Source organism: Rhodococcus sp. IEGM 1409, assembly GCF_030056735.1.
Taxonomy (GTDB): Bacteria; Actinomycetota; Actinomycetes; order Mycobacteriales; family Mycobacteriaceae; genus Rhodococcus_F.
This window is the reverse complement of the sequence record NZ_JASHKN010000017.1, coordinates 1-88,557: the sequence shown is the minus strand read 5'-3', so window position 1 is coordinate 88,557 and position 88,557 is coordinate 1. Positions and strand designations below refer to the sequence as shown.

At 63.4% G+C, this 88,557-nt stretch carries 79 protein-coding genes and 2 pseudogenes; 46 read left to right on the top strand and 35 right to left on the bottom strand.

All coding sequences use genetic code 11. The features are described 5' to 3' along the window. Positions 1 to 78: 78 nt before the first annotated feature. Positions 79 to 1,215 (bottom strand): GIY-YIG nuclease family protein, encoded by a 1,137-nt coding sequence (locus tag QM716_RS29045; RefSeq protein ID WP_283307699.1) that lies wholly within the window; start codon positions 1,213 to 1,215, stop codon positions 79 to 81. Positions 1,216 to 1,260: 45 nt separating this feature from the next. Then, the gene (locus QM716_RS29040; protein WP_283307698.1) at positions 1,261 to 1,872 is read right to left on the bottom strand and encodes a hypothetical protein; all 612 of its coding nucleotides are present in this window, start codon (positions 1,870 to 1,872) and stop codon (positions 1,261 to 1,263) included. Between the two features lie 69 nt (positions 1,873 to 1,941). On the opposite strand from QM716_RS29040, the gene QM716_RS29035 reads away from it, so the two are divergent. Further along, positions 1,942 to 2,865 (top strand): DUF2797 domain-containing protein, encoded by a 924-nt coding sequence (locus QM716_RS29035; RefSeq protein ID WP_283307697.1) that lies wholly within the window; start codon positions 1,942 to 1,944, stop codon positions 2,863 to 2,865. Positions 2,866 to 2,872: 7 nt separating this feature from the next. Here QM716_RS29035 and QM716_RS29030 read toward each other — a convergent pair whose 3' ends face one another. Continuing rightward, entirely contained in the window at positions 2,873 to 3,343 is a 471-nt protein-coding gene (locus QM716_RS29030; protein ID WP_283307696.1) for a hypothetical protein, read from the bottom strand. Positions 3,344 to 4,047: 704 nt separating this feature from the next. Here QM716_RS29030 and QM716_RS29025 point away from each other — a divergent pair. The 3 genes and pseudogenes from QM716_RS29025 to QM716_RS29015 form a co-directional block, all read left to right on the top strand. Continuing rightward, complete coding sequence (locus QM716_RS29025; RefSeq protein WP_283307695.1) at positions 4,048 to 4,416, top strand: hypothetical protein; 369 nt, start codon at positions 4,048 to 4,050, stop codon at positions 4,414 to 4,416. A gap of 112 nt (positions 4,417 to 4,528) precedes the next feature. Continuing rightward, on the top strand, positions 4,529 to 4,894 hold the full coding sequence (locus tag QM716_RS29020; protein WP_283307694.1) for a pyridoxamine 5'-phosphate oxidase family protein: 366 nt from the start codon (positions 4,529 to 4,531) through the stop codon (positions 4,892 to 4,894). A 78-nt stretch (positions 4,895 to 4,972) separates the two neighbouring features. Then, a pseudogene (locus QM716_RS29015) lies at positions 4,973 to 5,716 on the top strand (HNH endonuclease family protein); the annotation flags it as partial. 45 nt (positions 5,717 to 5,761) lie between these two features. On the opposite strand, the gene QM716_RS29010 reads toward QM716_RS29015, so the two are convergent. Together QM716_RS29010 and QM716_RS29005 are read right to left on the bottom strand one after the other, a co-directional pair. Next, the gene (locus tag QM716_RS29010) at positions 5,762 to 5,932 is read right to left on the bottom strand and encodes a hypothetical protein (protein WP_283307693.1); all 171 of its coding nucleotides are present in this window, start codon (positions 5,930 to 5,932) and stop codon (positions 5,762 to 5,764) included. Between the two features lie 305 nt (positions 5,933 to 6,237). Next, on the bottom strand, positions 6,238 to 6,876 hold the full coding sequence (locus QM716_RS29005; RefSeq protein ID WP_283307692.1) for a cysteine peptidase family C39 domain-containing protein: 639 nt from the start codon (positions 6,874 to 6,876) through the stop codon (positions 6,238 to 6,240). Between the two features lie 284 nt (positions 6,877 to 7,160). On the opposite strand from QM716_RS29005, the gene QM716_RS29000 reads away from it, so the two are divergent. From QM716_RS29000 to QM716_RS28990, 3 genes are read left to right on the top strand one after another with little or no spacing between them, the layout of a single operon-like run. Next, positions 7,161 to 8,660 (top strand): SulP family inorganic anion transporter, encoded by a 1,500-nt coding sequence (locus QM716_RS29000; RefSeq protein ID WP_283307691.1) that lies wholly within the window; start codon positions 7,161 to 7,163, stop codon positions 8,658 to 8,660. A 35-nt stretch (positions 8,661 to 8,695) separates the two neighbouring features. Next, positions 8,696 to 9,121 (top strand): MerR family transcriptional regulator, encoded by a 426-nt coding sequence (locus QM716_RS28995; protein WP_283307690.1) that lies wholly within the window; start codon positions 8,696 to 8,698, stop codon positions 9,119 to 9,121. Positions 9,122 to 9,147: 26 nt separating this feature from the next. Beyond that, positions 9,148 to 9,768 (top strand): L-threonylcarbamoyladenylate synthase, encoded by a 621-nt coding sequence (locus QM716_RS28990; protein ID WP_019747165.1) that lies wholly within the window; start codon positions 9,148 to 9,150, stop codon positions 9,766 to 9,768. 118 nt (positions 9,769 to 9,886) lie between these two features. Here the strand turns inward: QM716_RS28990 and QM716_RS28985 are convergent, their stop codons facing one another. Further along, positions 9,887 to 10,450: a TetR/AcrR family transcriptional regulator gene (locus QM716_RS28985; protein WP_283307689.1), complete on the bottom strand. Its 564-nt coding sequence runs from the start codon at positions 10,448 to 10,450 to the stop codon at positions 9,887 to 9,889. Further along, positions 10,447 to 11,682 (bottom strand): cytochrome P450, encoded by a 1,236-nt coding sequence (locus tag QM716_RS28980; protein ID WP_283307688.1) that lies wholly within the window; start codon positions 11,680 to 11,682, stop codon positions 10,447 to 10,449. The genes QM716_RS28985 and QM716_RS28980 overlap by 4 nt, the downstream gene beginning before the upstream one ends. A gap of 160 nt (positions 11,683 to 11,842) precedes the next feature. Here QM716_RS28980 and QM716_RS28975 point away from each other — a divergent pair, with 160 nt between their 5' ends. After that, positions 11,843 to 12,259, top strand: a complete 417-nt coding sequence (locus QM716_RS28975; RefSeq protein WP_283307687.1) for a hypothetical protein — start codon at positions 11,843 to 11,845, stop codon at positions 12,257 to 12,259. A 140-nt stretch (positions 12,260 to 12,399) separates the two neighbouring features. Here the strand turns inward: QM716_RS28975 and QM716_RS28970 are convergent, their stop codons facing one another. Continuing rightward, positions 12,400 to 12,528, bottom strand: a complete 129-nt coding sequence (locus tag QM716_RS28970) for a hypothetical protein (protein ID WP_007734598.1) — start codon at positions 12,526 to 12,528, stop codon at positions 12,400 to 12,402. A 207-nt stretch (positions 12,529 to 12,735) separates the two neighbouring features. Between QM716_RS28970 and QM716_RS28965 the strand changes: the two genes are divergently transcribed. Beyond that, positions 12,736 to 13,497: an SDR family NAD(P)-dependent oxidoreductase gene (locus QM716_RS28965; protein WP_283307686.1), complete on the top strand. Its 762-nt coding sequence runs from the start codon at positions 12,736 to 12,738 to the stop codon at positions 13,495 to 13,497. On the opposite strand, the gene QM716_RS28960 is transcribed toward QM716_RS28965, so the two are convergent. Then, entirely contained in the window at positions 13,479 to 13,616 is a 138-nt protein-coding gene (locus tag QM716_RS28960) for a hypothetical protein (protein ID WP_283307685.1), read from the bottom strand. The genes QM716_RS28965 and QM716_RS28960 overlap by 19 nt on opposite strands. Before the next feature lie 219 nt (positions 13,617 to 13,835). On the opposite strand from QM716_RS28960, the gene QM716_RS28955 reads away from it, so the two are divergent. From QM716_RS28955 to QM716_RS28945, 3 genes are all read left to right on the top strand, one after another. Then, complete coding sequence (locus tag QM716_RS28955; RefSeq protein WP_283307684.1) at positions 13,836 to 14,783, top strand: alpha/beta fold hydrolase; 948 nt, start codon at positions 13,836 to 13,838, stop codon at positions 14,781 to 14,783. A gap of 300 nt (positions 14,784 to 15,083) precedes the next feature. After that, entirely contained in the window at positions 15,084 to 15,857 is a 774-nt protein-coding gene (locus QM716_RS28950; RefSeq protein ID WP_283307683.1) for a VOC family protein, read from the top strand. A 148-nt stretch (positions 15,858 to 16,005) separates the two neighbouring features. After that, complete coding sequence (locus tag QM716_RS28945; protein ID WP_283307682.1) at positions 16,006 to 17,160, top strand: alkaline phosphatase family protein; 1,155 nt, start codon at positions 16,006 to 16,008, stop codon at positions 17,158 to 17,160. Here QM716_RS28945 and murJ read toward each other — a convergent pair. From murJ to QM716_RS28925, 4 genes are all read right to left on the bottom strand, one after another. Next, a complete protein-coding gene (gene murJ / locus QM716_RS28940; RefSeq protein ID WP_283307681.1) occupies positions 17,146 to 18,762 on the bottom strand; it encodes a murein biosynthesis integral membrane protein MurJ in 1,617 nt (538 codons plus the stop codon). The two genes, QM716_RS28945 and murJ, sit on opposite strands and share 15 nt — an antisense overlap. 117 nt (positions 18,763 to 18,879) lie before the next feature. Beyond that, positions 18,880 to 19,908, bottom strand: a complete 1,029-nt coding sequence (locus QM716_RS28935; protein WP_283307680.1) for a beta-ketoacyl-ACP synthase III — start codon at positions 19,906 to 19,908, stop codon at positions 18,880 to 18,882. 161 nt (positions 19,909 to 20,069) lie between these two features. Continuing rightward, positions 20,070 to 20,711: a response regulator transcription factor gene (locus tag QM716_RS28930; RefSeq protein ID WP_283307679.1), complete on the bottom strand. Its 642-nt coding sequence runs from the start codon at positions 20,709 to 20,711 to the stop codon at positions 20,070 to 20,072. Then, positions 20,699 to 21,937 (bottom strand): sensor histidine kinase, encoded by a 1,239-nt coding sequence (locus QM716_RS28925; protein ID WP_283307678.1) that lies wholly within the window; start codon positions 21,935 to 21,937, stop codon positions 20,699 to 20,701. The genes QM716_RS28930 and QM716_RS28925 overlap by 13 nt, the downstream gene beginning before the upstream one ends. 109 nt (positions 21,938 to 22,046) lie before the next feature. Here QM716_RS28925 and QM716_RS28920 point away from each other — a divergent pair, with 109 nt between their 5' ends. The 4 genes from QM716_RS28920 (at position 22,047) to QM716_RS28905 (ending at position 27,891) form a co-directional block, all read left to right on the top strand. Beyond that, complete coding sequence (locus tag QM716_RS28920) at positions 22,047 to 22,829, top strand: ABC transporter ATP-binding protein (RefSeq protein ID WP_283307677.1); 783 nt, start codon at positions 22,047 to 22,049, stop codon at positions 22,827 to 22,829. Then, positions 22,829 to 25,312 (top strand): FtsX-like permease family protein, encoded by a 2,484-nt coding sequence (locus tag QM716_RS28915; RefSeq protein ID WP_283307676.1) that lies wholly within the window; start codon positions 22,829 to 22,831, stop codon positions 25,310 to 25,312. Before QM716_RS28920 ends, QM716_RS28915 begins: the two co-directional genes overlap by 1 nt. A gap of 21 nt (positions 25,313 to 25,333) precedes the next feature. Beyond that, a complete protein-coding gene (locus QM716_RS28910) occupies positions 25,334 to 25,966 on the top strand; it encodes a class I SAM-dependent methyltransferase (protein ID WP_283307675.1) in 633 nt (210 codons plus the stop codon). Positions 25,967 to 26,055: 89 nt separating this feature from the next. Then, positions 26,056 to 27,891 (top strand): acyl-CoA dehydrogenase, encoded by a 1,836-nt coding sequence (locus QM716_RS28905; RefSeq protein WP_283307674.1) that lies wholly within the window; start codon positions 26,056 to 26,058, stop codon positions 27,889 to 27,891. 85 nt (positions 27,892 to 27,976) lie between these two features. Here QM716_RS28905 and QM716_RS28900 read toward each other — a convergent pair whose 3' ends face one another. Beyond that, a complete protein-coding gene (locus tag QM716_RS28900; protein ID WP_283307673.1) occupies positions 27,977 to 28,624 on the bottom strand; it encodes a hypothetical protein in 648 nt (215 codons plus the stop codon). A 165-nt stretch (positions 28,625 to 28,789) separates the two neighbouring features. Here QM716_RS28900 and QM716_RS28895 point away from each other — a divergent pair, with 165 nt between their 5' ends. Both QM716_RS28895 and QM716_RS28890 read left to right on the top strand, forming a co-directional pair. Further along, a complete protein-coding gene (locus QM716_RS28895) occupies positions 28,790 to 29,512 on the top strand; it encodes an ATP-binding cassette domain-containing protein (RefSeq protein WP_317551385.1) in 723 nt (240 codons plus the stop codon). A gap of 5 nt (positions 29,513 to 29,517) precedes the next feature. Further along, positions 29,518 to 31,530, top strand: coding sequence for a YhgE/Pip domain-containing protein (locus QM716_RS28890; protein ID WP_283307671.1), 2,013 nt, complete (start codon positions 29,518 to 29,520; stop codon positions 31,528 to 31,530). Here QM716_RS28890 and QM716_RS28885 read toward each other — a convergent pair. Further along, positions 31,527 to 32,105 carry a nucleotidyltransferase family protein gene (locus tag QM716_RS28885; RefSeq protein WP_283307670.1) on the bottom strand — a complete coding sequence of 193 codons (579 nt, stop codon included), beginning with the start codon at positions 32,103 to 32,105 and terminating at the stop codon, positions 31,527 to 31,529. The genes QM716_RS28890 and QM716_RS28885 overlap by 4 nt on opposite strands. 64 nt (positions 32,106 to 32,169) lie before the next feature. Here QM716_RS28885 and QM716_RS28880 point away from each other — a divergent pair, with 64 nt between their 5' ends. The 3 genes from QM716_RS28880 to QM716_RS28870 all read left to right on the top strand — a co-directional run bounded on the left by QM716_RS28880 (position 32,170) and on the right by QM716_RS28870 (position 33,969). Then, positions 32,170 to 32,415 carry a helix-turn-helix transcriptional regulator gene (locus tag QM716_RS28880; RefSeq protein WP_283307669.1) on the top strand — a complete coding sequence of 82 codons (246 nt, stop codon included), beginning with the start codon at positions 32,170 to 32,172 and terminating at the stop codon, positions 32,413 to 32,415. Beyond that, complete coding sequence (locus QM716_RS28875; protein WP_283307668.1) at positions 32,412 to 32,900, top strand: hypothetical protein; 489 nt, start codon at positions 32,412 to 32,414, stop codon at positions 32,898 to 32,900. Before QM716_RS28880 ends, QM716_RS28875 begins: the two co-directional genes overlap by 4 nt. Positions 32,901 to 32,985: 85 nt before the next feature. Further along, the gene (locus QM716_RS28870; RefSeq protein WP_283307667.1) at positions 32,986 to 33,969 is read left to right on the top strand and encodes an LLM class F420-dependent oxidoreductase; all 984 of its coding nucleotides are present in this window, start codon (positions 32,986 to 32,988) and stop codon (positions 33,967 to 33,969) included. A gap of 4 nt (positions 33,970 to 33,973) precedes the next feature. On the opposite strand, the gene QM716_RS28865 is transcribed toward QM716_RS28870, so the two are convergent. Further along, a complete protein-coding gene (locus tag QM716_RS28865; RefSeq protein WP_283307666.1) occupies positions 33,974 to 36,253 on the bottom strand; it encodes a VanW family protein in 2,280 nt (759 codons plus the stop codon). A gap of 294 nt (positions 36,254 to 36,547) precedes the next feature. Further along, entirely contained in the window at positions 36,548 to 37,903 is a 1,356-nt protein-coding gene (locus QM716_RS28860; RefSeq protein ID WP_021343064.1) for an acetyl-CoA C-acetyltransferase, read from the bottom strand. Positions 37,904 to 38,033: 130 nt separating this feature from the next. Between QM716_RS28860 and QM716_RS28855 the strand changes: the two genes are divergently transcribed. Continuing rightward, positions 38,034 to 39,380 (top strand): 3-oxoacyl-ACP reductase, encoded by a 1,347-nt coding sequence (locus QM716_RS28855; RefSeq protein WP_003945596.1) that lies wholly within the window; start codon positions 38,034 to 38,036, stop codon positions 39,378 to 39,380. Beyond that, complete coding sequence (locus QM716_RS28850) at positions 39,380 to 40,243, top strand: MaoC/PaaZ C-terminal domain-containing protein (protein ID WP_283307700.1); 864 nt, start codon at positions 39,380 to 39,382, stop codon at positions 40,241 to 40,243. The genes QM716_RS28855 and QM716_RS28850 overlap by 1 nt, the downstream gene beginning before the upstream one ends. Positions 40,244 to 40,347: 104 nt before the next feature. On the opposite strand, the gene QM716_RS28845 is transcribed toward QM716_RS28850, so the two are convergent. Beyond that, entirely contained in the window at positions 40,348 to 40,947 is a 600-nt protein-coding gene (locus QM716_RS28845; RefSeq protein WP_003945885.1) for a TetR/AcrR family transcriptional regulator, read from the bottom strand. Positions 40,948 to 41,019: 72 nt separating this feature from the next. Further along, complete coding sequence (locus tag QM716_RS28840) at positions 41,020 to 42,198, bottom strand: glycoside hydrolase family 3 N-terminal domain-containing protein (protein WP_283307665.1); 1,179 nt, start codon at positions 42,196 to 42,198, stop codon at positions 41,020 to 41,022. Positions 42,199 to 42,299: 101 nt separating this feature from the next. Between QM716_RS28840 and QM716_RS28835 the strand changes: the two genes are divergently transcribed. The 4 genes from QM716_RS28835 to QM716_RS29300 all read left to right on the top strand — a co-directional run bounded on the left by QM716_RS28835 (position 42,300) and on the right by QM716_RS29300 (position 48,582). Continuing rightward, on the top strand, positions 42,300 to 42,767 hold the full coding sequence (locus QM716_RS28835; RefSeq protein WP_230815001.1) for a universal stress protein: 468 nt from the start codon (positions 42,300 to 42,302) through the stop codon (positions 42,765 to 42,767). Between the two features lie 45 nt (positions 42,768 to 42,812). Beyond that, positions 42,813 to 43,901: an isochorismate synthase gene (locus tag QM716_RS28830; RefSeq protein ID WP_283307664.1), complete on the top strand. Its 1,089-nt coding sequence runs from the start codon at positions 42,813 to 42,815 to the stop codon at positions 43,899 to 43,901. 129 nt (positions 43,902 to 44,030) lie between these two features. After that, on the top strand, positions 44,031 to 44,204 hold the full coding sequence (locus tag QM716_RS28825) for a DUF2613 domain-containing protein (protein WP_003945488.1): 174 nt from the start codon (positions 44,031 to 44,033) through the stop codon (positions 44,202 to 44,204). Positions 44,205 to 44,247: 43 nt separating this feature from the next. Next, entirely contained in the window at positions 44,248 to 48,582 is a 4,335-nt protein-coding gene (locus tag QM716_RS29300; RefSeq protein WP_349307373.1) for an alpha-(1->3)-arabinofuranosyltransferase, read from the top strand. A gap of 23 nt (positions 48,583 to 48,605) precedes the next feature. Here QM716_RS29300 and QM716_RS28815 read toward each other — a convergent pair. Next, positions 48,606 to 49,655: pseudogene (locus tag QM716_RS28815) on the bottom strand (acyltransferase family protein); the annotation flags it as partial. Between the two features lie 216 nt (positions 49,656 to 49,871). Between QM716_RS28815 and pgfA the strand changes: the two are divergent. Continuing rightward, positions 49,872 to 51,005 carry a cell envelope lipid trafficking protein PgfA gene (gene pgfA, locus QM716_RS28810; RefSeq protein ID WP_283307662.1) on the top strand — a complete coding sequence of 378 codons (1,134 nt, stop codon included), beginning with the start codon at positions 49,872 to 49,874 and terminating at the stop codon, positions 51,003 to 51,005. 169 nt (positions 51,006 to 51,174) lie between these two features. Further along, entirely contained in the window at positions 51,175 to 52,131 is a 957-nt protein-coding gene (locus QM716_RS28805) for an ABC transporter substrate-binding protein (protein WP_283307661.1), read from the top strand. On the opposite strand, the gene QM716_RS28800 is transcribed toward QM716_RS28805, so the two are convergent. After that, positions 52,112 to 53,338 carry a lipopolysaccharide biosynthesis protein gene (locus QM716_RS28800; protein WP_283307660.1) on the bottom strand — a complete coding sequence of 409 codons (1,227 nt, stop codon included), beginning with the start codon at positions 53,336 to 53,338 and terminating at the stop codon, positions 52,112 to 52,114. The genes QM716_RS28805 and QM716_RS28800 overlap by 20 nt on opposite strands. Before the next feature lie 33 nt (positions 53,339 to 53,371). Here QM716_RS28800 and QM716_RS28795 point away from each other — a divergent pair, with 33 nt between their 5' ends. Continuing rightward, the gene (locus QM716_RS28795) at positions 53,372 to 55,111 is read left to right on the top strand and encodes an MmpA family trehalose lipid delivery protein (protein ID WP_283307659.1); all 1,740 of its coding nucleotides are present in this window, start codon (positions 53,372 to 53,374) and stop codon (positions 55,109 to 55,111) included. Here the strand turns inward: QM716_RS28795 and QM716_RS28790 are convergent. Continuing rightward, the gene (locus QM716_RS28790; RefSeq protein WP_283307658.1) at positions 55,058 to 56,272 is read right to left on the bottom strand and encodes a glycosyltransferase family 4 protein; all 1,215 of its coding nucleotides are present in this window, start codon (positions 56,270 to 56,272) and stop codon (positions 55,058 to 55,060) included. The two genes, QM716_RS28795 and QM716_RS28790, sit on opposite strands and share 54 nt — an antisense overlap. 173 nt (positions 56,273 to 56,445) lie before the next feature. Between QM716_RS28790 and QM716_RS28785 the strand changes: the two genes are divergently transcribed. The 5 genes from QM716_RS28785 to QM716_RS28765 all read left to right on the top strand — a co-directional run bounded on the left by QM716_RS28785 (position 56,446) and on the right by QM716_RS28765 (position 62,071). Continuing rightward, complete coding sequence (locus tag QM716_RS28785) at positions 56,446 to 57,216, top strand: class I SAM-dependent methyltransferase (protein ID WP_283307657.1); 771 nt, start codon at positions 56,446 to 56,448, stop codon at positions 57,214 to 57,216. 4 nt (positions 57,217 to 57,220) lie between these two features. Continuing rightward, the gene (locus tag QM716_RS28780) at positions 57,221 to 58,108 is read left to right on the top strand and encodes an ROK family protein (protein ID WP_283307656.1); all 888 of its coding nucleotides are present in this window, start codon (positions 57,221 to 57,223) and stop codon (positions 58,106 to 58,108) included. A gap of 133 nt (positions 58,109 to 58,241) precedes the next feature. Then, complete coding sequence (locus QM716_RS28775) at positions 58,242 to 59,435, top strand: phosphotransferase family protein (protein WP_502942175.1); 1,194 nt, start codon at positions 58,242 to 58,244, stop codon at positions 59,433 to 59,435. Between the two features lies 1 nt (position 59,436). Then, entirely contained in the window at positions 59,437 to 60,621 is a 1,185-nt protein-coding gene (locus QM716_RS28770; RefSeq protein ID WP_283307654.1) for an Rv3169 family protein, read from the top strand. Between the two features lie 4 nt (positions 60,622 to 60,625). Beyond that, a complete protein-coding gene (locus QM716_RS28765; RefSeq protein WP_283307653.1) occupies positions 60,626 to 62,071 on the top strand; it encodes an aldehyde dehydrogenase in 1,446 nt (481 codons plus the stop codon). Positions 62,072 to 62,386: 315 nt separating this feature from the next. Here the strand turns inward: QM716_RS28765 and QM716_RS28760 are convergent, their stop codons facing one another. Continuing rightward, entirely contained in the window at positions 62,387 to 62,908 is a 522-nt protein-coding gene (locus QM716_RS28760) for a TetR/AcrR family transcriptional regulator (RefSeq protein WP_502942174.1), read from the bottom strand. Positions 62,909 to 63,056: 148 nt separating this feature from the next. Between QM716_RS28760 and QM716_RS28755 the strand changes: the two genes are divergently transcribed. From QM716_RS28755 to QM716_RS28745, 3 genes are read left to right on the top strand one after another with little or no spacing between them, the layout of a single operon-like run. Next, positions 63,057 to 63,995, top strand: coding sequence for an alpha/beta hydrolase (locus QM716_RS28755; RefSeq protein ID WP_283307651.1), 939 nt, complete (start codon positions 63,057 to 63,059; stop codon positions 63,993 to 63,995). Between the two features lie 10 nt (positions 63,996 to 64,005). Next, positions 64,006 to 64,971 carry a cation diffusion facilitator family transporter gene (locus QM716_RS28750; RefSeq protein ID WP_283307650.1) on the top strand — a complete coding sequence of 322 codons (966 nt, stop codon included), beginning with the start codon at positions 64,006 to 64,008 and terminating at the stop codon, positions 64,969 to 64,971. A gap of 28 nt (positions 64,972 to 64,999) precedes the next feature. Next, the gene (locus QM716_RS28745) at positions 65,000 to 65,305 is read left to right on the top strand and encodes a hypothetical protein (protein WP_283307649.1); all 306 of its coding nucleotides are present in this window, start codon (positions 65,000 to 65,002) and stop codon (positions 65,303 to 65,305) included. 65 nt (positions 65,306 to 65,370) lie between these two features. Here QM716_RS28745 and epsC read toward each other — a convergent pair whose 3' ends face one another. The 6 genes from epsC to QM716_RS28715 all read right to left on the bottom strand — a co-directional run bounded on the left by epsC (position 65,371) and on the right by QM716_RS28715 (position 71,918). Then, positions 65,371 to 65,949 carry a serine O-acetyltransferase EpsC gene (gene epsC / locus QM716_RS28740; RefSeq protein WP_283307648.1) on the bottom strand — a complete coding sequence of 193 codons (579 nt, stop codon included), beginning with the start codon at positions 65,947 to 65,949 and terminating at the stop codon, positions 65,371 to 65,373. A gap of 5 nt (positions 65,950 to 65,954) precedes the next feature. After that, on the bottom strand, positions 65,955 to 66,890 hold the full coding sequence (cysK, locus tag QM716_RS28735) for a cysteine synthase A (protein ID WP_019747115.1): 936 nt from the start codon (positions 66,888 to 66,890) through the stop codon (positions 65,955 to 65,957). A 180-nt stretch (positions 66,891 to 67,070) separates the two neighbouring features. Next, positions 67,071 to 68,900, bottom strand: a complete 1,830-nt coding sequence (locus tag QM716_RS28730) for a phosphoenolpyruvate carboxykinase (GTP) (protein WP_283307647.1) — start codon at positions 68,898 to 68,900, stop codon at positions 67,071 to 67,073. Positions 68,901 to 69,177: 277 nt separating this feature from the next. Beyond that, positions 69,178 to 69,522: a DUF6802 family protein gene (locus QM716_RS28725; protein WP_283307646.1), complete on the bottom strand. Its 345-nt coding sequence runs from the start codon at positions 69,520 to 69,522 to the stop codon at positions 69,178 to 69,180. Positions 69,523 to 69,652: 130 nt separating this feature from the next. Beyond that, positions 69,653 to 70,804, bottom strand: a complete 1,152-nt coding sequence (locus QM716_RS28720) for a GTPase Era family protein (protein ID WP_283307645.1) — start codon at positions 70,802 to 70,804, stop codon at positions 69,653 to 69,655. Positions 70,805 to 70,985: 181 nt separating this feature from the next. Beyond that, on the bottom strand, positions 70,986 to 71,918 hold the full coding sequence (locus tag QM716_RS28715) for a Rab family GTPase (RefSeq protein ID WP_283307644.1): 933 nt from the start codon (positions 71,916 to 71,918) through the stop codon (positions 70,986 to 70,988). Between the two features lie 163 nt (positions 71,919 to 72,081). Between QM716_RS28715 and trmB the strand changes: the two genes are divergently transcribed. Genes trmB through QM716_RS28700 form a run of 3 tightly spaced genes read left to right on the top strand, consistent with a single transcriptional unit; the run spans position 72,082 to position 76,440 of the window. Continuing rightward, positions 72,082 to 72,840, top strand: a complete 759-nt coding sequence (gene trmB, locus QM716_RS28710; RefSeq protein ID WP_283307643.1) for a tRNA (guanosine(46)-N7)-methyltransferase TrmB — start codon at positions 72,082 to 72,084, stop codon at positions 72,838 to 72,840. After that, positions 72,837 to 73,544: an NYN domain-containing protein gene (locus QM716_RS28705; RefSeq protein WP_283307642.1), complete on the top strand. Its 708-nt coding sequence runs from the start codon at positions 72,837 to 72,839 to the stop codon at positions 73,542 to 73,544. Before trmB ends, QM716_RS28705 begins: the two co-directional genes overlap by 4 nt. 10 nt (positions 73,545 to 73,554) lie before the next feature. Further along, on the top strand, positions 73,555 to 76,440 hold the full coding sequence (locus QM716_RS28700) for an MMPL family transporter (RefSeq protein ID WP_283307641.1): 2,886 nt from the start codon (positions 73,555 to 73,557) through the stop codon (positions 76,438 to 76,440). Position 76,441: 1 nt separating this feature from the next. Here QM716_RS28700 and QM716_RS28695 read toward each other — a convergent pair whose 3' ends face one another. Continuing rightward, positions 76,442 to 78,310 (bottom strand): DUF2339 domain-containing protein, encoded by a 1,869-nt coding sequence (locus QM716_RS28695; RefSeq protein WP_283307640.1) that lies wholly within the window; start codon positions 78,308 to 78,310, stop codon positions 76,442 to 76,444. Between the two features lie 169 nt (positions 78,311 to 78,479). On the opposite strand from QM716_RS28695, the gene QM716_RS28690 reads away from it, so the two are divergent. Next, a complete protein-coding gene (locus tag QM716_RS28690; protein ID WP_283307639.1) occupies positions 78,480 to 78,677 on the top strand; it encodes a hotdog family protein in 198 nt (65 codons plus the stop codon). A 4-nt stretch (positions 78,678 to 78,681) separates the two neighbouring features. On the opposite strand, the gene QM716_RS28685 is transcribed toward QM716_RS28690, so the two are convergent. The 4 genes from QM716_RS28685 to QM716_RS28670 are packed head-to-tail and all read right to left on the bottom strand — an operon-like array spanning position 78,682 to position 82,483. After that, on the bottom strand, positions 78,682 to 79,410 hold the full coding sequence (locus QM716_RS28685) for a DUF1707 SHOCT-like domain-containing protein (RefSeq protein ID WP_283307638.1): 729 nt from the start codon (positions 79,408 to 79,410) through the stop codon (positions 78,682 to 78,684). A gap of 17 nt (positions 79,411 to 79,427) precedes the next feature. After that, positions 79,428 to 80,060, bottom strand: coding sequence for a response regulator (locus QM716_RS28680; RefSeq protein ID WP_047269712.1), 633 nt, complete (start codon positions 80,058 to 80,060; stop codon positions 79,428 to 79,430). A gap of 28 nt (positions 80,061 to 80,088) precedes the next feature. Continuing rightward, positions 80,089 to 81,312, bottom strand: coding sequence for a MacS family sensor histidine kinase (gene macS / locus QM716_RS28675; RefSeq protein WP_283307637.1), 1,224 nt, complete (start codon positions 81,310 to 81,312; stop codon positions 80,089 to 80,091). Next, positions 81,305 to 82,483, bottom strand: coding sequence for an AI-2E family transporter (locus QM716_RS28670; RefSeq protein ID WP_283307636.1), 1,179 nt, complete (start codon positions 82,481 to 82,483; stop codon positions 81,305 to 81,307). The genes macS and QM716_RS28670 overlap by 8 nt, the downstream gene beginning before the upstream one ends. Before the next feature lie 192 nt (positions 82,484 to 82,675). Here QM716_RS28670 and QM716_RS28665 point away from each other — a divergent pair, with 192 nt between their 5' ends. Both QM716_RS28665 and QM716_RS28660 read left to right on the top strand, forming a co-directional pair. Beyond that, on the top strand, positions 82,676 to 84,154 hold the full coding sequence (locus QM716_RS28665) for an adenylate/guanylate cyclase domain-containing protein (protein ID WP_003945952.1): 1,479 nt from the start codon (positions 82,676 to 82,678) through the stop codon (positions 84,152 to 84,154). A gap of 9 nt (positions 84,155 to 84,163) precedes the next feature. Further along, positions 84,164 to 85,270: a lysylphosphatidylglycerol synthase transmembrane domain-containing protein gene (locus QM716_RS28660; protein ID WP_283307635.1), complete on the top strand. Its 1,107-nt coding sequence runs from the start codon at positions 84,164 to 84,166 to the stop codon at positions 85,268 to 85,270. On the opposite strand, the gene QM716_RS28655 is transcribed toward QM716_RS28660, so the two are convergent. After that, complete coding sequence (locus QM716_RS28655; RefSeq protein WP_283307634.1) at positions 85,267 to 85,947, bottom strand: FadR/GntR family transcriptional regulator; 681 nt, start codon at positions 85,945 to 85,947, stop codon at positions 85,267 to 85,269. The two genes, QM716_RS28660 and QM716_RS28655, sit on opposite strands and share 4 nt — an antisense overlap. Before the next feature lie 163 nt (positions 85,948 to 86,110). On the opposite strand from QM716_RS28655, the gene QM716_RS28650 reads away from it, so the two are divergent. After that, positions 86,111 to 87,847 carry a 2-isopropylmalate synthase gene (locus QM716_RS28650; protein WP_283307633.1) on the top strand — a complete coding sequence of 579 codons (1,737 nt, stop codon included), beginning with the start codon at positions 86,111 to 86,113 and terminating at the stop codon, positions 87,845 to 87,847. A gap of 78 nt (positions 87,848 to 87,925) precedes the next feature. Next, positions 87,926 to 88,474 (top strand): YceI family protein, encoded by a 549-nt coding sequence (locus tag QM716_RS28645; protein ID WP_283307632.1) that lies wholly within the window; start codon positions 87,926 to 87,928, stop codon positions 88,472 to 88,474. The last annotated feature ends 83 nt before the right edge of the window (positions 88,475 to 88,557 follow it).

The following is an 88,557-nucleotide window of genomic DNA, read 5'->3' as shown; positions in this document are numbered from 1 at the left end:
GACCGCCCGCCAACTGGGGTGGGGGGGGGCACCCGCGCGCCCCCCCCCCCACAGTGTCTTCTACCTGGAACTGTTGTCTTACTTGGACTTACGAGGTCCCGGCATAACCGCACCTGGACGGGCGGTAGTCAACCGCGTGACCCAACCACTGACCGGCCACTTCTTCAAGCCGACGTTGTGCGGGGTGACTTCCGTTCCGACGTACTTGGCAGCAAGGTCGTCGTCGACGGTTCCGTTGAACCGCCACAGTTGGCTTCCGTCTGCGTTGCGCGTGGACACCTCCCACGACTGAGCGCGGAATGCACCTCGAATGATGCTGTCTGCAAACACCAGAACCGGGATGCCGATCTCGGCGCGGACAGCCGCCCCGGCAGACCACTCGGCACGCGCGAGTTCGTAGATCTCTTCCGGCGTCGCTCCCGGACGAGCCGATGCCGGTACATGAAGGACGATGCTCGGCGTCGGGAGTTCCGGCGCGGGATCAGCCGAGTACCGCAAGGCGAGTTCCTCGACGCGGGTCGCACGGGTGTCCTTGTCCGACGTGTCGCCAGCGAGGTTGGTCAGGCCGTCTCCCGCGTCGGTGATCCGCAAGGCTTCCACGATGCCGCGGACGACCTCTCCTGTGGTGGCGGCGGAATCGGTGGCGGCGGAGACCGAGCGGAGGAGTACGAAGTGCTCTACCGCCGACCCCGCGTCGTAAATTTCGCGAATCCGAGCAATCTTGGCTGCAGTCACAGCAGTATTCGACTCGGCCGGCCCGGCCGCTCCTTCGAGATTCGCGAGTTCACCGAGCGCTTCGAACACCGGCGCGAACACCTGATTTCCCGTGCCGTGCCCGACTTGGAATACCTGGTGGTTGCGCGGGTCGCGCAGGGCAAAGACATACTGCCCCAGCCTCTTCCCGACCTTTTCGGTAAACGGCTGCGGAGCCGGCTTCCGGACGACGACCTCGGTGGACAGAGTGCGCATCACGGCCAGACGGAGTGCGTCGGGCACGCTACTGGAACCGGCAGCACCGGAAAAGATTGCCGCCGAAGCAGCGCTGATCGAGGTGAACGTGCGGCCGACTTGCTTCTCGAGAGAGGCAGAGACCGTACCGACCGCAGTCAGTTTTGCATCGAGGGTGCCGTCACCCTCGACAAGGAACTCCTTGATCAACGGAGCAACGAGCAGGGTGGAGCCGATAGCGCGAGGAACTGTCCAGACAATAGCCATGGCACGAGCCTAGGCGATCACTTCGAGACGCGAGGCGAAGGCGACTCAGCCCGCTGCTGCCGACCCGGCCAGTCCCTGCACAAGGAGGTTCCAGGCAAAGTGTGCGACTTCTTTTCGCGAGCTTTCGGCGGTCCGTTTCATGATCGCGGCAAACATGGCGATCGCCAGGATTACGTCCTCAGCGGTGACGGACTCACGGATCTTCCCAGTTCGGCGGGCCTGGTCCAGGCGTTCTTCGAGGAGATCCGTCAATCGTGTGCCGGCCGAATTCAGTCGTGAGTCGCCGAAGGAGACCGGCTTGATGACCTCCACGAAGACGATCGAGGTTGTGATCTGGTCGACCCGCAAGCGAAAAAGATCGTCGAGAGTCGAATCCGGATCGGCAGCTAGATCTTGCAGTTCGACGATGTTCGGCGAACCGAGACCGGCGTGATGCTCGGTTGGCTCCGACTGGCGGGTGTGCCACCGAACAGTAGAACGCCGACGGGGTGGATGGAAGCATCCGCGAGCGGTACAGGCGATGGTCATCATCACCCGGCACCCGCTGCGCCCGACACCGACGCCGAAGTCATGCCAGGAATCCGGGCTGATGACACTGATGCTCGGACAACGCGGGGCACAACCACTGCACTGAACCGCATTTGTACTGACTACCATGGGTGCCGACCTGTGAACTACCGCGCCAACCGCGACGACGCCTCGTCCAGAAGGAATCGGCACTTCATCATGACCCTGCTCGTTCGCGGAATCGAATGGTCGAACCCGACAGCACCGCGGATCCGATGCGTCGACGACACCACTTCCGCTACGACCTTCTTCACTCACGACTCGGTACTGCGATTCTCCGTCGACAAGGGGAAGGGCCGCCGTTGCCTCGGGTGGCGAGATCTCACCGCCGAAGGTCCAGGCCACTCGCCGTGTGACCGCGGGGCCACCGTCGTTTCCGGACGCCAATGCGATCGGTGCCGAAATCGTGAGGGGTTCACCACCGTTCATCAGGCCCACGTCAGCGGTGCGCACATTCATCCGAACGTGCGCACCTATCTCACGCAACCGCAATGGCTCTACGTCGACATCTTCGCCGGCGGTCAGATGAAGGTGGGGACGGCGGCCGAGTTCCGCAAGCATCCGCGAGTCGCCGAACAGGGTGCGGTCTGCGCATTGTTCGTAGCGCGGTCGACGGACGGTTACAGCATCCGTTCCCTCGAAGCCCGAGTCTCGGAACAGTTCCACTTGAGTCAGGCCATACGTACGTCTCGGAAGATCGAAGCACTGACAGGATCTTTGGATCGCGAGAAACTCCGAAAATCGTTGCACCACTTCGTTTCATCTGTCAAAGATGAGCTGAATGACATCGGGTCGGACATCGACGGAATCGAGATCCTGGAAGCTCCCGAAGAATGGACGGCGCCAGCGTGCGCCGACGTGGTCTTCGATGCGGCACCGTTGATCGCGTATCCGCACACCTTCGAGTCCGGGGAGCATTCCCTGTATTTGGAGGGTCTTGCCGGTTCGATCGCATCGCTGCGGATCGACACCGACCCTGAATCACCACGCTTTGCCGCGGACGTGTCCGGACTGGTCGGTCGAACCATCACCGTCGGCGAGTTCGAGTCCCCTGGCGTGGCGATTCAGGAATTGTTGTTCTGAAAGCAGGTCAGCAACTTCCCGCGGTCGCTGCGGCGAATCCGCGAGTGACCTCGGCCTGTTCGTCGGCAGACAAGCTCGACCATTCGGGATAAGCCTGAATGGAGGTCAGCATGTCGTTTGCCAATGATTCACGCGTCATGCCCATTTCCTCACCCGACTGGTCGATCGCCGGCTGGTATGCGTCGAGGTACTGGAGAACATCGGAGCACGCTTGCGCGTAAGTCCGTGGCAGTGCCGAACTCACATTCGGATCCGACGGGACCTCAGCCGGGGCGTTCGAGTCGACCGACGGTGCCTCGGTAGCCATGTCCGACGACGTCGCCGGAGCCTCGGATGACGTCGTCGGCGTCGCAGTGGTGGTCGCCGAAGCGGAGGAGGTGAGTGTTCCGACCTCGGTCGGCTTGTCTCCGTCAGAACCGCAGGCAACCAGCGCCACCAGCGAGCAGGCACCGATGAACCCGGTGATCGTTTTCTTCATCCCTCAAGGATGCCAGAGGGCGACTGGCGTTCGAACGGACCGGCGTCGCCGATCAGCGACAATCGACCGAGCAGCCTGTCGAATCCGTGCGCCTCACCCTCCCCACTGCGGGATTGGACTGTAGGCCCCGTTCGCGAACCCATGCTACGGTGACGTAACTGCAAAATAACTACGGGTGGGATTGTCCGGTCTGCCGCGTTCATCCTGAACGCTCTGATCGGAAATAGTTCGTCTTTAAGGGGCTGGAACGAGTGGGACTTTTTCGTCGACGAGGCTCCCGGGAGGATGACGACGATCGCGGGCAAAACCTCGATCGAAGCGATCTCGGGTACGCCGCCTGGTTCGCGAACGTCGCCGACGCGGGCGGTCAGCCGATTCCGTACAAGCGTCCGCTGACCGCGCCGGTGTATCCGCAACTCCAGCCGCCGGTCCCGGACTACGAGACAGACACGAGATGGCCGCTCAACGCACCCCCCAGAGACGGCTGGCTTCCCGCAGAGCGCATCGACGAATTCGAGTCGTCGAACGACCGCTCATCCGCGCATAACGAGACAAGTCCCCAAATCTCACAAGCTGAACAGTTGCCGCCCGGCCCATTCCCGACGCCGCAACCAACGATTCCACCTCGAAAAGTACCGATGACTTCACCACCGAAGCATCACCTGGAGTCGCCCCGCGCGGCTCTGCCCAACCAAGGAGAAGCAATGAGCAACATCGACAAAATCCTCGGCGAATTGATGCGCATCGACGGTGCCAGCGGTGTAGCCGTCGTCGACGCCGACAGCGGAATGGTTCTCGGCATGAGCGGCAACCCGTCATTCAGCCTCGAGTACGCCGGAGCCGGCAACTCCGAGGTTGTGCGAGCAAAGCTCCGCACGATGAGTAACTTGGGAATTACCGACACTCTCGAAGACATTCTGATCACCCTGAGCGGCCAGTACCACCTCATTCGTGTCCTCGAGACCCCTGGACTGTCGACTCTGTTCGTGTACCTCGTCCTCGACCGCGCACGTGCGAACCTGGCACTCGCTCGCCACAAGCTGGGCGAACAGACCCCCAAGATCGAGATCTGAAGCTTCCACCCCTCCCCGACAAGGCCCGGAGATCGCCGCACGGCGATACCCGGGCCTTGTTCGTTCCGCATCATCGATTTGTGTACGACGTGCGGGCACCGATACTGAGACGGTGACTATCGCGGACACTCCTTGCGTGTGGTTGACCACTCTTCGAACTGACGGCTCACCGCACACGACTCCGGTCTGGTTCTTGCTGCGTCAGAACACATTCTGGATTCCGAGCGCCGAAAAGAATCGGAAGGTTCGGAACCTGCTGAACGATCCTCGGGTCTCTTTGGCGGTCGACGGCTCCACACGCGACCCGTGGGTCGCACAGGGTCTCGCAACAATTCATCACAACGTCGACGAGTTCGGTGATCTCCTGCGACTTTTCGGCAAGAAGTACAACGGCTGGGACGCCGAGGACGAAACCAGCGACGGACCGCGAGTTCTGGTCTCGGTCCCGGTGAAGCGGTGGCTACTTCGACCGAACTGACGGGAGGTGCCGGTTCAGCCCGAAATGTCGTGAATGACATACTTGTAGTTCATCTCTCGAAGAAATGGACTCTCGCACATGGCACGCACGGCACATCACAGGCGCGGCATCACCGGCGTCACCATCGGCATCGCTGCCGTGATCGTGCTGGGAGGTTGCGCCAATTCGAAGGCCGCAGCACCCGAAACGTCCTCTCTCGGTTCAGGAATCGGATCCGGCGTAACGACGACGGTAGTGGCCGGCGCCTCGACGCCGTCGTCCGCCGCAATTGAACTGCTGGCGCAGATCCCGATCAAGGGACGCGCACCCAAGACCGGATACGACCGCGCCCTGTTCGGTACGGCCTGGACGGACGACGTCACCGTCGAGTTCGGCCACAACGGCTGCGATACGCGCAACGACATCCTGCGCCGCGACCTCACCGACCTGACATTCAAGGACGGCTCCAAAAGCTGCTCGGTCCAAACCGGCACGCTCCGTGACCCGTACACGAACAAGACCATCGCGTTCACCCGCGGCCAGGACACGTCTTCTGCAGTCCAGATCGACCATGTTGTCGCACTCTCGGACGCCTGGCAGAAGGGCGCACAGCAGCTCGATACGCAGACGCGAACCAATCTCGCCAACGACCCTCGAAACCTGCGCGCTGTCGACGGACCCACAAACCAGAAGAAGTCAGATTCCGACGCAGCGTCGTGGCTGCCACCCAACAAGGCCTACCGCTGCCAGTACGTGACTGCTCAAGTGGAAGTCAAAGCGGCATACGGTTTGTGGGTCACCCAAGCCGAACACGACACTATCGCCGACATTCTCGCGACCTGCTGAGACTTTCGCAGTGATCAGCGGCCATTTATCAGAGACCTTTGATCAGCGACCCTTGATCAGATACCGCACAATCGCCATTCCGAGCGCGAGGCCCAACACGGTGGCCAGCGCTGCAACCAGACCGTGACCGGTCACGGCGACGAACACACCGGTAATGACCGCGACAGCGGCGATGATCCCCGCGTCTACTTTGCTTTGACCACGTTCAGGCATGGCACTCTCTCGTACCGTCAGGTACGTCCGCTCCCCTCGTAGCGGACGGACCCAGCGGCAATCTGTCGAAATGCGCGAACTTCTGGTGGCCTCACCGGGCTGACTTTGCGGGCGGTCCTGCGAGGCCGGCACGTCCCCCGGAGCCAACTCACATCGGTTCACGAAGTCCGTCCCTTGACAGAATATACCGAGTGGTAGGTAATTACCGAGGGCTAAAGTCCCTGGTCATGGACTGATGCGACGAGTGGTCGGAAACTCGAGACGAACGACGACATCGGCGTGCCGAGCGTTCGAGACCCTCGACCTCATCCATGCGCGGTCAGAAGTATCCCGCGCTCCGCGAAATACCGATCGAACGTCTCCCATCCCATCGATACACCGGATTGCGTTTCCTTCGTCCTACCGGAGGGGTTGTGAAACGTCACGCCTTCGTCGGTGCAATCGGTGACCAGAACGAGGTGACCGCCGATCCGACTCGGCGGGGGCGTACCCGATTCCGCATCACGAATCGAAGCATGCACGGACACCATGGCGAAACTGTCCGGTGCGGTCATGTGATCGCTGAGTTGATCCAAAGGTAGTGGAGCGACGGAAGTTGCCTCGAGGCCCCATGATTGTGTCGAGAGGTAGTCGACGAACGGCTGGTAGATCATTCCGGCAACCCGATCACCGTCTCGCCGGTATGCACCCGCAGTTTCCAGTTCACGCATGAGGATCATTGCCGGTGGCGGCGCGACTCCAGAATGCGCCAATATCATTCGAAGGCAGGCGATCCCGCATCCACGCCACGACCAAAATGCGTAGTCCTCCGGAGTACTTGCGCCGGATGCAGACCAGGCCGGATCGTCTTCCGTTCGGATCCGGCCCGACAGAATGTCGTCGACAAGCTCAGGAGACTCCCATTGCGAAAAATAGGGAACGCCGGCGTTTCGGCTACTCGGCACGATTCGAACCTGTCACTCCAGCATTCGATCACACACCCGTATTTCGAGCCGAAACGTCGACGTTCCCAGCCTGCCGAGATGACTCAGCCTCCGAGTGAACCCGTCCTCTCGGAACAACCTGTTTGACGTTTGCTGCCGAACTGTAACTCCTGGCCAATCGAAACAATCGAGATTCATTGCAGCGAAATAGAATTCGACGTCCATTCGCATCACCGCCAAATTTCCGTCCACACTCTACCCTTACGGGAGGGTAGAGTCTGAGAACCTCGTCAGGACGGAATCTCATGGCAGTAACCACCGCTTCATCCACCAACGACAACTCGGTAAGGGCCGCGCTTCGGTCACCTCGCCGACTCAAAACCGAAGTGTTGGCCGGACTGGTCGTGGCATTGGCATTGATCCCCGAAGCGATCTCGTTCTCGATCATCGCCGGTGTGGATCCGCGGGTGGGACTGTTCGCGTCGTTCACGATGGCTGTGACCATCGCCGTCGTCGGCGGACGACCTGCCATGATCTCCGCGGCCACTGGCGCCGTCGCACTGGTCGTCGCTCCGCTCACGCGCGAGTACGGAATCGACTACCTGATCGCGACAGTCCTCCTGGCCGGCCTCCTCCAGATCGTGTTGAGCCTCCTCGGCGTCGCAAAGTTGATGCGCTTCATCCCGCGCAGCGTCATGGTGGGATTCGTCAACGCACTGGCCATCTTGATCTTCATCGCCCAAATCCCCCACCTGATCGATGTTCCGTGGCTCGTCTACCCACTCCTGGCCGTCGCCCTCCTGATCCTCGTGTTCTTGCCGAAACTGACGAACGCGGTCCCGGCTCCACTGGTGGCAATCGTGCTACTGACCGCCGCCACAGTCGTTTTCGCTTTCGACGTTCCCGACGTCGGCGACGAGGGCGAACTTCCGTCGAGCCTGCCGACGCTACTGTTCCCCGACGTCCCTCTGGAAATGCACACACTGTCGATCATTGCTCCGTACGCATTGGCCATGGCGCTCGTCGGACTCCTCGAATCGTTGATGACGGCCAAGCTCGTCGACGACGTCACGGATACCCACTCGAACAAGACCCGAGAAGGGTGGGGCCAAGGCGTCGCGAACATCGTCACCGGCTTCTTCGGAGGCATGGGAGGGTGTGCGATGATCGGCCAGACCATGATCAACGTGAAGGTCTCCGGCGCTCGCACTCGGATCTCGACCTTCCTTGCAGGCGTGTTCCTGCTGATACTCGTGGTCGGCCTGGGCGATGTCGTGGCGTTGATTCCGATGGCCGCATTGGTGGCCGTCATGATCATGGTCTCGGTCGGCACTTTCGATTGGCACAGCATCAATCCGAAGACACTGCGCCGCATGCCGATCGGCGAAACAGTGGTCATGCTGGTCACGGTGTCCGTCACTGTCGCGACCCATAATCTTGCCTACGGCGTGATCGTCGGAGTGATCACCGCGATGGTGATCTTCGCCCGCCGCGTCGCGCACCTCACCGAGGTTGTCGACGTAGCGCATCCGGACGAGGACACCCGTGTCTATGCGGTTCGAGGCGAGTTGTTCTTCGCATCGAGCAACGATCTGATCTACCAGTTCGACTACGCCGGCGACCCGAAGAACGTTGTCATCGATCTCTCCGAGTCTCATATCTGGGACGCGTCGACCGTCGCGACCCTGGACGCAATCACCACCAAGTACGCGGCCAGAGGCAAGAAGGTCGAGATCGTGGGCCTCGACGGTGCGTCGGCCGAGCGCCATCTGCGCCTGTCCGGTCGTCTGGGCGACGGTCACTGAGAGGATGGAGGCCGAGCGCGACGAAAGTGGGAGTGATGTCTGAGCCGGAACATGCGGGCCAGGGGCAGAACATGCAGATCGGTCAGGTTGCCGAGCGCACCGAACTGTCGATCAAGACGATCCGTCATTACGACGAGGTCGGTCTGGTGACCCCGTCCGAGCGGAGCGCGGGGGGTTTCCGCCTGTACACCGAGGCCGACGTCCAGCGGCTACTGGTTATCCGACGAATGAAGCCGCTCGGATTCAGTCTCGAAGAAATGAAACAACTCCTCGATTCTCTGGCAGTGCTCGGTGACGAAGCTTCGAACGTGTCAAGGCGAACCGGTGCAACCGAATTCGTCACTGCCTGCCATACCCGAGCGGAAGAAAGCTGCATACACTTACGTAAGCAACTCGCCTACGCCGAAGAACTGACGGGATTGCTCGCCGACCACAGTCTGAACGGTGAACGGCATTCGTGATCTGCCGGCTGAACTAAGCTGAGTTGATGGCCCGATACTTCGACGTACATCCCGAAAACCCGCAGCCGCGCGCGATCAGCCAGATCGTCGAAATGCTGCGCAACGACGCGGTCATCGCCTACCCCACCGATTCCTGCTACGCCTTGGGCGCCCGAATGGACAATCACTCGGGCACCGATCGAATCCGCGAGATCCGTCATCTGCGGTCGGATCACCACTTCACGCTCGTCTGTGCCGACTTCGCGCAGCTCGGGCACTTCGTCCACGTCACCAACTCGGCGTTCCGCGCGGTGAAAGCGGCCACCCCGGGCCAATACACGTTCATCCTTCCCGCCACGAAGGAAGTTCCGCGGCGGCTGGCACACGCCAAGAAGAAGACCGTCGGGGTGCGCATCCCCAGCCACCCGGTAGTGCGTGCGCTCCTGCAGGAGTTGGGTGAGCCGATCCTCTCCAGCACCCTTCTGCTGCCCGGCGCCGAGGAGCCGATGACGGACGGCTGGCAGATCAAGGAAGAACTCGACCACCAGCTCGACGCGGTCATCGACTCGGGCGACTGCGGTACCGAACCCACCACGGTGGTCGACTATTCGTCCGGTGCTCCCGAGATCGTGCGCGTCGGAGCCGGAGATCCCTCCCGTTTCGAGTGACCGTCCAGGTCAGCTTCGCGTTTCGGGGTGGACGTTTGCCGAGCCACGTATCGATGGAAGAGGAGCGGAATTGTCCTCGATCCCCACGCAACCCTCGCGTATCACCCGGAAGGGATGATCAGGCGGTCCTTCCAGCGATCAACAGCGCAGCGACGAACTCACGCACCAACGTCCGCTCGTCGTTCTCGTCCGCCCCCGGCACCATGAGTAGCGAGAGGATCACTCGCACGATCCAGCGTGCCCGCGACGCTGTGCCTGCTCCGAGTTCACCGAGCATCGCGACGCCCAGTCCGTTGATTACGTCGGATGAATTGGCAAGTTCACCTGCAAGACTCGCATCACCCGGAGTGAACCATGCAGCCAACGTCGGAGTGCTGCGCACCGCGGACACTGCAGTGAGCATCGCCGTTTCGAGACGTTCGCTCGGATCATCGATGGTCGCTACCGATTCCGCGATCGCAGTTCCCAGCCTGCGAGCTTCGCGGTGAACGAATGCGATGTGAAGAGCCTGCCGATTCTCGAAGTACCGATACAAGGTGGCCCGGGAACATCCTGCAGCAGAGGCTATCTCCGCCATACCGACGGCGTTGACGCCTTTCTCGACGAACAATTGTGCCGCGCTGTCGAGGATCTTCTCGGCTGCAGCCAAGGCACGACCCTCACCGAGCCAGTCGTTGCTCACGGCCGAGTCACCGACATCGGAGCCGTGAGTGGACGGCGCACGTAGTTGCCCGGCGCGTATTGCATCGCGTCGATGTCGACATGGAAGTCAGGAATCCGGGAAAGCAACTCTTCCAACGCAACTCGTGCCTGCATTCGAGCTGCCGATGCTCCCAGACAATGGTGGGCTCCGTGACTGAAGGTGAGAATCTTCTGCGGTCGACGCAAGACGTCCAACTCCGCCGCGTCGGGTCCGTACTTTTCAGGATCACGATTGGCCGCACCGTACATGAGCAGAACTTTACGTCCCGCCGGAATCACTTTGCCACCCAAGGCCACATCGCGCGTCGTGGTGCGTGCCAGACCTTGGACCGGCGAGGTGAGTCGAAGCAGTTCATCGACTGCGTCGGTAATCAATGCCGGACCGTCCACCAGGATCTGACGCTGGTCGAGGCGTTCGGTCAGCATCGCCACCGAGCCGCCCAACATTCCTGTTGTCGTGTCGTTTCCCCCGGCCACCATGGTGAAGGCGAAGCCGAGAATCGACAGCAGGCCGGACATGTCGCCTTCTTCACCGAGCCCTGCGGCGAGTAGATGCGAAATCGTGTCGTCACCTGGTTCGACCTTGCGGCGTTCGATCAGCGACGCGAAGTACATCATCAACTCACCGGTGGCGGCCTGCGCCGTCGTCGCTGCTGCGGCCACACCACCGGCCGAGTTGGCGGCAACAATGGCCTCGGTCCAGCCGTCGAACTGATCACGGTCCGCTTCCGGCACGCCCAGATAGTGCGCGACAACCATCGACGGCAACGGCTTGAAGAGCTCGACGACGAGGTCGCCGCTGCCACGCGCTTTCAACGCTTCGATACGCTCGACGACAAATTCGCGGACCATCGGCTCGACTGCCGATACCTGACGCGGGGTGAATCCCTTCGACACCATGCGCCGAAACTCCGACTGCGCGGGCGGATCCTGCATCACGAACGGCGGATTGTCCTGCATCCCGATCTGCTCGAGTTCACCGTAGACAGTGGTCAATCCCTTTGCCGACGAATATGTCTCGTAATCGCGGGCAGCGTTGTAGACGTCTCCGTGACGGGTGAGCACCCAGTAGTCGTCCTGCGGCGCAGCCTCCGGCACAACATTGTGAACAGGGTCGTTCTCGCGCAATGCGTCGTACATTGCCCACGGCGAACGCCAGGACTCCCCGCTGGAAGGAACGAACCGTGGCGAATGTGACACAGATGTTGTCATGACTCGACTATGAGACAAATAGTCGAATGTGTCAACGTTTTTATGATCAACTGTTTTTACGACCAACATCGAGTAACTCTCATACGCGCAGCACACTATCGCGTGTCGAGTGATCACGATCCGAAGAACCACCCGAAGAGCAGAGGCCTACGTCGATTACGTGTCCCTATACCGCGACACCGTCACCTGGGCAGCATTCATCGACGCGGACGAATACCTCCAACACGCACCAGGATTGGACTGGGAGGCACTACTCGGCGGCGTTCCTCAGGCGGGTTCGCACCGCATTGTTCTCGATGGGCTGGTCTACGAATCCAGGTGGACGCGCGACGGTCAACTGCGAGACGTCGAGGCACTGAAATACCTTGGGCTACAAAGCCACGGCTGCAAGAACATACTCGGACTGTCGGCGATTCTGCGCGCAGACGTCCACTGGGCCTGGAAGACAACCGAACCCGACACCTTGGTCCGGCCGGACAGATCGCTTTACTACTTCCGCCACTACCGCGGTTCGGAAGCGACACTCGACTACACCCGATGCCGAACTTCGGACCCCAGGTCTACGAAGAAGGCGTAGACATTCCGGCGACAATCGACCTATCACAAAAATGAATGTGCCTGCAAGGCACAGGTATTCATGCGCAGATAAACCTCCGGCCCGCGTCCACGAAGGCGATGCCTTCAGAATGCGGGCCGGAGGATCAGCTCAGCGACAGATCAGCTGAAGGACTGCAGGGCAACGCCCAGTCCGACGATTGCGCCGATACCCGAGATCAGGCCAGCAACACCCGTGATAACCGGCTGAATCTGCTTGATCAATGCCAGGTCTGCGTCCGAAGAACCCATGTCTAACTCCTCATCATGGAATGTGTGTACGCGTTCCGCGCGTCCGGTGTGTAACGGCGCTCACAATATACGTAAGACAGCCGAAATTTGAAGCGGCACCGCCGAGTGGGACGTAACTCACATCTCATCCAGCGGGAACCCACGAGTAACAATGCGCGATTCGGACAACGCTTCGGGAACCGTTGAATGACGAGCAGGAGAACAGCAGTGGGCAAGTTGGATGGAAAAGTGGCCCTGATCACTGGCGCAGGGCAAGGCGTCGGCCAGGGAGTTGCGTTGGCGCTCGCCAAGGAGGGCGCTTCTGTCGCGGTCGCGGGCCGCACTGAGTCGAAACTCGTCGTCACATGTAACGAGGTCACCGAACGTGGCGGCCGCGCTGAACCGGTGCTCGTGGACATCGCGGATGCGGAATCCATCACCGGCGCCGTGGTGCGAACGGTGGAACTGTTCGGCAGCGTCGACATCCTGATCAACAACGCCAGCCTCAACCCGCTCGGCAACATCCTCGACCTCACTCCGGAGCGCCTTGCCGACGGACTGATGTCCGGCCCCGTCGCGACGCTGCGAACCATGCAAGCCTGCTACCCGTTCATGAAGGACCGCGGCGGCGGGGCGATCATCAACATGGTCAGTTCCGTGGCCGTCCGCTGGGACGCTGCCGGCTACGGCGGATATGCCGCGGTGAAGGAATCCGTCCGAGCCCTCAGCCGCGCAGCAGCGTGCGAATGGGGCGTCGACGGGATCCGTGTCAACGCGGTGGCCCCACACGCGTCGTCACCCGGGTTACAGCGTTGGGCAGAAGCGCGCCCGGAAGAGGCTGCAGCTTTTGTTGCCGGGATTCCGCTGCGGAGGATCGGAGACTGCGAAACGGACATCGGCACTGCGGTGGCTTTCCTGGTCGGCCCGGATGCCGCTTATCTGACCGGAGCAACAATTCCGCTCGACGGTGGTCAGTCGCGCTGGGGCTGAGAGGTGGCGTCGTCGAAGGCAAGCACCGCCGACTTGTCTTCGGCGATCGGGCGGCGGAAAACGAAACCGACCACAACGGATGCCAAAACCAACGCGGCCAGCACTATGAGCCCGACCATCCACCACATGGTTTTCAGTATGCCCGAACCGACATCGTCCGGACGCGTACTGCGGCCGCGGGAAATCGATGGCAACCGTGAAAAGTGCTTGGCACCAGTTAAATTCCGTTTTGACCGTTTCGTGAGCTTCTCGAAAATCCGTGATCGAGCACACAATTTCGGATCCCGAACCGGGACGAGTGCGTGACTACGACGACGCCTCGGTGCATCCTGTCAGGTATGGAATCCGCTGTTTCGGCCCAACTTGCCGACGGAAGCACCCTCACGCGCCCGTGGGGTGGGACAAGCAACATCACCGATATCGGCGGTGATGTTCACTGGATCGACTTCGGTGGTCCCAGCGGAGCACCGCCCATCGTGCTCGTTCACGGACTGGGCGGCTCACACCTGAACTGGGTACGGGTGGCACCAGCACTGGCGGCACGCACGCGCGTGTATGCATTGGATCTCGCCGGATTCGGACTCACCTCTGCCGGTGGGCGGCATACCGGCGTCGATGCCAACGCGGCGCTCCTGAATCGCTTTCTCGACACAGTGGTGGGTGAGCCTGCCGTCCTGTTCGGCAATTCGATGGGCGGAATGGTCTCGGCAATGTCGACCCACGCCAGTCCCGAATCAGTGGCCGGCCTGGTCCTGGTGGATCCGGCGCTCCCCCTGCCGGTCCAACTTCCCGACCTGACCGTCGCGGCGCAATTTGCGCTCTACTCGATGCCGTACGTCGGTGAACAGGTTCTCGGCTTCGGGCGCCGGAAGATGTCCGACCGGCAGTTGGCCGCACAGATGACCAGATTGTGTTTTGCCGATCCGACGCGAGCAGACCCCGCGGTCCTCGACGCGGGCGCCGCTTTGACGGCGATTCGCCGCAACGAACCCACTCAGGATGCCGAGTTCCTCCAGGCAGCACGGTCACTGTTGATGACCCTCGCCCGTCCGGCCTCGTATCGAAAGACCCTGCGAGAGATCAGGACTCCGACGCTCCTGATCCACGGCGACCGCGATCGGCTTGTCCCGGTCGAGGCCGCACGGGCGGCCGCTGCCGCGCATCCACACTGGACCACCATCATTCTGGGCGACACCGGCCACACCCCTCAGTTGGAGATTCCGGACGTGTTCTCACGCCATGCGCTCGCGTGGCTCGATCGGACCGGATTGATCGCACGGGGTTGATCACGAGCTGACCCGTACCGGCACCACACCGGTGGAACGGCCTTGCCGATCGAGCAAGTGCCCCATCAACTTCGGCGTATCCAGGACGATTCAGTGGCACTCGACGGTGTCGGAAACCAGCCGCCGAAGATCACATTGGCAGGTTCGGCGCACCGGTGAACGTAAAGCGGTCAAACACACCAAAGCTCAAGTCCTGGGAATGTGTCGGGGTACGCGCGTAGCGTGAAATTCGTGCCTTCCTCGGCCAGCCCGCTCTGCGTCCTTGCTTGTGTATCCGTTTCGGTAAAGGAGAATTGTCAGATGCCCGCACGTACAGCGCTCGACGGAACACCCTGTTGGATCGACCTCACCAGCTCCGACACCGCGGTTGCCAAATCCTTCTACACCAACGTGTTCGGTTGGCAGGCTGACACAAACGACGACCCGCAGTACGGCGGCTACGCGATCTTCAGCAAAGACGGGCAGCCCATCGCCGGGCTCGGCCCCCAGCAGGAGGGAAGCCCGTACGGCGACGTCTGGACCACCTACATCTCCTCTGCTGATGCGGCAGGGTCAGCGTCCAAGGCCGAAGCCGCGGGCGGCATGATCATGATGCCGTCGATGCAGGTCGGTCCTCAGGGCAGCATGGCGATCGTGGGCGATCCGGCCGGTGCCGTCGTCGGTATCTGGCAGGCAGATCAGCACAATGGTTTCGGGCTGGTGGGCGAGGCCGGCGCACCGGTGTGGCACGAGACATTGTCCAAGAACTACGCCGCGGTTCTGCCGTTCTACACCGATGTGTTCGGCTGGACTTACGAGTCCATCGGCGACAGCGACGAGTTCCGGTACTCACAGGCCAAACAGGGCGACACCGTCGTCGCCGGTTTGATGGATGCCAGCTCGTTCCTCCCGGCGGAGGTGCCGTCGTTCTGGCAGGTGTACTTCGGGGCGGACGACACGGATGCTGCAGTCGCGAAGGTCGTCGAATTCGGCGGCAGCGTTTTGCGCGATCCGGAAGACACGCCCTTCGGCCGTCTCGCGTCGGTTGCAGATCCTCTCGGTGCCAAGTTCCAGATCTCCACGATCACGGAATGAATCTCCGCGCAGAGGCCGCACCGGTCCGCGGTCTCTGCGCACCGATCGTGGGAAAACACGTATATGGACGCCGGCTTTGAAAAGCACAGATTTGAACACTCGCCCAGAAGGTATGCAGTTTTCTGTGTCCAACGCCTAATCTCATGGGATGCCCGCCCCCGCCCCTCTCCTCGATGTGTACTCGCAGCCGACACTGTCGACGCTTGCGCCGTCGGTACTCGCTTCCCTCGGAGTGAGCGGCGAAGCGAACCGTCTCGATCTGCAGCCCAGCAAAAAGACCGTCATTCTGCTGGTAGACGGGATGGGCGCGAATTTGCTCGCCCGCAACGCCGAACATGCACCATTCCTGAATTCGCTCGTCGGAACGCCCATACGGGCAGGTTTCCCCACGACGACGGCCACCAGCATCGTCTCGTTGGGGACCGGTCTGCCTTCGGGAGCGCACGGCATCACCGGCTACCAGTCCTACGTCGAAGAAGCCGATTCGGTGTTCAACTGGCTGGGCTGGCACAGCGCGGGCAAGAAGGATTCTCAGACCGACTCCATTGTCCCGGAGACCCTGCAGCCGCAGGCCACGACCTTCGATCGTGCCGCGGCCGCCGGCATCACCGTCACCACCGTCGTTCCGTCCAAATTCGACGGCAGCGGCCTCACCCGGGCCGGGATGCGCGGTGCCCAGTTCGCCGGAATCCAGGCGTACGGAGACCTCCTCGCTCGCACCGTGGCGGCGTCGAAATCTGCCGACCGGACTTTCACGTACTGCTACATCAGTGAGATCGATGCGCTGGGCCACGTCTACGGCCCCGAGTCCGAACCGTGGACATTCCAACTGATGCTTGTCGATCGACTGGTCGAACAACTCGCCGCCGCTCTCGGTCCGGACGTGAGATTGCTGGTTACGGCTGACCACGGAATGGTCGACGTGTTGGACGAGAACAAGATCGACTTCGACAACACCCCGATTCTGTCCGAAGACGTACTCGCCCTTGCCGGTGAACCGCGTTGTCGGCACATCCACACAAGAGAAGGCGCTGCACAAGATGTTGCGGACCGCTGGCGCGCCGAACTGGGTGATCGCATGTGGATCGGGACGAGATCTGAAGGCATAGTCGCGGGATTGTTCGGGCCCGCAGTGCATTCCGAGTATCACGGGCGGATCGGTGATGTCATCGCCATTGCCTCCGGGGACGTAGCCGTCGTACGTCGATCTGTCGAATCGGGACTGTCCGGCCTCCGTGGGCAGCACGGCGCCCTGACCCCGGACGAACTGCTGGTACCGCTCTTGTCCTCAGGACAACAGTAGGGCTCGGGCCCGGTGAATCTCGGTAACACCGACCACCTTGCACGCGCCCAACAAGACAATGGCACCAACCGCTGCACCCGCCGACAATGAAACAGCAGCAGCAAGCCTGGGCTCGGGCACTCGATTCTGAACCACCACAACCAGAGCGAGCGCACAACCTCCTGCCAGAACTGCCGCCGCCGTAATCCTCCCGACGGTGGCCTGCACGCGACGGAATCCCAACAGCCCATATCGCTTTCGAAGCAGGACATGGCCGAGCACAGCTCCGCACACGTAGGAGAACGAGCCGGCCGCACAGACGGCCAGGATCAGCGTTTCATCACTCGCCGACAGGGACGCGAGAAGAACGAGCGCCGTCTTGGCAACCATCATCACAACGGCAATCACCGCGGGAGTTCGAGTATTGTTGTCGGCGTAGAACACTCGAAGCTGAAGCATGACCATCGCAAAGGGAACCAGCCCGAATGCACTGACGGCAACGGCCGTCCCGATCAAACGGGCACTGCTGCCGTCTACCCGGCCGAAGAAGATCAGGGTGGTCAACGAGGGGCCGAACACCATGAGTGCCACCGTGACCGGGATCAGAGCCACCACCGAATACCTCGCTCCCCGGCCGAGATCGGCTACGACGCCTACGTCATCCCCCGTGGCAACTGACCTGGCAATTCGCGGCATCAGTACCGTCAACAGAGACACTCCGAGAATTCCGTATGCCACTTGAAACAGCAGATCCGCGTGTGTGTACATCGAGTAGACGTGCCGTGAGAGCGTCACCTTCATCGTCACCCACACCCCGATCTGCCCGGCAACGACGTACACCAGAACCCATCCGAGCAATGGCGCCCCGACGCGCACCGGGCGCCAGGTGTGCGGGACGAACCGCACGCGAAGGCGCCACCGAAACCCGTTGCGGTGCAGCGCACAAGCAACTACGGCGGTTTGCGCCACGATCCCGAGCAGAGTGCCGATACCGATCACCAGAACCTGTGCCATTGTCATCGACTCGGGAGTCAGAGCCACCGGACCCGGGATGCACAGGAAGACTGCGACCGTCACCAGAAGGACGACGTTGTTGATCACCGGCGCCCAGGCCGGCGCGCCGAAGACCGATCGAACACTGAGCACAGCCGTCATCATCGCCGTGACGCCGTAGAAGAAGATCTCCGGCAGAAGCAAGTACGCGAAGAGCGTCGTGAGCTCGCGTTGAGCCGGATCATCGATCACGGCCGAGACCAGCGGTGGCGCGCACGCCACGGCCACTGCCGTCACGAGAGCAAGAGCAAGCGCTCCCACGGTGAGGACGCGCTGCGTCTGCTCTCGTTCGAGCGTCCGCCCACGGCGTCGTTGCCGTGTCAGATACGGCAGCAGGACACTGGCGAGAATCCCGCCGAGGAGAAGCTGATAGACCATGTTCGGGAAGCTGTTGGCCGCGTTGTACGCATCACTGACCAGGGCAATCCCCAGAACGGCGGCAAGGGCAAGGGTGCGGACGAAGCCGGTGATCCGGCTGACCGTGCTGGCGAGCGCCACTTGTCCGCCCATCTTTGCCAAGCTGCCGCCCGTCTCACCCGTACGTTCGGACTCCCCCACACTCTCGACCATCTCGCCAGGGTGCCACATCGCAGTGCTCAACGAGCCGGCCCGGAAACGACTGCCCTCCTGCTAACGAGGGAGCGCCCCGAACCGAAGTTCGAGGCGCTCAGTAAGTACGAGTGAAGATCAGGCTGATTCTGCCCCAGCCAACGGCGGCATGACGACAACCTGACCGGCGAAGGACAGACCGGCACCGAAGGCGAGAAGCAAGGCCTTGTCGCCCGCCTTGCACTGGCCGTCGCGCAGCATCTGCTCCATGGCGAGCGGGATCGACGCGGCGGACGTATTGCCCGTCTCGGCGATGTCGTTGGAGACCGGAAATCCCTCGGGCAGCTTCATGCTGCGAGCGATTACCTCGTTGATGCGCTGGTTTGCCTGGTGCGGCACAAAAGCGTCGATGTCCTCGATACCCAGACCCGACTTCTCCAGGGTGCGAGTGGCGACCTTGCCCATCTCGAAGGCGGCCCAGCGGAACACCGCGGTACCGGCCATCTTGATCCACGGCCGAGGTCCGGTCGGGTTCTTGGTGTAGTCGAGCCAGCTCGGCTCCTGAACGATGGCATCGGACTGGCTGCCGTCCGAACCCCATTCGACCGGGCCGATTCCGACGGTATCGCTCGGTCCGACGACAACTGCGCCGGCGCCGTCACCGAAGATGAAGCGAACGCTGCGATCGGTGGGCTCGGTGGCCTCGCTCATCAACTCGACGCCGACGACGAGAACGTGATCTACGGTGCCACCGCGAACGAGGTCGCTGGCGACTGCCAGGGCGGTACAGAAACCGGCGCAACCTGCTGCGATGTCGAATGCAGCCGGACCCTTGATACCGAGCTCATGGGCAACGATGGATGCGGCCTGAGGAGTCTGCAAGTCCCATGTCGACGTCGCAATGATCACGGCGCCGATCTGCTCGGGCGCAATGCCGCTGACATCGAGTGCTTTACGGGCAGCGCTGATCGACATGGCGAGGATGCCTTCACCTTCGCCGGAGAAGCGGCGCGACTTGATACCCGATCGTGTCTGGATCCACTCGTCGGTGGAATCGATCAGCTCGCAGATCTCGTCGTTGGTGACGACTCGCTCCGGGCGGTGAACGCCGAGCCCGAGAAGGACGGACTGCCGACCTCCGGCCACACTGGCAATCGGCTTACCCATTGATCGATCTCCTCGTTGGTTTCTGGTGATGACGCGCATTCGACATCACACGTTACGTAGTGGACATGGGCCACTGCCTCTCAGGTCACCGTTCGGTCACGGCAACAACATGAGGCTGGCTCACATTACGCTTCGGTCAGGTATGTAGTCCAGATCCTCGATCAGGCGCGCAAATGAGCTAGAACTGCCAAAACACGACGATGCCCACTTTCGGAAGCCGACAGGCCGAGTTTCGCGAAGATATTTCCTATGTGCTTGCTCACAGCAGTGTCGCTGACGACCAATTTCCTGGCGATTTCCTGATTTCCCAGCCCCTCTGCCATCAGTCCGAGGACCTCGGACTCGCGTGGGGTCAGTGATCTGATCGGATCGTCGGCGCGTCGACGGCTCATCAGTTGGGATACGACCTCGGGATCCATCACGGTTCCGCCGTCGACGACCCGGTTCAACGCGTCGACGAACTCGGCTACCTTGCCGACCCGTTCCTTGAGCAGGTAGCCGACGCCACCGGCGCCGCCTGCCAACAATTCACCGGCGTAGCGATCCTCGACGTACGCAGAAAGGACGAGGACGGGAAAGCCCGGGCGAAGCTTGCGCACCTCGATCGCCGCTCGAAGTCCCTCGTTGGTGAAAGTAGGAGGCATCCGGACATCGAGCACCGCGGCGTCGGGGGCGGTCTCCTCGAACACCGCAAGGAACTGTGTGGCATCGGAGACGGCAGACACCTCGAATCCCTCTCCGCGAAGCAGCAGTGCCAGCCCTTCGCGCAGGAGAGCGTCGTCTTCGGCAATCAGAATCCGCACGGTAGTTCCACCCTCATCGTTGTCGGTCCACCCTCCGGGCTCTCCAGTGCGGCGGTTCCTTCGAAAGCCTCGACCCGGCGCCGGATGCCCGCCACGCCGCCGCCCGGCCGTTCGTTCGCGCCGCCGTGACCGTCGTCGATCACGTCGATGAGCATCGTCTCACCCAACGAGTCGGTGGACGTCTCCGTCCTTGCAGTGACGGTGACGCTGTGCGCTCCGCTGTGTTTTGCGACGTTGGTCAGAGCCTCCGCGACGACAAAATACGCGGCAGCCTCGACGGCGGCCGGGGCACGGCGGAGATCGTCGATCTCGAGCACACAGGGCACGCTGGAGCGACCGGCGAGCGCGGAGATCGCGCCCTCGAGACCGAGCTCGTCGAGGATCGGCGGATAGATGTCGTGCACCAACGTCCGGAGTTCACTCAACGCCTCCGTTGCAGCATCTTGCGCCCGATGCAGTTGTGGCAGAGCCTGGTCCGGGTTGATCTGCAACGACCGCTCCGCCATTCCCAGCATCATCACCACCGCGACCAGACGGTTCTGCGCGCCGTCATGCAGATCGCGCTCGATGCGCTTGAGTTCGGCCGAATGCGCGTCCAGCGCCGCAGCTCGGCTGGCCGTCAGGGCGGTGACGCGCTTCGAGAGGTCCGAACGCGTGTCCGGCGCAAGCAAAGTCGTGGTAGACCAGCTGATCCACTTCGCCATCGCGGGGATCAACCACCACGCGATCAGGAAGTACAGGATGCCGATCAACGGCATTCCCGCAGCGCCCAACCACGACGTCACGGGGTACGGGTTGTTGACGGGTTCGCCCGCGGGCATCTGCTGCCAGTACAGCGGGACGGCAATCGCATTGAGTGCACCGAGTGGCAGCGCAATTGTCAGCATCGCCGCGACGAAAGCACCCAGACCATGAATCGACAACCAGGCCGCGTCGCGCCTCGTCGACTGATCGGTGAGGAACCGGCGCCAGTCCCCGAATGTCGGATTGCTCGGCATCGGCGGATATCGCTGCAGAACAGGGCGCCCGGTGTACGCAGCAGTGCGCTTGCGAGCCAGGCCGGCCCACCACCGGAGCACTCTCACGTACGACGGCAACAGCAACCAGCCGACGATCAAAATCGAGAGCGACAACAGAATGAGACCGACCATCAACAAGAACAAAGAGACCACAGCTGCCGCACCCTCGACGAGCACGTACACCGCAGCCCTGGTTCTCTTCTTCACTGCCCCAGCATGCCGCACCGCACCGCACGATCCACTACAGCTGGCTACACCATTGATTCGGGACTCTGCTGGATGTCGACGAATGCCGAATCTCCATAGCGTTCTTCCCATGAAGAATCGACACTCGGTCCTCACCTCGCCGGCTCCTGGTGCCACGGCCGCTCGAACATCTGCCGTGCGACTCGAAGGCGTCAGTAAGGTCTACGGCAACGGCCGCGGCGCCGTGACCGCCCTCGACAACATCAGCCTCACTCTGCCGCGCAGCACCTTCACCGCCGTGATGGGCCCGTCCGGATCAGGTAAGAGCACTTTCCTGCACTGCGCCGCGGGCCTCGACCGACCGAGCAGCGGATCGGTGTGGCTGGGAGACACCGAGATCTCACAGCTGAAGCCGAAGGCTCGCAGCATCTTCCGGCGCGACCACATCGGTTTCGTCTTCCAGGCCTACAACCTGCTCGGCGCTCTCGACGTCGAGCAGAACGTCACGCTCCCCCTACTCCTCGCCGGACGACGAGCCGACAAGCAGTACCTGACCTTCGTCCTCGAATCCGTCGGGCTCGGATCGCACCGAAAGCGCAAGCCCTCCGAACTGTCCGGCGGCCAGCAGCAACGCGTCGCCATCGCGCGCGCCCTCGTCACCCACCCCGACGCACTCTTTGCCGACGAACCGACAGGCGCCCTCGACTCCCGCAGCGCCAAGCAGGTTCTCGAGTTGCTGCGCCGGACTGCCGCCGAGTTCGACCAGACCATCGTCATGGTCACGCACGATCCGGTGGCCGCGTCGTACGCCGATCGCGTGCTGTTCCTCGCCGACGGGAAACTGGTCGGACACATCGACCGCCCGACGCCGCAGCAGATCGCCGAACGCATGACACACCTCGGGGACTGGTGATGATGAAAGCGCACACTTTTGCCCATCTGAAAGCGCACCGCTCCGGATTCGTCGCCGTGTTCGTCTCCGTGTTCTGCGCGGCTCTCCTCACCTGTGGTTTGGGTGTACTGCTGGAATCAGGAGTGCGAGGCGGAGTCTCACCGCATCTCTACGCTGGTGCCGACGCCGTAGTCAGCGCGCCGCAGGCACTCGTCGTCACGGAAGACGCCGATCAGCCTTTTGCCGAGCGAGTTCTCCTCGACGGTGATGCGGTCCGCAAGCTCGAGGCACTCGATGTCACGGTGGTTCCCGACATCTCCGTCCCCGTCAGCACCGCTGAGGGCGTCGTACTCGACGCACATCCTTGGAACACAGCACAATTGGCGCCGTACTCGCTCGCCGAGGGCCGCGCTCCGCAGAGCCGCGACGAGGTGGTCTCGACCACCGGCGCCGCGCTCGGCCAGCGAATCACGCTGGCTCATGGCGGCATGGTGGACGAATACACCGTCGTCGGCACAGCAGATTCGTCTTCGGTGCCGTCGCCCGACCGTCCCGCACTGGTCTTCCTCGACGACGAAGAGGCCGACCGGTTGTGGCCGCACCAGAACTCGGTCACCGCAGTCGGATTGATCGCTCCCGAAGGCGTGAATGCCGCCGCTCTCGCTCGCGACGCACTCGCTGGGACCGGCGCCGAGGTCTCGACCGGCACCGCACGCGGAGGCATCGAATTCCTCGACGCCGGTGCTGCGCGGACTCAGTTGATCGTGCTCTGCGCCTCGTTTGCGGGTCTTGCATTGATGGTCAGCATGTTCGTCGTTTCCAGCACGCTGTCACTCTCGATCAACGCCAGGCGCCGAGAGTTCGCTCTGCTACGGGCAATCGGAGCCACCTCTCGGCAAGTCCACGTCATGATCGGGCGCGAAGTGCTGCTCGTTGCTGCAGCTGCTGCGGCCCTCGGCGCGGTGCCCGGATACCTGCTCGCCCGAGTTCTGGGCGCACAGTTCGCCGATGCCGGGGTCATGCCCACAGATTTCGCGTTGGCGTACAGCCCCCTTCCGGCGATCGCGGCATTCCTGATCTGCGTACTCACTGCCCGCGCGGCAGCTGCGATCGCTGCCCGTCGGCCGGCAAAGCTCGACCCCGTCGAGGCACTCCGCGAATCCGAAAGCGGCCCGGCGAAACTGGGCCGCGGACGCATCATCACCGGGCTGATCTTCGGCGCCGCCGGCCTCAGCGCGTGCATCCTCCCAGCCTTCCTGCCCGGCAGCGTGGCAGCCGCCGGAGCCGGTTCGAGCGCACTGTTGTTGATCTTCTCGGTCGCGCTGCTCGGCCCGTTGCTGGTGCGCGGCATCATCAAGGTCCTCGGCGGCCCGCTGCGCCGTAGCCGCTCGGCGTCGAAGGTTCTCGCTGCCGCCAACGCCGAATCCAACTCGAGGCGACTCTCGTCGGCCGTTGTTCCCTTGGCTCTCGCAATCGCACTGGGCTCGGTGCAGTTCTTCAGTCAGAGCACCGTCGCAGCCGAGGCGACCAACCAGTCGATCAAAGGCGTCACCGCAGACCTGATCGTCGGCGCTCCGGCCGGTATCGCTCCCTCGCTCCTCGACTCGATTGCAGCGGTGCCCGGTGTGAGTGCGGCCAACCCCGTGGTGCGTAGCCAGGTCTTACCGGTACCGAGTGGTGAGGAAGGCGGCTCAGCCGACAGTGCGATCGCGGCCCAGGGCATCGACGCCGCCAGTGCCGACGCGACCCTCGATCTCGCGGTGACCGAAGGCGACCTGAGCGCTCTGACCGGCGATACCCTTGCCGTGAGCGAAGACGGCGCCTTCACACTCGGGGCCAAGGTTGGCCAGCGCGTCGACCTCTATCTGGGTGACGGAACACTGGTGCATCCGATGGTCGTCGCAAAATACGGTCGCGGCCTCGGATTCGGGGACGTGACCATGCCGATCGAGACTTTGCGTCAGCACTCCACCGACGCCCTGATCGACACCGTTCTGGTTACTGCCGAACCCGGACGGTCGGCTGAAGTTCAGCAGTCGTTGCAGTCCTTCCCGTCGATCGCCGCGATGAACCAGGACCAGTTCGGGGCCGCAGGCGAAGATCAGCGGCGTATGCAGTCGTGGGTCAGCATCCTCGCCGTCCTCGTCCTGCTCGGTTATCTGGCCGTCGCCGTCGTGAACACTCTGGTCGCCGCCACGGCCGAGCGTTCCCGCGAGTTCGCGCTCCTGCAGCTGGTGGGTTCGCGAACGAAGCAGGTCCGAGCGATGATGCGCATCGAATCGTTGATGGTGGTGGGAATCGCCGTCGTGGTCGGATCGCTGATCGCCCTGCCGCCGCTGATGGGCATCGCCGTGGCGGTGTCCGGGCAGCCGATCCCGGCGATCTCACCGGTGATCTACGGTTCCATCGTCGCCGTGACCGCTGTTCTCGGGTTTGTCTCCATCGCGATCCCGACTCGCGCCGCCCTGCGCAAGAACCCGATGGACGGTGTCCGCAAGAACTGAGTGCCACTACCGTCGTCATCTATGGATGCGGCCGCCTGGGACAAGAAGTACGAAGAATCCGAGCTCGTCTGGGGCGCTCCTCCCAACGAACTACTGGTGGAATACGCAACGGCCCTCCCCCACGGCCAGGCACTGGACCTGGCGTGTGGCGAGGGCCGTAACGCGTTGTGGCTCGCAACCCGCGGTTGGGAGGTCACCGGCATCGACTACTCGGCCGTGGCGATCGAGAAAGCTCGCACGATCGCGGCCCGCTCACCCCGATCGGTCCTCGACCGGCTCGACTACCGATGTGGAGACGTCACCGCCACGGACTACGCCCCCGGAAACGGGCATGACTACGACTTGGCACTGCTTCTTTACCTTCATCTGCCCGCACCACAACGCACCCTGGTTGTGAACCGTGCCATAAATTCTCTGAAACCTGACGGAATCCTCATGATTTTGGGTCACGACCGAAGCAATATCGACTACGGCGTCGGCGGACCGCAAGATCCCGAAATCCTTTACACACCAGAAGAATTGATGCAAGAGTTCCGCGGAAAGCTCAAGTTCGAGATCGCCGGAAATCCCCACAGGCACACCGAAACGGGAATCGCGATCGACGCGCTTGTCATCGGACGCAAATCCGGTGTTGGCAATGCAAAGAACGGCTAGTAACATGTATTAAGTTACCGACGAGTAATAAACTTCGGGCGGTACTAGGAGTGCTGGACCGCACCACCTCACTGGGAGAAGCAGAAGACATGGGCCATTACAAGAGCAACGTTCGGGACCTGGAGTTCAACCTCTTCGAGGTTCTCGGACTGGAAAAGCCGCTGAGCGAAGGCGCTTGGGGCGACCTGGACGCCGACACCGTCCGCAACATGCTGGCCGAGGTCGCGCGTCTGGCCGAGGGCCCTCTTGCCGAGGCGTTCGCAGACACCGACCGCAAGCCGCCTGTCTTCGATCCGGAGACCCACGAGGCGACGCTCCCGGAGTCCTTCAAGAAGTCCTTCAAGTCGATGTGGGACGCCGAGTGGTACCGGATGGGCCTGAGCGAAGAAATCGGTGGCGTACCGGTTCCCCGCTCCGTCGTGTGGGCAATCTCTGAAATGCTCCTCGGCTCTCAGCCCGCAGCATTCATGTACCAGGCCGGACCCTCGTTTGCCGACGTGCTGTTCCACAACGGCACCGAAGAGCAGAAGAAGTGGGCCGCCACCGCCGTCGAACGCGGATGGGGTGCCACCATGGTCCTCACCGAGCCCGACGCCGGATCCGACGTCGGCGCAGGCCGCACCAAGGCCATCAAGCAGGACGACGGCTCCTGGCACATCGAAGGCGTCAAGCGCTTCATCACGTCCGCAACCTCGGATGACCTGTTCGAAAACATCTTCCACCTGGTTCTCGCACGCCCCGAAGGCGCCGGACCCGGCACCAAGGGCCTGAGCCTGTTCTTCGTCCCGAAGACTCACTTCGACTTCGAGACCGAAACCCTCGGCGAGCGCAACGGCGTTTTCGTCACCAACGTCGAGCACAAGATGGGTCTCAAAGCGTCCACCACCTGTGAGCTCACCTTCGGTGGCCACGGCGTCCCCGCACAGGGCTGGTTGGTCGGCGACGTCCACAACGGCATCGCGCAGATGTTCGACGTCATCGAGCACGCTCGAATGATGGTGGGCACCAAGGCGATCTCCACCCTCTCGACCGGTTACCTCAACGCACTGGACTACGCCAAGCAGCGTGTGCAGGGTGCCGACCTGACCCAGATGACCAACAAGGCGGCACCGCGCGTCAGCATCACGCATCACCCCGACGTGCGTCGCAGCCTGGCAATGCAGAAGGCATACGCCGAAGGCCTGCGTGCGGTATACCTCTACACCGCAGCGCACCAGGACGAGGTTGTCGCCCAACATGTCTCGGGCGCAGACAAGGACACCGCGTTCCGCGTCAACGACCTGCTGCTCCCGATCGTCAAGGGCGTCGGCTCCGAGCGTGCGTACCAGTACCTGACGGACAGCCTGCAGACCCTCGGCGGCTCCGGCTTCCTGCAGGACTACCCGATCGAGCAGTACATCCGCGACTCCAAGATCGACTCGCTGTACGAAGGCACCACGGCCATCCAGGCTCAGGACTTCTTCTTCCGCAAGATCGCCCGTGACCGCGGCGTCGCGCTCGCTCACGTTGCCGGACAGATCAAGACCTTCATCGACAGCGAAGCCGGCAACGGCCGTCTGAAGGCGGAGCGCGCACTGCTCGCCACCGCACTCGAAGACGTCCAGGCCATGGCCGCCACGCTCACCGGCTTCCTCATGGGAGCTCAGGAGCAGCCCACCGAGCTGTACAAGGTCGGCCTCGGCTCCGTCCGCTTCCTGATGTCCGTCGGCGACCTGCTCATCGGCTGGCAGCTGCTCCGTCAGTCCGAGATCGCTCTCGCAGCACTCGACAACGGCGCTTCCGACAAGGACAAGAGCTTCTACGAGGGCAAGGTCGCCATCGCGTCCTTCTTCGCCAAGAACGTCCTGCCGGAGCTCACCGCTTCGCGTGAGATCGTCGCGAACACCGAGAACGACATCATGGAGATCGACGAAGCAGCATTCTGATTCGTTCCTGATTCATGAAAAGTGCCGGTCCCGAGAATGTTTCGGGGCCGGCATTTTTGTTGTCAGCGCTCGATGTCGTCTGCGATCATCTGCGCTCGACAGCCGGACAACTGATCTGCGCGGACAGTACGGAACTCGTCGGTTGTTCGCCGGGTCGTGCCGCCGTTCCCGCCAGGGAAAGCGCCACACGCCTGCGATCTGGAGAACTGACTATTTCGATGGACTTGTCGTCGACGCCGCCGAAGGAGACGAACTGTCCGCTCTGATCCGAGAACTTCATGATCGCCGCCCCGTGCTGACCCAGTTCCGGTTTTTCGTTCACGTAGACCTGCAACTGGAAATCACGTCCCGGATATTCGCCGCCGCCGTCGTATTCGTAGAAGGAACTGGTGTGCACCTCGTAGGCCCACTGACGGTGCCCGGCAGGCAGCGAATCCGCCCAGTTGTGCTCGAAACACGTGACGGATCCGGGCAGCGAGACACTGGCTGCGCCGGTCCACCCACCGGTCAGGGTGATCGCTCCATAGGGCGCTGCTTCGGACTCGGGCCCTTCGGAAGGCAAGGGCGGCAACGTCAACGGTCCGACATTGCGACCGGTGAACTCGAAAAGCCTCTCGCTGGACACGAACGGGGGCGACTCGCGCTCACCGGCGCAGGAGACAACCGACAGGGCGGCCATGACAAGCAACACGCACATACCGCGTCTACGAACCGGCACCTCTATTCCCCTCATTCCGTTTCCAACAGAATACATACCGTTCGGTCTCCAAGTTCCCGAATGTGTCCGACACATCCCATTCGTGGGACCGCTCGCCCCTTGACGATGTGATTGGGTGAGCACGAACGTCCACTGAACCAGCACTCGGTTCTTTCGAAGGCCGAGTAGATCAACAGACAGGTGATCATCGTGGTCGCACCAGAGCACGCACAACCCGATTACGCCCCCGACCTGGCATTGACTGCCACGGACTTGGCGCTCGACGGCCCATGGGGGCCGGTGTTCGGACACGTCAATCTCGAAATTCGTGCGGGCGGTGTGACCATCCTCGAAGGTTCGGCCGGTTCAGGACGTACGTCCTTACTTCTGACACTCAGCGGGCGAATGAAAGCCAGTTCCGGATCGCTCTCCGTCTTCGGTCGAACCCGTCCCCGTGAGATCTTCGAGATCGCCTCGATCGCCGGGTTCGAGGACATCGACGAGCTTGCCGAGTCCGTCACCGTCCGCGATCTGATCACCGAGCAGATCCGTTGGGACGCACCCTGGTACAAGCTCATCGGACGTGCCGGGGATCGAGAACTCGAAGCGGTGTGTGCTCCCGTATTCGGCGATCATCCGTTGCCTGCACTCGGCCGATACGTCAGCGACCTCGGCGAACTCGAGGCGACCCTGCTGCGCATCGCGGTCGCGAACACGAAGAAGCCGGCTCTGCTGGTCGTCGACGATCTCGAACAGGTGCGGCGTGACTCCGAGCGCGCATATCTCGTCGAGCGACTCGTCGAGATGGGGAGCTACCAGACCATCATCGCGTCGACCGTCAACCCGCTGCCTGACGGATCACCCATCGATGCCGTCACCTTGCTCCAAGAAGTCACCAATCCCGACCAAGAAGGGGCGAGGTAACCGCGATGCTCGCTGGAATGTCTCTCGGAACCGAACTCAAGCGGTTCTCCCGCGGCGCGATGCCCAGGATCGCACTTGTCACCATCATCTTGATGCCGCTCCTGTACGGCGCGATGTACTTGTGGGCCTTCTGGAATCCGTTCGGTGAGGTGAACAAAGTCCCCGTCGCGCTGGTCAACACCGACCGTGGCGCGATGGTCCAGGGGCAGGAACTCAACGCGGGCGACGAGGTAAGCCAAGCGTTGCTCGATTCCGGTGAGCTCGATCTCCACCTGGTCTCACAGCAGGAAGCCGCACAGGGAGTTTCGGACGGCACGTACTACTTCTCTCTCACTCTGCCCGAGAATTTCAGCGAGGCCGTTGCCTCCCCGACGTCCAAGGACCCCCACAAAGCGCAGTTGCAGTTCACCTTCAACGACGTCAACAACTATCTCGGTACCATCATCGGTCAAAATGCCGCCCAGCAGGTCCTCAGCCAAGTCAGCGACAAGATCGGCGCGCAGTCGGTCGAGACGGTTCTGGTCGGATTGACCGACGCGGGTGCAGGTTTGAAGCAGGCTGCCGACGGAGCGCTCCAGCTCTCGGCCGGAGTGAACACGGCCAATGCCGGAGCCGGCGAATTGGCGTCGGGCTCGAAAACGCTGGCCGACAACATGGTCACCGCACGTGACGGTGCAGCCACCCTTGCCGGCGGTACGGCGCAACTCTCGACTGGTATCAACACCGCCACGGACGGTGTCCTCGCACTGACCGACGGTTTGGGTCAACTCGATCTCGGAGCTGTCCAACTGGGCGACGGCGCAAGCCAACTCAGTGGTGGCGTCACCCAGGTCGTCGACCAGCTGAGCGTCCTCGGGAACACACAAGCAGACGTCGCACAGCTGGTCGGGCAGGCAGTGGCCAGCCTTCGGCTGAACCCGGATCCCGTCAGCCAACAGATCGCCAATGCCCTCGCACCTGCCCAAGACATGCTGCGCACTCAGGGTTTCGGTGAAGCGACCATGGGCCAACTGGGCGAACTCGAGAGCGGTGCACAACAACTCGCTTACCAACTCGACGATCCGTCGAGCACCTTCCGAGCCGGGCTGAATGCCGCGGCAAACGGCGGCGGTGAACTCCGCAACGGTCTGGTGCAGCTGCGTGACGGCGGTCAACAAGTCAACGACGGAGCTCAAACCCTCAGTAGTGGACTGGTTCAACTCACCGACGGCAGCGTCCAACTCTCCGACGGTGCGGCCAAACTTGCAGACGGCACCGAGCAACTTCGTGCCGGATCCTCCGAACTCGCAACCAAACTCACCGAGGGCGCCGGCCAGATTCCCAGTTGGACCGATCAGCAGCGAACCGCAACCGCTCAAACCCTCTCCAGCCCGGTCGAACTGCAGGAAACTTACGAGAACCGGGCAAGCACCTTCGGCACCGGTTTTGCTCCGTTCTTCCTGCCTCTCGCGCTGTTCGTGGGAGGCATCATCACCTGGATGCTGCTCAAGCCGCTCCAGAACCGGCCCATCGCAAACGGGCTCGGCGCGCTGCGGGTAGTCCTCGCCTCGTACTGGCCGGCATTGCTCATCGGCATCTGCCAGGTAATCGTGATGTACCTGGTCGTGCACTTCGCCGTCGGCCTGCACCCCACGCACGCCCTCGGTACCGTCGGGTTCCTGATGCTCATCACTGCTACCTACATGGCGTTGATCCAGGCATTCAACGCCGTCTTCGGGGTATCCGTCGGACGCGTGATCACCCTGGCCTTCCTGATGCTGCAACTGGTTTCGGCCGGCGGCATCTATCCCGTCGAAACCACCGCGAAACCGTTCCAGATCATCCACCCGTTCGACCCGATGACCTACGCGGTGAACGGGCTACGACAACTCACAGTGGGAGGTATCGACTCGAGGCTGTGGGTCTCGATCGCCGTCCTCGGTGGCCTTCTCGTCGCCTCACTCGGCGCCAGTTCACTTGCTGCACGCCGAAATCGGCAATGGACCATGGACAGGTTGCATCCACCGATCGAGGTCTAGGTCCAGCTCTCGGGCCAAGGCTCCACGGTCAGCGCAGGCCATTCCCTACGCCACCGTGCCGCCTTGGCCTCGTACACCTCTCTCGGTGCGAGCACCGGGTTGGGGCGGACGATCATGTCGAAAAGATCGCCGTACCCGTGCGGGGCATACACGTCCACGGTGCCGTCCGATGCCTTGGTGATCCCGAAACAGCAGGTTGTGGAAGCGAAGTGGTCGATAGCGTCTCGGCAACTGGTGAACGGAACGCCAGGAATCCCGAAATGCTGCTCGTACCACAGGTGCACGCGGGCTTCATTGCGCACTTCGATATCGGCATCCACATCGGCGAACAGTTCTGCGGCCGAACGAATTACGCGATCTTCCGCTTCGTAGCTCAGATCGTCGGCGTCGAAATAGAAGAGGTCGTAGTCCTTGATCCCGGCCCCGGGGTCACGACCGTCGATGTGATTCCAGACGGTGTGAAAAAGCCCGCCCGCCGTCAGGTACCACTCAGCCAACTCCAACTTCGGCGCCCGATCCACGATCGTTGCGACCACAGGATTGGCCAGGGCGATCTCGAGAAATCGTTCACGCATACCGTCAGCCTTCCATATGACAAGCAAACTTGACATCGCGTGACAAGTATTCTTTACTTTTCCCATGACTGGAAAGGCTGGCGACAACAACGTGCGGGAGCACCGACGCCTCGCCGGCCTCACCCAGGCACAACTGGCCACAGCAGGCCAAGTGAGCAGACAGAGCATCGTCTCCGTCGAACGCGGCGACTACGCACCGAGCGTCTACCTGGCACTTCGCCTGGCACTGGCGCTGGGGGCCACCGTCGAAGCACTCTTCCCCCTACCCGAATCGGAACTCATCACAGAAATTCCAGAGGAGACGGCATGAGCACCATCATGAAGGCAATGCGGTTCGTCGGAGATCTGGACGACGACTTCTACAAGGACGAGCGTCAGCGCGACGTCTGGAACGAAGCCTCGGCGGTTGGGTTCCAATTCGCCTACTGGATCACGTTGATCGCAGCGGCAGTTCTTCCGTGGGTTGCCGGACGAACCGGCGCATGGATTTCATTGGGACTGGTCATCGGATGGTTTATCTGCTCGATGGTGGTGCTCCGCTACGCGCAGGCTCACGACGTCGACGTCTACACAAGCATGAAGGGTCTCCAGCCCCGATCTCTCGTGGCTGGATCCGTCTATCTGATCGCATTGATCGGCGTCGTCGCCCAACTCGTAACTCGCCCGGGCGACGGAATCGCGACCTGGGCCGGCGCTGGAGTCGGTGCACTCGTCGGCGCCACAGCCGCCATCCTGGGCGTAAAGCACCACCAGCAGCGTGCCAAGCGTCGCGAAGCGGCCGAAGAACTTCTCTGAATTGCGGAAGTCTGCCCAGCACAACGGAATCCATAGAGTTGGTAAAATCGTGCCAGGTCAACCGATCGCGAGTAACGTCGAAACGGTGAGCACTCGCCTCGGATACCAGATGCCCAACTTCAGCTACGGCGGTCCGGTCAAGGACCTCTTCCCCACCGTCATAGCGCAGGCCCGCGAAGCCGAAGCCGCAGGCTTCGACACTGCATTCGTGATGGATCACTTCTACCAACTCCCCGGAATCGGAGCGCCGGACGCCCCGATGCTCGAGGCCTACTCGGCGCTCTCCGCGCTGGCGACGGCCACCGAGACCATCCAGTTGTCTGCACTGGTCACGGGAAACACCTACCGCAATCCGCCCATGCTTGCCAAGACCGTCACCACCCTCGACGTGGTGAGCGGCGGTCGGGCCATTCTCGGCATCGGCGCCGGTTGGTTCGAACTCGAACACAATTCGTTCGGATACGAGTTCGGAACATTCACCGAACGCTTCCAGAAACTCGACGAAGCACTGCAGATCATCGCGCCGATGCTCCGCGGTGAGCGTCCCACCTTCGACGGCAAGTGGTACCACGTCAACGACGCCATCAACGAGCCCCGCGTCCGCGACGACTTGCCGATCCTGCTCGGCGGCGGCGGCGAGAAGAAGACGTTCGGGCTCGCCGCTCGCTTCGCGGATCACCTCAACATCATCTGTGACCCGTCGGAACTGCCGCGCAAGATGGAAGCACTTGCGGCGCGCTGCGACGAAGCCGGCCGCGACCCCGCAACCCTCGAGACCAGCTTCCTGACGTTCATGATGATCGACGAGGACGGCGACAAGGCTCGCGCGCATCAGCGAACATTCCTCGCGGAACGTGGTCTCGACATCACCACAGCGCCGGAAGACGTTGTCGCCAAAGCCACCGAACGTCATTTCGTCGGCAGCCCGGACGACGTCGCCGAGCAGGTTCAGACACGCATCCTCGACCACGGCATCGACGGCGTCGTGATCAACCTGATCACCAACGGCGAAGAGCCAGGCATCGTCGACCTCGCGGGCCGCACCCTCGGCCCACTCGTCGGCAAGTAGTTCCCTACTCGCACTTCACGATCGGCACCGGGTCGTACTTGACGGTCCGGGTGTTCGAGGAAATCTCGGCGCCACTCGCGTGGTCGGTGATCACGCGAGTGTCGCTGACCGTGAATCCGGGCGCACCGCTCGAAGCCACACAGCCAGGCCCCTCCGGCAACGTCACGGTGTTCGGTGACGTCGGCGACGTACGCGGGCCCGTCGTCGAAGCGACATCGACGGTTTTGGTTCCCCAGATCCGAACGGTGATGTTCGACGACGTCGCAATCGTCTCGATCATCACGCCGGTCTTCGCCGGATTACGGAACTGCAGGTCGATCGCACCGTCGAAGATGGTCGCCTCACGAGCCTCGGGGTACCGCGAGATGTAGTAGCTGTGCTCGGTATGTGCAACGTCGTCCATGCCTGCGAAGTACGTTGCGTTGTAGAGCGTCGTCGCAAGCTGACTGATACCGCCGCCGACGGCCTTGTCCGGGCGACCGTTGTTGATGATCCCCGACTCGACGTATCCCTGAGCGGCACCGCGCGGACCGGTGTATTCGTTGAGCGAGAACGTATCTCCGGGCTTGATGACCGCACCGTCGATCTCCGACGCAGCCAGACCGATGTTGACACCGGACGCGTATTCGAAACCACCGGTGGTGAATTCGCCGATCACCTCATTGATGCCGAGTGCGTCCGCGGCTTCGGTGGTCAATGCCGGTGGGACCGGACCGTACACGGCAGGGGTTGCCCGAGAAGCCGTGCTGCCCAGCAGAACCGGAAGTTCCTTGACCGTGTCCGGCCAGTTGATCAGGTCACCGACAACACCAGGCACAACCGTCGGCTTACCACCGGCGAAGGTGAACGACGCGTCCTTGGGTTGTACTTCCGTCGACACCAACTGCGGAGTCAGAATCTTGATCGCGGCATCCGTGTTGTACTGCGGGGTCAGCCCACCGGAAGCATCCGGAGTGAAGGTCAAGACCTCGGCGATCTGGTCGACGCCGAGCGTCGCGACCTTGCCGTCACGGCCGTTGACCACGACGTCACCCGAGACGGCCGGAATAGCGATCTCCTGCAGTGCGCGATCGACACCGGCCTGAGTGACGGTGACCGGCACTTCGTCGACCGGAAGATCGACGATGCCACCGTCAGACCACTCCGCGGCGAACGTGGCGCCCGCCTTCTGCGCTTCGAGCGCCTGGCCGGCTGCGGGTGAAACACCCGTCGCCTTCCCGTCCTCGAATACGACTGCGCCTTCGACGGGTGCACGATCGCTGTTCGCAGCAAGCTGCGACATCGAGGCGTCCAACGCCCCCTGGTCGACGGTCGACACGACCGGAACCTCGCGAGAGCCGAAGAACGACGTGATGCGGGTGATCGGGTTGATGGGCTGAGCGTTCACACCGGACAACGTGGCCGACCAGTCGACGTCTACACCCGCAGACGCGGGAACGATCTCGGAGTCGACGCCGCCGGCATGTACGGCTACGGGTTCGACAAGTCTTGGGCCGAGTTCGGCGCGCAGCGTGGTTTCCGCGTCGGCGGGCGTGAGATCACCGATGTCGACCCCGGCGACCTGCGTGCCTCGGGGTGTTTTCCCCGACGACGTGAAGATGTCCACCCCGTAGGCAATCGCTGCAACGGCAAAGATGGCGCCGACCGCTATCGCCGGCTTGACCCACTTGCGGGAAGAAGCCGGAGCGGGCGCCACTGGTTGTTGCGGTGGCGGGGGTGCAACTACCTCTGATTCGCGGACAACAGGCTCGTACTGCTGCTGGATGGGTTCGAATTGCTGGGTGTCGTACTGCTGCACGAACTCGGGGCGCGGCGGCTTCGGGGGAACCACCACTGCCGGGGGCTCGAACTGCTGTGTCTGCTCGTCGCTGGCTTCGGTCGCCGGAGCCGAGTCGACTACTTCCGTCGGCGGTGCGTCGTCGGCCGGGACGACGGGGATGACGGTGGTGACTTCGTTTGCCGATTCGTCGTCGGTCAGTTCGTTGTCGGACAGCTCGTCGACAGTTGGTTCGGTGGAAGCAACTTCTTCGTCCAGCGCTGGTTCGTCGACGGTCGCTTCTGTGGAATCGATTGCGTCTTCGTCGACAGGCTTCGGTGCTTCGACCGGTTCAGGCTCTGCTGATTCAAGCTCTACTGATTCAGCCTCGACGACTGGCTCGGTGTCCTCAGCGGTCTGGGGTTCCTCGACCGACTCGGTCTCTTCGACCGACTCGAGCGCCTGCTCTGGGAGGGACGAGTCCTCGTTGTTCGTCTTCTCGACGGACGGACCCTCTTCGTCACTCACCTGTTGGCTCCTCGCTGCATCAACCGTCGCTGCGGCGCTCACCGACAACTCATTACAGGATATCCGGACATACGAGAGCCCCGCGCTGCTGCCAGGTCGGGGGTCAGGCAGCAACACGGGGCTGTCATGAATATCGGTAGCTATTCTGCAGCGTTACACGCCTTCGCGAAAAAGTTTGCAAAGAGTTCGAGGATCCGGCCACCCCTCGTGGCCGGATCCCCGATTACGCATCCCCTCGCGCCGATCACTGCAGGTGAGCGCAGTTTTCACGCACGTGGGGAGATTGTGGAGCGATTACCGCTCGATAATCGCCGTGACACCCTGGCCGCCGGCGGCACAGATCGAGATCAGGCCGCGGCCCGAACCCTTTTCGGCGAGCATCTTGGCGAGGGAAGCGACGATACGTCCGCCGGTTGCCGCGAACGGGTGACCTGCAGCCAAGGACGATCCGTTGACATTGAGCTTGCTTCGGTCGATCGAGCCCAGTGCGCCGTCGAGGCCGAGGCGTTCCTTGCAGTACTCGTCGGATTCGAAAGCCTGCAGGGTTGCGAGAACCACCGAAGCGAAGGCTTCGTGGATCTCGTAGTAATCGAAGTCCTGCAAGGTGAGACCGTTGCGGGCCAGCAAACGCGGGATCGCGTAGGTGGGAGCCATGAGCAGCCCGTCCTTGCCGTGGACGTAGTCGACGGCAGCGGTTTCGGAATCGACGAGGTGCGCCAGAACCGGAAGATTACGCTCGGCTGCCCACTCGTCGGTGGAGAGGAGCACTGCCGAAGCACCGTCGGTGAGCGGCGTCGAGTTGCCGGCAGTCATCGTCGCATCGCCGAGCTTGGTGCCGAACACCGGCTTGAGCGTCGACAGCTTCTCGACGGTCGAACCAGGACGGAGGTTGTCGTCGCGGGTCAGACCGAGGAACGGGGTGACGAGGTCGTCGAAGAAACCGCGGTCGTAGGCAGCTGCCATGTTCTTGTGGCTGGCAGCGGCAAGTTCGTCCTGGTCCTCGCGCTTCACACCGAATTCCTTGGCGGTGATCGCAGCGTGGTCACCCATCGACTTGCCGGTGCGGGGCTCGCCGTTGCGCGGAATTTCGAGGCCGAGCATGCCCGCACGGACATTGCCGAGCAGCTTGATGCGGTCGCCCGTGGACTTCGCGCGGTTGAGGGAGAGCAGGAACTCGCGTGCCTGATCGTTGACGCCGATCGGAGCATCGGACGTGGTGTCCGTGCCGCCACCGATGCCGGAATCGATGCGGCCGGCCGAAATGGCGTCGCCGACGGCGATGATCGACTGCAGTCCGGTGCCACACGCTTGCTGAAGGTCGTACGCCGACGTGTACGGGCTCAGCGCGCTGCCGAGAACGGACTCGCGAATGAGATTGAAATCACGGCTGTGCTTGAGCACCGCACCGCCGACGACCATGCCGAGCTTCTCGCCCTGCAGATTGAATCGGCTCACCAGACCGTCGAGCGTCGCAGTGAACATGTCCTGGTTGGACGCCTGTGCGTACGCCTTGTCCGAGCGTGCGAACGGAATGCGATTTCCGCCGACGATCGCAACCGGACGGCGCTGACCTGCGGACTTCGCAGCGGCTGCGGCCGGTGCAGTGCGAGGTGCGGCGGGCTTTGCATTTGAACGGGCTTTGCTTGTCACTTGCGTCTCCAAGGATGGTGCGATTACCTGTTGAAGACTATTCTTACTCAGTAGTAAGTTACTTGTCTATCGCCGCATTCTTCCGATTGCCCGGTGAGAGACAACCCGAAACACAACAGAAGGTAGGACCGTGGCAGCCAGCAAGGGAGCTCCCGACCTCTATTCACAGTTCCTCTCGTCCGCCCCCGGCGCATTCATCGCGTCGAAGGCCGGCCTGCCCAGGCCCGAGAACCTGCGTCGCTACAAAGCAGGGGAACCAGCACTCGCCGGACCAGTCCTCATCGGCGGCAAGGGTCGGCTCGCAGAACCACTGCGCGTACTGCTCTCCGACTACCCCGCGGCTCAGGCGCACGACAGCAGCTTCGGCGGACTCGTGTTCGACGCCACCGGAATCACTCAGGTCAGCGAGCTCGAGCAGCTGTTCGAGTTCTTCCAGCCCGTGATCCGCAACCTCGCACCGTCGGCTCGCGTCGTCGTTCTCGGCACGACGCCGGAAGAAACGTCGAGCGTCGACGAGCATGTCGCACAGCGCGCCCTCGAAGGCTTCACCCGCAGCGTCGGCAAGGAGATCAAGCGCGGCTCCACCGCTCAGCTGGTCTACGTCTCCCCCAAGGCTTCCACTGGACTTTCCGGCGTGGAATCGACTCTGCGCTTTCTTCTTTCGGCCAAGTCCGCCTTCGTTGACGGCCAGGTCATCGTCGTCGGTGCTGAAGATTCCGTCGCGCCCGCGAGCTGGGACAAGCCGCTCGAAGGAAAGGTTGCCGTCGTCACCGGCGCAGCCCGCGGCATCGGCGCCACCATCGCCGAGGTGCTTGCCCGCGACGGCGCGCACGTCGTGTGCGCTGACATCCCGGCCGCCGGCGAAGCACTGTCCGAGACCGCGAACAAGGTCGGCGGCACGTCCCTCGCCCTCGACGTCACGGCAGCCGACGCAGCCGAGGTCCTCGCAGCTCATCTCCTCGAGCGTCACGGCGGAGCCGACATCATCGTCCACAACGCAGGCATCACCCGCGACAAGACCCTCGCCAACATGGACGAGGGTCGCTGGAACATGGTCATGAACGTCAATCTTCTTGCACCGCAGAAGATCACCGAGCACCTCGTCGAGAAGGGCGCCCTCAAGGAAGGCGGCCGCGTCGTCGACGTCTCCTCCATCGCCGGCATCGCGGGCAACCGCGGCCAGACCAACTACGGCACCTCCAAGGCCGGCGTCATCGGCCTCGTTCACGCCGAAGCTCCGGTCCTGGCGAAGAAGAACATCACCATCAACGCCGTCGCGCCGGGCTTCATCGAGACGGCCATGACCGCAGCCATCCCCTTCGCCACCCGCGAAGCCGGCCGTCGCATGAGCTCGCTCTTGCAGGGCGGCGAGACCGTCGACGTCGCAGAGACCGTCGCATACTTCGCAAGCCCGGCCTCCAATGCCGTTACGGGACAGGTCGTTCGCGTCTGTGGCCAGAGCCTTCTGGGCGCATGATGGCAACAAAGACCGTCGCGCTCACCGAGCAGCCGAAGACCCTCGACATCTACTCCCGCGCGGTCCTGGGATTGTTGCCGTGGAACAAGTCCCACTCGCGCTCGGTGCCACAGCAGACCTTCACCCTCACCGGACTGAAGGTCGACACCGACAATCTGGCGGCGTACTGCCGCGTGACCGGACTGCGGTTCGGCGACACTCAGCCGATCACCTATCCCTTCACCTTGGCCTTCCCGACGGTGATGAAGCTGATGGTGTCGAAGGACTTCCCCTTCGCCGCCGTCGGTTCCGTTCACGCCGAGAACGTCATCGAATCGCTGCGGCCCATCTCCGTCAGCGAACCGCTGGACCTCTCGGTGCATGCCGAGAACCTGCGTGAGCACCGCAAGGGCCTGCTGATCGACGTGGTCACCGAAATTCGGGTGGGACGGGAACTTGTCTGGCGACAGACCTCGAGCTTCCTGAACCAGCAAAAGACCTCGCTGTCCGGCCAGCCCGGACCGGAACCCAAGGCTGACGAGGTCCCGCCGATGCCGATGAGCACCATCCGCGTCGACCAGACCACGATCAGCAAGTACGCCGCGGTCTCCGGCGACCGCAATCCGATCCACGTCTCGTCTCTGGGCGCCAAGGCTTTCGGTTTTCCGAAGACCATTGCTCACGGAATGTGGAGTGCCGCAGCCCTTCTGCGGACCGTCGAGGGTTCCGTCGCGGACAAGGTCACGTACAGCGTGCGTTTCGGCAAGCCGATCCTGCTGCCGGCGACGCTGAATGCCTACGCCGACCGCACCGATGGCGGCTGGGATCTGTCGCTGCGTCACCCGAAGAAGGGTTACCCGCACGTCACTGCGACGCTGCGCTGACCTAGGTTTTGTCGGGTTTCCTACCCACCCCAATTGAGCGAACGTACCTTTCGGCGCCTTGGATGCGCTGAAAGGTACGTTCGCTCAGATTGGTTTTTGGGGGGCTATTCGGACTTCTTCTTGCCCGACAGACCGCGCCACGCGAGGGATTCGAGTAGGTCCGCTGCGGCATCCACTTCGATTTCCCCACCCGCGACTCGGTCGGCTACTGCCTCACCGGCGCCGACGAGCGCGATGGCGATGATCCCGTAATCGTGCGCGGCATCAGGATCCTTGGTGCTGGACTCGAGCAGATGCGCGGTCAACTCGATCAACCGATCACGACTGGACTGCACGGTTCCCGCAAAAGCCTGCTGCCCGACGGCCTGACGATAAAGCACCATCCACGACTTGCGGTTCGCGCCCACGAACCCGAGGAATCCCTCGAGAGCGGCACGCAATTGTTCACGCGGAGTCAGGTTGGGCGCGCCGGCCGGGGCGAGTGCTTCGAGGAAGCGGAGTCCTTCACGATGAATGCACGCGGCGAACAGCTCTTCCTTCGAGCCGTAGTACAGATACAGCATCGGCTTCGAGATCTCAGCTTTGGCCGCGATGGTGTCCATCGAAGTTTCGTGAAACCCCCTGTCGGAGAACACGTCCACAGCTGCGTCGAGCATCTGCTGCTCACGCACTGCGCGTGGCAGTCGCTTGGTACCGCCGGCCATGCTTCCTCCAACCACAGGGTAAATGTCGATCTTACTCTACGGTAAGATTGTGCGTCGAATCGCACCTTCGACTCAGCAGGTCACGGCACCTTTGGCCGCGGCAACCGTGACGACAGCCTGATCGACTCGAGCCTGCGGAAGCGCACCCGACGCGACGGCCTGCTCGAGATGGTCGAGAACCCGCGGCACGTCGTCGGTGGTCAGCCACAATGCCTGATCGACTCCTGCCGCAAGTGCAGCCTGAACCGCGTCGGCAATATCGTATCGGTCGGTGATCGCCTGCATACCGCTGAGGTCGTCGGTGAATACCGGGCCGGTGAACGGCGCTGCGCCGTAACCCACTCCGTCGCGAAGCAACGAAACGGCGGCGGGGCTGATACTGGCAGGCGTACCGGGCTCGGTCAGACCGGGAACCTCGAGATGACCCATCATGACGCCGACTCCGGTCCCCGACAGTTCACGGAAGGGAATCAGGTCCGATGCGATCAGATCCTGCAGCGGAGGCGTCGTCACCTCACCCCGGTGCGAGTCACCCGACGCACTGCCATGCCCGGGAAAGTGCTTGATCACCGGGAAGATTCCGGCGTCGCGCATACCCTGCGCGTAGGCACCGGCGTAGGCAACCACGGTCTGGGGGTCGTCGGAGTACGAGCGGTCACCGATCACGGAGTCGTCTGGTTGACTGCTGACGTCGACGTCGGGTGCGTAGTTGACGGTGATCCCGAGATCCTTCAAACCGCGTCCACGCTCGAGCGCCATCTGGTACGTCTGTTCCACTGTCATGGTCTGCGCAGTTTCCCTGGCCGACGGATCGGGACCGAGGATGTCCGCGACGCGCGAAACCCGTCCGCCTTCCTCGTCGATCGTCACCATCAACGGCAACTTCGACGCCGAAGCAACCTGCGGCACTTCGCGATTGGTGAGCATCGACTGATCGGTCCAACTTCCGACGAAGATGCCGCCGATCTCCTCGTTCTGCACGATCGACAATGCGTCGTCAGTCCCGGTGACGCCGACGTTGAGCAGCTGGGCAAGTTTCTGACGCAGGGACAGTGAAGCCAGAAGGTCGCTACCGCACGACGCGGCGACGGGTACGGAGCTCGATGCCGCAGGCGTCGACGTGATCTCGGAGGTGGTGCTGGTCGGAGCGCTCGAAACAGGATCGGCGGTCCCGTTTTCGCCTGAGCATCCCGCAACCAACCCTCCACACAAAGCAATGGTCGTCGCAGCCTTCAGAAACTTGATCCGCATACCTCGACCGTAACGGACCCGGTACCCATACACTCCCTCACGGGCACATCGGGACGGTAGCCTGGAAGAGAACCGATTCCCCCGCTGACGAGGAGGTCGTGATGCCACAAGGTCTGATGCTCATCGCGTACGACGGTTCCGACAACGCCAAGCGCGCCGTAAACTATGCGGGGCGTTTCCTCTCCGCCAATCGTGCTGTTCTCGTCACCGCCTGGGAGCCGATGGTTCGCCAGGCCGCTCGCATGTCAGGCCTGTCCGGGGTGATGCAACCGGAGTGGGTTCCCGACGACGACGTCGAGGACATCGCGTACACCGACGCCAAAGTCACCCTCGCCGAGGGCGTCGCGCTGGCTGAAGCCGCGGGCCTGACCGTCGAAGGTAGAAGCGCCGAGTGCCGATCCGCGATCTGGTCTGCAATCGTCGAAACCGCAGACGAATTGGACGTCGACATCATCGTGACCGGCACCCGCGGTACAACGGGTTTGCGGTCGCTACTGCAGAGCAGCGTCGCGGATCATGTTCTGCGTCACAGTCATCGGCCGGTGTTGATCGTCCCTCCAGGTAAGTGACCTTCGCGCATTCCTGATCGATGGCCGACTAGTGTCGAAAGCACCATGGACGGTTTTGTTCTCTCGCGCCCCGATCACAGCGTGGTCACCCGCGGCGTACGACGCAGCTTCGACAGCGCCGTTGCAGCCGCCAACGCTTTGTCGGCAGGTTCGGCCAAGCTGATCGTCGGCGCTCTTCCTTTCGACCCGGCTGCCGCAACGGCGTTGTACGAGCCTGCCGAGGCAACGATCACGCCCCGGCCGTGGCAACCGGTTGATCCCCAGGCACTGCCCACGACCCGGATCGGCCGAGAGATCCCGTCGTCGTCGGAGCATCTCCGTCGAGTGGAAAAGTTGATCGGACGCCTCCGCAGCGGAGAGATCGACAAAGTTGTCGCGGCTCGCACTGTGGAGCTTCGGACGCAGACCCCGATCTCCCCGACCGCGCTCGCCGCACGCATGGCGGCGCTCAATCCCGTCGCCAACACCTTTGCCGTCGACCTCTCTGCGGCGGGAGCCGAATTCGAGGGCCACAGCCTGGTCGGCGCAACACCCGAGGTGTTGGTGAGTCGACGCGGGCGCGTCGTGACATGTCGCCCGTTGGCCGGGACCGCAAAGCGGTCCGCCGACGCCGATCTAGACCGCGAGGCAGGCGAGAGCCTTCTGCATTCGACGAAGAACCTGGCCGAGCACGCCTTCGTGACCTCGTGGATCCGCGAGATCCTGCAACCGATGTGCAGTGATTTGTCGGTACCGGCGATACCCGAACTGACCAATACCCACGAGGTCTGGCACTTGGCCAGCCCGATCCGCGGCACGCTGCGAGACGACACGACTGCGCTCGCCCTCGCCATCGCCCTGCATCCGACGCCGGCGCTGTGCGGAACACCCACTGACGCGGCGCTGAAGGTCATCCGCGAGACCGAGGAGCCACGCCGTTTCTACGGGGGCGCCGTGGGATGGTGCGACGATGCCGGTGACGGGGATTGGGTGGTCGCCATCCGTTGCGCCGAGATCAGTGCAGACGGTCTCAATGCCTGGGCCAGCGCGGGTGGCGGAATTGTCGCCGAGTCGGACCCGCAGGACGAGCTCGACGAAACGTCCACGAAACTGCGCACCCTGTTGACCGCGCTCGGTGCGGAAACCCTCAACTGACCAGCACGTCACGAGGGTAATCGTCCGGATTCTCGAGTGCGGGTGATACCTTGACCCGAGCAGTTCGTACGGGCCGGTAAGTCCGTCCGACCGCGAACGACCGACTAACGACCAATTGGGAGATCCGCGATGACGAAGTTCCTTGTCCCCGGTGTGGCCAGCGCTGTCATCGGTGCCGTTCTGGGTGCCGGCGTCATCTTCGGTGTCACGGCCGCCGCGTCGGACAACACTCGTCCCGAGATCGACCGCAGCGGAAACGCAGATTCTTCCGTGCTGAACCAGGTTGAGTACGGCAGCCGCTGAGAGCGCAGGCCTCGCGAGTTCCCGTTCTTCCGCCGACGCAGCGGTGTCTTCGGTAGACACCGCCCCGTCGGCAGAGCCCCTGTCGAAGCGGTGGCTGTTCGGCGCCTCCGTCGTAGCGTTTCTTCTCACTTTTCTGCAATCGCCGGGTCTGATCACCGCTGACACCAAGTACGACCTGACGCAGAATCCGTTCGGTTTTCTCGAACGCGCGTCGCATCAGTGGAGTAGTCAGGCCCCGCTCGGCCAGGTTCAGAATCAGGCCTACGGATACTTCTTTCCGCACGGGCCGTTCTTCGCGCTCGGCGAGTTGGCGAACGTTCCACCATGGATCACCCAGCGCATCTGGTGGGCTCTGCTCCTGATCGCAGGTTTCTGGGGCATCATCCGAGTTGCCGAGGCTCTCGGAATCGGCAGCCGTAGTTCGCGCGTCATCGCGGCGGTTGCCTTCGTACTTTCTCCCCGCGTACTCACTACGCTCGGCTCGATTTCCTCGGAAACCCTGCCGATGATGTTGGCGCCGTGGGTGTTGTTGCCAGTGGTTTTGGCCTTCGGCCCTGTGCGCGGAAAAGGAGTCCCTGGACTCCCTGACCGCTCACGGGGGTTGAGGCGGTTGGCCGCACAATCCGCCCTCGCCGTCGCGCTCATGGGTTCGATCAATGCCGTCGCCACCGCCGCAGCCTGCCTTGTCGCAATCATCTGGTGGCTCTCGCACAAACCCAACCGAATGTGGCTGACGTTCACCGCCTGGTGGGCCCTGTTCGTGGCCCTCGGCACTCTCTGGTGGATCGTCCCGCTCCTGCTGCTCGGCAAGATCAGCCCGCCGTTCCTCGACTACATCGAGTCCGCCGGTGTCACCACTCAGTGGGCGTCGCTGGGGGAGATACTTCGCGGCACGGACAGTTGGACCCCGTTCGTCTCCCCCGAACGCATTGCCGGCGCCGTTCTGGTCACCCAGCCCGCAGCAGTCGTCGCCACCGGTCTGGTTGCCGCCGCCGGCCTCGCCGGGCTCTGCATGCGGTCCACGCCTGCTCGCGGCAGGCTGACGCTCATCCTGTTCGTCGGTATCACCGGCCTGGCCGCGGGGTACGTCGGTGAACTCAGCTCGCCGGTGTCGGAGTCGGTGCGCCTGTTCCTCGACTCGGCGGGCGCTCCGCTGCGCAACGTCCACAAGCTCGAGCCGTTGGTCCGTCTGCCGCTCGTGCTCGGACTCGCACACCTACTCGCCAAAGTGCCGCTGCCGGGATCGGTTCCGCTCGCCCGATGGCGACGCGCGTTCATCCATCCCGAGCGCGAACCGATGGTCGCACTGACCAGCCTGATCCTCGTTGCCCTCACCCTCTCCACCGCCTTGGCCTGGACGGGAAAACTCGCTCCCCGCGGTGCATACCCGGACGTCCCCTCGTACTGGAACGAGGCAGCGCAGTGGCTCGAGGACAACACCTCACCCGGATCGGAAGCAGAACGTGCCCTGGTCGTCCCGGGAGCGCCGTTCGGCAGCCAGGTCTGGGGCCTGACGCGTGACGAGCCGCTTCAGGCGTTGGCGAGTACGCCGTGGGCAGTGCGTGATTCGGTCCCGCTGACCCCGCCCGGCGCCATCCGCGCGCTCGATTCGGTGCAACGTCTGATTGCCGATGGTCGCCCGTCGGACGGCCTGGCGCAGACCTTGTTGGGGCAGGGCATCCGCTACCTGGTGATGCGCAACGACCTCGACGGCGAGACGTCGCGCTCGGCCAGGCCGATTCTCGTGCATCAAGCGGTCGAAGGTTCGCCCGGGATCGAGCGAGTCGCGCACTTCGGTGAGGACAACAGCCCCGAACCGATCGAAGGCCTGGTCGCGGACAGCGATCTACGCCCCGGTTACCCGGCCATCGAGATCTTCGAGGTCACCCCGCCGGACGGCACCGCGGCGGTCAGTGGACCGTACTCCGTCGACCTGAATCAGGTTCCGCGGGTACAAGGCGGACCGGAATCGACTGTGCGCCTTCACGAAAGCGGGCAGGTTCCGGGGACCGGGCCGATGATCCTGGCGGCCGACGCCGAAGCTGCGGGACTGCCGGTCGATTCGGTCACCGTCACCGACACCCCACGCGATCGAGAAACCGATTTCGGCCAGGTCGACAACCACAGTTCCGCGCTACGTACCCCCGACGACGCTCGTCGCACCTACAACTTGGTGCCCGACTATCCGGTTGCGAACACGCCTCTCGTGGAAGGCCACTGGAGCGGCGCTTCGATCACCGTTTCCAGCGCCGCCTCCGACGCCACCCAGCTGGGCGGCACCTCGCCGTCGAGCAGCCCCGCATCGACGGTCGACGGCGATCCGGCCACCGGTTGGTTCAGCAACGGCATCGAACGAGCACTGGGTCAGTGGTTGCAGATCGACTTCGACGCACCGATTTCCAGTGGCCTGCTCCACCTGACCACCAGTGCTGCTGCGATCGGCGCCCCCGTCAAATGGCTCGAGGTCTCGACACCGAACGGCAGCACGGCGGTGAAGGTGGAGCGTCCGGGCGAGTCCATCACCGTCTCGATCCCGGGTGGCAATACGCCGTGGGTGCGCATCACGGCGACTCACACCGAAAATGGTTCGCCAGGAACACAGTTCGGCATCAGCGAACTCTCCGTCGAAGATTTCTCCGACCGCAATGCTCCGAAGACCGTACCGATCCGTTTCGACACGGTCCTGCCGAGTACGCCGACAGGCGCATCCGTGAACGCCTGGAATCTGAGCCAGGAGTTCCCCGGCCGCAATGCGTGCGCGAACTCGACGGACCGCGTGCGATGCAGCAATGCGTTCATGGCGATACCCGAAGAGCCCAGCCGTTTCCAGCGCACACTCACGGTTCCCGAAAACACCGTGGTTGCGCCGGAACTGACTGTCCGCGCGCGTCAGGGCAACGCCCTCGAAGACCTCCTTTCCGTCCCCGGCCGAATCACGGCTTCGGGTTCGAGTGACATCGGCGACACTCGCGGAGCTGCCTTCGCTGCCACCGACGGCGACGCACGCACCACGTGGTCGGCGCCGCAGCGCACCACCGAACCTGGCGGCCCGAAACCGACTCTGACACTTACCCTCCCCGAGCCAACCCTGGTCACCGGTCTGGACATCACACGGGGACTCGGCGCCCTCCCGTCGCTGCCGACCAGCGTCGCGGTGAACCTCGGCAACGGCCCGCAGGTCCGAGAACTGCCCGACCTCGAGGACGAGACGCCTCAGACCAGTCGAGTTTCCCTCTCCCCCTTCGTCACCGACAAGATCGTCCTGAGTGTCACCGACTGGGAACCCGTCCTCGATCAGACGGCACTCGGCTTCGCCCAGGCACAGCCCACCGGCCTCGCCGAGGTCGGCGTCGTCGGCGCTGACGGAACCCCGATCGCCGATTCCGGAGTACAGAACACGGACGCACTCGACAACCGCACCGTCACCGTCCCGTGTGGCGACGGCCCGACCATTTCGGTTGCCGGACAGCAGTTCCCCACCTCGATCACGGCGACGGCGGCCCAGTTACGGAACGGCGCACCGGTCGAGGCGCTCGCGTGCGGCCCGAACGCGTCGGCACCCCTGCCTGCGGGACAGCCCGAAGTGGTCGTCGAACCCGGCCCGGCGTTCTCTGTCGACAACCTCGACCTGACGGCTGTCGATCCATCACCCGCGCAAAGGAATACGCCACTCGAATCGACCGCGTGGACGGCGAATCACCGGGAACTCACCCTCACGAGCTCGTCCACCGATCAGCTGATCGTCAATCCCGAGAGCACCAGCATCGGCTGGATCGCTACAGCGCCGGACGGTTCCGAACTGACGCCGGTGGTCGTGAACGGATGGCAGCAGGGCTGGATCGTGCCGGCAGGCACCGCGGGAACCGTCACCATCGACTTCCCCAGTGACCGTTGGTACCGCCTCGGCATCTTCGGCGGACTCGTGTTGCTGATCCCGCTGCTGTTCGCAGCTTTTGTCCCCGGACGCCGAGAACCCAAGCCCCTCACATCACCCCGACCGTGGCGCAGCGTCGCGGCGGGATGGGTGGGCGTGCTCGCGGCGGCCACCGTCATCGGCGGCGGTGTGGGAGCGGCGATCGCGGTTGTCTGTTCGATCCTCGGGCTCACCGCGCTGCGAATCTTCGGCCCGGCTCGAACCGCACGAATCCTGGTCGGCACTGCCGGCGTGGCCGCGATGATCGGCATCACGCTGCTCTCGACGGGACCGTGGCGGGCACCGGGCGGCTACGTGGGCGACTCGTTCGCGATTCAGTTCTCGATGTTGGTCGCCTTGGTCGTGACCGGGTTGGCCGCACTACCCTTTGCCGGTTCACCGATGTGGCGACGCTTCTCCCACCGCGTCACCGCCACGCGCGCCGGTTCCTCCACCAAGGCGTAACTGGCCGAGGCCACAGCGACGCTCAGGACGACCGTGAGGGCCAGGACGTAGAAGAAGCTGCCCGAGAACGGAACTATGCCGAACACGGGGAACACAGCGTTCAGTACGGCCAGGTGCCAGATGAACAGGCCGTAGGACCAGCGTCCAATTGCCAGCGCCAAGGGACTGGCCAGGAACCGATGCTGCGATTGATCGCGCAGAACCAGTGGCGCGATCAACGAGAAGCTGATGATCGCGCCCAGAGCAATCTTGATCGCGTACTGCCACGGCTCCGGCCGCACCAGACCTTCGGGCCCGGCCAGATCGGTACACGAGAGAACGAAGGCGACAAAGGCAACAAAAGTCAGGAATACCCGACGGTGCGCGAGGCGATGCACCCACGTCGACGGGCCCACTGCCAGCTCGGCCAGGACCATGCCGACGCCGAACCACGGCAGGTAGCCGGGCAGCCAGTTGTCGTGGTGGATGGCGTCCGGCGTCGGAATCGGAATGAATGCCCACGTCAAGGCCAAGACCGACACCCCGAGCAGAAGCGGTAGCCGGAACCGGGCCGAGCTGCCGCGCAGTCGCACCATCAGATACGCGAACAGTGGCAACAGAACATAGAACGCCACCTCGACCGACAGGCTCCACATCTGCGTGAGCCCCTCGGTAAGCGTCAGCGGCACGAACACCTGCGCCAACCCGAGATTCGCCAGCCACACCTGGTATCCCCCGCTTGCGCCGGGCAGGAACAGCAGGATCAGGACCACCGCCACCCAGTACGCGGGCAGAATGCGCGTCGCGCGGGAGATCCAGTATCGGACGGTCGACTGCGGCTGCCCGATTCCGCGAGCCTTTGCCGCGTGGGGGCGCCACAGCAGAAATCCGGACAAAGCAAAGAACACCGCTACGGCGAGGTCGAGTCGGCCGAACGCGCGCCCGATCGCACCGGACTGCGCTTCACCTGTCTGGAACGCGACATGGGTGACGAGGACGCCGAGCGCGGCCAGTCCACGCATACCGTCCAAAGCTGGAACGAAGCCCCGAGCCTGCGGCGGGACCGTCTGAGAGGAATTCGTGGAACTGATCATCACGGATAAGTGTGCACCCCAGGCCGATTGAGGGAAACCACCAGGGACTCGCAACAAAATGCCTGGCCAATTCATGCCCTCATGCGACAAACCGGGCCAGTGGACTGTTAGTGTTCTGCCACACATGGTGTCCATCGGGGGCCCCATGCGATCTGCGCAGCTCATATTGTGCCGGTTGGGGAACCTCGAAAGACTTAACGGGTTAGGAGTCACAGCATGGCGGAACGCTCAGGGCCGAGCCGGATACTTCCTTGCATTCTGGTGGGCCTCGGTGCCTTCCTTTTGGCCATCGCCATCCTCATTCCTACCTACACGGTAGGCAAGCTGGAGAAGACGCCACTCGACCTCGAGGTGACCACCGTCGCCACAGGTACCGGTAGCGTCCTCAACTCGGCGGCACTCCTCGGCGGCAAGGCACAGGTCGACACCAACGTGCCGATCGTCGCTCAGCGATACGTCACCACACAGGACCCGTCCGACGCCGACATCATCACCGTCGAAGCCGGCCAGACGGTCCGTCGTACCGACAAGCAGGGCGACACCGGACTGCTGACCGCAACCCTGGACCGCGTCACGCTCGATCGCGTCAGCTCGATGCCGACCAACGATCCGGTCGGAACCGTCCAGACCTCCAGCGACCAGCCCGCCGAAGAAGTTTCCCGCGACGGTCTGCAGTACAAGTTCCCGTTCAACACGGAACAGAAGAGCTACCCCTACTTCGACCTGAACGCTCGCGCCACGAAGGACATCGACTTCGTCGAAGAGACCGAGATCAACGGTCTGAAGGTGTACCACTTCCAGCAGACGATCGATCCCGTCGACCTGTCGAAGGTCGTCAACTCCCCCACCAACAAGCTGAGCCTGCCCGCCGACACCTGGGGCGTTCCCGGTGGCGCTACTCCGATCACGATGACGCGTTGGTACACCAACGTCCGTGACCTGTGGGTCGAGCCCAAGACCGGCGTTGTCGTCAAGGGCCAGGAGCAGTTGCACCAGTACTACGGACGCAACAAGGATGCCGTCGACGTCGAGGTTCTCAAGGTCACCCTGCCCTTCGACGAAGCGACCATCGAGTACCAGGTCCAGCAGGCACGTGACGGCATGGACAAGCTCTCGCTGTTCGGCCGCACCGTCCCGATCGTGGCAGGTGTCCTCGGCGTCATCGCGCTGATCGCCGGTATCTTCCTCGGCCTTCGCGGCGGCAAGGGCGGAACTCCGGCCCGCGCTGCACACGGCGGAACAAACCAGAATCCCAGCGGCCACGGCTCGCCCGAGCCGGCTCCGGGTGAGCACGACTGGACCTCGGACGACACTCAGGTGATCCCGCGTCCGGATCTGCGCAAGGACTGACTCAGGCAGTAAGTAGAGCGCCCCTTCCACACGGAAGGGGCGCTTTGCTGCGTTTCGGGATGTTGTTGCCGGATCGGCGTACGGATTGGCGCGACGGGTCGTTCCCTCCGCACAGTCACGGGCTTAGCGTTTTCTGGAAGTCCAGATCACCCCGAGCACGAGGAGCCACATGCCCGCATCAACAGTTCTGGGGTCGCACAGCTGTGTCAGCGATCTGACGCGACGGAGATTCGTGGTCGGCACGGCAGCATTCTCCGGGCTGTTCGCCGCCGGTTGCGCACGATCCGCCGGGACCGAAGGCGATGCATCCGGGATGCGCACGGTCACGACCTCTCTCGGAACCTACGACATTCCGGTCACCCCGAAGCGCGTCGTCGCGATCGACTCCCGACTCGACCTCGAACCAGCCGTCGCGATGGGCCTTCCTGTCATCGCCTACAGCTTCGACGCCGCCGAGCCGTGGGTTCCGGCTGATCCCACGGCGCAGGTGTTCGAGGCACCGGTCAACGTCGAGGCAATTCTCGCCCTGGAACCGGACCTGATCATCTGCACCGACATCGGTGAGGCCTCCGACATGTGGCCGCTGCAGCAGTTGAGCCAGACAGCGCCTGTGCTTCCGATGGACTTCACGCGTCCGTGGCGCGAGAACATCGATCAGTTGGCGAGCTGGCTGGGGCGCACCGAGAACCCCGACGTCCGTCAGGTCATCGGAGCGTACGAGGACAGAGCAGCCGGATTGAAGGAACGCCACGCCCAGAGCTTGGCGAGCAAGCAGGTTGTGCTGCTGAACTACGTGAACCAGAAGGTCAACGGCGTCAACCGCAAGGGCATCTCCACGCAGGTTGCCGAAGACCTCGGCGTGCAACTCCAGTGGCCGGTCGAGGGGCAGAAGGAGATCTCCACCGAAAATCTGGTGACTGCTCTCGACTCGGCCGACGGAATGATCGTCACCACCGCTCCCGGCGTGGATCCCGTCAGCGGCGACCGCGCGATGTGGAACCGTATCCGCGCAGTTCAAGGCGACAACGTCGTCTACACGGGTGGGAACATCAACTATGGATCCGTCTACACCGCGATGCGTACGCTCGACTACTTCGACGATCTGTTCACGCGTCTGGAGAACTGACGCCGCTGCGAGGTGCCGGCCCGGCGCGGTCGGCACTTCGCACTGCGGCGACGGACACCGCCAACGCCGTCGTCGACGCAACCACGACGGCGACACCGATCAACTCTCCCGGCGTCTTCGCCCACACCAGCATGACCGTCGCCTCCACAGCCAGCCCTGCCCATGCCAGAAGGGCCACTCGTGTGCGTTCTGACGCGATTGCGGACAGCAAAGCACCCTGGAGTACCGCCAGCGCTGCACCGTGCAGAGCGAAGGCCCACAGCATCGGAGCCACGGCGGCGTACGCGTCGCCCACGAGCATCGGCACCAGTGGGCCGGCAACCGCCGCCCCGAGAACCAGCACGGCGCCGATACCGACGAGCACCGCCAACGCCGAGCGAACCGCCTGCGCCGAGTGCGCCGGGTTCGCCATCTTCGGGTACAGCACGACGCCCACTGCCTGCGGCAGCCAGAACGCGACCTTCGTCGCGACGGCGCCGAGCGCGTAGACACCGGCGTCGTATTCACTGAGGACGACGCGGACGATCAGCAGGTCCAGCGAGGACAACGCGATCAGCGCGAGCTGAACCTGCGACGCCGCAAGCACGGAGACGACGCCGATCCGCACCGGCCGGTCCTCGCTCACCGAGACGGTTCGGTCGACCACGCGAACTATCACCACCAGCAACGCAGTTCCGGCCGCGCCCGCGACCAATGCCGCGCCTGCTCCGCCGCCGAATGCCAGAACGATCACTGCCGGAAGGACTTTCATCACCCCGGCCCCGGCCAGTACGGCGCTGAGAGTGCCGAATCGACCGTGCCCCTGCAACAACCCCTGTTCCGTGGCCAGCAGAACCAACATGGGCGCGGTCACCAATGCCGAGAACGCCGCCACGATTCCGGTGTCGAGCAGCCACGCCATCGCCGGAGCCAGCGCCACCGCGAGGACGGCGACGATCGCCGTGCATCGATACCCCAACGACCGCAACGCATCTGTGCTCTTGCCACGCACCGCCTCGCGGGCCACCACCGTCTGCAACGCCAATGCCGGAACCGCAAGTACCAACTGGGCGGCAAGCAGACTCGCGAACTCTCCGTAGCCGATCGGCCCCAACCATCGGCTGGCCAACCATGCCAACAGGTACGACGCGACATTGGCCGTCATCGATCCCACCAAAACCATGCCGACCCCGGCCGCGGCGGCGCGATCGAGTGGTTGGCGAGGCATGGCAGTAATGATGCACCACGTATCGTGCGCGTCATGACAGTGCAAGCCGGATACCGCCGTTACCTGCCTGCGGCATACAGCCTGGCGCTGACACTGTTGATCCTCGGACCGCTGCTCGGCCCTGGCTACCTCCTGCTGCGCGACGCCGTCAGCACGCCGCGCTCGTACCTGACCGACTCCGCCCTCGGACTCACCGACGCCGCAGCCCGCGCTGTTCCCCAGGACGCGCTGATCGCAGCGTTGAGCACCGTGATCGACGGCGGACTGGTGGTCAAGTTCATCCTGCTCGCGGCGCTCTGGCTCGCTGGTTGGGGCGCGGCGCGCATGGTCGCCGTCCTGCTGCCGACTGCTGGTCTCGGTCCACAACTCGTCGCCTCGACGGTGATGCTCTGGAACCCGTATGTGGCCGAGCGCCTGCTGCAAGGACATTGGAGCCTGCTGACCGGATATGCCGCACTGCCGTGGATCGTGTGTGCCGGAATCGGAGTTCGCCGAGCCACGCCCGGATCGTGGTGGGCGTTGGCCGCGTCACTGGCATTCGCGGGCCTGACACCTACCGGTGCCCTGCTCGCTCTGACAACTGCGCTGGTGGTGGTTGCCACCCCGGGAGGCCGGAACTCTGCCCTTCGGCGTGTCTGCGGCGCTGTCGGACTGTTCCTCGTCGCCGCTTCACCATGGTTGGTCGCCACCTTCGCATCAGGCGCAGCAGGCGACGGTTCAGATCCAGCGGGAGTCGCCGCCTTTGCCGCCCGAGCGGAACCCGGACTCGCGACGCTCGGCAGCCTCGCCGGTCTCGGCGGTATCTGGAACTCGGCAGCGATACCGTCTACGCGCACAACACTCTTCGCGTTGGTCGGAACACTTCTTCTGCTCGTCGTGGTGATCGCCGGTGCGCCCGCTCTGTGGCGCCGACGCCGGAACCCTGTCGTCAGTGGACTCGGACTGCTGGCACTGTTTGCGGTGCTGGCCCCAACCCTGGGCGCCACCCCGTGGGGGCTCGACGTCGGTCGATGGTCGGTCGACGTGTTCACCGGCGCCGGTCTGCTGCGTGACGCCCAGAAGTGGGTCGCGCTGGCCGTACCGTTCTACGCACTCGCTTCCGCCGCCGCGGTGATGTGGGCAGGCAATCGATTCTCCGTTCCCCGCCCGACATTGTCGATCGCCGCCGTCGTGGTGACGATCGTGGCACTGCCGGATCTGGTGTGGGGCGTCGGCGGCGCGTTGAAGCCCGTGCCCTATCCCGGGTCCTGGACCGCGGTGGCCGAGCAACTGCGAGACGAAACCGGTGACGTTGCAGTGCTTCCCGCCGGGATGTTCCGTGCCTTCCCCTACAGCGGCGATGCGCCGGTACTCGATCCCGCACCACGGTTCCTGCCTCTCGACGTTCTGCAGACCGGCCAACTGGTGGTTGCCGGTGGTGCGGTCGGCGGCGAGGGAACCCGCGCAACTCAGGTCGAGGATCTACTGCTTGCCGGCGGGAGTCCTACGCAGTTGGCCGATCTCGGAGTCGGATGGGTATTGATCGAGCGCGGCACACCGGGTCAGCTCGGCAACTCCGCAACCACACTCGGCGGATTGGAACAGGTCTTCGCCGACGACGATCTCGAGCTCTACCGAGTACCCGGAGACGTTGCCACGCAGGAAGCCTCGACCGGTGCCCGAACTGCCGTCATAGTCGCGCATCTCGCCTGGATACTGATGGGTGTGATCGCGCTGATCTCAGTCGGACTGAACCAGAACCGAATTCGACTCGCACGGCGCGGCGAGTCCTGAGACCCACCGACCGTCCTTGTGTGCAGTCAGCACTTCGAGCACTCCGGTGCCGGTCTGTTCCCAGGAGAACTCGCCGGACCACACGCGAGCTTTCTCACCGAGCACCGTGCGGAGTTCGTGGTCGCGGAGCAGGGTGCCGGCAGCCTGCGTCAGATCGGCGATGTCACCGTCGCCGGCATGCTCGCCGCCGACCAGAAGCCCGGTCACTCCGTCGACGATCGAATCGGTCAGGCCCTTGGAACTGCGGTAGCCGATCGTCGGAACACCGTGCTGCGCAGCCTCGATGACTGCAAGGCCCCATCCTTCTTTTCGCGAAGGCATGAGATGAATCCACGACTGCGCCAGTAGTTCATGTTTACGAACCTCGTCGACGTGACCGTAGAACGAGACGGCGTCACCGATCCCCAACTCGGCGGCACGATCACGCAGGTTCTGCTCCCACCAACCACCACCGATGACGTCGAGTTGGATGCCTGGAAGCGTCGGCCGCAGCGCTGCGACGGCTTCGAGTGCGTCCTCGATCTGCTTGTGCGGCACCAGTCGTGAGAGAACCGAAATGGTGGGGCGCTCGGCCCTGGTGATCGATCCACCCGCGTCGACGCCGACAGGTAGCCGATCGGCACCGTTGCGCACCACGGCAATTCGTTCGCGCTCGACACCGAGATCCACCAATTCTTCCGCCGAGGGAAGCGACACCGTCAGATACTGACTACGCCGATGGGTGCGCGGAGACAATCGCGATTCGACCCACCAGCCGATCCGACCGACGAGCTCGCCTGCCACCGGCCACTGTTCACGATGGCAGTGATGGACAAGAAGCGTGACCGGCGCACCCGCCACGATTTTCGAGAAGAAGGGGATGCCGTTCTGGGTGTCGATCACCGCGTCGGGGCGAATGCCCTTCAGCGATCCGAAGCCCAGACGCCCAGCGGCAATGGCAGCCAGAGCGCGGGGGTACACGCTGAAACGTCCACCGGCTCGGCTGATGGTGATGCCGTCACGAACCTCCGACGCGGGCGCCCCGGGATACAACGCCGTCCGCAGCGTCACCTTGATGCCGCGCTCGGCCAGCTGAGATCCGACCTGCTCGAGGTAACGCTCGCTTCCACCGCCCTGGGGATGCCCGGTATCGCGCCAGCAGAGCAACAGAACCTCGCGCACGTGCGTTACTCCCTGAGTTGGTCGGTGGCCACCACGATTCGGGCGAACCTGCGGGATGCCCCGCCTGACCGGCCGGTAACCCTGCCGAACACCCTAACTGTTCGAGCGTCCGTATTGCCGCGCTCCTGACGGTGTTCGTGGACCGGGCGCCCCAGTGGCTAAAGTTGCTACCCGTGACCAAGCCCGCAGTGACCCGCACTTTCGGCCGACGGGCAACCCTGAAACGCTCGCTGCGCCTGCTCAGCGACTTCCGCCACGAGCAGACCGCACCCGACATCTTCTACGGCGCGCTCGCACGCGACTCCGTCGAATTGATCTCGGACCTGCACGAAGGTCAGACCGGACGATCCCTCGACGGCCTCACCGTCCTCGACGTGGGCGGCGGGCCGGGCTATTTTGCGGAGGTCTTTCAAGCCGCCGGTGCCCGCTATATTCCCGTCGAACCCGATCCGTCGGAGATGCATGCAGCGGGTCTGACCGTGGGCGGTGCGGTGCGTGGATCTGGTTTGGCTCTGCCGTTCCTGGACTCGTCCGTGGACATCTGCTTCTCCTCCAACGTGGCCGAACACGTCAGCGAGCCCTGGCTGATGGCGGAGGAGATGCTGCGCGTGACCAAGCCCAGCGGCTTGATGGTTCTCTCGTACACCCTGTGGTGGGGTCCGTTCGGCGGCCACGAAACCGGGCCATGGCATGCGCTGGGCGGCGAGTACGCGGCCAAGCGGTACCTCCGCAAGACCGGACGCGAACCGAAGAACAAATTCGGGGTGTCGTTGTTCAAAGTCGGCGCCACCGACGGCTTACGCTGGGCCCGTGGAACCAGCCAGGGAACGTTGCTCGCCGCGATCCCGCGCTACCACCCGTCGTGGGCGTGGTGGATGGTCCGAGTCCCCGGCCTACGGGAGTTCCTGGTGAGCAACCTCGTCGTGGTTCTCGAAAAGCGATAGCGACATGCGCCTCGCACTCGACATCGGTGGCACCAAGATGGCTGCCGGCGTCGTGTCAGAGGATGGCCGCGTTCCCGTGTTCGACAGCGTGCCGACGCCGCAGACCGACCCGTGGGGAGCCTGTGCGGCGCTGCTCGAACGAGTCTCCGACGGCCGAGACGTCGACGGTGTGGGCATCGCGTGCGCCGGGCCCGTGGACACCGTCGCCGGCGTCGTCGCTCCCATCAACATCACCGAGTGGGCACAGGGATTCGAGCTGGTAGCGGGCGTCCGCAGCCTCTTTCCCAACGCTGGAACCGCCCTCGCCATGGACGGGGCCGCGGCGGCATTGGCAGAGTTCCACCACGGCGCCGGACGCGGAACCCCGAATCTCCTGAGCCTGGTGGTCTCGACGGGAATCGGTGGCGGAATCGTTCTCGGCGGCGCGATTGCGCGAGGTCGAACCGGCAACGCGGGCCACATCGGCCACCTCGTAGTTCCAGGCTCTTCCGAACCGTGTAGCTGCGGCGGTCTCGGCTGCCTCGAGACGGTGGCGAGTGGCCCCTCCGCGGTGCGATGGGCGCGTAACCAGGGGTGGACGGGCACCACCGGCCGTCAGCTTGCCGAGAGCGCACACAGCGGAGACGCGATCGCCGTGGACGCACTTCGCCGCGCAGGCACGGCGCTCGGCGGTGCCATCGCCTCTACGGCCGCCCTCCTGGACGTGGACCTCGCGGTGATCGGCGGCGGTTTCGCCCAGGCAGGTGCACCGCTGTGGCAACCGATGCTCGACGCGGCTGCCCGACATGCCCGTTTGTCGTTCATCTCAGGGCTCCGGATCGTTCCCGCCGAGCTGGGCGGCGCCGGAACTCTGACCGGCGCAGGTCTGCTCTCGCTCACCGCCGCGATCTGACACGCGTTCCTCCCTGATAAATCCGCAGAGAGTCCCACTAAACGGGTGCCAGCTGTTCCTAATTTCTGTAACGTGTTTTAGTGTTCTGACTCACACCGTTACGGGCACTGCGCGTGACACCTATGGGAAGGAGGTGACCGTGAGCCCAGACGCTTCCTCATCTGACGTTGCCTCGACCGTTTCTTCGACAGAAGGAGCCGAGCATCACGCCCAGGTCGCCCGACCGAGTGATTCCCTCCGCGACACCGAAGACCTCCGTGAACGACTGGAACGGTGGATGGCGGGAAAGGTGCCGCCCGGATCGGCCGTGACCGTCGCCGACGTCACCTTGCCGGCAGCCAACGGCATGTCCAGCGAAACCATTCTCTTCGACGCCACCTGGGACGGCGATCATCATCCCTTGGTCGCCCGGGTGGCGCCGACAGAGTCGACCATGCCGGTGTTCCCGACCTACGACCTCGAATCCCAGTTCCGCACCATGGCGCAGGTGCGCGAGCACTCCGCCGTGCCCGTGCCTGCCGTGTACTGGTCCGAATCCGACCTGGACGCCTTGGGTGCGCCGTTCTTCGTGATGGAACGCATCTCCGGCGACGTGCCACCTGACGTCATGCCGTACAACTTCGGATCGTGGGTCACCGAAGCGTCCCCCGAACAACGAAAGACCCTCCAGCAGAACTCGGTCGACGTCCTGGCTCAATTGCACGCCATCGACAAGCCTTGTGAGCGTTTCGACTTCCTCCGACTCCCGGATTCGGGACAGACTGCACGAGACGCATTCACCGCGCACATCGCCGAGCAGCGCGCGTACTACGAGTGGGTGGTCTCCGACGGCATCAGATCACCGCTCATCGAACGTGCCCTCGACTGGATCGAGGAGAACAATCCCGCAGACGATTCGCCGGCCGTGCTCTGTTGGGGCGACTCGCGCATCGGCAACGTCATGTACCAGGACTTCGCGCCGGTAGCCGTACTCGACTGGGAAATGGCAACTCTCGGCCCGCGAGAGATGGATCTGGGCTGGATGGCATTCCTGCACAGGTTCTTCGAGGACATCGCCGGCCTGGCGAACCTACCCGGCCTTCCCGACTTCCTGAGACTGCCGGATCTCGCGCAGACCTACGCCGAGATCACCGGCCACACCCCACATGATCTGGAGTTCTACGTTACGTACGCTGCACTTCGCCAGGCGGTGATCATGTGGCGAATCCAAGCCCGCGCCATAGCTTTCGGACAGTCGCAGCGACCCGAAGACCCTGACGACATGATCATGCACCGCGCTTCGCTGGCCGCCATGCTGGACGGCACCTACTGGGAGAGGCTCACCTGACATGCTGTCGCCGATGGACGACTACCCCGTTCACCAGATCGCCGAACCGATTCGTCACGTAGCCACCTCGGATCGAAACTTCTACGACCGCTACTACTTCAACTGCTACCCCACCGAATCCCCCGACGTGTTCCTCATCGTCGGACTCGGCCAGTACCCCAACCTCGGCGTCATGGATGCCTTCGCGGTACTGCGCCGCGGTGACGACCACATCGTTGCTCGTATGTCGAAGGCTCTGGGCGCCGACCGTACCGACACCACCGTCGGACCTTTGCGCATCGAAGTGCTGGAAGGACTGCAGAAGCTCCGCGTCGTCCTCGAACCGGGCAGCGAATACGATCTCTCCTTCGACATCACCTTCGACGCCACCATCCCGGCGGCGCTCGAGCCCAAGCACTTTCGTCGCCAACTCGAACGAGTCACGTTCGACACCTCACGCTTCCTGCAAACCGGAACCTGGACCGGATCGCTCACCGTCGACGGGAAGGACTTCGCGATCGACCCGAAGACGTGGCGGGGAAACCGCGACCGTTCGTGGGGTGTGCGTCCGGTCGGAGAAGCCGAACCGCAAGGCAGACGCGCCGTCGACGGAATCCAGAACTTCTTCTGGATCTACGCGGTCATGCAGTTCGACGAGTTCACCATCTCGGTGATCATGCAGGAAGACGAACAGGGCAGGCGCATAGTCGAAGAAGCCATGCGAGTGTGGCCGGACGAAACCAGGGACAACGAATGGCTCGGCCGGCCCGAACACGAGCTGACATTCTGCCCCGACACCCGCGATGTCACCGGAGCAACCATCACCTTCCACCGGCCAGGCGGTGACGTCCTCACCGTCACCTGCGAACTGTTGCTGGCCAACTACATCGGAATCGGCACCGGCTACGGACTCGAACAGGACTGGCGTCACGGAATGTGGCAGGGCGAACTCGTCGTGCAGGGACTGCGCCACAAGGTCCGCGAGATCGAACCGTTCCAACGCATGTTCTCCCCCGTCGACAACCTCGCGTCCTTCACGCTCACGGAAGGCAATTTCGCAGCAGGCGCGAATACCTACTCCGGCACCGGTCTTTTCGAGGTAGCCGCCATCGGACCGCACGAGAAATACGGATTCACCAGTTTCACCGACACCGCTCAGGCAGACGACGCGTATGCCCTCGCGGCGACCGACAACACCGAGGAATGAATTGATGACTGACTACGACAAGCTCTACATCGGTGGAGCATGGGTGGCCCCGGCCACCGACCAGGTACTCGAAGTGTTCTCTCCCGCAACGGAGGAGCGCGTCGGCAGCTGTCCCATCGCAGCACCGGCAGACATCGACGCGGCTGTGTCCGCAGCCCGCACGGCGTTCGAGGGACCGTGGTCACGCACCACCCCCGCCGAGCGCGGCGCGATCCTCGCCAAGGCCGCCAAGCTGATCGAAGAGCGCAGCGCGGAAATCAACCAGCTCATCTCCAACGAGATGGGCCAGCCGCCCGCCATGGTCGGCATGATGCAGCAGACACCCTCGATGGCGACGCTGGGCTACTACGCCGAGCTGGCCGACAAGTTCGCGTGGGAAGAGAAGCGCACCGGCGCATTCGGGCAGACCAAGGTGACCCGTGAGCCCGTCGGCGTCGTCGCCGCCGTGTTGGCCTGGAACGTTCCGCTGTTCCTGGCAATCAACAAGCTGGCACCTGCACTGCTCGCCGGCTGCACCGTACTGCTCAAGCCCGCACCCGAATCTCCGCTGTCCGTCCACGTGATCGCCGAGATCTTCACCGAGGCAGGCGTGCCCGAAGGCGTCATCTCCGTGCTCCCCGGCGGAGCCGAGACCGGCGAATACCTGGTCTCGCATGCGGGCATCGACAAGATCACCTTCACCGGTTCCAGCGCCGTCGGCCGCAAGATCGGTGCCATCGCCGCGCAGAACCTCAAGCGCTGCTCCCTCGAACTGGGTGGCAAGTCCGCCGCGATCATCCTCGAGGACGCCGACATCGCCGCCGGCATGCCGATGCTCGTCATGTCCGGCCTGATGAACACCGGTCAGGCCTGCGTGGCTCAGACCCGAATCCTCGCTCCCCGTTCGCGTTACGACGAGGTCATCGAGGGAATGAAGACCGCTGCAGGCTTCATGACCGTCGGCGATCCGTCCGATCCCGCAGCACAACTCGGCCCGCTGATCTCCGAGAAGCAGCGCGAGCGCGTCGAGGGATACATCGCCAAGGGCAAGGAAGAAGGCGCACGCGTCGTACTCGGCGGTGGACGTCCCGAAGGCCTGGACAAGGGTTGGTACGTCGAACCGACGATCTTCGCCGACGTCGACAACTCGATGACCATCGCACGCGAGGAGATCTTCGGACCTGTTCTCTCGGTGATTCCGTACGACTCCGAGGACGAGGCCATCAAGATCGCCAACGATTCGGACTACGGCCTCGCCGGATCGGTATGGACCACCGACATCGACCACGGCCTCGAAGTTGCCGCGCAGATCCGCACGGGTACCTACGCGATCAACTGGTATGCCTTCGACCCCGGATCACCGTTCGGCGGGTACAAGAACTCCGGTATCGGCCGCGAGAACGGACCCGAGGGCCTCGAGGCCTTCTGCGAGACCAAGTCCGTACTCATGCCGCCCGGCTACGTAGGCTGACCCACCCGGGGCGAGCACCCTTTGCTGACAGTTGGCACCCGTTCCGACCTGCTGGAACGGGTGCCGACCCCGTGAAATGGGTGCCAACTCCCAGCGAATCCACAGATCCACCCGGTACCGTCGAAAACGAATCAGTCATCTCACAAAGGACATTCATATGCTCACCAACGCCATCAACGCTTTCCTCGCACTCTGGGGCAGCGCCTCCGTCGGCAGCAGTGGATACCAGATCCCGTCGGGAACCCTTCCCTTCGGCTCCTGAGACAGGACGACAGAACCCGCTGAGCGCACTTCGCGCGCAGCGGGTTCTGTGGTTTACGCCAGGTTCTCGGCTGACGCGATCATCGATCTCGCGTGCCGCACGACGGCTTCCGTGCGCACCCGAAGTTCTTCGGGTGAATCCGATTCCAGCACAACCCGATGCACCTGGCTGTCCACGGCAGTCACGGTCAGCCGCGAAGTCAACAACGCGTCCTGCGCACTGAATCCACGGCTTTGCAGTACGTCCGAAAATCCCAGTACCAGTTGCCGATTCATTCCTTCGACCTGTTCGATGAGCTCACGCGTACGCGGAACCTGATCGTAGAGCAGGTGAAAGAACTGTCGCGGCTTACTGTTCACTTCGACCGCGCACTCCACCAACATCCTGACGGCCTCGTCGAGGGAGAGTTCACGCTCGACGATGTCGGAAAGGCACACCGCAAAACTTTCCCGCGCGGCCCTCACATGACGGTTCGCCAACTCCGAGAGGATCTCGTACTTGTCGCCGAAATACTGGTAGAGCGAGCCCACCGACACGCCTGCCTCGTCAGCGATCCGGTTAGTGGTCGCCGCCATGCCTTCCGCCGCGAAAACGCGAGTAGCCGCCTCCAGGATCGCGTCGTACGTAGCCCTCGAGCGCTGCTGGGAGGGTCTTTTCCGCCGAGTCGACACGGTTCTCCGATGCGAGTTGTCAGCCGCGACGCCGGTACCGAGAATTGTGTAGGTGACCAGCGCCGATTACTCGAAGTTTATGCCCGCCCGGTACACCGACCACATGCCGGCGCCGACCCCGACGTGGTGGGAGTGGAACGGCAACACCGTCCACGTCGCACGGGCGGTGGTTCCAGACGCGCCGGTTCGGGTTCTCGGCATCCACGGCGCCGGCGGGTACTCGGGCGCGTTGTGGCCGTTTGCCGGGATCGGCGTGAAACTCGGCGCCGAAGTCCTCTTTCCCGATCTTCCGCTGTACGGCGACACCGTTGCAGCCGATCCCGCCGGCGTCCGGTACGAGCAATGGGTCGACCTTCTCTGCGATCTCGTCCGTGCCGAGAAGGCAACCGATGATCGGCCGCTGGTGTTGTTGGGCGCCAGCATCGGCGGTCTGCTGGCCTACGAGGTGGCCGCGCGGACCGGTCTGGCCGACGCCGTCGTCGCTACCTGTCTGCTCGATCCCTCGGATCCGTCAGCCAGAGCTGCCGCAGCGCGGTTCGGCCCGATGGGTATCTACGGCGCTCCCCTGATGCGCCGCACCGATCGGCTGGTGGGCCGCATCCGCGTACCCATCCGTTGGGTCGCCGACGTGGCGAACATGAGCAGCAATCGGGAGCTCGCAACGCTGTGTGCAACGGATCCGCGCGGTGGCGGCGTTCGGGTGCCACTCGGATTCCTCAGCAGCTACTTCTCGTTCGAGCACACCGCGCCCGAATCGTTTCGGACGACGCCTGTCCTGCTCACCCACCCGGCCGACGACCGATGGACGCCACCCGAACTGAGCCTGCAGTTCCTCCGCCGCATCAACGCACCCACCGAATTCGTGATGCTGGACGGGTGCGGGCACTTTCCCGTCGAAGAGCCGGGACTGACGCAGTTCCACGACGCCGTCGCCACACTGCTGCGCTCCGTCGCCGAGCGTCACCACACGAAACCGTCACCACCCGCCTAGCCTGAAGTTCGTGAGTATCGAACCCAAACCTAAGGCCGAGCCGACGGGAAACGGCGACGAGAGCACGACGACAGTCGTACTGGCGTTTGCGGCGAACGCACTGATCGCTGGGGCCAAGACCGCGGCCGCCATCGTCACCGGATCTGCCTCGATGGTCGCGGAGGCCACCCACTCCTGGGCCGATACCGGCAACGAAGTGCTGTTGCTGATCGCGAACCGCCGCTCGAAAAGGGTTCCAGATCAGCAGCAGCCACTCGGCTACGGCCGCGAAGCGTACATCTGGTCGATGTTCGCCGCCCTCGGACTCTTTGCGCTCGGCGCGGGTGTGTCGATCACCCACGGCATCCAGGAACTGTTCCATTCCGAACCGGCGTCCGACTTCGGTGTCGCCTACGCAGTCCTCGGCGTCTCGTTCATCCTCGAAGGCATCTCGTTCCGGCAGGCGTACAAACAACTCCGAAACGAAGCATCGGCCGTGAACCGCGACGTCATGGCCCAGGCACTCAACACGTCCGACCCGACGACCCGGGCCGTGTTCGCCGAAGACGCTGCGGCACTTATCGGTTTGGTCATCGCGTTCGTCGGTGTCCTGCTGCACCAGATCACCGGGTCGCCTATCCCCGACGCCCTCGGTTCCATCTTCGTCGGCATACTTCTCGGGGTCATCGCGATCATCCTGATCGATCGCAACCGCCGATTCCTGGTCGGCGAAGAGGCTTCACCGACGCTGCGGGCAGCAGCCGTCGAAGCCCTCACCCAACTACCCGAGATCAACCGAATCACGTTCTTGCGCATGGAATACCTCGGGCCGCGGCAGGTGTACCTGGTGGCCAGCGTCGATCTGGTCGGTGACTACGCGGAATCGCGAGTGGCCCACACGCTGCGCGAACTCGAACGCTCACTCGAGCAGAGCCCACGCGTCGTGCGGGCGATCCTGACCCTCTCGACGCCCGAAGAACCGTCGATCACAGTCTGAACTTCCGGCCGGGCGATAGGCTCGTTCGATGCGCGCACTGATCGTGATACTGATGGTTCTGGGATTTGTCGTCGGGGGGATTCCCCTGGTGGGCAGTCTGATCGACGTGATGACCAGTCCTGACGAGACCATCGTCTATCAGGGTGCGTACGTGCCACTGCGCGGCGTCCAGATGAGTCGGGACTACGAGTCGTCGATGAACATCGCTTTCGATGCCCGATCGGACGAACCGCACTGGCTCGTCCTCGCCTGCTATCCCCTGATCGGAGCAGCACTGGGCGCTCTGACGGCCGCCGTACTGCGACGTCTCGGGTGGCGCCTGATGCGCGGCTGAACAGACGCCGATGGCCACCCGTCGCTACACGAGGGGTGGCCATCGAAGAAGCTCAGAGGGAACCTTCAGATGTACATCGCAGGATCGATGTAACTGTTCGGGTCCACCAGTTTTTCCTTGGTGGTCCGTGGCCGCGCCACAGCCGGGATACCGGTCGCGATGGATTCGGCCGGAACATCCCTGGTGACAACGGCATTGGCGCCGATAGCGCTACCTTCGCCGATGACGACGGGCCCGAGGATCTTGGCACCCGCACCGACCGTGACCCGGTCACCCAGCGTCGGGTGACGCTTGACCTGCGCGAGCGAGCGACCACCGAGAGTGACGCCGTGATAGAGCATCACGTCGTTACCGACCTCAGCCGTCTCCCCGATCACGACGCCCATGCCGTGGTCGATGAAGAACCGTCGACCGATAGTGGCACCGGGGTGAATCTCGATGCCGGTGACGAAGCGGGTCAGCTGCGAGAGTACCCGCGCCGGGCCGCGTAGCGCAGGGACGGCCCACATGCGATGCGCAACCCGATGTGCCCAAATGGCATGCAGCCCTGAATAAACGAGCGCGTTCTCCACATTGCTGCGCGCGGCAGGATCCTGACCGCGCGCAGCCTGCAGGTCCTCGCGAATTGTCCCGAGGATACTCACAGGTCTCAGTCCCGGATGTGTTCGAACAGCGGGGTGGAGATGTAACGCTCGCCGAAGTCGCACACGACAGCCACGATCAGCTTGCCGGCGTTTTCCGGACGCTTCGCCAGCTCGAGTGCGGCCCATACGATGGCGCCGGACGAGATGCCGCCCAGGATGCCTTCCTGGGTGCCGAGTGCGCGAGCGACCTCGATGGAATCAGGGAACGAGACGTCGATGATCTCGTCGTAGATCTCACGATCGAGGACGTCGGGCACGAAGTTCGCGCCGATTCCCTGGATCTTGTGGGGGCCGGGCTGGCCACCGTTGAGGATCGGCGAGTCGATGGGCTCGACACCGACGATCTTGACCTCGGGCTTGTACTTGCGAAGGGTGCGTCCGACGCCGGTGATGGTGCCGCCGGTGCCGATGCCGGACACGAAGATGTCGACGGCGCCGTCGGTGTCGGCCCAGACCTCTTCGCCCGTCGTGGCCTCGTGGATGGCAGGGTTGGCCGGGTTCGCGAACTGGCTGGCCGAGACGGCGTTCTCGGTCTGCTCGACAATTTCCTTGGCCTTGGCAACTGCACCGGCCATGCCCTCGGAGCCCGGGGTCAGCACGATCTCGGCGCCGTAAGCACGCAGCATGACGCGACGCTCGGTGGACATCGTCTCCGGCATGGTCAGGATGACCTTGTAGCCGCGAGCAGCACCGACCATGGCAAGGGCGATACCGGTGTTACCGCTGGTGCCCTCGACGATGGTGCCACCGGGCTTGAGTGCACCGGACTTCTCGGCGGCGTCGATGATTGCCACGCCGATCCGGTCCTTGACACTGTTGGCCGGGTTGTAGAACTCGAGCTTGACGGCAACCTGTGCGTCCAGGCCCTCGGTCAGACGGTTGAGCCGCACGATCGGGGTGCGCCCGACCAATTCGGTCACGTTGTTGTAGATCCCGCTCATATCTGGTCCTCCTGAGGATCGAGTGTGTCGACCCGCTCGCTGAACTCTTACCGGCTGAAACTGCATAACGGCTGAACTGCTTAACGGCTACAGGCAAAGGGCATACAGACGACCGATGCCGCATCGGTTCATCAAATTGAACCAATGCGGCATCAGGCCACTACATACGGGGGCGGTTTATCAGGCCAACCGCTGCTTCAGAGCTTCGAACTCGTCACGAATGCCGGTCGGCAACTTCTCGCCGACGAAGTCGAACCACTCTTCGATGAGCGGGATCTCGGCCTTCCACTCGTCGATGTTCACCGCGAGAGCCTCGGTGATGTCGGCGTCCGACACGTCCAGGCCTTCGATGTCGAGTGCCGATCCGGTGGGAACGACGCCGATCGGGGTGTCGATGCCCGCGGCCTTGTGCTCGATCCGCTCGACGATCCACTTCAGGACGCGAGAGTTCTCGCCGAAGCCTGGCCACAGGAAGCGACCGTCGTCGCCGCGGCGGAACCAGTTGACGTAGAAGACCTTGGGGAGCTTGGACGCGTCCGCGGACTTGCCGAGGTCGATCCAGTGCTGGAAGTAGTCACCGACGTTGTAGCCGAGGAACGGCAGCATTGCCATCGGATCGCGGCGAACCGTGCCGACCTGGCCTTCGGCCGCTGCGGTCTGCTCGGAGCCGACCGTTGCACCCATGAAGACGCCGTGCTGCCAGTCGCGAGCCTCGGTGACCAGCGGAACCGTCGTCTTGCGACGTCCGCCGAAAAGGATTGCCGAGATCGGCACGCCCTTCGGGTCGTCCCACTCGGGAGCCATGATCGGGCACTGCGACATCGGGGTGCAGTAACGCGAGTTGGGATGAGCCGCATGGGTGCCCGACTCGGGCGTCCACTCGTTGCCCTTCCAGTCGATCAGGTGCTGCGGGTCGCCTTCCAGGCCCTCCCACCAGACGTCACCGTCGTCGGTCAGAGCGACGTTGGTGAAGACCGTGTTGCCCTGGTCGATGGTGCGCATGGCGTTGGGGTTCGAGGACCAGTTGGTGCCAGGAGCCACGCCGAAGAAACCGAACTCCGGGTTGACGGCGTACAGCTGTCCGTCCTCACCGAAACGCATCCAGGCGATGTCGTCACCGAGGGTCTCGGCGCGCCATCCGGGGATGGTCGGCTGGATCATCGCGAGGTTGGTCTTGCCACAAGCGGAGGGGAATGCCGCCGCGATGTAGTAGGCCTTGTCCTCGGGCGAGATGAGCTTGAGGATGAGCATGTGCTCGGCCAACCAGCCCTCGTCGTGCGCCATTGCCGAAGCGATACGCAGCGAGTAGCACTTCTTACCCAGGAGAGCATTTCCGCCGTAGCCGGAACCGAAGCTCCAGATCTCACGATCCTCGGGGAAGTGCGTGATGTATTTGGTGTCGTTGCACGGCCACGCCACATCTTCCTGGCCCTCGGCCAGCGGAGCGCCGAGCGAGTGCAGAGCCTTGACGAAGAATCCGTCGGTGCCGAGCTTCTCGAGAACCTTGCCGCCCATGCGGGTCATGACGCGCATGGATACGACGACGTACTCGGAATCGGTGAGCTCGACGCCCAGCTTCGGATCCTCGGCGTCGAGGGGGCCCATGCAGAACGGAACGACGTACATGGTGCGTCCACGCATGCAACCGCGGTACAGGTCACCCATGAGGGTGCGCATCTCCGCCGGGTCCATCCAGTTGTTGGTGGGACCTGCGTCGATTTCTTCCTTCGAGCAGATGTACGTACGCGATTCGACTCGCGCCACATCGGACGGATCGGAGTTGCCGAGGAAAGAGTTCGGCTTCTTCTCGTCGTTGAGGCGGGTGAAGGTTCCTGCCTCGACCAACTTCGTTGTCAGTCGGTCCCATTCTTCGTCCGAGCCGTCTGCGAAGACGACGCGATCAGGCTGGGTGAGTTCGGCAACCTCTTGCACCCATGCAAGCAGTTCCTTGTGCTCCGTGGGGGGCGTGCCGTCAGTTCCATTGAGACCGGGAATGGTCGCTGAGGTCATCAAACTCTCCTGGGGTGAGCCGGAACCGGGTTCTTGTGACACCGGATGCGAACTGCAGCGCCCCGATACCAGTCGATCCCGGTGTCCCCCTCTCGACGGGGTCCAGCCGCGTCATCCACTCACGTGGATTTCACGGACGCCGGGTGTCCTATGTATTGAGGTTAACGCTGGCTGTTCACCTGCAGGTAATCGGGTGCGGTCAGAAATGTCACAGAAACGATTCAGTTGGTGTGTTCAGGTGCCTACCCGGCGCTCAGAGCACATAAACGGAAGCTTTTCACAGCGCGCCGGCATCGATTTTCTGCCAGACGAGGGAGCCTTCGTCGTCTCGACGGCATTCCCACGCCGAGTAGTCCCCGTCCGACTCGATCATCGTGAGGCGATCGGCGCTACCGTCACGATCGAAATCGGACACGATCACGACGGCGTCGTCGGAGTGGACGACGCGGCTGTCGACCGTCCCGTCACCGTCCAAGTCGAAGGCCTCGAAATTCAGATCGCCTGCGTCGACGGGACCGGACGAAGGACCGAAATTCTCGGGCTCGATACTCCCAGGATCGAGCGGTGCGGCCTCGAGGCCATGGCCGTCGACATGCGCGGCCGTGATCAGAAATGCATCCATGAATCCCCCAAAGGAAGTGACTGCTGCTTCGGCAACCCCTACCGAAACCGTCCGCTCAGTATTACCAGACTCCGCCGATCACGCGTGGCCGAAATTGCGGCCCTGTGGACAACCGCCCGCCCGAGAATCGTCAGAAGGCAGCGTTCAACACGGCGAGGTCGCGCTCACACGACGCCAGCTGACCCGATCTGGCCGCGGCAAGCTCACGAAGTTCACCGTCGATCTCCACGATTCGCGCCTGCGCCGACGCCAGCTGTTCGCGACTCTCCGCCATGATCGCCGCTCCCAGATCTGCCTCCGCCTCGAGCAGCACGCCCTGTACCCGCTGCTCCCACTGAGCGCGCACCGTCGACATCGATTCGACGATCCACGACCTCGAGTGGGCACGATCCGCCATCAACCCGCGAGTTCGCGCCAACCACCACGCCGCGACGCCGCCCAGAACCAACGTCACCGGGATGCTCGCGAACTCCAATGCCGGAATCATCTCCAGCGGAGTCACCGCGATCCGGCCGAGGCCGAGGCCCGCGGACGCGCCGACGAGAATCGTCACCCGGTCCTCATTTCCCCGTCGACGATCCGGCGGGTCCTCCGGAATCCGTGGGGAAGGCACGTAGCCGGTCGCACCCGCCACCTCGACAGCTGCCGCCATCGCGGCATCGAAAACCCGGGTGTGATGGTCGACCTCGTACTGCAACCGCAACGGCATGCTGCCCAATTCGGCTCGCGAAGCCGTGTCGACCCAGGCACGTGCCCCTGCGACCGTCGCCCGGGTTGCTTCGGCGATTTGTTGTGACAGATCCCCACGCGCTCGTTGCAGTCGGCTTCGCACCTGCACCAGTCGTTCGCCTCGCCGACCGTCACGGTCTGCCAGCAGTCGTGATCGCTCGGCCCGCAGTTCGGCACCCGGAACGCTGTCACGCAGATTCCGGATCTCCACCTCGATCATCCGGCGTGTCTGCGCAATGACGCCGGAATCCGAGTCGCCGGTCTGCCTCTCGCGTGCCGCCTGGCTCACGACGGCAACGAGCGTCTGCTCCTGACCTGGTGCAATCGGAACGATCGATGCCTGGGCAAAAGCGGTGCAGTGAGAGGAAAGAACCTCGGCATCGCGTCTGCGCACAGCCTGCCAGTCTCGGTAGACGTCAACGCGGGTCAACGCCACCACCACCGGCGTTCCACTTTCTGCTGCATCGTCGAGCAGAAGAAGATCCTCGCGACCGATCACGCTGGCAGCATCGATGACCAGAAGTACGACGTCGGTGTCCGCTTCGCGCGTCACGATCGAACACTCGCCCGAAGCACGGAACATCTGCACGACATCTTCCCGACCACATCTCTGTGGCCCGACAACGTAAATGCTAGTGCCACTGGATGATTCACCACTGACGAGGCGACCTGGGTCGGAGGACGGGTTCCATCGTTGCACCACACGCAGTATCGAATCCGGAAGTACCGAAACGCTATTCATCGGTCACCGCCGGAGCGGAGCGATCGCCCCCGAGCTGCGCCCACCGACGCACATACCCGCGACGAATCAGTGAGATCCTTTGTTGTGGAGCCTCTTCCGACTCGTCGACGAGCTCGCCCCACCACCGACTGCACGTGCCCGCGCCGTCAGCGGTCCGAGGATCGGGAGGTTCGCCTTGACGCAGGCCTCGAATTTCGGGGCTCATCATCGCCGCCGCGGCGCCGAACAACACCGCGGAGTCCGAACTCAGATACAACTCGATCTCGTCCCTGCCCGCAGTGCTGCGCGAGGCAGATCGCGTCAGCGCTGGACCGATCTGCTCGACCCGGCCCCACCACTGCCTCTCCAAGACGGGTCCGAGAGCCGCGAACAACTCTTCGACGCCGCGTCCGGTCAGCGTCTCCACCTGAACCGTGTGCACGCCGACGGTCTCCGAGATTTCCGCGGCCCGTCCCAGTGCCTCGTCCCAGCGCGGTCCGAACAGGTCGGCCTTGTTTGCAGCGACCACCGCCCGATCCGAGACTCGGGCGATCGCTCGGCGGTCGACTTCGCGGATCGCGTCGACCACCACGTAGACAACACAACGATGACCCAGATCAGGGTTCGACGTTCCAGGGACGTCGAACGCCCGCGACTCGGTCACCACAACCGGTGCACCGACAACTCTGCGCGAGAACCGGTGATCGCGCCCCAGGACCCGCGCCAACGACGACCGCCCCACCCCGGCTCGTCCGGCGACTACCAACTCGAGCGGCGCGGTCAGCGATCCGATCACGGAGTGAACTGCCTCTGCCGCTCCCGAATCAATCGACGCCAGCCGGTATGCCAAAGCGCGCAGGTGGTCGATCGGCTCCGCGCAGGCGTCGTCGAGCGATTCTGCGGGCAACATTCGTGACCAATTACTGCATGCAAATTCTGTGTTCATCCCCACCCCACGTCCCCATCGTGTCGGTGCGATTCTGTCAGGTTCTCGGCAAGGACGGCAGGTGACACCGCCCTTTCGCCGACTGTCCGAAGTCGGCGGATTCAGGACTTTCAGCGGAAAGTCTCAACTCAAACTTCAGACCCGTCTGCGCTAAACGGGGGTCATGCGTGACAATGGGTTCGTGAACGAAGCCGATCAGCATGCACCGCAGACCCCTGACACGGGGCAGACGGACCACGCCAAGGGGTCCCGTCTCCATCCGAGAGTGACCAGCTTTCGCTCTCGCAGGGGTGCGCTGACCGACGCACAGCAGCAGGCTTGGGACCGTCAGTGGCCGCTCATCGGCGCCGACGTCTCGGACACACCGCTCGACGCGAACGCCTGGTTCGGACGAGACGCACCCCTGATCATCGAGATCGGTTCGGGTACCGGCACCGCGACATCCGCAATGGCCAAGGCAGAACCGCACGTGAACCTGGTCGCGATCGAGGTGTACCGCCCGGGGCTCGCACAGCTTTTGCAACAGGTCGAACGCGAAGAGATTCCCAACGTCCGCGTACTGCGCGGTGACGCGATGGACGTACTCGAGAACATGGTCGCCCCCGAGTCCCTGACGGGCGTCCGGGTGTTCTTCCCGGATCCGTGGCCCAAAGCCCGCCACCACAAGCGTCGCCTCCTGCAGGGGCCGACGTTCGCGCTGATCGCCAACCGCCTCAAGCCTGGCGGAGTGCTGCACGTGGCCACCGATCACGCCGAGTACGCAGAATGGATCGAAGAAGCCGGTAATGCCGAGCCGCTGCTGACCGCACTCGACTGGGAGTCTCCGATGACCCACGAGCGTCCGGTCACCAAGTTCGAGGACAAAGCCCATAAGGTCGGAAGTGCAATCACCGAGCTTATATGGGGGAAGATCAGAGCATGAGCGTCAGCGAACAGCTATCCGACGACGTGGCGTCGTCGGAATCTCCTCTCGACTTCGGTCGTGACTCCCGCCACCCCAAGCGGGTGCTTCTGGTCTGGGACGCCCCCAATCTCGACATGGGCCTCGGCGCCATCCTCGGTGGCCGGCCTACCGCCGCCTACCGGCCACGATTCGACGCGCTGGGCCGCTGGCTGCTTTCTCGCACTGCCGAACTGTCCGCCCAGAACAGTGGCACGCTCGAGCCCGAAGCGACGGTCTTCACCAACATCGCCTCCGGCAGCGCCGACGTCGTCCGTCCTTGGGTCGAAGCCTTGCGTAACGTGGGTTTCGCGGTGTTCGCCAAGCCGAAGGTCGATGAAGACAGCGATGTCGATTCGGACATGCTCGAGCACATCGCGCTCCGGTACGGCGAGGGCCTCGCCGGAATCATGGTCGCGTCCGCCGACGGCCAAGCCTTCCGCGAACCTCTCGAGGACATCGCAGCAACCGGCATCCCGGTCCAGGTTCTCGGGTTCCGTGAACACGCCAGCTGGGCTGTGTCGTCCGATATCTTGGACTTCGTCGATCTCGAGGACATCCCGGGTGTCTTCCGTGAGCCTCTGCCACGGGTAAGCCTGGACACCCTGCCCGACGAGGGCGCCTGGTTGCAGCCGTTCCGACCGCTTTCTGCCCTGCTCATCGGGCGAAAAAGTGTTGCCGAGTAGGAGTTGATCAGTGTTCGCCAGCTGGGGAAGCATCGTCTATCGAGCCCGCTTCACCGTCATCGCTGTCATGGTGGCGGGGCTCCTCGGGCTCGCTGCGTACGGCCTGAGCCTGCAGGATCATCTCAGCCAGAGCGGCTGGGACGATCCGGGATCGGAATCGGTAGAGGCTGCAAAACTCGCTGACGGCACGTTCGGACGTAGCACGACGGGTGACGTTCTGGCGCTGTACACAGCGCCGGAGGGCAAGACCGTCGACGACCCCGAGTTCCAAGCGAAGGTCATCGACAATCTGCAGCGGCTCGTCGCCGACAACCCCGACCAGATCATGAAGATCAACGGCTCTTACTTCAAGGTCGACAACGGTCTCTCGGTGGCGGCGCTGGCGGACAAGACCAAGCAACACGCGGTCACCAGCATCGCGATCGCCGGCGACAACGACACCGCGGTGTCCAACAACTTCCGCGACGTCGAGTCGCGGTTCTACATCGACGGTGTCGACGTGCAACTCGCCGGCCTGCAACCTGTCGCGAATTCGCTCAACGACACGATGGCCAACGACATCAAGCGCATGGAAATGCTCGCGATTCCCGCTGTCGGCGTCCTGCTGTTCTTCGTCTTCGGTGGCGTGGTGGCCGCTGCCCTCCCGTTGATCGTCGGCGGTCTGACCGTCATCGGCGCCAACGGCATCATTCGACTGATCACCAACTTCACCGAGGTCAACGCCTTTGTCGCGCCCGTGGTCTCTCTGGTCGGTCTGGGTCTCGCGATCGACTACGGACTGTTCATCGTCAGCCGTTTCCGAGAAGAGATAGCCGAGGGGTACGACACCCCGACCGCAGTGCGCCGAACGGTCATGACGGCAGGTAGAACGGTCATGTTCTCGGCGACCATGGTTGCCGTCAGCCTCGGCGGTCTGCTGTTGTTCCCGCAGGGCTTCCTCAAATCGGTGGCCTACGGCGCCATCGCTGCTGTCATGCTTGCCGCGATCTCGTCCATCACGATTCTTCCCGCGATTCTCGGCATTCTCGGCAAGCGGATCGACGCGCTGACCTTCAAGAAACTTCGCCAGACCAAGACCAACGAGGAAATCGAGAACGGTTTCTGGGGAAAGCTGACCCGTTGGGTCATGCAGCATCCGCTCAAGGTTGCGGTCCCGATCGTCGCGGCGCTCCTGTTGATGATCATTCCGTTGACGGGCATCAAGTTCGGCGGCATCAACGAGACGTACCTGCCCCCGGACAGCCCCACTCGTGTCGCGCAGGCGCAGTTCGACGAACTCTTCCCGGGCAATCGCACCGAACCCGTCCGACTGGTCATCCAGGGCGCCGACAACACCACTCTCGGTCAAATTTCCAAGACCGCAAACGCTGCGCCGGGCCTGGTCGAGAAGTTCACCCCGGAAGTTGCGACCAAGGACGGTGTCAACGTCCTCAAAGCCGGTCTGACCGAGCGCAACGAGGCACGTCCCACCATCGACTATCTGCGATCCGCGGATTGGCCCGAGGGCACAACTGTGCTGGTCGGCGGTACTCCGGCCATCGAGCAGGACAGCGTCGACGCATTGCTCGATCGTCTGCCGCTGATGGTCGTATCCGTCATCCTGCTGACGACCCTGCTGATGTTCTTGACGTTCGGTTCGCTTGTCCTGCCCATCAAGGCTGCGTTGATGAGCGCGCTCGGACTGGGTTCTACGCTCGGAATCCTGACCTGGATCTTCATCGACGGGCACGGTTCAGGTCTGTTGAACTTCACACCGGGACCGATCATGTCTCCCGTCCTGGTGTTGATCATCGCGATCGTCTACGGCCTGTCGACCGACTACGAAGTGTTCCTGCTCTCCCGCATGGTCGAAGCGCGAGCGCAGGGGGCAAGTACTACCGAATCCATCCGAATCGGCACGGCACATACCGGCCGGATCATCACCGCTGCCGCACTGATCCTGATTGTGGTCACCGGTGCATTCGGCCTGTCCGATCTGGTGATGATGAAGTACATCTCCTACGGCATGATCTCCGCGCTGATCATCGACGCCACGCTGATCCGAATGTTCCTGGTCCCCGCAACCATGAAACTGCTCGGCGACGACTGCTGGTGGGCTCCGGCCTGGATGAAGCGGATCCAGCAGAAGATCGGGCTGGGTGAGCCGATCCTCGACAACGAATTGGTACTCGCGAACGTCCCACAGATCGCGCCTGTCGGTGCGATCGCCGGACCGGGTCAGCCCCGCAAGATCGAAGCGGCCTCGCGGGTCATACCGCCCCCTGCCCCGGCCGCACAGCCGGAAAGCGGACCTCGTGTTCCCGATCCTCTCACCGAGCCCATTCCGCTCAGCGAAATGGCGGTGAAGGCACCGAACACGGATACACCTGCCGCGGAGAAGCCGGCACCGCGACGTCGTCTTGATATCGGAAGTGCAGCCAGCGCGCCCCAGAACTTGATCGAGGCACCGGTCCCCAATCCTTCGTACCGACCGCAACCGAATACCACCGACAAGCGAAGGAACCCCGCGCCGGCTGCGCCGGCCGAGCGTCCCATCGAAAGCTGGTTGTCGGACCTGCGGGCCCGGGAACAGGCTCCCCCGGCCTCACGGCCGCTGCCGGTGGTCCGGACGCCTTCGCGTACGAACGGTTCGGCTGGCAGCGGTTCAGGTACCAACGGTTCAGGTACCAACGGCTCGAGCCGGAATGGCTCTACAACAAACGGTTCGGCCCCGACCTCGGTGGAGGCGACCCCCCAGTCGCCGCCTCCACCGATCACTCCGGAGCGTCGTACCAACGAGCCCCGAGTTTCGGACGCCACCCCTGACGGCGACGACAACGCCACCGGCAGGCATCGGCCTGACGACGCAGGCGCCATCAGTGTCAGCGAACTCATCGCGCGCCAAAAACGAAGCTGACTCATGATGTGGAAGCGGAGCTGACCTGCTCCTGCTTGGCGAAGGCTCGTGCATAGCGTGTCCCGACCAGCAGGAGCAGCAAGCCCACCACCAGGAAGGCGACGCTGCGCACCAGCCCACTGAGTGTGGCCAAGTCGAAGAGGAACAGCTTGGCCACTGCCGCGCTGGTGAGAGCAAGCCCGGCTCCGAGCAAGACGCGAGCGTGCTGGCGGTTGTTCAAACCGAGTACCAGCGCTGACGTGGCGGCAAGCATCCAGACGATGGTCGCGACGCTGTGTCCGACAACGAATCCTGTTGCACTGTCGAAGATTTCGACGCCGGATGAGACGAGCGCGCACGTCACTGCGTAGAGGACACCAAACCCTGCGGCTGCCCACAAGACCGCTGCGTTGGAATCGGCGATCAACTTCAGTCGGTGAATCGCCCACACCAGCATCACCAGGGCGCCTATCGCCGTCAGACTCGAGAGTGCCGTGATCGCACCGAGTTGCATGGATGCGGCACGGGCGGTCGTCAACGCTTCCGGCGGAACCGTCGTGAGGTATCCGATCGATCCGATTGCCACAAAGGCGGTTCCGAGAGCGAAGACGAAGCGCGAACCCGCATACAGCGAGATTCCGAGGAAGATCATGCCGACCGTGAGGATGAGCGGCACGATCAGAGATTCCGTCGCCCCGGAGAAGCAGCACAGCAACAATGCGAGGGCGCCCGTTGCACCCAGTCCGAATCGCAGTTGCGTCGGCAAAGGCTTTGCCGACGCTCCGGCGGAAAGCAGTAGTACCGCAACAATTCCGTACAGTACTGCGGATTCGGTGCGCCCGAGCACGGCCCCGACACTCATCAGCGGAAGGGTCGAGACAACAAAGGTAGCGGTGGACCATGCCCCTGCAACTCCGTCGCGAGAGGGCGAACCCGTCCACTGCACGGCCATCGCGCAGCCGGCCCCCACGATTGCAACCACGCCGGCACTGATCACCAATTGCACTGCACTGTTACCGGATTCGCTGAAGATAGACTCCGACGCTATCGCTACGAGCAGTGCGAGAACCACCGGTACGGTTCGCGCCATGCCCAGGTACTTCCAGTCACGACCGAGCTGGGCGGAGAACGTCGCCGATTGGATCGCGAACAGGAAACCGATGAGGGTCAACGATATTCCCGACGTCAGTACGGGAGCCAGCACCGCTGCGCCGAGAACGATCATGAGCGCCAGCGATTCGGAATCCCATTTCACGGCGAGGGCAACGCCGGCGGCGGCAATTCCGAAGGCAATCACCACCGCGAGCGGTGTCGTCACCCAACCGTAGAGAACGGAGGCTGCGACCACGTCGAGGTACATCCCCGCGAAACCGGTGGCAGCCAGGGCAATTGCCCCCACTGTGCCGCCTGGGCGTCCGTGGACCCGCACCCCGGCAAATACCAAGGCGCCGGAAAGTAGTGCACCACCGAGCACCCGCAGCGGCGGTCCGAAGAGTCCGGCCTGCGCTGCAAGTACCAGCAGCATCACGACGCCGATCAGAGTGACGGCAACACCTGCCGCGGCCAGGAGTCGACTGATGACGCCGTCGCGTTGCCACCAGGGTTGACGAGGTGCGGCAACCGGATACGTCGGCGGCTGCCACGCGGGCACGCTCTGCTGAGGACGGACCGGCTGCATCGGCTGTACCGGAACTATGGGAACTACGGGAACAGAAGCTACCGGAGCCGGAACTACCGGCGCGGGCGCAGGCACGGTGGTCGAGGCCAGCTGAGTCTGCAGTATCGACAGGTTCTGGCCCATGTGACGCAACTGTCGGCCGATGCTGTCGCACTCGGCCGAGAGGGCTGTCACCAGTCGCGGATCGACGGCGGGAGAGCTCGGTGTAGTCATGGATATGAGCTTGCTGTTTGGCCGAACCGATCAGATGAGTAGTACTACTCGATCAGCGTGGGGGCTTCTCGTATTCGACTGACAGCACCTTCGACTGACAGCGCACTATCGCCGAGGTGCTGCGTTTCGCAATCGTTCGGACAGAAGCCGACCCGAAATGTGAAGCGGAGTGGATCGCGCGAAGGAGTCACCGCTCGGCGGAACGATCGCGCACGGTAACTACACGCTCTCACTCGGCCTCAAGTTCTCGTACGCGATGTTCTCGCTCGAGGGTTTTGCGTTTGCTCTCAACTGCGGATTCGACAAGGTCGGATTGCCGGCTCCGCTACCGGGTGGCTCTCGCGTCCGCATGCGCGCATATCACTGAAAGGTCAGGAGCCGAACATCTTTCGGATCGTGGTACCGAAGGGATGCTTCGCGGTGACACTGCCGAATCGCACCTTGCCGTGAACCACCAGGTGCAGCGGCCCCATCTGCGGACCGGAGCGAACCTTGTTGGACGCGCTTCCCCCTACTGCCTCGACACCGTTCATGTCCACCGTCGCCCCTTCAGGAACGATCAGTGAAATCGAACTGGCGTAGTCGTCGATCGAGATGTTCACCACCTGCGTCTGCATCACTGCACGCGTGAAATCGATAGTCACACTGGACATTCTGGTGTCCACCACGACGGCCGGAGGAACGATCCATGCGCCGTTCCGCGTCACCGTCGCCATTCGTCCGCGGATCACCGCAGCATTTGCCGCGCCGTAGGCACCGACAACCGGAGCCCCGACCGGAGCGCGGTAGGGCTGGCTCGGGTGAGCCGGCGGCGGCTGATGCGGCTGGGGTTGGTAGGTCGGCGCCGGGTAGGGCTGACCCTGGTACATCGGCTGACCCGCATTGGGATACGCGGGCGGGTCGTAGTCGGAGATCAGTGTGATACCCGGAAGATCCGTGAGAACCGAGTTGAGCTCACCTCGCGTCTTTGCGGCCAAGGCCGTGTCCATGCGCTCGGTGAACTCACCGAGCGAGAGCATCCCTTGACCGACAGCTTTCTGCAGCAGCTCGCCGACGTGCTCTCGTTCGGCATCGGATACGCGTAGATTCCTGGCCTCCATGACTTCCAGGATAAACGTTATTCGAGACCTTGCTCTATTGCGTATCGCGTGAGTTCGACGCGATTGGCCAACTGAAGTTTCCGCAGCGTCGCCTGGACGTGGTTTTCGACGGTCCGGTGGCTGAGCGAGAGCCTCGTGGCGATCTGTTTTGCGCTCAGCCCCTTGGCGACGAGACGGAGCACTTCAGTCTCACGGTCGGTGAGCCGAGGCAGCTCTGGTGCGCGATCGTCGGCCGGTGCCGTCGACATACGGCGATACTCACCGAGCACCAATCCGGCGAGGCCGGGTGTGAAGACGGCTTGTCCGTCGAAAGTCGCTCGCACGGCCTCGAGCAGTTCCGCCACCGAAGCACTCTTGACCAGGTAGCCCGACGCTCCGGCTTTGACCGCGTCGAGGACGTCGTCACGCTCAGCGGAGGCCGAAAGCACCAGTACCTTGCTCTTCGGCGAAACCTCGAGCACCGCGGTGGTGGCGTCGGCGCCGTTTCCGTCCGGCAGGTTCATGTCCATCAGAACTACGGCGGGTTGCACGGCGGCGGCGCGGCGGCGTGCACTCTCGACACCCTCCGCCGTCGCACTCACCGTGAAGCCGGCGGCCTCGAGGTCTCGGGAGACGCCGTCGCGCCACATCGGGTGATCGTCGACGACCATCACCGTCACCGGATTCTCGCCCTGTTCGTCAGCCACGCTCACTCTTCCCCTTCGGAACGTTGATCTCCCATTCGGTGCCCTCCCCCGGCCCAGTTTGCAGGACCGCAGTTCCGCCGAGCACCTGCACTCGGCCCAGAATGGACTTCGATACTCCCATGCGGCCTTCGGCCTCAGCCTGTGCCAAGCGCCCCTCGGGTATTCCGACGCCGTCGTCGCGGACGCTGACGATCACTTCGTCCGGCAGATCTTCGAGCAACACGTATGCCTTCGCCGTAGGTCCGGCGTGAAGCCCGACATTGGACAGGGCGTTGTCGACGATGGCAGCCAGTTCGATGGCTCGATCGCGCTCGATCACGACGGGGTGCGCGGGCGTCGACACCGACACCGATGTGCTTGCCTGCGTGGTCAACAGCGGACACAGATCCACTGTCTGTCCGCCGACGTCTGCCGCGGCACCCGAAACCTGCTCGGAAATCAGCATTCTCAACGCGACCTCCTGCTCTCCTGCCAGAGCAGCCAGTTCAGCTGCCTCGCCGCCGAGTGCCGCTCCTCGCCGGCGCACCATCGCGAGCACCTGCAGAACGCCGTCGTGTACTTCGCGTGCCAAGCGTTCGCGCTCTTCGGTAGCCGCCGCCAGACGGACGGCTTGTTCGAGTTGTCGATGCGAGCGCCGAGCAGTAGTGGTGGCCAAGCCCAACGCCAGACCGACCGATACGAGCACGGGAGCCGTCGCATCGCGCCAGAGATCCAGGTTGACCTGGTCGCGGATGATCGCGCTGGCCGCCGAGATGACAACTCCGGACGCCATACCGAGCCACGGCCCGCCGAGAATTGCCGCGGAGATGACGGCGTTGGTGGCCCACAGCGTGGTGGGTAGCGTCTGGTGATTCTGATACCACTCGTGATCGGATACCAGCCTCGTCGATGCCATCAGCAAGATGACGACCACCTGATCGGCAATCACCACCTGGTACCTCGGCAGCTTCTTACCGAACAAGGCACCCGAGGTCCCGAGCAGCAGTGCCGAAACCCCGGACCACACCGCCATCAGAGCGACGAAGAACCAGCTGAGCCGAGTGTTGGTGTAGTCGGATGCCGAAGCGAACTGGTAGCTGATCGCGTACACCAGCGTGACGAGGCGAAATGCCTGCGCCGCCCGCCACAGCGGGGCATCCGGGTCGGTGTCGATGCCCGACGCCTCGCGAACGGTGGGCTGATAGTGCAGCCGGCGACGGCGGGTGGGCTCAGTCATCGGGAGGAGTGGGGTTCACGACCCGAGGCTCGGCGCGCGGCTCGTCGGGCTCGGCGGGGAACAGCGGAGTCTCCGGGTCCTCGACGTGAAGTTCCGCGTACGCGGTGTCCGGGTCGTCGGCGAGGAGGGACCGAATAGCGGTGTTGAGGACTGCGACGATCGGAACAGCCAAGAGCCCCCCGACGATTCCGGCGAGGACGATGCCCGTCGTGATGGCGAGAACGACTGCCAGCGGATGCAGGCGGACGGCGCGACCCAGCAACAGCGGTTGCATCACGTGCGCTTCGAGCTGCATGACACCGATGATGATGCCGAGAACGATCAGAGAGGTCAGAAAACCCTTCGTGACCAGCGCGACCAGCACAGCGAGAAAACCGGTCAGAAATGCACCGATGATCGGGATGAACGCGCCGATGAATACCAACGACGCCAGCGGCAGGGCGAGCGGCACCCCGAGAATCGCCAGGCCGGCACCGATACCGATCGCGTCGGCGGCGGCAACCGCGACCGTGGCCCGCACGTAGCCGATCAGCGACCCGAACCCCGCAGAACCGGCGATCCGCACGCGACGACGAGCATCGGTGGGCACGATCCGGGTGACGAACTGCCAGATCTGATCACCGCCGTAGAGGAAGAAGATGAGAGTGAACAGCGTCAGCAAAGCCCCGGTGAAGATCTCGCCGATGACTGTCGCCGTGGTCAAGGCGCCGCTGGTCAGAGACTCACGATTGGATTGCACCGACTTGACGACCGAATCACCCGCCTGGCGGATCTGATCCTCACTGAAGTGCAACGGTCCGCTGGTGAGCCAGTTCTGAATCTGCGTGACGCTGGCCGTGAACTGGTCGGTGAGCTGCGGCAACCCGTCGATGAACTGCTCGACGACAAACGTCATGATTCCCGCGACCAGCCCGATAGAGCCAAGCAACACGACGATGACGGCTGCCGAGCGAGGAACTCCCCACACCTGTAGCCGATCAACCACCGGAATCAACAGAGCCGATGCCAACAGAGCCAGCCCCACTGGGATGAGCACGGTTTCGAGACGTAGAACGACATACCCGAGAACCAACAGTCCGGCGAAGATCACAATGAGGCGCCACGACCATTCCGCCGCGATGCGTACACCCGGATGCACTGCCCGAGCGTCGGCGGATATGGGTTTGTTCATCCTCGAAGCTCGCTCCGCACGCCCCCTGTTTGCGTTCACATCGCGAGCCTAACCGGCCCGGCCGACACAGGTGAGCGGACGAATAATCGGACGCGCGTACCAACACTTCGACCTCTGCCAGCTAAATTGAACCCTGTGCGGGCCTCATACAGAGCAATAGCGGTGACCATCCGCAGCCGGTGGCCCCTCTATATGCTTTCCATGCTCGCGGCCAACCTGATCGGCGCGGTACTGGTCTTCGCCTTCGTGCGATACGGCGTGCCGATCCAGGAGTCCGACGCGATTGTTGCCGACCGTGTCCGCAACTTCGCGATCTTCGGTGTGTACCTGGCATTCGCCGGTGCCGTCAGTCTCACTGCGGCGGCCATGATGTTGAAGTCGGTCATCCGTTGGCGGCTGCGCGGGGGTCCGCCGACGAGGTCCGAGCAGATGGCCGCACTCCACGCGCCTCTTCGCCAGGCCATCGTTCACCTGGTGCTGTGGATCTTGGGCGGCATCATCTTCGTGTTCCTGACCATCACCGAGATGCCCGGACTCGCGATCGCGGTGATCGTGACGGTGTGCATGGCCGCGACCACGACCTTCGGGTTCACCTACATGCTCGGTGAGCGCATTTTGCGTCCGGTCGCCGCCCAGGCCTTGAGCGAGGGCGAATTCGATCGGACCATGGCGCCGGGCGTCGGCACCCGGCTGGCGATGACCTGGGGTCTCGGCACGCTGATGCCCGTCGCAGGCATCATCTTGCTGTGCTCGACGCAGCTCACGACGGATCTCGAATTCTCCCCCGACTCACTCGCGTGGGCGATCCTGCTCATCTCGATCATGGCGATCGTGCAGGCCTTTGCGCTGTCGATGCTGACGGCTACTCAGATCTCCGATCCCATCCGCCAACTGCGACGCGCCATCGAGCGAGTGCAGCGCGGCGCCACCGACGTACGCGTCGAGGTGTTCGACGGCAGTGAGATCGGCCGGCTGCAGGTCGGCTTCAACCGCATGATGAAAGAGTCCGACGAGCGTCGCCTGCTGCGTGAGCTGTTCGGTCAGCACGTCGGCGAGGACGTGGCCCGGCGCGCGTTGAAGTTCGGTACCGAGCTGGGCGGCGAAACTCGATTCGTGGCAGTTCTGTTCGTCGACATGGTCGGATCCACCGGTGCCGCGGCCGAGCGCCCGCCGGGTGAAGTGGTCGAACTGCTCAACGAGTTTTTCCGTGTGGTCGTCGACGTCATCGATCGCCATCACGGTTTTGTCAACAAGTTCATGGGAGATGCGGCGCTCGCCATCTTCGGTGCACCACTCGATCGACCCGACGCTCCGACGGCAGCCCTCGCGGCAGCTCGCGAGCTGCGGTTCAAGCTCAACGACATCACCGGCCTCGACGTCGGTATCGGCGTGAGTGCGGGGCTCGCGGTCGCGGGCAACATCGGTGCTGCCGAACGTTTCGAGTACACCGTGATCGGCGATCCGGTCAACGAAGCGTCGCGGCTCACCGAGCTCGCGAAGCTTCGGCCCAGCCGGGTGCTGGCGTCGACGAGCGCACTGTACTTTGCCGACGAAGAGGAACAGGCCGAGTGGGAACTCGGCGAGCAAGTTCAACTGCGTGGACGCCGACGACTGACGCATCTGGCGTGGCCCGAAAAGTATCCAGAGGTCGATCCGGATCAAATTGGTTAGGGTGAGTCGATGGCTCAGCCTGGAAAGACCCCACGGCGACTGAGACGACCACGCCCGCCCGTGGCCGAGACCAGTCGGGCCAGAGGGCGCTTCTGGTGGCTGAAGTGGCTGCTCGGGGTGGCTCTGATCGCACTCCTGGTAGTGGAAGGCGCAATTCTCTGGCCCAGGCTGAGTGAGGCCTGGCGGGTCCTGACCGAAATCCATTGGGGTTGGGTTGCCGCGTGCGTCGCGGCGCAACTCATTTCACTCAGCGGTTACGCGTCGGTGCAGCAACGTCTTCTCAATGCCGCCGGTGTGGTTGTCGGTCACGTCAAGAACCTCTCGGTCATCTACGCCAGTACGGCGATGGCGCTGACGTTGCCCGCTGGCCAAGTCTTCTCCACCGCGTTCACGTACAAGCAGACTCGAAAGTGGGGCGCTACACCAGTTGTCGCGTCCTGGCAGTTGGCTGTGTGTGGAGTGATCGCCGCTGTCACTCTGGCACTGCTGGGTACCACGGGCGCGTTTGCATTCGGCTCCAAGGTCAGCCCCATAACGCTCACGATCTCGATCATCGGCATGGCAGCACTGTTCCTGGCGTTGCGATACATAGCCCAGAACCCCGGCAGTATCGAGCAAATCGGACATCGAGTCCTGGCCCGCTACAACCGAATTCGCAAGAATCCGCTCAGCCACGGGATGCGACGCTGGTCCGAGATCCTGAAGCAACTGGATTCGGTCGAACTCAGCCGCACCGACTCGGTCATCGCATTCGGGTGGTCGGCAATCCATCGCGTCGCCGATGTCGCTTGTTTGGGATTCGCATGTTGGGCGGTAGGCGCGGAGCCTTCGTTCGCGGGGCTCCTGATTGCCTTTACCGCCGCCAAAGCAGTCGGCAGCATTCCGCTGGTTCCCGGCGGGCTGGGCTATGTGGACACCGCTCTGGTCACCGCGCTGACAATCGCCGGTGCCAGTGGAGCGCAGGCCATTGCGGCGTGGCTTGTGTATCGAATGGTCAGCCTCGTTATGGTCGCTGTCGTCGGTTGGATCGTCTTCTTGATCACTTTCCGCGCCACTCACCACGAAGATCTCGAGATGGACCTCGAATTCGAACGTCGAGAGCAACCCGGCGTCTAGCGTCGCAACGCTGCCGCCATGTCGTCGAGGTGTGCCCGACTGATCCGTACCGCTGCCTCCGCGTCGCCGGCTTCGATGGCGTCCACCAACATTCGATGCTCGTCCGCGTCCGGCTGACTGTGTGGATGCAGATCCAGAACCGCGATCAACTCGATCAACGCGGCCCGTAGACGCGGCACAAAGGTCTCGAAAAGTTCCGACAGCACGGGATTGTGTGCCGCATCCACCACCGCCCGGTGGACAGCGATGTCGGCGTCGACGAAGGCTGCGTCCCCGGAATGGGCGGCAGCAGTTCTACCGTCCAACGCTTGCCTCAGAGCCGCGACGTCAACGGCATCGCGGCGCTGCGCCGCAAGACGAGCTGCTTCGATCTCGACCGCGTTCCGCACCTCGACGACGTGAAGAATCGCCTCGGCCTCGAGCACTCGGGGCCACTGATCCGGCGGCGTCGTACTCCGGAGAAAAACGCCGGCTCCCTGTCGCGATTCGACCATGCCGAGGCCCGCGAGGGTCCGCACCGCTTCCCTGATGGTGGACCGCCCGATACCCAACTGCGCAGCAAGAGTGGTTTCACCTGGAAGTTTGGCGCCGACTTCCCATTCACCACTCACGATCCGCGCTCGCAGCAACTCCGCGGCCTGGTCGGTGAGCAGCCGACGCTCGACGATCGGTGACACGTGAACTCCTCAGGTTGTCTGATAAGTGATTTCGTTCTAGTGTAGCCCGCATGGCTACAGGAGCACTCCTTCTCGACTGCCGCGGCGGGGCCTGAAAGACCGGCACCCCTCCGCGGGGTTTCGCCATGCCGGTCTTTCGACTCGACCGCAGGAGAAACCGAAGATGAGTACAACCCGCGCCAACCACTGGAACAACCAGAAGCGCTCACCCATGCCGTCCGAGCGCTATCGCGCCGCCTGGGATCGCGTCGACATTCCGACTTTCGAGCGGACCTGGCCGTCCAACCGCACGACCGCGGCGCCCCTGTGGGTGCCTGTCGATCTGCGTGACGGCAACCAAGCGCTCGCGGAACCGATGGACCCCGAGCGCAAGCGTCGAATGTTCGAACTGATGGTGGCGATCGGCTACAAGGAAATCGAGGTCGGCTACCCCTCCGCGAGCCAGACCGATTTCGATTTCGTTCGAGACCTGGTTCGATTCGATCTCGTTCCCGACGACGTCACGATCGTCGTGTTCACCGCCGCGCGTACGGATTTGATCGAGCGGACGTACCAATCGATCGAGGGACTGCCGAACGCGGTCGTCCACATGTACACGGCGACTGCGCCGACATGGCGAAGCGTGGTTCTCGGCAAGGAGCGAGAAGAGCTGCACGAGATGATTTTCCGCGCCGCGCAGGACGTGGCTCGCGGCGGCGAAGGACACGACGGATGGCGATTCGAGTTCTCCCCCGAGGTCTTCAACCTCACCGAACCCGACTACATCCTGCAGGTATGCAACAGTCTCACCGAACTCTGGGACGCCAGTCCCGATCGCCCGGTCATCCACAACCTGCCTGCCACAGTCGAAATCGCCACACCCAACATCTATGCCGATCAGATCGAATACATGCACCAGAACCTGGCCCGACGCGATTCGGTGATCCTCTCGGTCCACCCGCACAACGACCGCGGCACCGGGGTTGCATGCGCCGAACTGGCAGTACTGGCCGGTGCGCAGCGCGTCGAGGGATGCCTGTTCGGAAACGGCGAGCGCACGGGCAACGTCGACCTGGTCACGCTGGGACTGAATCTGCACGCACAAGGCGTCGATCCGGAGATCGACTTCTCCGACATCGACAAAATCCGTCGAACGGTGGAGTACTGCAACAGAATTCCCGTCCACGAGCGCCACCCGTACGGCGGCGATCTCGTGTACACGGCATTTTCCGGCACCCACCAGGATGCGATCAAGAAGGGCTTCGCCCATCACTACAAGAGCGCGGAGGCCGCCGGCATCGATCCGGGATCGGCGCCATGGGCAGTCCCCTACCTGCCGATCGACCCCGCCGACGTCGGCCGCGACTACCAGGCGGTCATTCGCGTGAACAGCCAGTCGGGCAAGGGCGGAATCGCTTATCTGGTGCAGACCGAGTACGGGGTCGAACTCCCCCGGCGCCTGCAGATCGACTTCGCTTCACGGGTGCAGCTCGAAACCGACGACTCGGGCACCGAAATGACGGCCGATCAGCTGTGGAACCTGCTGCTGCGCGAGTACGGGTACAACGGAGGAGTGCGTCGGTACTCGCTGGAACACACCGCCGACGGTGATCAGTTGTTCGTCGCCATCGATCGTGACGGGCGCGAGGTCACCGCCGCGGCCAGCGCGTCCGGGCCGGTCGAGGCATTGAGCAAAATCCTGACCGAACAGGGCTCGGCCGTCGAGGTCGTCTCGCTCACCCAGCATTCACTGCCCCGCAACCCGGAATCTTCCGGGAATGCGAATTCGGCAGTCACCATCGCAGAGTGCGTGGTGAACGGCGAAGGACGCTGGGGCATTGCGGTGCATCAGTCGGTGACAGCGTCGGCGCTTCACGCGGTCTATGCCGCAAGCACACGCACTGTGATGCAGCTCACATGATCTTGCGGAAGGATTTCTCGGGGTTCATAGTTGAAGCTACAAGAACTTGAATATTCAACTACTTCTCCAGGAGCTTCCATGACCACCGCAACCTTGCCCACATTGACCGCCGGAACCTGGGTCATCGACACCGTCCACTCCACCGTCGGATTCTCGGTTCGCCACCTCATGGTTTCCAAGGTTCGTGGAACGTTCGACGAGTTCTCGGGAACGATCACCGTTGCCGAAGACGGAACCCCAGCCGTCGCGGCCGAGATTTCCGTGGACTCCATCAACACCAAGAACGAGCAGCGCGACGGCCACATCAAGTCCGCTGACTTCTTCGACGTCGAGAAGTTCCCGAAGGCAACCTTCAAGTCCACCGCAGTGCGCTCCAAGGGCAGCGACTTCGTCCTCGCCGGCGACTTCACGCTCCACGGCGTCACCCGCGAGGTCGAGCTGAACCTCGAGTTCAACGGCGTCAACCCGGGTATGGGCCAGGGCCCCGTCGCCGGATTCGAAGCCACCACCGTCATCAACCGCAAGGACTTCGGCATTTCCATCGAGATGCCCCTCGAAGGCGGCGGAGCAGTTGTCGGCGACAAGATCACGATCACCCTCGAGATCGAAGCCGGCCTCCAGGCTTAACGGCACTGTGCGCCTTTATCAACCGCCCGCGGTTGTGTGATGTGTCATGACGTAGTGGACACATATGTGTCAGGACATCGTGG

Coding starts and splice junctions, on each gene's coding strand:
- murJ (WP_283307681.1), bottom strand. CDS start 18,762: ATGGTCGAGAGTGTGGGGGAGTCCGAACGTACGGGTGAGACGGGCGGC.
- QM716_RS29040 (WP_283307698.1), bottom strand. CDS start 1,872: ATGGTAGTCAGTACAAATGCGGTTCAGTGCAGTGGTTGTGCCCCGCGT.
- QM716_RS28730 (WP_283307647.1), bottom strand. CDS start 68,900: ATGACCTCAGCGACCATTCCCGGTCTCAATGGAACTGACGGCACGCCC.
- QM716_RS29000 (WP_283307691.1), top strand. CDS start 7,161: ATGGCAGTAACCACCGCTTCATCCACCAACGACAACTCGGTAAGGGCC.
- QM716_RS28660 (WP_283307635.1), top strand. CDS start 84,164: ATGGCTCAGCCTGGAAAGACCCCACGGCGACTGAGACGACCACGCCCG.
- QM716_RS28960 (WP_283307685.1), bottom strand. CDS start 13,616: ATGGTCGGGCTCATAGTGCTGGCCGCGTTGGTTTTGGCATCCGTTGTG.
- QM716_RS28800 (WP_283307660.1), bottom strand. CDS start 53,338: ATGCCTCGCCAACCACTCGATCGCGCCGCCGCGGCCGGGGTCGGCATG.
- QM716_RS28850 (WP_283307700.1), top strand. CDS start 39,380: ATGGCAACAAAGACCGTCGCGCTCACCGAGCAGCCGAAGACCCTCGAC.
- QM716_RS28910 (WP_283307675.1), top strand. CDS start 25,334: ATGGATGCGGCCGCCTGGGACAAGAAGTACGAAGAATCCGAGCTCGTC.
- QM716_RS28915 (WP_283307676.1), top strand. CDS start 22,829: ATGATGAAAGCGCACACTTTTGCCCATCTGAAAGCGCACCGCTCCGGA.
- QM716_RS28920 (WP_283307677.1), top strand. CDS start 22,047: ATGAAGAATCGACACTCGGTCCTCACCTCGCCGGCTCCTGGTGCCACG.
- QM716_RS28760 (WP_502942174.1), bottom strand. CDS start 62,908: ATGGCGGCGACCACTAACCGGATCGCTGACGAGGCAGGCGTGTCGGTG.
- QM716_RS29025 (WP_283307695.1), top strand. CDS start 4,048: ATGAGCAACATCGACAAAATCCTCGGCGAATTGATGCGCATCGACGGT.
- QM716_RS29045 (WP_283307699.1), bottom strand. CDS start 1,215: ATGGCTATTGTCTGGACAGTTCCTCGCGCTATCGGCTCCACCCTGCTC.
- QM716_RS28665 (WP_003945952.1), top strand. CDS start 82,676: ATGCTTTCCATGCTCGCGGCCAACCTGATCGGCGCGGTACTGGTCTTC.
- QM716_RS28955 (WP_283307684.1), top strand. CDS start 13,836: ATGGAATCCGCTGTTTCGGCCCAACTTGCCGACGGAAGCACCCTCACG.
- macS (WP_283307637.1), bottom strand. CDS start 81,312: ATGACTGAGCCCACCCGCCGTCGCCGGCTGCACTATCAGCCCACCGTT.
- QM716_RS28970 (WP_007734598.1), bottom strand. CDS start 12,528: ATGGGTTCTTCGGACGCAGACCTGGCATTGATCAAGCAGATTCAGCCG.
- QM716_RS28670 (WP_283307636.1), bottom strand. CDS start 82,483: ATGAACAAACCCATATCCGCCGACGCTCGGGCAGTGCATCCGGGTGTA.
- QM716_RS28880 (WP_283307669.1), top strand. CDS start 32,170: ATGACTGGAAAGGCTGGCGACAACAACGTGCGGGAGCACCGACGCCTC.
- QM716_RS28825 (WP_003945488.1), top strand. CDS start 44,031: ATGACGAAGTTCCTTGTCCCCGGTGTGGCCAGCGCTGTCATCGGTGCC.
- QM716_RS28885 (WP_283307670.1), bottom strand. CDS start 32,105: ATGCGTGAACGATTTCTCGAGATCGCCCTGGCCAATCCTGTGGTCGCA.
- QM716_RS28845 (WP_003945885.1), bottom strand. CDS start 40,947: ATGGCCGGCGGTACCAAGCGACTGCCACGCGCAGTGCGTGAGCAGCAG.
- QM716_RS28805 (WP_283307661.1), top strand. CDS start 51,175: ATGCCCGCATCAACAGTTCTGGGGTCGCACAGCTGTGTCAGCGATCTG.
- QM716_RS28780 (WP_283307656.1), top strand. CDS start 57,221: ATGCGCCTCGCACTCGACATCGGTGGCACCAAGATGGCTGCCGGCGTC.
- QM716_RS28995 (WP_283307690.1), top strand. CDS start 8,696: ATGTCTGAGCCGGAACATGCGGGCCAGGGGCAGAACATGCAGATCGGT.
- QM716_RS28835 (WP_230815001.1), top strand. CDS start 42,300: ATGCCACAAGGTCTGATGCTCATCGCGTACGACGGTTCCGACAACGCC.
- QM716_RS28990 (WP_019747165.1), top strand. CDS start 9,148: ATGGCCCGATACTTCGACGTACATCCCGAAAACCCGCAGCCGCGCGCG.
- QM716_RS29035 (WP_283307697.1), top strand. CDS start 1,942: ATGACCCTGCTCGTTCGCGGAATCGAATGGTCGAACCCGACAGCACCG.
- QM716_RS28725 (WP_283307646.1), bottom strand. CDS start 69,522: ATGGATGCATTTCTGATCACGGCCGCGCATGTCGACGGCCATGGCCTC.
- QM716_RS28905 (WP_283307674.1), top strand. CDS start 26,056: ATGGGCCATTACAAGAGCAACGTTCGGGACCTGGAGTTCAACCTCTTC.
- QM716_RS28715 (WP_283307644.1), bottom strand. CDS start 71,918: ATGAACACAGAATTTGCATGCAGTAATTGGTCACGAATGTTGCCCGCA.
- QM716_RS28765 (WP_283307653.1), top strand. CDS start 60,626: ATGACTGACTACGACAAGCTCTACATCGGTGGAGCATGGGTGGCCCCG.
- QM716_RS28695 (WP_283307640.1), bottom strand. CDS start 78,310: ATGACTACACCGAGCTCTCCCGCCGTCGATCCGCGACTGGTGACAGCC.
- QM716_RS29030 (WP_283307696.1), bottom strand. CDS start 3,343: ATGAAGAAAACGATCACCGGGTTCATCGGTGCCTGCTCGCTGGTGGCG.
- QM716_RS28840 (WP_283307665.1), bottom strand. CDS start 42,198: ATGCGGATCAAGTTTCTGAAGGCTGCGACGACCATTGCTTTGTGTGGA.
- cysK (WP_019747115.1), bottom strand. CDS start 66,890: ATGAGCGGGATCTACAACAACGTGACCGAATTGGTCGGGCGCACCCCG.
- QM716_RS28890 (WP_283307671.1), top strand. CDS start 29,518: ATGCTCGCTGGAATGTCTCTCGGAACCGAACTCAAGCGGTTCTCCCGC.
- QM716_RS28685 (WP_283307638.1), bottom strand. CDS start 79,410: ATGGAGGCCAGGAATCTACGCGTATCCGATGCCGAACGAGAGCACGTC.
- QM716_RS28650 (WP_283307633.1), top strand. CDS start 86,111: ATGAGTACAACCCGCGCCAACCACTGGAACAACCAGAAGCGCTCACCC.
- QM716_RS28950 (WP_283307683.1), top strand. CDS start 15,084: ATGCCCGCACGTACAGCGCTCGACGGAACACCCTGTTGGATCGACCTC.
- QM716_RS28875 (WP_283307668.1), top strand. CDS start 32,412: ATGAGCACCATCATGAAGGCAATGCGGTTCGTCGGAGATCTGGACGAC.
- QM716_RS28645 (WP_283307632.1), top strand. CDS start 87,926: ATGACCACCGCAACCTTGCCCACATTGACCGCCGGAACCTGGGTCATC.
- QM716_RS28770 (WP_283307654.1), top strand. CDS start 59,437: ATGCTGTCGCCGATGGACGACTACCCCGTTCACCAGATCGCCGAACCG.
- QM716_RS28745 (WP_283307649.1), top strand. CDS start 65,000: ATGCGCGCACTGATCGTGATACTGATGGTTCTGGGATTTGTCGTCGGG.
- pgfA (WP_283307662.1), top strand. CDS start 49,872: ATGGCGGAACGCTCAGGGCCGAGCCGGATACTTCCTTGCATTCTGGTG.
- QM716_RS28680 (WP_047269712.1), bottom strand. CDS start 80,060: ATGGTCGTCGACGATCACCCGATGTGGCGCGACGGCGTCTCCCGAGAC.
- QM716_RS28830 (WP_283307664.1), top strand. CDS start 42,813: ATGGACGGTTTTGTTCTCTCGCGCCCCGATCACAGCGTGGTCACCCGC.
- QM716_RS28945 (WP_283307682.1), top strand. CDS start 16,006: ATGCCCGCCCCCGCCCCTCTCCTCGATGTGTACTCGCAGCCGACACTG.
- trmB (WP_283307643.1), top strand. CDS start 72,082: ATGCGTGACAATGGGTTCGTGAACGAAGCCGATCAGCATGCACCGCAG.
- QM716_RS28795 (WP_283307659.1), top strand. CDS start 53,372: ATGACAGTGCAAGCCGGATACCGCCGTTACCTGCCTGCGGCATACAGC.
- QM716_RS29010 (WP_283307693.1), bottom strand. CDS start 5,932: ATGCCTGAACGTGGTCAAAGCAAAGTAGACGCGGGGATCATCGCCGCT.
- QM716_RS28705 (WP_283307642.1), top strand. CDS start 72,837: ATGAGCGTCAGCGAACAGCTATCCGACGACGTGGCGTCGTCGGAATCT.
- QM716_RS28900 (WP_283307673.1), bottom strand. CDS start 28,624: ATGAGGGGAATAGAGGTGCCGGTTCGTAGACGCGGTATGTGCGTGTTG.
- QM716_RS28980 (WP_283307688.1), bottom strand. CDS start 11,682: ATGACAACATCTGTGTCACATTCGCCACGGTTCGTTCCTTCCAGCGGG.
- QM716_RS28935 (WP_283307680.1), bottom strand. CDS start 19,908: ATGGGTAAGCCGATTGCCAGTGTGGCCGGAGGTCGGCAGTCCGTCCTT.